The organism is Patulibacter ginsengiterrae (assembly GCF_056269115.1).
Map to the genome: position 1 here is coordinate 566966 of NZ_JBWDOG010000002.1, position 91943 is coordinate 658908.

The 91943-nt window shown below is 73.5% G+C and carries 82 protein-coding genes and 1 pseudogene (1 of these 83 cut by a window edge); 20 read left to right on the plus strand and 63 right to left on the minus strand.

The genetic code is table 11. The features are described from left to right. Window positions 1-592 carry the 5' portion of an iron ABC transporter substrate-binding protein gene (locus tag ACVUH9_RS06015; RefSeq protein ID WP_475754916.1) on the minus strand. 461 nt of this gene lie to the left of the window's left edge, so only the first 592 of its 1053 coding nucleotides appear in the window; it begins with the start codon at window positions 590-592; its stop codon lies off the left edge, out of view. A 198-nt stretch (window positions 593-790) separates the two neighbouring features. On the opposite strand from ACVUH9_RS06015, the gene ACVUH9_RS06020 reads away from it, so the two are divergent. After that, complete coding sequence (locus ACVUH9_RS06020; RefSeq protein WP_475754918.1) at window positions 791-1561, plus strand: hypothetical protein; 771 nt, start codon at window positions 791-793, stop codon at window positions 1559-1561. Here ACVUH9_RS06020 and ACVUH9_RS06025 read toward each other — a convergent pair. From ACVUH9_RS06025 to ACVUH9_RS06045, 5 genes are all read right to left on the minus strand, one after another. Continuing rightward, window positions 1525-2082 (minus strand): nuclear transport factor 2 family protein, encoded by a 558-nt coding sequence (locus ACVUH9_RS06025; protein ID WP_475754920.1) that lies wholly within the window; start codon window positions 2080-2082, stop codon window positions 1525-1527. The two genes, ACVUH9_RS06020 and ACVUH9_RS06025, sit on opposite strands and share 37 nt — an antisense overlap. Window positions 2083-2170: 88 nt before the next feature. After that, window positions 2171-3754 (minus strand): choice-of-anchor Q domain-containing protein, encoded by a 1584-nt coding sequence (locus tag ACVUH9_RS06030; RefSeq protein ID WP_475754922.1) that lies wholly within the window; start codon window positions 3752-3754, stop codon window positions 2171-2173. Between the two features lie 154 nt (window positions 3755-3908). Next, complete coding sequence (locus ACVUH9_RS06035; protein ID WP_475754924.1) at window positions 3909-4562, minus strand: hypothetical protein; 654 nt, start codon at window positions 4560-4562, stop codon at window positions 3909-3911. A gap of 393 nt (window positions 4563-4955) precedes the next feature. Beyond that, window positions 4956-6398 (minus strand): DHA2 family efflux MFS transporter permease subunit, encoded by a 1443-nt coding sequence (locus ACVUH9_RS06040; RefSeq protein WP_475754926.1) that lies wholly within the window; start codon window positions 6396-6398, stop codon window positions 4956-4958. A 5-nt stretch (window positions 6399-6403) separates the two neighbouring features. Continuing rightward, a complete protein-coding gene (locus ACVUH9_RS06045; protein ID WP_475754928.1) occupies window positions 6404-7750 on the minus strand; it encodes a hypothetical protein in 1347 nt (448 codons plus the stop codon). 106 nt (window positions 7751-7856) lie between these two features. Between ACVUH9_RS06045 and ACVUH9_RS06050 the strand changes: the two genes are divergently transcribed. Both ACVUH9_RS06050 and ACVUH9_RS06055 read left to right on the plus strand, forming a co-directional pair. Beyond that, window positions 7857-10610 carry a helix-turn-helix transcriptional regulator gene (locus ACVUH9_RS06050; protein WP_475754930.1) on the plus strand — a complete coding sequence of 918 codons (2754 nt, stop codon included), beginning with the start codon at window positions 7857-7859 and terminating at the stop codon, window positions 10608-10610. A 120-nt stretch (window positions 10611-10730) separates the two neighbouring features. Further along, window positions 10731-13496: an AAA family ATPase gene (locus tag ACVUH9_RS06055; RefSeq protein ID WP_475754931.1), complete on the plus strand. Its 2766-nt coding sequence runs from the start codon at window positions 10731-10733 to the stop codon at window positions 13494-13496. Here the strand turns inward: ACVUH9_RS06055 and ACVUH9_RS06060 are convergent. The 6 genes and pseudogenes from ACVUH9_RS06060 to ACVUH9_RS06085 all read right to left on the minus strand — a co-directional run. Then, window positions 13415-13684 (minus strand): annotated as a pseudogene (locus tag ACVUH9_RS06060) (response regulator transcription factor); the annotation flags it as partial. The gene ACVUH9_RS06055 and the pseudogene ACVUH9_RS06060 overlap by 82 nt on opposite strands. Window positions 13685-13857: 173 nt before the next feature. Continuing rightward, on the minus strand, window positions 13858-15174 hold the full coding sequence (locus tag ACVUH9_RS06065; protein ID WP_475754933.1) for a LolA family protein: 1317 nt from the start codon (window positions 15172-15174) through the stop codon (window positions 13858-13860). Then, window positions 15171-16559 (minus strand): sensor histidine kinase, encoded by a 1389-nt coding sequence (locus ACVUH9_RS06070; protein ID WP_475754935.1) that lies wholly within the window; start codon window positions 16557-16559, stop codon window positions 15171-15173. The genes ACVUH9_RS06065 and ACVUH9_RS06070 overlap by 4 nt, the downstream gene beginning before the upstream one ends. After that, the gene (locus tag ACVUH9_RS06075) at window positions 16556-17221 is read right to left on the minus strand and encodes a response regulator transcription factor (protein ID WP_475754937.1); all 666 of its coding nucleotides are present in this window, start codon (window positions 17219-17221) and stop codon (window positions 16556-16558) included. The genes ACVUH9_RS06070 and ACVUH9_RS06075 overlap by 4 nt, the downstream gene beginning before the upstream one ends. Before the next feature lie 57 nt (window positions 17222-17278). Beyond that, window positions 17279-17791, minus strand: coding sequence for a PaaI family thioesterase (locus ACVUH9_RS06080; RefSeq protein ID WP_475754939.1), 513 nt, complete (start codon window positions 17789-17791; stop codon window positions 17279-17281). Between the two features lie 67 nt (window positions 17792-17858). Then, on the minus strand, window positions 17859-20462 hold the full coding sequence (locus ACVUH9_RS06085) for an InlB B-repeat-containing protein (protein WP_475754941.1): 2604 nt from the start codon (window positions 20460-20462) through the stop codon (window positions 17859-17861). Window positions 20463-20637: 175 nt separating this feature from the next. Between ACVUH9_RS06085 and ACVUH9_RS06090 the strand changes: the two genes are divergently transcribed. The 4 genes from ACVUH9_RS06090 (at window position 20638) to ACVUH9_RS06105 (ending at window position 25855) form a co-directional block, all read left to right on the plus strand. Next, entirely contained in the window at window positions 20638-22545 is a 1908-nt protein-coding gene (locus ACVUH9_RS06090; RefSeq protein ID WP_475754943.1) for a metal ABC transporter solute-binding protein, Zn/Mn family, read from the plus strand. Window positions 22546-22559: 14 nt separating this feature from the next. Further along, window positions 22560-23405 carry a metal ABC transporter ATP-binding protein gene (locus tag ACVUH9_RS06095; RefSeq protein ID WP_475754945.1) on the plus strand — a complete coding sequence of 282 codons (846 nt, stop codon included), beginning with the start codon at window positions 22560-22562 and terminating at the stop codon, window positions 23403-23405. Further along, entirely contained in the window at window positions 23402-24286 is an 885-nt protein-coding gene (locus ACVUH9_RS06100) for a metal ABC transporter permease (protein WP_475754947.1), read from the plus strand. The genes ACVUH9_RS06095 and ACVUH9_RS06100 overlap by 4 nt, the downstream gene beginning before the upstream one ends. Window positions 24287-24445: 159 nt before the next feature. Beyond that, a complete protein-coding gene (locus ACVUH9_RS06105) occupies window positions 24446-25855 on the plus strand; it encodes a trypsin-like serine protease (RefSeq protein WP_475754949.1) in 1410 nt (469 codons plus the stop codon). 27 nt (window positions 25856-25882) lie between these two features. Here ACVUH9_RS06105 and zigA read toward each other — a convergent pair whose 3' ends face one another. From zigA to ACVUH9_RS06135, 6 genes are all read right to left on the minus strand, one after another. Beyond that, a complete protein-coding gene (gene zigA / locus ACVUH9_RS06110; protein WP_475754951.1) occupies window positions 25883-27169 on the minus strand; it encodes a zinc metallochaperone GTPase ZigA in 1287 nt (428 codons plus the stop codon). Between the two features lie 108 nt (window positions 27170-27277). Continuing rightward, the gene (locus ACVUH9_RS06115; RefSeq protein ID WP_475754953.1) at window positions 27278-28777 is read right to left on the minus strand and encodes an MFS transporter; all 1500 of its coding nucleotides are present in this window, start codon (window positions 28775-28777) and stop codon (window positions 27278-27280) included. An 82-nt stretch (window positions 28778-28859) separates the two neighbouring features. Beyond that, window positions 28860-29387: a CYTH domain-containing protein gene (locus tag ACVUH9_RS06120; RefSeq protein WP_475754954.1), complete on the minus strand. Its 528-nt coding sequence runs from the start codon at window positions 29385-29387 to the stop codon at window positions 28860-28862. A 63-nt stretch (window positions 29388-29450) separates the two neighbouring features. Next, window positions 29451-29831, minus strand: a complete 381-nt coding sequence (locus ACVUH9_RS06125; RefSeq protein WP_475754956.1) for a hypothetical protein — start codon at window positions 29829-29831, stop codon at window positions 29451-29453. A gap of 192 nt (window positions 29832-30023) precedes the next feature. After that, entirely contained in the window at window positions 30024-31235 is a 1212-nt protein-coding gene (locus ACVUH9_RS06130; RefSeq protein ID WP_475754958.1) for an acyl-CoA dehydrogenase family protein, read from the minus strand. Between the two features lie 14 nt (window positions 31236-31249). Continuing rightward, window positions 31250-32587, minus strand: coding sequence for an acyl-CoA dehydrogenase family protein (locus ACVUH9_RS06135; protein WP_475755084.1), 1338 nt, complete (start codon window positions 32585-32587; stop codon window positions 31250-31252). Window positions 32588-32862: 275 nt separating this feature from the next. On the opposite strand from ACVUH9_RS06135, the gene pepT reads away from it, so the two are divergent. Next, window positions 32863-34191 carry a peptidase T gene (gene pepT / locus ACVUH9_RS06140; RefSeq protein WP_475754960.1) on the plus strand — a complete coding sequence of 443 codons (1329 nt, stop codon included), beginning with the start codon at window positions 32863-32865 and terminating at the stop codon, window positions 34189-34191. A 148-nt stretch (window positions 34192-34339) separates the two neighbouring features. Continuing rightward, window positions 34340-35173 carry an SDR family oxidoreductase gene (locus ACVUH9_RS06145; RefSeq protein ID WP_475754962.1) on the plus strand — a complete coding sequence of 278 codons (834 nt, stop codon included), beginning with the start codon at window positions 34340-34342 and terminating at the stop codon, window positions 35171-35173. Between the two features lie 86 nt (window positions 35174-35259). Here the strand turns inward: ACVUH9_RS06145 and ACVUH9_RS06150 are convergent, their stop codons facing one another. The 4 genes from ACVUH9_RS06150 to ACVUH9_RS06165 all read right to left on the minus strand — a co-directional run bounded on the left by ACVUH9_RS06150 (window position 35260) and on the right by ACVUH9_RS06165 (window position 38957). After that, the gene (locus tag ACVUH9_RS06150) at window positions 35260-35835 is read right to left on the minus strand and encodes a GNAT family N-acetyltransferase (protein ID WP_475754964.1); all 576 of its coding nucleotides are present in this window, start codon (window positions 35833-35835) and stop codon (window positions 35260-35262) included. Between the two features lie 154 nt (window positions 35836-35989). Next, window positions 35990-37429, minus strand: coding sequence for an NAD(P)(+) transhydrogenase (Re/Si-specific) subunit beta (locus tag ACVUH9_RS06155; RefSeq protein WP_475754966.1), 1440 nt, complete (start codon window positions 37427-37429; stop codon window positions 35990-35992). After that, the gene (locus ACVUH9_RS06160) at window positions 37429-37818 is read right to left on the minus strand and encodes an NAD(P) transhydrogenase subunit alpha part 2 (protein WP_475754968.1); all 390 of its coding nucleotides are present in this window, start codon (window positions 37816-37818) and stop codon (window positions 37429-37431) included. The genes ACVUH9_RS06155 and ACVUH9_RS06160 overlap by 1 nt, the downstream gene beginning before the upstream one ends. Beyond that, a complete protein-coding gene (locus ACVUH9_RS06165) occupies window positions 37818-38957 on the minus strand; it encodes a Re/Si-specific NAD(P)(+) transhydrogenase subunit alpha (RefSeq protein WP_475754970.1) in 1140 nt (379 codons plus the stop codon). The genes ACVUH9_RS06160 and ACVUH9_RS06165 overlap by 1 nt, the downstream gene beginning before the upstream one ends. Window positions 38958-39180: 223 nt before the next feature. Here ACVUH9_RS06165 and ACVUH9_RS06170 point away from each other — a divergent pair, with 223 nt between their 5' ends. Then, complete coding sequence (locus tag ACVUH9_RS06170) at window positions 39181-40278, plus strand: cellulase family glycosylhydrolase (RefSeq protein ID WP_475754972.1); 1098 nt, start codon at window positions 39181-39183, stop codon at window positions 40276-40278. On the opposite strand, the gene aat is transcribed toward ACVUH9_RS06170, so the two are convergent. The 6 genes from aat to ACVUH9_RS06200 all read right to left on the minus strand — a co-directional run bounded on the left by aat (window position 40220) and on the right by ACVUH9_RS06200 (window position 45980). After that, entirely contained in the window at window positions 40220-40987 is a 768-nt protein-coding gene (gene aat, locus ACVUH9_RS06175) for a leucyl/phenylalanyl-tRNA--protein transferase (RefSeq protein WP_475754974.1), read from the minus strand. The two genes, ACVUH9_RS06170 and aat, sit on opposite strands and share 59 nt — an antisense overlap. A gap of 41 nt (window positions 40988-41028) precedes the next feature. After that, window positions 41029-41877: a thioesterase family protein gene (locus ACVUH9_RS06180; protein WP_475754976.1), complete on the minus strand. Its 849-nt coding sequence runs from the start codon at window positions 41875-41877 to the stop codon at window positions 41029-41031. After that, the gene (locus tag ACVUH9_RS06185) at window positions 41874-42677 is read right to left on the minus strand and encodes an alpha/beta fold hydrolase (protein ID WP_475754978.1); all 804 of its coding nucleotides are present in this window, start codon (window positions 42675-42677) and stop codon (window positions 41874-41876) included. The genes ACVUH9_RS06180 and ACVUH9_RS06185 overlap by 4 nt, the downstream gene beginning before the upstream one ends. 10 nt (window positions 42678-42687) lie before the next feature. Further along, a complete protein-coding gene (dinB, locus tag ACVUH9_RS06190; RefSeq protein WP_475754980.1) occupies window positions 42688-43797 on the minus strand; it encodes a DNA polymerase IV in 1110 nt (369 codons plus the stop codon). Between the two features lie 611 nt (window positions 43798-44408). Next, window positions 44409-45116, minus strand: coding sequence for a septal ring lytic transglycosylase RlpA family protein (locus tag ACVUH9_RS06195; protein WP_475754982.1), 708 nt, complete (start codon window positions 45114-45116; stop codon window positions 44409-44411). 297 nt (window positions 45117-45413) lie between these two features. Next, window positions 45414-45980, minus strand: coding sequence for an RNA polymerase sigma factor (locus tag ACVUH9_RS06200; RefSeq protein WP_475754984.1), 567 nt, complete (start codon window positions 45978-45980; stop codon window positions 45414-45416). 133 nt (window positions 45981-46113) lie between these two features. Between ACVUH9_RS06200 and ACVUH9_RS06205 the strand changes: the two genes are divergently transcribed. Next, window positions 46114-47922 carry an NAD+ synthase gene (locus ACVUH9_RS06205; protein WP_475754986.1) on the plus strand — a complete coding sequence of 603 codons (1809 nt, stop codon included), beginning with the start codon at window positions 46114-46116 and terminating at the stop codon, window positions 47920-47922. A gap of 552 nt (window positions 47923-48474) precedes the next feature. On the opposite strand, the gene ACVUH9_RS06210 is transcribed toward ACVUH9_RS06205, so the two are convergent. Then, entirely contained in the window at window positions 48475-48921 is a 447-nt protein-coding gene (locus ACVUH9_RS06210; RefSeq protein WP_475754988.1) for a PaaI family thioesterase, read from the minus strand. A gap of 122 nt (window positions 48922-49043) precedes the next feature. Here ACVUH9_RS06210 and ACVUH9_RS06215 point away from each other — a divergent pair, with 122 nt between their 5' ends. Continuing rightward, complete coding sequence (locus ACVUH9_RS06215) at window positions 49044-50228, plus strand: hypothetical protein (protein WP_475754990.1); 1185 nt, start codon at window positions 49044-49046, stop codon at window positions 50226-50228. 119 nt (window positions 50229-50347) lie between these two features. On the opposite strand, the gene ACVUH9_RS06220 is transcribed toward ACVUH9_RS06215, so the two are convergent. From ACVUH9_RS06220 to ACVUH9_RS06250, 7 genes are all read right to left on the minus strand, one after another. Next, window positions 50348-50818 (minus strand): SRPBCC family protein, encoded by a 471-nt coding sequence (locus ACVUH9_RS06220; protein WP_475754992.1) that lies wholly within the window; start codon window positions 50816-50818, stop codon window positions 50348-50350. Window positions 50819-50827: 9 nt separating this feature from the next. Further along, window positions 50828-51370 (minus strand): adenine phosphoribosyltransferase, encoded by a 543-nt coding sequence (locus tag ACVUH9_RS06225; protein WP_475754994.1) that lies wholly within the window; start codon window positions 51368-51370, stop codon window positions 50828-50830. Then, window positions 51367-52203 (minus strand): transcriptional regulator FtsR, encoded by an 837-nt coding sequence (gene ftsR, locus ACVUH9_RS06230; protein ID WP_475754996.1) that lies wholly within the window; start codon window positions 52201-52203, stop codon window positions 51367-51369. Before ftsR ends, ACVUH9_RS06225 begins: the two co-directional genes overlap by 4 nt. 7 nt (window positions 52204-52210) lie before the next feature. After that, entirely contained in the window at window positions 52211-52684 is a 474-nt protein-coding gene (locus ACVUH9_RS06235; RefSeq protein ID WP_475754998.1) for an FHA domain-containing protein, read from the minus strand. Continuing rightward, the gene (locus tag ACVUH9_RS06240) at window positions 52684-52989 is read right to left on the minus strand and encodes an RsiG family protein (RefSeq protein ID WP_475755000.1); all 306 of its coding nucleotides are present in this window, start codon (window positions 52987-52989) and stop codon (window positions 52684-52686) included. Before ACVUH9_RS06240 ends, ACVUH9_RS06235 begins: the two co-directional genes overlap by 1 nt. An 85-nt stretch (window positions 52990-53074) precedes the next feature. After that, complete coding sequence (locus ACVUH9_RS06245) at window positions 53075-53773, minus strand: CDP-alcohol phosphatidyltransferase family protein (RefSeq protein ID WP_475755002.1); 699 nt, start codon at window positions 53771-53773, stop codon at window positions 53075-53077. Window positions 53774-53913: 140 nt separating this feature from the next. Continuing rightward, a complete protein-coding gene (locus ACVUH9_RS06250) occupies window positions 53914-55683 on the minus strand; it encodes a proline--tRNA ligase (RefSeq protein ID WP_475755004.1) in 1770 nt (589 codons plus the stop codon). 187 nt (window positions 55684-55870) lie between these two features. Here ACVUH9_RS06250 and ACVUH9_RS06255 point away from each other — a divergent pair, with 187 nt between their 5' ends. After that, entirely contained in the window at window positions 55871-56473 is a 603-nt protein-coding gene (locus ACVUH9_RS06255; RefSeq protein WP_475755006.1) for a superoxide dismutase, read from the plus strand. 211 nt (window positions 56474-56684) lie between these two features. Beyond that, entirely contained in the window at window positions 56685-58190 is a 1506-nt protein-coding gene (locus ACVUH9_RS06260) for a hypothetical protein (RefSeq protein ID WP_475755008.1), read from the plus strand. 20 nt (window positions 58191-58210) lie between these two features. Here the strand turns inward: ACVUH9_RS06260 and ispG are convergent, their stop codons facing one another. Next, the gene (ispG, locus tag ACVUH9_RS06265; RefSeq protein WP_475755010.1) at window positions 58211-59485 is read right to left on the minus strand and encodes a flavodoxin-dependent (E)-4-hydroxy-3-methylbut-2-enyl-diphosphate synthase; all 1275 of its coding nucleotides are present in this window, start codon (window positions 59483-59485) and stop codon (window positions 58211-58213) included. A 219-nt stretch (window positions 59486-59704) separates the two neighbouring features. Between ispG and ACVUH9_RS06270 the strand changes: the two genes are divergently transcribed. Continuing rightward, complete coding sequence (locus ACVUH9_RS06270; RefSeq protein ID WP_475755012.1) at window positions 59705-60325, plus strand: class I SAM-dependent methyltransferase; 621 nt, start codon at window positions 59705-59707, stop codon at window positions 60323-60325. On the opposite strand, the gene ACVUH9_RS06275 is transcribed toward ACVUH9_RS06270, so the two are convergent. The 18 genes from ACVUH9_RS06275 to ACVUH9_RS06360 all read right to left on the minus strand — a co-directional run bounded on the left by ACVUH9_RS06275 (window position 60326) and on the right by ACVUH9_RS06360 (window position 77789). Continuing rightward, complete coding sequence (locus ACVUH9_RS06275; RefSeq protein WP_475755013.1) at window positions 60326-61759, minus strand: APC family permease; 1434 nt, start codon at window positions 61757-61759, stop codon at window positions 60326-60328. It abuts the gene before it with no gap. A gap of 152 nt (window positions 61760-61911) precedes the next feature. Next, window positions 61912-63714, minus strand: a complete 1803-nt coding sequence (locus tag ACVUH9_RS06280) for an AMP-dependent synthetase/ligase (RefSeq protein ID WP_475755015.1) — start codon at window positions 63712-63714, stop codon at window positions 61912-61914. Window positions 63715-63910: 196 nt separating this feature from the next. Continuing rightward, window positions 63911-65026 (minus strand): M50 family metallopeptidase, encoded by a 1116-nt coding sequence (locus ACVUH9_RS06285; protein WP_475755017.1) that lies wholly within the window; start codon window positions 65024-65026, stop codon window positions 63911-63913. Window positions 65027-65209: 183 nt separating this feature from the next. Further along, window positions 65210-66394, minus strand: coding sequence for a 1-deoxy-D-xylulose-5-phosphate reductoisomerase (gene dxr, locus ACVUH9_RS06290; RefSeq protein ID WP_475755019.1), 1185 nt, complete (start codon window positions 66392-66394; stop codon window positions 65210-65212). Next, window positions 66395-67639: a phosphatidate cytidylyltransferase gene (locus ACVUH9_RS06295; protein WP_475755021.1), complete on the minus strand. Its 1245-nt coding sequence runs from the start codon at window positions 67637-67639 to the stop codon at window positions 66395-66397. It lies immediately after the preceding gene. 86 nt (window positions 67640-67725) lie between these two features. Continuing rightward, on the minus strand, window positions 67726-68427 hold the full coding sequence (gene uppS, locus ACVUH9_RS06300; RefSeq protein WP_475755024.1) for a polyprenyl diphosphate synthase: 702 nt from the start codon (window positions 68425-68427) through the stop codon (window positions 67726-67728). A 3-nt stretch (window positions 68428-68430) separates the two neighbouring features. Beyond that, window positions 68431-68988 carry a ribosome recycling factor gene (gene frr, locus ACVUH9_RS06305; RefSeq protein ID WP_475755086.1) on the minus strand — a complete coding sequence of 186 codons (558 nt, stop codon included), beginning with the start codon at window positions 68986-68988 and terminating at the stop codon, window positions 68431-68433. A gap of 71 nt (window positions 68989-69059) precedes the next feature. After that, on the minus strand, window positions 69060-69791 hold the full coding sequence (gene pyrH, locus ACVUH9_RS06310) for a UMP kinase (protein WP_475755026.1): 732 nt from the start codon (window positions 69789-69791) through the stop codon (window positions 69060-69062). Between the two features lie 36 nt (window positions 69792-69827). After that, window positions 69828-70706: a translation elongation factor Ts gene (gene tsf / locus ACVUH9_RS06315; RefSeq protein ID WP_475755027.1), complete on the minus strand. Its 879-nt coding sequence runs from the start codon at window positions 70704-70706 to the stop codon at window positions 69828-69830. 14 nt (window positions 70707-70720) lie between these two features. After that, window positions 70721-71650, minus strand: coding sequence for a 30S ribosomal protein S2 (rpsB, locus tag ACVUH9_RS06320; protein ID WP_475755029.1), 930 nt, complete (start codon window positions 71648-71650; stop codon window positions 70721-70723). Between the two features lie 208 nt (window positions 71651-71858). After that, window positions 71859-72797, minus strand: a complete 939-nt coding sequence (locus ACVUH9_RS06325) for an RluA family pseudouridine synthase (RefSeq protein WP_475755031.1) — start codon at window positions 72795-72797, stop codon at window positions 71859-71861. Further along, window positions 72794-73309 carry a signal peptidase II gene (gene lspA, locus ACVUH9_RS06330; RefSeq protein ID WP_475755033.1) on the minus strand — a complete coding sequence of 172 codons (516 nt, stop codon included), beginning with the start codon at window positions 73307-73309 and terminating at the stop codon, window positions 72794-72796. The genes ACVUH9_RS06325 and lspA overlap by 4 nt, the downstream gene beginning before the upstream one ends. Further along, window positions 73296-73616, minus strand: coding sequence for a YggT family protein (locus ACVUH9_RS06335; RefSeq protein ID WP_475755035.1), 321 nt, complete (start codon window positions 73614-73616; stop codon window positions 73296-73298). The genes lspA and ACVUH9_RS06335 overlap by 14 nt, the downstream gene beginning before the upstream one ends. Next, the gene (gene proC, locus ACVUH9_RS06340) at window positions 73613-74374 is read right to left on the minus strand and encodes a pyrroline-5-carboxylate reductase (protein WP_475755037.1); all 762 of its coding nucleotides are present in this window, start codon (window positions 74372-74374) and stop codon (window positions 73613-73615) included. Before proC ends, ACVUH9_RS06335 begins: the two co-directional genes overlap by 4 nt. A gap of 51 nt (window positions 74375-74425) precedes the next feature. Beyond that, window positions 74426-74947 carry a cell division protein SepF gene (locus ACVUH9_RS06345; RefSeq protein ID WP_475755039.1) on the minus strand — a complete coding sequence of 174 codons (522 nt, stop codon included), beginning with the start codon at window positions 74945-74947 and terminating at the stop codon, window positions 74426-74428. Window positions 74948-75115: 168 nt separating this feature from the next. Continuing rightward, a complete protein-coding gene (locus ACVUH9_RS06350) occupies window positions 75116-75781 on the minus strand; it encodes a YggS family pyridoxal phosphate-dependent enzyme (RefSeq protein ID WP_475755087.1) in 666 nt (221 codons plus the stop codon). Next, complete coding sequence (locus ACVUH9_RS06355; protein ID WP_475755041.1) at window positions 75778-76560, minus strand: purine nucleoside phosphorylase YfiH/LACC1 family protein; 783 nt, start codon at window positions 76558-76560, stop codon at window positions 75778-75780. The genes ACVUH9_RS06350 and ACVUH9_RS06355 overlap by 4 nt, the downstream gene beginning before the upstream one ends. After that, on the minus strand, window positions 76557-77789 hold the full coding sequence (locus ACVUH9_RS06360) for a tRNA nucleotidyltransferase/poly(A) polymerase family protein (RefSeq protein ID WP_475755043.1): 1233 nt from the start codon (window positions 77787-77789) through the stop codon (window positions 76557-76559). The genes ACVUH9_RS06355 and ACVUH9_RS06360 overlap by 4 nt, the downstream gene beginning before the upstream one ends. 24 nt (window positions 77790-77813) lie before the next feature. Between ACVUH9_RS06360 and ACVUH9_RS06365 the strand changes: the two genes are divergently transcribed. The 4 genes from ACVUH9_RS06365 (at window position 77814) to ACVUH9_RS06380 (ending at window position 81899) form a co-directional block, all read left to right on the plus strand. Continuing rightward, the gene (locus ACVUH9_RS06365; protein ID WP_475755045.1) at window positions 77814-79208 is read left to right on the plus strand and encodes an outer membrane protein assembly factor BamB family protein; all 1395 of its coding nucleotides are present in this window, start codon (window positions 77814-77816) and stop codon (window positions 79206-79208) included. 76 nt (window positions 79209-79284) lie between these two features. Further along, window positions 79285-79629: an ArsR/SmtB family transcription factor gene (locus tag ACVUH9_RS06370; RefSeq protein WP_475755047.1), complete on the plus strand. Its 345-nt coding sequence runs from the start codon at window positions 79285-79287 to the stop codon at window positions 79627-79629. Further along, on the plus strand, window positions 79626-81722 hold the full coding sequence (locus ACVUH9_RS06375) for an MMPL family transporter (protein ID WP_475755049.1): 2097 nt from the start codon (window positions 79626-79628) through the stop codon (window positions 81720-81722). Before ACVUH9_RS06370 ends, ACVUH9_RS06375 begins: the two co-directional genes overlap by 4 nt. A 9-nt stretch (window positions 81723-81731) precedes the next feature. Further along, a complete protein-coding gene (locus ACVUH9_RS06380) occupies window positions 81732-81899 on the plus strand; it encodes a hypothetical protein (RefSeq protein ID WP_475755051.1) in 168 nt (55 codons plus the stop codon). Window positions 81900-81985: 86 nt separating this feature from the next. On the opposite strand, the gene hisF is transcribed toward ACVUH9_RS06380, so the two are convergent. The 8 genes from hisF to murA form a co-directional block, all read right to left on the minus strand. Then, window positions 81986-82783: an imidazole glycerol phosphate synthase subunit HisF gene (gene hisF, locus ACVUH9_RS06385; protein ID WP_475755053.1), complete on the minus strand. Its 798-nt coding sequence runs from the start codon at window positions 82781-82783 to the stop codon at window positions 81986-81988. 28 nt (window positions 82784-82811) lie between these two features. Beyond that, window positions 82812-83540, minus strand: coding sequence for a 1-(5-phosphoribosyl)-5-[(5-phosphoribosylamino)methylideneamino]imidazole-4-carboxamide isomerase (gene hisA, locus ACVUH9_RS06390; protein WP_475755055.1), 729 nt, complete (start codon window positions 83538-83540; stop codon window positions 82812-82814). Continuing rightward, entirely contained in the window at window positions 83537-84217 is a 681-nt protein-coding gene (gene hisH, locus ACVUH9_RS06395) for an imidazole glycerol phosphate synthase subunit HisH (protein WP_475755056.1), read from the minus strand. The genes hisA and hisH overlap by 4 nt, the downstream gene beginning before the upstream one ends. Next, the gene (hisB, locus tag ACVUH9_RS06400; RefSeq protein ID WP_475755058.1) at window positions 84214-84813 is read right to left on the minus strand and encodes an imidazoleglycerol-phosphate dehydratase HisB; all 600 of its coding nucleotides are present in this window, start codon (window positions 84811-84813) and stop codon (window positions 84214-84216) included. The genes hisH and hisB overlap by 4 nt, the downstream gene beginning before the upstream one ends. Further along, on the minus strand, window positions 84810-86090 hold the full coding sequence (gene hisD / locus ACVUH9_RS06405) for a histidinol dehydrogenase (protein ID WP_475755060.1): 1281 nt from the start codon (window positions 86088-86090) through the stop codon (window positions 84810-84812). The genes hisB and hisD overlap by 4 nt, the downstream gene beginning before the upstream one ends. Next, on the minus strand, window positions 86080-86715 hold the full coding sequence (hisG, locus tag ACVUH9_RS06410; RefSeq protein WP_475755062.1) for an ATP phosphoribosyltransferase: 636 nt from the start codon (window positions 86713-86715) through the stop codon (window positions 86080-86082). The genes hisD and hisG overlap by 11 nt, the downstream gene beginning before the upstream one ends. Continuing rightward, the gene (locus tag ACVUH9_RS06415; protein WP_475755064.1) at window positions 86712-87761 is read right to left on the minus strand and encodes an ATP phosphoribosyltransferase regulatory subunit; all 1050 of its coding nucleotides are present in this window, start codon (window positions 87759-87761) and stop codon (window positions 86712-86714) included. Before ACVUH9_RS06415 ends, hisG begins: the two co-directional genes overlap by 4 nt. Window positions 87762-88093: 332 nt before the next feature. Next, window positions 88094-89404 (minus strand): UDP-N-acetylglucosamine 1-carboxyvinyltransferase, encoded by a 1311-nt coding sequence (gene murA, locus ACVUH9_RS06420; RefSeq protein WP_475755066.1) that lies wholly within the window; start codon window positions 89402-89404, stop codon window positions 88094-88096. A 260-nt stretch (window positions 89405-89664) separates the two neighbouring features. On the opposite strand from murA, the gene ACVUH9_RS06425 reads away from it, so the two are divergent. Continuing rightward, window positions 89665-90774 carry an isocitrate/isopropylmalate family dehydrogenase gene (locus tag ACVUH9_RS06425; RefSeq protein WP_475755068.1) on the plus strand — a complete coding sequence of 370 codons (1110 nt, stop codon included), beginning with the start codon at window positions 89665-89667 and terminating at the stop codon, window positions 90772-90774. Window positions 90775-91943 lie beyond the last annotated feature (1169 nt).

Genomic DNA, 91943 nt, shown 5'->3' on the forward strand with positions numbered 1-91943 from the left:
CCGCCTCGCCCTTCAGCTCCAGCACCGCGCTGACGATCGCCTGGAAGTCCGCGCCGGTCGGGGAGTAGCCGAAGCGGCCCTTCCACTTCGGGTCGGCGAGGTCCATCAGCGACTTCGGCAGCTCGCTCGTCGTCAGCTTCTCGGTGTTGTAGACGAAGACGGTCGAACGGGCCGCGAACCCGGTCCAGTGGCCGTTGCTCGCCTGGTACTGCTTCGGCACCTGGGCCAGGGTCGCGTCGTCGAGCTTGGCGAAGCCGCTCTCGTTGTCGACGAGCGTCATCCCGGGCGAGTTCTCGGTGGCGAAGACGTCGGCCGGCGACGCCTTGCCCTCCTGCACGATCTGGTTGGCCATCTCCAGATCGCTGCCGTTGCGGACCTGGACCTTGATCCCGGTCTCCTTGGTGAAGCCGTCCGTCATCAGCTTCATCAGGTCTTCGTGCTGCGCGTTGTAGAGGGTCACCGAGCCGCCCGAGGACCCCGAGGCGCCTGTCGTCGAGGAGGACGAGTCCGAGTCCGACCCGCAGGCCGAGAGTGGGACCGCGAGGGCGAGGACCGCGCCCAGGGAGGAAAGACGGCGGGAGAGCAGACGCATGGGCTGGGACCTCATCGGGGCGGGGAAGAACGGCCTCCGACGGACGACCGCGAGTAAGGGTAGCCGAAGAAGGGGAGCCTTCTATGAGCGTTCCATGAGCGACCCGCGTGGGCGCCGCCGCACCCCATCGTCAGCCACCGGGCGAACGTGGGGAGTTCCCCGATGCAGGACTGGCCGGGATCCCCGATCGTGGCGAGCATGTCGATTCACGCCCACGTAGCGCCCCGACTTCGGCGCGGCCTGCTCCCCCTGCTGCTGTTCGTCGCCCTCCTGCTTGCCGCCGTCGGCGTCCACGCCGCGACCGCCGCCGGTGCCGTCTACAGCGCGACCGCGGCGATGACCGCCACCGAGAACTGGACGTACCGCGGCATCGGCCACCCGAAGCCGTGCATGGCCTGGACCGAGGCCGACGGAACCGTCCACGCTCGCGTCTACGCCAAGGGCGGGTTCCAGCTGCGGCGGGTCCCCCGGGTCGGCGCGGTCGGCGGGATGACCGGCTCCGGCGTCGCCAGCATGAACGTCCGCCGCAAGATCGACTACCGGATCCACGCGGTCGGGAGGACCCCGGAGTGCATGCCGTGCGGGCCGCTGAGCGAGTTCGGGGTCTGCGGCGACCCGATCCCCGACATCGTCGGCAACAAGGGCTGCGAGCCCGCGGCCGGCGAGGGCTCGATCGGCGCGACGCTCAGCGGGGGCACCCTGATCCTCCAGGGACGCGCCCCGAGCGAGGTGATCCTCCGCAACTGCTCGGCGGGGATCCCCCGCGGCGTGCCGCTCGGGTCGCCGCAGCCGGAGCTGAAGGCGACCCGCTTCGCCGGAGCGGCCCGCCAGATCGAGCGGCTGTCCCCCGGTGACAAGGTCCCGTTCGACCGCACGATCAAGCGCGGTCCCGGCTGCAAGAGCAACAAGGGCGAGATGCGCTCCTGCACCACCTACCGCGCGGCGATCGTCGTCCGCCGCGTGAGCTGAGGACCGGCCAGCCAGAGCACCGGCCCGCCGCTCTCGGCGGCGGCACCCAGGCGACCGTCGCCGATCCAGGCGGCCCGGAACCGGCGTCGGGCGATCCGCCAGCCCGCCGGGGTCTCGACCAGCTGGTCCTCGTAGTGGCCGCCGATCGTGGTCCAGCCGCTGCCGGCCCGCAGGTGCTCCGCGGTGACCGAGGCCCGGCTGGTCGCCCGGCCCCCGTCGACCTCGATCTCGCCGTGCCCGAGCGCGTGGTGGGTGGTCTCCGTCGCCGCGAGCCCGGCGACGGCGACGCGTCCGAACTCCTCCGCCGTCGCGAAGTCGCGCTCGATCAGGTCGTAGGCGATCTCGGCCTGCGGGAGGAAGACGCCGGCGACCGCCTCCGGGTCGCGCGCGTCGACCGCCCGGCAGTAGCGGACGAGCAGCTCGGCGATCCGCGCCCGCGCCTCGAGCTCGCGCAGATGCCGGTCGTCGCTCCCGACCGGAGACGGAGCGAACGGCAACAGGCACAGCGGGTCGTAGAACACGGACTGGTTATCGCTGCTGAGCGCCCGCGATTCAAACAACCGATCAATCGGCGAAACAACGATCGGTTGTGCGCCCCGGAGCCTGCGCTCAGTTCCGGCGAGCGCGGGGACGCGGCGCCAGGGTGACCCCGACGCGGGTCCCCTTTGCCCGCAGCTTCCCCGCCCGCACCGTCTGGGTGCGGACGACCAGCCGCCGCTTGCCCTGGCGACGGACGCGGCCGAGCGCGCAGTGGGCGCGGCGGAGGGCGGTACGCACCTGGCTGAGGCGCTTCCCGCGCAACGCCGGCACCCGGCAGACCACGGGCTTGACCGACGGCGTCCGCGGCGGGGCGGTGGTCGGCGGCGCACCGGGAGGAGCGGCGCCCGTCGGCCCGCCCGGGGTCTCGCCCGGCGTCCCCGGCGGCGGGCCGGGAACCACCGGAGCGGCGGCGGTCACGAAGCTGTGGTCCTCCCCCACCACGACCGCGCCGTAGGCGTTGGTCGCCTCCAGCCGGAAGTGGTAGGTGGTGCCGGGCAGCAGCGGCGCCAGCCCACCCGCTGCGCCGATCGGGCCCGTGACGCCGTGCGGCCCCGGCGCGCCGGTGTACGGGGCCACGGGTCCCGCCGACCCGTAGGCCGTGGTCGGGCCGTAGACGAACCGCCAGGACGAGACCCCGCCCTTGGCGTCGACGGTGCCGTTGAGGTCGGCCCCGTCGTGGGTGACCGCGGTCGCGCCGCCGGTGAACACGACCTGCGGCGTCCGGAACTCGAAGGCCCCGATGTCGACCGCGTCCCCGAGCGGACGGGCCGTCCCGTCCGGGTCGACCGCCGTGGTCAGGAAGTCGACCTTGCCGGCGTCGATCGTCGGCGAGCCCGCCGCCGGCCGCCCGCTCGCGGCCGCGAACTGGGGGGCCGCCGTGATGTTGTGGCTGCCGGCGAGGTAGCTGCCGCTGGGGTTCGAACCCCCGTGGGAGACGGCCCGGCTGTAGTCGATGTCGAGCGCGGTGGCCACCGTCCCGTCGAGCGAGATCGCCTCGGACTGGCCGGAGGACGGGCCCGAGATCAGCGTGTTGCGCACCGTCACGTCGCGACCGGCGACGACCGTGAAGACCCGAATGCCGTACGGCGCGAGCAGCGTCACGTTGCGCACGTCGACGTTGGCGTTCCACAGCAACAAGGCGAGTCCCGGCGCCTCGACCAGCACGTCACGGACGGTGCTGCGCAGGCTGCCGCTGCCGACGACGACGATCCCCTGGAGGGAGCCGGCGCCGGCCTTGACGGTGACGTCCTCCACGGTCGACCCCGTCTGGACGGACAGCGCCGTCGCCCCGATCGTCTCGAACCGCAGATGGTGGACGTGGCTGAGGCCACCGAGCAGCTGGATCCCGTAGGCGGTCGGCAACGAGTCCGTGACCAGCTTCGGCGCGGGCTGGCCGAGCTGGCCGTGGATCTCGAGCCCCGCGACAGATCCGAGGATCTCGGCGGTCTCGGTGTAGGTCCCGGGTGCCAGCACCACCTCGTCGAACGGTGCCGCGCTGACGATCGCCTTGCGGAGCGAGCACGGCGCCGCAGCGCTGCAGATGGCCGCGCTGCTGGCCGTCGGCGTGGTGTGGCGGATCGCGGCCCTGGCGCTCGTCGGGACGAGCGCCAGGACGAGCGCGACGGGAAGCAGGAACAGCGCAGGGCGTGGCACCCGGCGACCGTACGCTCGGCGACCCCGGCAGACAGTGCCGGATCAGTGCCGATCTGGCCCGGATCGGCTCGGCGACGCCCGAGCCCTCACCCGGATCCGGCCACCGGATCCAGGCCGTCGCCCTCCCGCGGGTGGCTCGACCATCGACGCCGTGCTAGGACGGGTAGATCTCCAGCCCCGTGACCCGACCGGCGGCGTCGAAGCTCACGATCAGCCTCTCGGGGTCGGTCTGGAACCACCCGCCGGAGCGGCGGTTGGGACCGGTCGTGTAGTGCCAGGACCGGCCCCCGGCCGGGTACTCGGGCGCTCCGAGCCGGACCCGCACGCTCGCTCGGTCGGCGTGGTCGAGGGTTCCGCACTTGACCAGTCCGTCGGCCAGCCGCTGGCGGGCGGAGCTGTCGCCGTAGCGGGCGCGCTGCGCCGCCGGCCTGTCCCAGAGCGCGGCGTCGTCGGCGTCGAACGAGAACGAGTCGCAGTCGATGCGGCGGTCGACGATCCGACCGACGCCGCTGGCCACCGCGAGGACCAGCGCGAACGCGGCGAGCACGAACAGCAGGCGCCCCGGCCCGGCGAGCCGCGTCGGCCGCTCGTCTCCCGGCGCCCGCCCGGGGTGCGCGGGCAGGCCCTCGCTGAGGCGGCGCTGCTCCCGGCAGCGCTCGTCGACGCCGAGGCACACGTCGCGAGCGAGGGCGACGAGCAGCAACGCCCCGACGATCACCTGCCAGCTGGGTCCGAACCAGATGCCGTCTACGACGATCCAGATCGCGATCGCGACGCCGGCCAGCGAGGAGACCAGGAGCCGCACCATCACCGGTCGGCGCGGCGGCCGAGGCCGCCGAGGGCGGCACGGGACTTCCGGGACATGCGATCTCCTGACCTGATCGGGGACGGGCGCACGCACGCACCACGGCGCCGGTCACGCTACCAGCGAGACACGGTCGTGTCCCCCGACGGGCTGGTCATCGACCCGGCCGGGTTCGCCGCCACCACGATGCCGCTCAGGACGCGGTGCCGCTCTGGGTCGTCGCCGCGCTGCCGCTGCCGGCGCCGGGTTGTCCGGACGGGGCCGCCGTGCCCTGGTCGCCGGACGGGGCCCCGCTCGGCGGCGTGCCGCCCGGAGCCTCCGGGGGCGTGCCGCCGGCCCCGCTCGGCGGGGTTCCACCCTGGCCGCTGGGCGGCGTTCCGCCCCGCTCAGGACCGCTCAGGACCGCGACGGCACCGCCACCGGCGCGCGCCCGCGACCACCCAGCAGCAGAGCCCCCGTCGCGATCGCCGCGACCGCCGCCAACGCGCTGGCGGCCACGATCGCGTCGTGGAGGCCGTCGACGTACCGCTGCGGATCGCCCCCGAGCGCGTCGCCGGCCGGCACCAGCGTCCCGAGCGCGGCGATCCCGACCGCGATCCCGGTCTGGCGGAAGAGGTCGTTGGCCCCCGACGCCAGCCCGCTCTGGTGCTCGGGCAGCGCGTTCAACGCCAGGGCGCTGGCCGCTGGGTTGAAGAGCCCGGTCCCGACGCAGGTGATCAGGACTCCCGGCAGGACCACGGTCCACGACGAGTCGGTCTCGGTCAGGAGCAGCGTCGCCAGGCCGACCGCGACCATCGCGAGGCCGATCGTCGCGAGGCGGGCCGGCGAGACCGCCGCCCCCAGGCTCGCGGTCAGGCCGGAGACGACGAACATCGCCAGCGTCCCCGGCAGGTAGACCAGACCGGTCTCGAGCGGCGACAGGCCGAGGACGCTCTGGAGGTAGAGCGTCAGGTAGAGGAACAGCGCGAAGAACGAGGCCGAGATCCCGACCACCGCGACCTGCGCCCCGGCGAATCCACGGTCGAGGAACAGCCGCAGCGGCAGCATCGGCCGCGGCGAGCGGAGCTGGATCAGGGCGAAGCCGACCAGCAGCGCGACCGCGCCGCCGAGCGTCGCCAGGATCCCGGCGCTGCCCCAGCCGTCCTCGTTGCCGCGCAGCAGCCCGAGCACGAGCAGGAACATCCCGCCGATCAGGGCCAGCTGTCCGGGCCAGTCGACGGCGCGGGCGTGCTCGTCGCGGCTCTCGCCGACCCGCCGCAGCGTGATGACCAGGCCCGCGATCCCGACCGGGACGTTGATCCAGAAGATCGCCCGCCAGCCGAGCAGCTCGGTCAGGCCACCGCCGACGAACGGCCCGATCGCGAACGCCCCGCCGATCGCGGCCCCGAAGACGGCCAGCGCCTTCGCCCGCTGCTCGGTGGTCGGGGCGACCTGCGCGATCAGGGCCAGCGCGGTCGCGAACAGGATCGCGCCGCCCAGTCCCTGCACGGCGCGGGCGGCGACCAGCGCCTCGATGCTGCCGGCACCGGCACAGGCCGCCGAGGCGATGCTGAAGAGGACCAGGCCAACCAGGAAGACCCGCCGTCGCCCGAGCCGGTCGGCCAGCGCCCCGGCGGTCAGGACGGTTGCCGCCAACGGCAGCGTGTAGGCGTCGAGGACCCACTGGAGGCCGGTCAGGCTGGTGTCGAGCCCGGCGGCGATCTCGGTCAGGGCGGTGTTGATCACGCTGATGTCGAGCATCAGCATCGTGACCGCGATGCAGGCGACGGCGATCGTGGCCCGCGGGTGCGCCGTCGGTGACGGCGCCGCGGAGCCGATCGGACGTGAGGCGCCGCGCATGACCCTCACCGCTTGACCTTGAGCGTCAGATTCGCCCCGGCGCCACCGATCCGCAGCCGGACCAGCTTGCGGTTGGCCAGCCGCGCCCGCGCCGCCTTGGTGAAGCGCAGCGTGACCACGGCCTTGCCGCTCTTGCCGACGACGACGCTGCCGGCGGCGACCTTCCGCCCGCCGAGCTTGGCCGTGATCGTGCGGCGCCCGGCCGCGACGCCGCTCAGCTTGAGCTTCAGGCCCCGGCGAAGGGCCGCGCGCAGGCTGACCCGCTTGGCGAGCGCCAGCTTGGCCTTGGCCGTCGGGGCCTTCGGGCCGACGGGCGGGGCCGGCGGCGCGGGTGGGGTGCTGCCCTCGCGCGGCCCGGGGTTGATCGCCGCGGGGCCCCAGTCCGGCTCGCTGCCGCCGGGGATCACCATCCGCGATCCGCCGCCGCAGTTCGTGGCGTCGTCCCAGATCTGGATCCCGCCGGCCTCGTACCACGCCAGCGAGGTCCCGCTCGGTGACCAGGTCGGCCCGGCGAGGTCGGCCACCTTGTCGGTCAGGCACCCGCCGGCGACCGTCGGAAGGCCGAGCGTGCCGGCCTCGCGCGAGCCGTTCGCGACGTCGCCGACGATCGGCACCCACATCACCTGGCGCTCGTTGCCGTAGCCGCGGATCGTCGCCACGTAGGTGCCCTGGCGGTTGGCTTCGCCGTCGCTCTGGTCGGTGCTGTTGCCCTCGCCGAAGAGCTCCTGGTCGTCGAACCAGTGCACGTCCTGCTGCTGGCCGACGTCGAAGGTGTTGACGTGGTGGAGGAACCCGGCGAACGTCAGCAACCGCGAGTTGGTGACCCACGAGGACTGCGAGGTGTAGGCGTTGCCGACCGGCGCCAGGTGGTCGGCCGGCGTGACCGCGGTCGCCGGACGGGCACCGCAGGCGGGCCCGGCGATCGGGCACTGGACGTCGACCAGCGTGTAGACGATCCGGCTGCCGTCGGGCGAGATCGCGACGTCGACCGGGGCACCGTCGACCGGGTGCGAGACGGTGTTCGTCAGCGGCGGCGGATCCATCCGGTTGAGGACGCTGCCGTTCTGCCGAAGCCGGACGATCTCGTGGCCGTAGCCGGCGGCGATCGTGCCGTCGTCGGCCTGGGTCGGCGAGCGGTAGGGCAGGTCGGGGGTCCCGTTGGTGGTGACCTGGTAGCGGCCGGAGCCGTCCGGCTGGGCCAGCCAGACGTTGGCGTCCTGGATGAAGACCAGCGAGTCGGCGGCCGCCACGGTCGGCGCGGAGAGCGCGGCTGCGGCGCTGATCGCGAGCGCGACGGCAAGCCGACGGCGGGCGCCACGGACCGCGGGCCGGCGTGAAGAGGGAACAGGCATGCCTCGAGGGTGCGGGACCGGCGCCATGCCCACATCGGGGATGTCCCTCACCCGGTTTGGCGGCTACCGCACCCGGTCGGGGGCCGCGGCCACTAGCCTGCTCTCCGTGCTGCACGGACGGACCGCCGAACGGGCGCAGATGCGGGAACGGATCGGGGGCCTCGCGGACGGCCGCAGCTTCGCGCTGCTCGTCGAGGGTCCAGCCGGGATCGGCAAGACCACGCTGCTCGACGCCGCGATCGCCGAGGCCGACGGGATCCGGGTCCTGCGGACGATCGGCCACGAGGCCGAGACGCACATCCCCTACGCCGGGCTGCTCGACCTCGCCGCGCCGGTGCTCGGGCTCCGCGAACAGCTCGCCCCGGCCGACGCCGCCGCACTCGGGGCGGCGCTCGCACTCGAGCCGCCGAGCCCGACGACTGACGCCTTCGCGGTCCCGGCCGCGTTCCTCGCGCTGCTCGGCGCCGCCGCTGACGCCGGCCCGGTGCTGGTCGTCGTCGACGACGCCCAGTGGCTCGACGACGCCTCCCGCGAGGCGATCCTGTTCGCGTCGTCACGGCTCGACGCCGACGGCATCGGGCTGTTCCTGGCCGCCCGCGACGGCAGCCCGGACGACCGCGGGATCGACCGACCGGGCCTGGAGCGGCTGACCGTCGCGGGCCTCGAGGACGGCGCCGCCCGCGCGCTGCTCGGGGAGCGGGCCGAGCTGGCCCCGGCCGTGACCGCCTCGCTGCTGGACGCCGGGGCCGGCAACCCGCTGGCCCTGCGCGAGCTCGCGCGCGCACTCAGCCACGACCAGCGCGACGGGCACGTCCCGCTGCGCGCGCCGCTGGCCGCCCGCGACGGCGTCCAGGCGATCTTCGCCCGTCAGCTGGCCGAGGTCCCCGAACCGACCCGCCGCGCGCTCTGCGTGCTCGCCGCCTGCGGCAACGCCCCCGACGCCACCCTGACCGCGGCCCTGGCCGCGCTCGGCGTCCCCGCCGACGCGCTCGTCCCCGCCCGGAGCGCCGGGCTGGTCGTCGACGGCCCGGGCGGGCTGCCCGCCTTCCGCCACCCGCTGCTCGCGTCGGCCGCTTACCACGGTGAGCCGACCGGCGAGCGGCGCGCCGCCCACGCGGCCCTGGCCACCGCGACCGCGCATCCGGCCCGGCGCGCCTGGCATCGGTCCGCGGCCGTCACGGGTCCCGACGAGGAGGCCGCCGCCGCGCTCGAGGCGGTCGCCAGCGACGCGACCGTCCGCGGCGCCCACGCCGACGCGGCCCATGCCGCCGCCCGCGCGGCCGAGCTCTCCCCCGGCCTCGCCGATCGTGCCCGGCGACGACTCCAGGCGGCCTCGGCCTACGCCGTCGCGGGGCGCGACGCCCGCGCGCTGGAGCTGATCACGGCGGCGCTGGCGGACGACCCCGGCGTCCGCTCGGCGGCCGACCGCGCGCGGGCCGAGATCGCCGTCCGCGACGGCCGCCCCGCCGAGGGCGTCGCACTGCTGGAGGCCTGCGCCGTCGAGGAGCTGGAGGCCGGCGACCGCGCCGCCGCCGCGCTCGCGCTGGTCCAGGCCGCACTGGCCCACATGTACACCGGCGACATGGCCGCCCTGATCGACACCGGCGAACGGGCCCGCGCCCACGCCGTGGGCGTCGCCGACGACCTCGCGATGCTGGCGACCCTGATCTGCGGCGAGGGCCACGCCGCGCTCGGGCAGGGCGCCGAGGCCGCGGCGCTGCTCGGCGCCGCCGAGCCCCTGCTGCTCTCCCCCGACCCGCCGCTCGAGCTGGCCGAGGTCGTGGCGATGGGCGCGCTCTGCTCGGCCTGGATCGAGCGCTTCGAGCGGGCCGACGCCACGATCGACGGGCTCGTCGGCGGCGCTCGCGCGGCCGGCGCCGCCGGGCGGCTCGGCTACCCGCTGACCGTCCGCTCCCACATCGGCTGGCGGCGCGGCCGCTGGCGCGCCGCACGGGCCGACGCCGCCGAGGCCGCCGGCCTCGCGCGGGAGACGGGCCAACTCGGCGTGCTCGCCGCGGCGCTTCCCGCGCTCGCGCGGGCGGAGGCCGGGCGGGGCCGGTTCGACGTCGCCCGGGCCGCGGGCGGCGAGGCGCTGGCGATGGCCGACGCGGTCGGCGCCGACGCGATCGCGCTCTGGGCGACGTCCGCGCTCGGCTTCTGCGAGCTGACCGCGGGCCGGCCCCAGGACGCCGCGGTGGCGCTCGACCGCGCCGCCGAGATCGCCGCTCGTGGCCTGCCGCAGCCGACGCTGACGATGTTCGCCGCCGACCACATCGAGGCGCTCGTCCGGGTCGGCCGGCTCGACGACGCCGCCGCCGCGACCGCCGTGCTCGCCGATGCCGCGATCCGCTCCGGTGCCAGCTGGGCGCACGCCGCCACCGCCCGCAGCCGGATCCTGCTCGCCGACGATGCCGACGTCGACGCCCACGCCGCGGTCGCGCTCGAGCACCACGCGCAGGTCGACCTGCCGTTCGAGCGCGCCCGCACGCTGCTGGTGATCGGCGAGCGTCGGCGCCGGGCGCGCCGCCGTGGCGACGCCCGCGCACCGCTGGACGACGCGCTCGCGATCTTCGTCCGGCTCGGCGCCGACCCCTGGGCCGAGCGGGCCCGCGACGAGCTCCGGGCGGGCGGCGTGACCGCGGTCGCCGCCGCCGACACTCCCCCGGTCGACGAGCTCAGCCCCCGCGAGCTGCAGGTCGCGATGCTGGTCGCCGACGGCCGGACCAACCGCGAGGTCGGCTCCTCGCTGTTCCTCAGCCCAAAGACGGTCGAGCACCACCTCGGCGCGATCTACCGCAAGCTCGGCCTGCGCTCGCGGACCCAGCTGGCGACCTTCATCGCCGAGGATCGCGCCGCCTGAGCCTGGTTCCACCGATAGCCGGTTGAGCGTCGGTCGAACCAGGCTGAGGGAGTGGCCCCGCATAGGGGGCATCCCTCGACCTGCTTGCGCTCGATGGCCCCGTGGCCGCAGACTGGCCGGGTGGCCTCCCAGACCCTCATCGGCCGAGAGTTCGAGCTCGGCGTCGTCGGAGAACGACTAGCGGCCGTCCGGGCCGCCCGTGGATCGGCGCTGATCCTGCGCGGCGACCCCGGGATCGGCAAGACCGCGCTCGCCGACGCCGCCGCCGATCGCGCCGACGGCTGCACGGTCCTCCGCGCGGCCGGCGTCGAGGCCGAGACCCCGCTCCCGTTCGCGACCCTCCAGCTCCTGACCGCGCCGCTGCTGCCGCTGCGCGAGCACCTCCCGCCGGCCCAGCAGCAGGCGCTCGGGTCGGCCCTCGCGCTCGAGCCGCCGTCGCCCCACGACCGCTTCGCGGTGCCCGCCGCGCTGCTCGGGCTCCTGCGGGAGGCGGCGGTCCGGGCACCGGTCGTCGTGATCGTCGACGACCTCCAGTGGGTCGACGACGCCTCGCGCGAGGCGCTGCTGTTCGCCGCCCGACGGGTCGCTGGCCTGCGGGTCGCGATCGTCGCGACCACCCGGACCCCTCGGGGCGACGCCGAGACGGCCCGGCTCGACCAGCACACGCTCGCCCCGCTCCGGGAACGGGCCGCGCGGGAGCTCGTCGAGCGGGTCGCGCCCGATCTCGGCCCGGCGCTGATCGCCGCCCTGCTGCGGACCGCCGGCGGCAACCCGCTCGCCCTGCTCGAGCTGCCGCGACTGCTGTCCGACGAGCAGCGCAGCGGCCGCGCCCCGATCGACGCCCCGTTGCGGCCCGGCCGCGCGCTCGAACGGGCCTTCACCCAGGAGATCGCGGGGCTGCCGGCCGACAGCCGCCGGGCCGTGACCGTCGCCGCCGCGATGGACCGCGGCCCGCTCGTCTGGCTGCTGGCCGCGATGCGGGTGCTCGGCCTCCCCGAGGCGGCGCTGGGACCAGCCGAGCGCAGCGGGATCCTGCGGCTCGACGGCGACCAGGTCGCGCTCCGCCACGCGCTGGTGCGGGCCGCCGCCTACCACGCGGCGACCGACGAGGAGCGCCGGCGGGCGAACGTGGCGCTCGCCGAGACGACCGACGATCACCGCCGCCGGGCCTGGCACCTCGCGGGCGCGGCCGGGCGTGCCGACCGTGACGCCGAGGCCGCCGCGGCGCTCGACGAGGCGGCCCGCTCCGCCCGCGCGGTCGGGGGCCACGCCGAGGCGGCGGCCGCGTTCACCCGCGCGGCGATGCTCTCCTCGACTCCCGAGGAGCGTGGCGTGCGCGAGCTGGAGGCGGCCACCGACCTCGCCGTCGTCGGCCGCGCCGAGCAGGCGCTGGCGCTGCTGAGCGCGGCCGCCGGCCGGATCGGCGCCGACCGCCACGGGGAGCTGGTGCGCCTGACCGGCAACCTCCGGACGCGCCGCGGCGACCCGCACGGCGCCTACCGGCTGCTCACGGCGGAGGCCGAGCGGCAGCTCGCCGCCGGCCACGCCGGCACCGCCACCGAGCTGCTGCTCGACGCGATCATCGCCCAGACGATGACCGGCGACGTCGAGCTCCAGCAGCACACGATGGCGCTGCTCGCCCGGGCCGGGCGCGAGACCGACGGCCTGACCGCGGCGCTGGCCGACCTGACCCGCGGACAGGACCGGCTGGTCGCCGGCGAGGAGCAGAACGGACGGGCGATCCTGGCCGAGGCCCGTCCGCGCCTGGCCCTGATCGATCCGGTCGCCGTCACCGAGCCGCTGGCGCTGACCGCCCAGTGCTGCATCTGGGCCGACGAGCCGGCCGACGCCGCCGCGGTCCTCGATCCGCTGATCGAGGCGATCGGAGCCGCCAGCGCGCTCGGGCGGATCGCGTTCCCGCTCAGCGTGCGGAGCGCGCTCGCGCTGCGTCACGGCCAGACCGCCTCCGCGCTCGAGGACGCCACCGAGGCGGTTGCCTTCGCTCGCGACACCGGCCAGGAGACGATGCTCTCGTTCGTCCTGACGGTGCTCGTCCGGGCCGAGGCGACCGTCGGCCGCTTCGACGACGCCCGCGCGCACGCCGAGGAGGCGCTGGCGATCAGCGGCCGTCGCCGCGCCGACGGGCATGCCGCCCACGCCCACGCGGCGCTCGGCTTCGTCGAGCTGGCCGCCGGCCGGCCCGCGTGGGCGGCCCCGGCCCTCGAACGCGGCGCGACGCTCGCCGACCGCGCCGGGTTCTGGCACCCGGCGGTGGTCCCGGGTGCACCCGACCTCGTCGAGGCGCTGCTCGCCGACGGGCGCCGCAGCGAGGCGGAGGATCGCGCCGCCGCCCTGACCGCGGTCGCCGAACGCTCCGGCAACCGCTGGGCGCTCGCCGCGGCGGCACGGATGCGGCTGCTGCTGGAGCCGGACGACGAGCGGGTCGACGAGCGGGCGACCCAGGCCCGGATGCTGCTCGCCGGGCTCGAGCTGCCGTTCGAGGCCGCCCGCACCGCCCTCGCCACCGGGGAGCGGCTGCGGGCGGCCGGCCGCCGGACCGACGCCCGCGCGGCGCTGGTCGAGGCGTTCGACGGCTTCGAGCGGATCGGGGCCCAACCGTGGCTCCGCCGCACCCGTGGGCTCCAGCGACAGGTCGGGGAGCGGACCGCTCCGGCCCCGCTGGCCGCGCTCTCGCCCGACGAGCAGCAGCTCGCGCTGCTGATCGGCCGGGGCCTGACCAATCCGGAGATCGGCGCCCTGCTCCACGTCAGCCGCAAGACCGTCGAGCGCCGGCTGACCGCCGTCTACGGCACGCTCGGCGTCCGCTCCCGGACCGAGCTGGCGGCGCTGGTCGGCAACGCCTCCGGCGACGTCCCCCGCAGGTAGCGGAGGACGGCCAGGACCCGCCGGTGGTCGTCGTCGCTCGCGGGCAGCGTGAGCTTCCAGAAGATGCTGCCGACGTGCTTCTCGACGGCTTTGGTGGTGACGACCATCGCGCGGGCGATCGCCCCGTTGGTCCGGCCCGCGGCCATCAGCGCCAGGACCTCACGTTCGCGCGGGGTCAGTCGCTCGAGCCCCTCGTCGACCGGCTGCGGCCGCCCGGGCCGCACGATCTCGACGATCTGCGACTCGGCGGCCCGGCGCCGGAGCCGCCCGTAGTGCGGGGTCGCTCGCGGATCGGCGTCGTGGAGGTCGGGTGCCACCGGCAGCTCGAAGGGGTCGGGCAGGTCGAGCGTCGACATCTCGCTCACTTGCCGTCGAGGTCGCGGGCGGCGGTCTCGGCGGCGACGGCCGGAACCGAGCCGACGAGCGTGTAGGAGACGCCGTCACGCTCGAAGCTGACGAGCGTCCCGAGGGCGGTCGCCAGCTCGTGGCCGGTGACCCCGTCGACCGAGATCTCCGGCAGCTTCGTGCTCTGGCCGAGCGTCCACGGCCCCCCGCCGTCGGCGATCTCGCGGGGGATCTGGGCGACGATCAGCGCGCCGAGGCCCTCGCCGTAGGTCACGATCGCGCCGGAGCGGTCGCCGAGCTTGACCTCGCGGACGTCCTTCCGCGGGAGCCCGGCCAGCTCGGCCGGGGCGAGCAGCTCGAAGTCGACCGCCTTGCGGACCTCGGCCACGCTGCTGCGCCGGTGGCCGTCCCCGCCGACGATGCCGATCTCGCCGCCGCCACCGCCTCCGCCACCGCCGAGCCGGTCGAGGATCCCACCGGCCTTCCCCGCGTGGTGTCCGTTCCCGCCCCGACCGGCCTTCCCGTGGCCGTTCGCGTGCCCGGGAATCCCCGGCAGCCCCGGCGACGCCCCCGAGAGCGAGTCGATCCGCACGACCCGTGCGTCCTTCGGCGGGTCGACCCGGACCGCCTCCGGGGTGACCGGTCCGAGCTCGACCTTCGTCGCCGTCGCTTCGAGCACCGGCTCGTCCTCGCCGTGGGCGTAGACCGCACCCCGCAGCGGCAGCCCGGTCGCTGGGTCCCAGGCGATCTCGGCCGCGCCGAGCAGCCCGCCGTCGTGGGCCGGTGCCACCCGCAGCTGGTAGGCGGGCCGACCGGCGACGTTGGTCGGCTTGGCGCCGGAGACGTCGAACAGCTCGGCCGTCCCCTTCAGGGCCATCTCGATCAGCGCCGGGCTCGGCTTCAGCGCCCGCAGCATCCGCAGGGCGCCGTCGATCTCGGTCGGGATCGTGCCGGTGTAGACGGTCTTGCCCTCGACGTCGTAGGCGGTCAGCCGGCGGTCGGCGAAGCCGAGCTCCCAGTGGCGGTCGCCGGCGGTCACGTCGGCCCGCAGCCGTCCGTCGGCGGCGATCCGCAGCGTGCCGTCCGCCGACGGCAGCGGACCGCCCTCGATCAGCCGGTTGCGGAGCGAGAACGAGGCCGTGATGCCGTCGGGCGCCGGGGCGGCGAGCGTGTCGTGGAGCGCCTCGGCCAGCGGCTTGGCGGGCGGGACCTCGGCCGGATCGGAGGACGAGGCGGCGATCGCGGCGGCGGCCCCGCCGAGCGCGAGCGCGCCGACGGCGATCGGCGCAGCCACGCGCAGCGAGAGCGAACGGACGGACGGGATCGACGTCATGCCTGGACCGTACGTCCACGCTCTGAGAGTTCTCTGACGATCGGCAGCACCAGCGCGACCGTCGCCCCGTCGATCCGGACCCGTCCACCGTGACGGCTGGCGGTCGCGGCGACGATCGCCAGGCCGAGCCCCGATCCCGCCCGCCCGCCCGCGCTCGCCGCCGGTCCCCGCCAGAACCGCCGCAGCGCCGGCTCGGCCTGCTCGGGAGCGATCCCGCGGCCCTCGTCGTGGACGGCGACGACCGCGTCGTCGCCCTCGCGCGCGACGGTCACCGTGATCGTCCCGCCGGTCGGCCCGTGGAGCCGGGCGTTGCCGACGAGGTTGCCGAGCGCCCGCCCGAGCGCCCCGACCTGCCCGCGGACGGCCAGCTCCGGGTCGGCCTCGATCCGGATCCGCGGATCGCCGCCGCAGACCGCGGCGACGACGTCGGCCAGCACGATCGTGTCGGCCGGGGCCGCCGCGCCCTCCTCCCGCTCCAACGTGAGCAGGTCGTCGACGAGCACGGCCAGCCGGTCGGCGTCGGCCTCCAGCTCGCCGAGCAGCTCGGCGTCGGCGCCGTAGCGGCGGGCGAAGGCGGCGTTGCCGCGGAGCGCGGTGACCGGGTTGCGCAGCTCGTGCGAGGCGTCGGCCAGCAGCCGTCGCTCGGCGGCCCGCGCGCGATCGAGCGCGTCGAGCATCGCGTTGAGCGTCCCGCCGAGCGCGGCCAGCTCGTCGCCGGTCGCGGGATCGGGCAGCCGGCGTCCGGGCTCGGGCGCGGCCCGGATCGCCTGCGCCCCGCTCGACAGCCGCCGCAGCGGCCGCAGCCCGCGGGTCACGAGCAGGCCGGCCAGCAGCGCGCCGAGCGCGGCCGCGATCAGGGCGGCGAAGGTGATCGCCCCGCGCAGGTGGCCGAAGGTCTCCTCGACGTCCTGCATCGAGGTCGCCGCGATCACGGCGCCGCCCGCCGCGTCCCCCCGCGTCTCGGCCAGCGGGGCGACGTAGAGCCGGATCGGCTCGCCCCCGAGCCGGGCGTCGGCGTAGGTCGCGCGCCCGTCCCGGAGCGCCGTGCCGATCGCCGCCGGCTGCGGCAGCAACCGGTGTCCGAGCGACGCCGAGTGGCCGACCAGTCGCCGCTGGCGGTCGCGGACCTCGAGCCAGACCTGACGGCCGCCCGATCCCGGGTCGAGGATCCCCGGCGTCCGCAGCAGGGCCGGCGTGGTCGCCGCGAGCTGGGCCGCGTCGACGGCCCGTCGCCGCAGCTCGCGGTCGACCCCGCCCCGCAGCTGGTCCTCGACGACCACCGTCGCGAAGACCCCGAGCGCCATCAGCGAGACGAGCACCGCCAGCGCCGACGCCGCCACCAGCCGCGACCGCAGGCTCCGCAGCGGGTTCCAGCGGCGACTCATGCCCGCAGCGAGAAGCCGCTGCCGCGGACGGTCCGGATCACGCCCGGATCGCCGAGCTTGCGGCGCAGGTAGGCGATGTAGCGGTCGACGACGTTGTCGACCGCGCCGTCGTCCCAGATCTCGCTGAGCGCCTGGTCGCGCGTGACGACGACCCCGGCGCCAGCCCGCAGCAGCAGCTCGAGCAGCGCCGCTTCGCGGGCGGTGAGGGCGATCTCGCGGCCGTCGCGCGACGCGATCCGGGTCTCGGGGTCGAGCGCGACCCCGGCCGCCGCCAGTCTCCGCCCCGTGCCGACCGCCGGGCCGCGGCGGCCGAGCGCCCGGACCCGCGCCAGCAGCTCGGGCGCGGCGAACGGCTTGACGAGGTAGTCGTCGGCGCCCGCGTCGAGCCCGGCGACGCGGTCCTCGACGGCGTCGCGGGCGGTCAGCAGCAGGATCGGGACGCCGATCCCCTTGCGGCGGATCCGGCGGCAGACCTCGAGCCCGTCGAGGCCGGGCATCGCCACGTCGAGCACGATCACGTCGGGCTGCTCGCGCTCGACGGCGACCAGCGCGACCCCGCCGTCGGGCGCGGCCGTGGTCGCGTAGCCCTCGGCGTCGAGCGTCCGCGTCAGCATCCGCAGGACGGGCAGGTCGTCGTCGACGATCAGGACACGGACGCTCATCCTCGGGCGGAGGATGGCAGACGCCGTCGGCCCCGCCGCGGAATGCGGGGGTTGGCCCTACGTCCCGATCTGGGGGTCCGGCGTCGGTGCGACCCCGGGCCGCTCGAAGTGCTCGCGCCCGACGGTGATGAAGAGCCCGCGGCCGGAGGCGACCGTCTTGCCGCCGTCGGTGATCCGGCCGACCAGCCGGATCTTGCGGCCCTCGAAGCTCTCGAGCCAGCCCTCGACCTCGAGCTCGTGGCCGAGGACGACCGGGGCGACGTAGTCGACCTCGAGCCGGGCGGTCACCGCCCGGCGCTGGAGCGCGATCAGGACGCCGCCCTGGACGTCGTCGAGGATCGCCGCGACCGCCCCGCCGTGGGCCAGCCCGCGGGCGCCCTCGTGTCGCAGGTCGAGGGTCACCCGCGACCGCACGAGGTCGCCGTCGCGGACGTAGGCGAGGTGCAGGCCGGCGTCGTTCTCCGGTCCGCAGCCGAAGCAGTTCGGCTGGTGGGGCCGCAGGGGGCCGTCGCCGGGCACGTTCTCGGTCGGGAGTGGTGCCGCAGGCGGTAGGGCCGGTTCGACGCTCATCCCGAAAGCGAAGCAGACGCCGCCGGACCGTACTGTGCCCTCCCGACCGACCGGTCGTCGATCCCGCTCAACGCGTGACCCGGATCGCCTTCGTGGTCGTCGTCGCCGTGTTGCCGGCCTTGTCGGTCGCGATCAGCTTCAGCCGGTACAGCCCCGGCTTCAGCGCCCGCCGCCCGAACTGGGGGCTGATCGTGGCGGTGGTGCGGCCGGCGAGCAGGCGCAGCGTCCGCTTGACCGGCAGCGTCGCGTAGCGCTGGCACTGCTGCTTCCTGGCGACCGCCTTCGGCTTGCGAGCGACGGCGCAGCGGGCCGTCCTGCCCTTGCCGAGCTTCTTGCCGATCCGGCGCTCGAGCACGTAGACGTCGACCTTCGACGGCTGGGTCAGGCTGAGCTGGAGCCGGGCCTGGGTCGCCTCGCGGCGCTTGCGCTTCTTGGTCGCCTTGCGCAGCAGGGTCCAGCGGGCCGGGTTGACCGAGACCTTGCTCATCACGACCGGCGGCGGCGGGATCTCGCCGAAGGCGGCGGTCACCGACTGCGCTGCCTGGAGCCCGATCGAGCAGGTCGGCGCGGCCCCGGCGAAGGCGCAGGCACCCGACCAGCCGTCGAACCGCGAGCCAGCGGACGGGCTGGCGGTGAGGGTGACGATGCGCCCGCCGCCGTACTGCTGCGTGCAGTCGGTGCCGCAGTCGATCCCGGGCGGGTTGCTGGTGACGACGCCGCGGGTCGCGCCGCCGACCAGCGAGACGCTCAGCTGCTGGGTCACGGGCGGCGCGGTCCCGGGCGCGTCGAACCGCTGGATCCGGTTGTTGCCGGCATCGGCGACCAGCAGCGTCTGGCCGTCGCGGCTGAGCGCGAGGTTGGCCGGGTCGACGACCTGGCCGGTACCGGCGCCCTCGCTGGCGATCGTCTCCCAGACGTAGTCGGTCCCCGTGGGGGTTCCGCGGACGACGCGGGCGGCGCCGGGCGTCGCGGTCGCCGCCTCGGCCACGTAGAGCGTCCCGTCCCCGGCGACCGCGAGTCCCTGCGGGTGGTCCCAGGCGGTCGCACCGGGCGGCGGCGGGACCTTCGCGCCGGAGGCGACGTTGACGACGCTGGTCGCGGTCGCCGCATAGGCGGTCCCGTCGGCGCCGACGGCGACCGCTGACGGACGCTTGATCCCGGTCTTGACCGTGCTCAGCGAACCGTCGGGCAGGACCCGCTGGATCGTGCTCTGGCCGTAGTTGGCGATGTAGACGCTGCCGTCGGGTGCGCTCGCCAGGCCGCGCGGGCGGGTGGCGGGGACCGAGCGGACCGCCTGGCCGTCCGGCGTGTACTCGACGACGCGGTTGTTGTACGTGTCGGCGACCCAGGCGTTGCCGGCCCCGTCGTAGGCGACCGCGCTGGGGATCAGCAGCTGGCCGAGCAGCCCACCCGGGGTCGCGAAGCCGTGGGCCGTGCTGATCTTGCCGAACTGACCGTCGAAGGTCCCGTCGGGGCTGAACATCGCGATCCGGTAGTCGAAGCTGTCGGCGACGGCGATCCCGCCGTCGGGCCGGAACGCGACCCCGCGGGCGCGGGTGACGTGGCCCGGGCCGCGCCCGGCGATCCCCCAGGCGGCGGTCACCTGGCCGTCGAACGAGAGCCGCTGGATCCGGTTGTTGGCGGTGTCGGCGACGTAGACGCCACCGGCGGGGTCGGTCGGGCTGCTGGCAACGGCACGGACGATCGAGAACATGCCGACCCGGTAGCCGTTGCCGCCGTAGGTCCCGAGGTAGCCGAGGCCCTTGGCGTCGTAGACGTTGACCCGACCGTTGAGGTTGTCGGCGACGTACAGCTGGTTGGGCTGGCGGGCGTCGACGGCGACGTCGTAGGGGGCGCGGAACTGGCCCTGGCCGCCACCGAAGCTGCCGACCTCCCCGACCTTCGCCAGGGTGGTCGGGTGCAGGACGACGACCCGGTGGTTCTGGTTGTCGGGGACGTAGACCTTGTCGCCCTTGGGGCTCACCGTCACGCCCTGCGGACGCTTCAGCTGGACCAGCGAGCTGTTGCTCGCCCGCGGCGGGCCGTAGGGCTGGAGCGAGGACGAGCCGACCGCGAAGCGGGCGATCCGGTCGTTGCCGCTGTCGGCGACGTAGACGGTGATCGTCGCACCGGGCGAGGGCTGGAAGACGCCGATCCCGCCGGCGACGATCCCGCTGTCGGGGCGGAAGTCGGTGCTCTTGAGCTTCAGCTCCGAGCTGTCGCCGAAGCCACCCAGGTAGCGCCCGTCGGCGGTCGAGAAGACCTGCACGCGGTCGTTCTCGCTGTCGAGCACGAAGACGTGGCCGCTGCGGTCGACCGCGACCCCGCCGACGACCCCGAGCCGTCCGGGCTCGCCGCGCTCGGCGCGGCCGGCGAAGGCGAAGCGGAACCCGCCGTTGGCGTCGAACGCCTGGATCACGCCGCTGTACTGGTCGCCGACGAAGACGCCGCCGGTGGTCGGGTCGACCGCGACCGCCTGCGGGAAGCGGAAGACCCCGGCCCCTGGCTCGCCGACGATCGTCGGGGTCAGGGGTGGACCGGCCTGGGCGGTGGCGGCGGTCCCGCCGACCGTGCCCCCGACGGAGACGGTGGCCACGGCGACGATCGCGAGCGCGCGCCACGATCGACGGCGGTCTCGGCGGCGGACGGTCCGGGACGGTGACGAGCGCATCGCTCCCCATGGTGCCGGTCGGCGTGTCCGAACGCGCCGTTCGCGGGGTGCACGCAAGCGATCGCCCAGCCGCGGGCCCGGAGTGGTGCCGCCCGCCACCACCCTGATGGTGTTGAGACTCGGTCTCATGTAATCTCTTCCGCGGACACCGTCCCTGCCCCACCGCCGCCGCCCGATGCTCGATCCCTTCTCCCTCCCCTTCGTCCAACACGGACTCTGGGAGGTCCTCCTGCTCTCCGCCGGCGCCGGCATCCTCGGGACCTGGATCGTCCTCCGCGGGCTCGCGTTCTACGCCCACGGCGTCGCCGCGGCGACCTTCCCCGGACTCGTGCTCGCCGACGGGCTCGCCTTCGCCGCCCCGCTCGGGGCGCTCGCCGCGGCACTCCTGTTCGCCGCCGCGATCGGCCGGCTCGCCGCCCGCGACGACGGCCGCGACGGCAACGACCACGGGACCCTCACCGCGATGGTCCTGGTCGGCTCGCTGACGATCGGCGTGATCCTCGCCAGCGACGTCTTCCCGGCCGGCACGAACGTCAACACGCTGCTGTTCGGCAGCCTGCTGGTGATCTCCGACCGCGACCTCGTGATCGCCGGGGCCGTCAGCGTCGCCGTGATCGTCGCGACCGTGGTCCTCGGGTCCCGCTGGCTGGCGCTCGGCTTCGACCGTCCCGGCGCCCGCGCGCTCGGCGTTCGCGCCGGGCTGCCCGACGCGGTCCTGCTCGTCCTGATCGCGCTCGTCGCCGTCGCCGCGCTGTCGGCGGTCGGCTCGCTGCTCGCCGCCGCTCTGATGGTGATCCCCGCCGCGACCATCCGCCCGTGGATCTCGCGGATGGCCCCGTGGCAGCTGGCGACCGTCGCCCTGACCGCCGTCGAGGGCACCGCCGGGCTCTGGCTCTCCGCTCGTACCAACGCTCCCCCCGGAGCCACCATCGCCGTTCTGGCAGGAATCGTGTTCACCATCAGCCTCCTCACCAACGCCGGCGTCCGTCGCCGTCGCGACCGCAGCGACCACGGCGGGCGGGCTTCGCGCTCGCGCGGGAAGACGGCAGCGCTGGCCGTGCTCGCGCTCGCCGGCCTCGGCATCGCCGGCTGCGGCTCCTCGTCGTCCGGGGACTCCGGCGACCGGATCCCCGTCGTGGCCACCACCACCCAGCTAGCCGACATCGTCCGCGAGGTCGGTGGCGACGCCGTCGACGTCCACCAGATCCTCCAGCCCAACACCGATCCCCACGAGTACGAGCCGCGCCCGAAGGACGTCATCCGGACCGCCGACGCGAAGGTCGTGTTCGCCTCCGGCGACGGCCTCGACGAGTGGATCGGCGACGTCATCGAGCAGGGCGGCGGCTCGCCGGCCCGGGTCGTCGTCGGCGAGCAGGTGCCGACGCGGCTGGCCGGCGACGGCGAGCACGAGGGTCACGACCACGGCGAGGCCGGGCACGACGAAGCGGGCCACGAGCACGAGCACGGCCACGACGAGGCCGCCCACGAGGACGAGGCCGGCCACGACCACGGCGACTCGGCCTACGACCCCCACTGGTGGCACGACCCGACCAACGTCGCCGCCGCCGTGCCGATGATCCGCGACGCGCTGGTCAAGGCCGACCCCAGCGCCAAGGCCGCGATCGACCGCCGCGCCGACGCCTACCTGACCAAGGTCAAGGCCCTGAACGCCGGGATCGAGCGCTGCCTGGCGGCGGTCCCGAAGGCCGAGCGCAAGCTCGTCACCAGCCACGACGCGTTCGCCTACTTCGCCCACCGCTACGGGATCGACACGATCGGGGCCGTGATCCCGTCCCAGACGACCCAGGCCCAGCCCTCGGCCGGAGCGGTCGCCGACCTCGCCGCGCTGGTGCGGAAGGAAGGCGTCACGGCGATCTTCCCCGAGTCGTCCGTCAACCCGAAGCTGGCCGAGGCGCTGGCGAAGGAGACCGGGGCGACCGCGAACCTCAAGCTGTACGGCGATACCCTCGGTCCTGCCGGCAGTGACGGCGCGACCTACCTCGGGATGGAGCAGCACAACGCCGACGCGGTCGTCCGGGGCTTCACCGGCGGCAAGCTCGGCTGCCGGATCGCCGGCCTGTGAGGACCGTGACCGCCGTGACCGACCCGCTCTCGCCCACCCCCTCCGCAACGCCCGGCGCCGCGCCCGAAGCGACCGCGCCGACCACCGCCGCGCCGACCGCGACCGCGACCGCGTCGGCACCGGCCCTGCTCGAGCTCGACGGCGTGACCGCCGGCTACGAGGCCGCCCCCGCCCTGCGCGACGTCAGCTTCACCGCCCGAGCCGGGGACCGGATCGCGATCCTCGGCCCCAACGGCGGCGGCAAGACCACGCTGTTCCGGGTGATCCTCCAGGAGCTGGCCGTGCGCAGCGGCCGGCTGGCGTTGCACGACGAGGTCGCGATCGTCCCCCAGACCGAGCGCTCGCGACTCGACTTCCCGGTCACCGCGCTCGACGTCGTCCTGATGGGCACGATCGCCCGCCGCCCGTGGTGGCGTGGCCCGGGCCACGCCGAGCGCGACCACGCGCGCACCGCGCTCCGCGCCGTCGGGCTCGAGGATCGCGCCGGCGTCAGCTTCGGCGCGCTCTCCGGCGGCCAGCGCCAGCGGGTGCTCGTCGCCCGCGCGCTCGTCCGCGACGCCCGGGTCCTGCTGCTCGACGAGCCGTTCACCGGCCTCGACAGCGCCAGCAGCGACCGTCTCCACCATCTGATCGACGAGCTGGCCGCGGCCGGCCACGTGCTCCTGATCGCCACCCACGACGTCGGCCAGGCGCGTGGCTGGGACCAGGTCCTGTGCCTCAACCGGGCCCAGGTCGCGTTCGGTCCGCCGGCGACGACGTTGACCTCCGACGTGCTCCACCGGACCTACGGCGAGAGCCTGGTGCCGCTCGGCAGCGACGGCGACCACGTCGCCGTGATCTGCGACCACCACCACGGATGACGGCTACCGTCCTCGCCGCGGGCGTGCTCGATGCCCTGGCCGATCCGTGGGACTCGGAGATCATGCTGCGGGCGCTACTCGAGGTGCTCCTGCTGGGGATCGCCGGTGGCCTGCTCGGCTGCTGGATCGTCTTCCACAGCCTCAGCTACAGCGCCGAGGCGCTGCCCCACGCGATGTTCCCGGGCCTCGTCGGGGCCGCGCTGCTCGGCGGGACGGGCGGGCTCCTCATCCTCGGAGGGGCGGTCGGGCTGCTCGCGGCGGCGCTCCTGATCGCGGCCAGCGCCCGGATCCCGACGCTCGACCGCGACACGTCGATCTCGGTCGTCTTCACCTCGATGTTCGGGCTCGGGGTGCTGATGGCGCTCTCGCCCGACTCGCCCCCCGGGATCTCCGACCTGCTGTTCGGGGACGTGCTCGGCCTGACGAACGGCGACGTCGCGGTCGCCGCGGCGCTCACGCTGGTGGTCGTCGTCGCCCTCCGGATCCTGCACCCGCGGCTGCTGGCGACCGCCTTCGACCGCCAGGCGGCCCGCTCGTTCGGGGTCCGTCCGGGCGTCGTCGACGTGCTGCTGGTCGTCCTGATCGCGATCGCGACGTTGATCTGCGTCCAGGCGCTCGGCAACCTCTTCGTGGCCGCGACGCTGGTGGCCCCGGCCGCTGGCGCCCGCCTGCTCGGGCGCCGGGTCGCGCCGACGATGGCGATCGCCGTGGCGATCGCGATCGGCTCCGGGATCGCCGGCCTCTACCTCTCGTACTACGCCCATAGCGCCGCCGGCGCCTCGATCGCCGGGGTCACGGTCGCGGTCTACCTGGTGATGCTCGCGGTGGTCCGGAGTCGCGAGCTCGTGCGCGCGCGCCGCGCGACCGCCGTCGCCTCGTAGGCCCGGCGGCGCAAAACCCCGGGGTGCCTCCCGGTCGCGGCGGAGCCACCGGTCTGCTGGGCTGACGGGATCGCCGCGCGCCGCTCCCTGTCCCTGCCCCTGCTCGCCGTAGCCGTCGGCCTCGCCCTCGGCCTGCTGCCGGCTGCGACCGCGACGGCGGTGATCAACGGCTCCCCGGCGGCGTCGGCCGGGTCGACGGTCTACCTCTCGACGACCGGCTGCACCGGCACCCTGATCACCCCCTCGGTGGTGCTGACCGCAGCCCACTGCGTGAACGACGCCCAGCCCGGTCCGGGGGTCCGCCAGCGGATCGTGATCGGTCGCACCAACCGCAGCGCCGAAGGCACCGGCGAGGTCCACCTCGCGGTCCGCTGGACGCGCTCCCCGCTGCGGTCCGGCTCGACCCACGACGTCGCCTTCGTCGACCTCGGCCGCGAGAGCAGCGCGCCGGTCGCGACGCTCGGCTTCAGCGACCCTGCCGTCGGCTCGACGGCCACGATCCGCGGCTTCGGCACGACGGTCTTCGGCGGCGAGGGCTCGCCGCTGCTGCTGACCGCCCCCGTGACGATGGCGACCTGCCCGGCAGCCTCCGCCGTCGACGAGGTCTGCTCGAAGCGGTTCGTGCCGAGCGACGCCGGGCCGTGCAACGGCGACTCCGGCGGACCGCTGTCGGTCGCGGGGGTCGTCGTCGGCGTGATCCGGGGCGGCACCAACAGCTGCTCGTTGCACGGGACCTACGCGTCGCTCGCCCAGAACGCCGCCTTCGTCGACACCGCCCGCGGCTCGCGACTCAGCGGCCGCGTGTTCGACGCAACCGACGTCCAGCAGCGGATCGCCTCCGGCGCACCGCCGGACGATGCCCGCTCGGCCGAGGCGCTGGCCGGGGCCACGATCGAGGTCCGGCGCCAGGACGGCAGCCTCGCCCGCACCGGCACGGCCGCCGCCGACGGCTCGTTCGTGCTGCCGCTGCCGGTCGGCGTCTACGACCTCCAGGCCTCCGCACCGGGCTACCTGACCCGGACCGTCGAGGACTTCGACGTCAACCGGGCGCGCGCCTTCGACGCGGGCCTGACCCCGCTCCCGCCGCTGCCGAATCCGCCGACCCCGATCGTCCCGACCACGCCGACGCCGCCAGGGACGTCGCCCCCCGGAACGACCGCGCCGGGGACGTCGCCGCTGCCCGCCAAGCCCGGCGGAGCGACCGGCGGGGCGAGCGGCTCCGGTGGCGACACCGGAGCGACCGGGCCACGGGCCAGCGTCCGCCTGCTCTCCGCCGTCCGCAGGCCGGGAGGCCGGATCGCGATCCGGGTGCGGGTCCGCCCGGTCGGCTCCGGACGGACCACGGTCGGCGTCCGCGGTCGGCTGCCGGCGCGGAAGCGCGGCGGCCGCGCGCTCGACGCCGGCCACCGCAAGCTGACGCTCCGCCGCGCGGCCACGGTCATCGTCGTGCTGCGGCCGCCGACGGCCGCGGGCCGGCGGGCCGCCGTCGCCGGCGCACGGGTCCGGGTCGGCGTGAGCGTCGGGCCCCGCGACCTGCACGTCGCGACGCTCCGGATCCGCCGCCGCTGAGGCGGCCGGCCGCGGTCCCGCCCCGGCCTACGCCGCGATCCGCCGGTCGTCGTCGGCGTCCTCGCTCGCCGCGTGCCCGTGGCGGTGCAGCGCCTCGCTCCCCCAGCGCGGCCACGGGTCGGGCAGGGCGTACGCCGCCTCCGGCCCTGCGGCCAGCTCCGCGTCGGTCATCAGCGCCGCGTCGAGCCGCGCCACGAAGCCGTCGCGGTCGAGCCGCTGGCCGATGAAGACCAGCTCCTGGCGGCGATCGCCGAACTCCGGGTGCCAGTCGACCGCGAGCCGCTCGCGCAGGTCGTCGGGCCACTGCGCCTCCGGCTGGGTCGCCCACCAGGTGCCGACCGCGCCGAGGTTGAGGATCGCCCCCGCAGTCGACCACTCGCCGACGATCGCGGGCCGCTGGGCGAGCCAGAAGAACCCCTTCGAGCGGATCACGCCCGGCCACGCCTGATGGACCGCGTCCCACAGCCGTTGGGGGTGGAACGGCCGCCGCTGGCGGTAGACGAACGAGCCGATCCCGTACTCCTCGGTCTCCGGCTGCTCCTCGCCGCGGAGCACCTGCAGCCAACCGGCGTGCTCGGAGGCCGCGTCGAAGTCGAAGCGCCCGGTGTCGAGCAGCTCGTCGAGCGGCACGCGGCCGTGCGCAGCGCGGACGATCCGGGCACCGCCGTTGAGCTGGCGGATCGTGTGCTCGGTCGCCGCGATCCGGGCCTCGTCGACCAGGTCGACCTTGCTCAGCACGATCAGGTCGGCGAACTCGACCTGGTCGACGAGCAGGTCGACGACGGTCCGCTCGTCGCCTTCGCCGAGGCTCTCGCCGCGGGTGGCGACCTCGTCGACCGATCCGAGGTCGTCGAGGAAGCGGGCGGCGTCGACGACGGTCACCATCGTGTCGAGCCGGGCGACCGTCCCGAGGCTGGTGCCGTCCTCGTCCTCGAAGGTGAAGGTCTCGGCGACCGGCAGCGGCTCGCTGATCCCGGTCGACTCGATCACGAGGTGGTCGAAGCGGCCCTCGGCGGCCAGCCGGCCGACCTCGACCAGCAGGTCCTCGCGGAGGGTGCAGCAGATGCAGCCGTTGCTCATCTCGACCAGCCGCTCGTCGACGCGCGAGAGCGGCTGGCCGCCCTCCCCCTCGCCGCCGTGCTCGACCAGCGCCGCGTCGATGTTGACCTCGCTCATGTCGTTGACGATCACCGCGATCCGGCGGCCCTCGCGGTTGCCGAGCAGCTGGTTGAGGACGGTGGTCTTGCCGGCGCCGAGGAAGCCGGAGAGGACGGTGACCGGGAGCCGCCGGTCGTCAGTGCGGGAAGCAGGCATTCCCGCACTATATGAGATTGAGTCTCATTCTGCTTATCGTGGTCTCGCTGCGGTCGGTGGCGCCCCGGGGCCCAAGGCCGCCGGCCGGATGCCGCCCGGCGCGTTCTCCTACGCCTCCCCCTCCCGTGACGGCTCGCGGAAGCCCGACGCCGCACGTCGAGCGAGCACGACGACCGCCACCGTCGCCACCCCGGCCAACGCTGAGAGCGCGAGGCACAGGATCCGCAGCGCCGCGGTGAAGTCCTCCCCGGCCAGCTGGTCGCCGGCGATCGCCGCCAGCACCGCCCCGGCCGCCGCCAGCGCGACGGTCTCCGTCCCGAGCCTGGCGGTGTTGAAGAGGCCGGAGGCGGTTCCCGCCCGTTCCGGCGGGACGCTGCCGATCGCCATCCCGTCGAGCACCCCGGTCGAGAGCCCGACCCCGGCTCCGATCAGGAGGAACGGCGGCGCGAGCGTCGCGGCGGTGCTCCCGGGCCCGATCGTCACCAGCAGCAGCGCACCGGCGCCAGCGAGGGCCACCGAGCCCGCGACGAGCACCGTCGGGCGTCGTTCCGCGATCCGCGCCCCCAGGCTCGGCAGCGCGACCGTCGGCGCGGTCAGGACGAGCATCCAGAGGCCCGTGCGCCCCGCGTCGATCCCGACCACGTCGATCAGGTAGCCCGGCAGGTACACCAGCAGCGGCACCAGCACCCCCATCAGGGCACCCGCCGCCACCGCCAGCCCGCGGAAGCGGCGGTTGCCCAGCAGCTCGAGGTCGAAGAGCGGATCGCTCACCCCGCGCTCCACCCGCAGGCAGCCCGTCGCGAGCACCAGCGCGCCCAGCCCTGCCGCCACCACGGGAAGGCTCCCGAAGCCGCGCTCGGGCCCCTCGACCAGCGCGAAGACGAGCAGCAGCAGCGCACCGGTGAAGAGGCCGGCGCCGCGCCAGTCCAGCCGCCGGCCGGGCGTCCCGGGCGCCGTCGGCAGCGCGGGCGCGAGCAGCAGCGCGACCGCCGCGATCGCGGCCGGGACGGCGAAGACGGCGCGCCAGCCGAGCGTGTCGACGAGCAGTCCGCTGACCGTCGGGCCGAACGCCAGGCCGCCGCCGAGGACGGTGCCGAGCAGGCCGAACGCGCGAGCCCGGTCGCGGGCGTCGAACGTGGCCGCAAGCAGCGAGGACCCGCCGATCGTCGCGGCGGCCGCACCGGCGCCGGCGACCGCCCGCGCGACCGCCAACGTGGTCACGTCGCCGGCGAGGGCGCTGACGACGCCCCCGCCGCAGAAGAGCGCGACCCCGGCGGCGAAGATCCGCCGGCGCCCGAGCAGGTCGGCGAGCGAGCCCGCGAAGACCAGCAGGCTCGCGAAGAACGCGTTGTAGCCGGTGACGACCCATTGCGAGGCCGCCAGGCTCGCCTCGAGCTCGGAACGAATGCCCGGCAACGCGACCGAGGTGCCGGTGATCGTCAGCGGGAAGGTCACGGACGAGACGAGGACGGCGGTGAGCACCAGCCGTCGAGCGACCGGGCTCGTCGGGCCTCCCGGGCTACGGGAGCGACGACCGGGGCCGTCGGGGGATCGTTCGAGGACGCGCCGGACGAGCAGCAGCCGTCCGGCGAGGAAGTTGTTGGGCACTGAGCGCTCCGCGGGAGTCGTGGAGCCGGTGCGGCACAGCGGGCCGCGCCGGCGTGGGACGTCGGCGCGGCGGCGAGGAGGTCTACGAAGGGGTCACGCCGCCGCTAGAGGCGGCGGGACTTATCCGAGAGCGGCATCGGCCGATCGTACCCGGTGACCGCGGCGGAACGATCCCGACCGGTTCCGGACGGTGACCGGGAGCCGCCGGTCGTCGGTGCGGGAAGCAGGCATGCTGCGTCTTCTTCCGACCGAAGCGCGGCGAGCTGCGCGGCGTAGCCGCCGGCGCTTCGCCACGACCGTCCGGACCCCGAGCGCGGCCGACAGCGCCGCACGGGTCGGCCGGACCGTCATCGACCCCGATCACGCGGTAGCGGCTGAGCCGCTGCTCGGGGCGGTCCTCGCGCTCGAACTGGATCAGGTGCGGCGTGCCCGGGGTCTGCTCGCGCAGCTTCAGGCCGCCTTGCGCCACCGCGAAGTAGGTGTCGCGCTGGACGAGCACGCCGCGATCCTCCGCGCCGAGACTCCGGCAGACGGCCAGCGACCGCTCCGGCTCGGGGTCGATCGCCTTCAGCTCGACGTTGCGGCGGGCGGGGTCCGGCTGCGCGTCCATCGCCCCGACGCTATCCCCCGCGCCCGCAGACCGGCCGACCAGGTCAGCCGGGGTGGCGGACGCTCACCGCGACGGCGCGGTGACGACCGCTGCCGGGGCCGGGGCCGAAGCCGGGGCCGGGGCCGAAGCCGGGGCCGGGGCCGAAGCCGGGGCCGGGGCCGGGGCCGAAGCGGAGGCCGGGGCCGAAGCCGAGGTGTGAACCGGAGCCGAGGCCTGGGCCTGGCCCGAAGCCGAGACCGCGCCCGAGGCGGTGCTGCTCGCTGGTCCGTGCGCCGACGGCCCGAGCACACCCGCAGCAAGCACACCGGCGACCACGATCCCGCGGCCCACGACCTTGCGGACCCGTGCGCCGGCCATCCACGGGACGCGCGCCTCGAGGTAGAGCCGCATGCCCGAGGCCCCCGCCACCGCCGTCATCGCGCCTGCCGCGCACTGGACGCACATGCCGCGTACTCAAGCAGGTCGAGCAGGCGGACCCGGCGGACGGCTCGAGGAAGCCGAAGGCGCCGATGCTCGTTCTGCTCGAGGTTGACCACCGCATAGGTGGCAAACCTCGAAGAGAACGGGGCCGTGCTCGTTCTCCCCGAGGTTTGCCCCGTATGCGCGGCAAACCTCGAAGAGAACGCCTCCGCCCAGCTACCGCAGCTCGGCCGAGCTCTTGCCCAGCAGGTTGCGGGCGATGATCAGCAGCTGGATCTGCTGCGTGCCCTCGAAGATGTCGAGGATCTTCGCGTCGCGGGCCCACTTCTCCAACAGCTCGTCCTCGCCGTAGCCGACGGCGCCGCAGAGCTCGACGCACTTCAGCGCGATCTCGGTCGCGCCGCGGCCGGCCTTGGCCTTCGCCATCGAGGCGTTGACCGAGTTCGGCTTGCGGTTGTCGGCCATCCACGCGGCCTCCAGCGTCAGCAGCCGGAACGCCTCGTAGTCGGCCTCCAGCCGCAGCAGCTCCGCGACCGCACCGCTCTGGACGTGCGCGGGCCGGTCGTAGTCGATCTCGACGCCGGCCTCCTTGAGCAGCTCGAAGGTCCGCTCCAACGACGCCTTCGCCACCCCGACCGCCATCGCGGCGACCATCGGACGGGTGTTGTCGAAGGTCTGCATCACGCCGGCGAACGACTTCTTCGCGTCGACCTCGGGCGTGCCGAGCAGGTTCTCCTTCGGGATCCGGCAGTCGACCAGCGCGAACTGGGCGGTGTCGGAGCCGCGGATCCCGAGCTTGTGCTCCAGCCGGACCAGCTCCAGGCCCGGGTTGTCGCGCGGGACGATGAACGACTTGATCGCCGCCCGGCCCATGCTCGGATCGACCGAGGCCCAGACGACGACGACGTCGCAGCGCTCGCCGGAGGTGACGAAGATCTTGGTCCCGTTGAGGACGTACTCGCCGGCCTTCTCGTCGAGGATCGCAGTCGTCTTGACGGCGGCGGAGTCGGAGCCGAAGTCCGGCTCGGTGATCGCCATCGACGCCCACTTGTCGCCGAAGCGCGCCATCTGGTCGTCGTCGGCGACGGCGGCGATCGCCGCGTTGCCGAGCCCCTGACCGGGCATCGTCAGGACGAACGAGGTGTCGCCCCAGCAGGCCTCGGCGACCGACAGCACCGTCGAGATGTTGCCGCCGTTGATGTTGCCGGACTGCTTCTTGTTGGCGCGACCGCCGCTGGCGCTGACGCCACCGCCCGGATCGCCCTCGTTCATGCCCTCGAGCAGGGCGCGGAGCGTGTCGAGCTCCTTCGGGTAGGTGTGCTCGGCCCGGTCGTACTTGCGCGAGATCGGGCGGAACATCTCGGTCGAGACCTGGCGGGTCATGTCGACCAGGCCCTGGAACTTCTTGGGGTTCTCGAGATTGATCATGCGTATCTCCCCGCTCAGACGAGCAGTGTGCCTTCGATGATTCCGGCGGCCCGCAGATCGCGGTACCAGCGCTCGACCGGGTGGTCCTTGACGTACCCGTGGCCGCCCAGCAGCTGCACGCCCTGGGAGCCGATCTGCATGCCCTTCTCCGCCGTCAGCCGACGCGCGAGCGCGGCCTCGCGGCTGAAGCTCGCCGCCCGGTCGGCACGGCTGGCCGCCCGGTAGGTGACGAGCCGGATGCTCTCGGTCTCGATCGCGATGTCGGAGACCGCGAACGCGACGGCCTGGCGGTGGCTGATCGGCTCACCGAAGGCGACGCGCTCGTTGACGTACGGGATCACGTAGTCGAGGACGGCCTTGCAGGTGCCGGCGGCCAGCGCCGACCAGGCGATCCGGCTGAGGCCGATCGCTTCGCGGTAGACCTCCTCGCGGCCGCCGCCGAGCAGCGCGCCGGCCGGGACCTTGACGTCCTCCAGCACGAGCTTCGCCGTCGACGCGGCCCGCAGGCCCATCGCCGGGTCGGCCTCGGTCGAGAGCCCCTGCGACTTCGACTCGACGATGAAGAAGGCCGGAGCGGACGAGCGCCCGTTGGCGTTGCCGTTGAGGGCCGAGCCGTCGAGCTGCGCGGCGACGATGAACAGCTCCGCCTCCGCCGCCCGCGGGACCAGCGCCTTGACGCCGTTGAGGACGTAGCCGCCCTCGGCCTTGCGGGCCGTCGTGTGGAGCACGAACGGGTCGAACAGCGGACGCGGCTCGTGCACGGCGAAGGCCGCGGCCGGGACGTCGTCGCCGACGAACGCCGGCAGGTAGGTCGCCTGCTGGTCGGCGTCGCCCCAGAGACCGAGCGCGGTCGAGACCGCGGCCGGAGCGAGGGCGGCGACGGCGATGCTGAGGTCGCCGTGGGCGAGCGCCTCGGCGATCAGGACCGAGGTCACCGCCGAACGCTCCTCGACGGCGCCGCCCAGCTCCTCCGGCACGCCGAGCGTGGCCAGGCCCAGCTCGGACGCGGACTCCAGGAGGTCGGCCGGCGTCTTGTCGTCGTGGTCGGCCTGCTCGGCGACGGGACGGATCTCGGCCGCGGCGAACTCGCGCGCGGCGTCCTGGAGCATCTTCTGCTCGTCGCTCGGCGTGAGGTCGAAGAGGCCAGCGCTCTTCGACGCCGTCTCCGGCTTCAGCCGGCCCGGCGCCGAGCGCTTCTGGGTCGCGGCGAACGTGCGCCCGACCCGCCCCGCGGTCCGGAAGCTCGTGGCCGAGGCCCGCTTGAGAGCCCGGTTGGCGGGCTCACGGAGCCCGAGCCGATCGACCACGTCCAGACCCGCCAGGCGGGTCAGGGCACGAATGCCGTAGGCCATTCCTCGTTCTGTGACGGTCATATGCAGGGGGTGATTGCCTTCCGCGAAGCCGCGGTCGAGGTGGACGGTCGCGCACGAGCCGGCTGAACGCACAGTCTGGCTCTGATACGACCGGCGATTTCCTACCCAGAGTAGCAGCAGGTGGAACCGCCTGGACAGCCTATGCAAACGCGCGGCGGCCGGGGAGCTGGGGACGCTGGACTGACCACAATCCGTTTCCAAGCTGGCCGAAGCCGCCAACGAAAACCCTCCGCCCGCCGCGCTACGGTGCCCGTGTGCCTGCACCACCGGTCGTGCCCGCCTCCTACAGCTCGCCGCTCGCGGCCGAGCTCGCGCCCGGACTGCTGGAGCGGTTCGTCCGCTACGCCCGCGTCTCGACCCAGTCCTCGCGCGACGGCATCACCAGCCCCTCGACCGCCCGCCAGCTCGACCTCTCGCGGATCCTCGTCGACGAGCTGCTGGCGATCGGGCTCGAGGACGCCCACCTCGACGAGCACGGGTACGTCTACGCGACGCTGCCCGCGGCCGGCCATGGCGCCGACGACGCGCCGGCCGTGATCGGCCTGATCGCCCACGTCGACACCAGCCCGGATGCCCCGGGCGAGGGCGTCGAGCCGCTGGTCCACGCCGACTACGACGGCGGGGTGCTGGAGCTGCCGCGTGGTGGCACCAAGCTCGACCCGGCGTCGATGCCCGAGCTCGCCTCCCGGATCGGCCACGACCTGGTCAGCTCCAGCGGCGACACCCTGCTCGGCGCCGACGACAAGGCCGGCGTCGCCGAGATCGTCACCGCCCTCGCCCATCTCGCCGCCCACCCCGAGCTGCCGCGCCCGACCCTGCGGGTCTGCTTCACCCCCGACGAGGAGATCGGGCTCGGTGCCCACCGCTTCGACGTCGCCGGCTTCGGCGCGGTCGGCGCCTACACGATCGACGGCTCCGAGCCGGGCGAGCTCCAGGACGAGACCTTCTCGGCGGTCGAGGCGGTCGTGACGGTGCTCGGCCACGACGTGCACCCCGGCTTCGCGACCGGCAAGCTCGTCAACGCGACCCGCCTGGCGGCCGAGATCGTCGCCGGCCTGCCCGACGAGCTGACCCCCGAGCAGACCTCCGGCCGCGACGGCTTCATCCACGTCTACGAGACGTCGGGCGTCCCCGCTCGGGCCGAGATCCGCGCGATCCTCCGCGACTTCGACGACGAGCTGCTCGCCGGGCACCTCGCGCTCCTCCAGCGGACGGTCGACGCCGTCGCGGCCGCCGAGCCGCGGGCGGCCTTCGAGGTCCACGTCCACGAGCAGTACCCGAACATGCGCCGCTTCGTCGACGCCTTCCCCGCGATCACCGCCGCCGCCGAGCGCGCGATCCGGGCCGAGGGCCTCGAGCCGGTCCGCAACGCGATCCGCGGCGGCACCGACGGCTCGCAGCTGAGCGCCAAGGGCCTCCCGACGCCGAACATCTTCACCGGCGGCCACGAGTACCACTCGGTCCGCGAGTGGGCCTCGCTCCAGGAGATGGCGGCCGCGGCGGCAACGATCGTGCGGCTGGCCGCGGCCTGGACCGAGGACGACCTGCGGGCGGCGGCGGCCGAGCGGGTCGCCGCCGGCTGACCCAAGCCCGTCGGCCCGCGACCGACGAGGCGGCCGGGCGTGCAGGCCCCCGACCCCGTCCGCCAGCCATGCGGTCCCGGGGCGGACGCACGCCGTCGTCCGGCCCGCTCCTTCCCCGCCTGTGGCCGCGATCGGCGAGCATGCGGGCATGGAGCTCCGCGACCAGGTCGTCGTCGTCACCGGAGGCGCGTCGGGCATCGGCCGCGCACTCGCCGAGCGGTTCGCGGCCGAGGGCGCCCGGGGCGTGGTCGTCGCCGACCTCGACGGCCCCGGCGCGGCGGCGGTCGCCGCCGGAATCGGCCCAACGGCGCGCGGGATCCGCTGCGACGTCACCGCCCAGGACGACCTCGTGGCCGCGATCGCGCTCGCCGAGGAGGCCTTCGGCCCGGTCGACCTCTTCTGCGCCAACGCCGGCGTGGCGGTCGGCGTCGACGAGCAGACCGACGACGCGGTCTGGGACCTCGCGCTCGGGGTCAACGTCCGCGCCCACGTGCTCGCCGCCCGGCTGCTCGTTCCCGGCTGGCTGGAGCGCGGCTCCGGGTACTTCCTCTCGACCGCCTCCGCCGCCGGCCTGCTGACCCAGGTCGGCTCCGCCCCCTACGCCGTCTCGAAGCACGCCGCGGTCGCGTTCGCCGAGTGGCTGTCGGTCACCTACGGCGACCGCGGGATCGGCGTCAGCTGCCTCTGCCCGATGGGCGTCGACACCCCGCTGCTGCACGGCGTCGGGCACGATCCGGCGTCGGGCGCGGTCGTCGACCCCGACGACGATCCCTCCCCCGCGACCTCGGTCGTGAAGGCGGCCGGCGTCGTGCTCGCGCCCGACGCCGTCGCGGCGATCGTCGTCGACGGGCTCCGCGACGGGCGGTTCCTGATCCTGCCCCATCCGGAGGTCGGCGACTTCGTCCGCCGCAAGGCCGCCGACCACGACCGCTGGATCGCCGGGATGCGCCGGCTCCAGGCCCAGGTCGGCGGCGAGGCCTGACCTGCCACGCCCGGCGGGGACCGAGCGCCGTCGCGTTCTCCGACCGCGACCCGCCCCGCTGCGTCGGCCGGCAGCCGCCCCGCCCCTCAGGCCCCGACCGACCCCCGCAGCGCCTCGGCGGCCGGGTCATCGGCGAGCAGCGCCCAACGCTCATGGTCGCGCCAGACGCCCCCGATCCGCAGGTACCGCGGCGAGAAGCCCTCCTGACGGAAGCCGAGCCGGCGCGCCAACGCCAGCGAGCGGACGTTCTCCGGCTGGATGTTCGCCTCGACCCGGTGCAGCCCGAGCGGGCCGAACGCGTAGAGCAGCGCGAGCGCGACGCCCTCCGTCATGTACCCGTGGCCGGCGTGGGCAGCGACCGCGTTGTAGCCGACGTAGGCGCTGCAGAGCGGCCCGTGGAAGATCTGGCTGAGGTTGACCTGGCCGAGCAGCGCGCCGTCGTCGCGACGACAGACGAGGAAGGCCTCCAGCTCGGCCCCCTGCGCCCGCTCGAGGTAGGCCGCGAACGCCTCGGGCGTGGTCGGCAGCGTCGCCCACGGCGCGTGCAGCGCCCGGCTCGACTCCATCGCCGCGATGAAGCGGTCGGCGTCGGCGGGCTCCGGGGGCCGCAGCCGCACGCGGGACCCGGGAGCGACCGCCGGAGGGGAGTCGTCCTGCTGCACGTCGGCGATCGTACGGGACCGGAACGACGACCGCCCGGAGCGACGAGCGCCCCGGGCGGTGGTGCAGCGGCCGCCGGTCCGAGCGACCAGCGGCGACGATCAGGCCGGCCCCCACCGCCGCCGCACGAGGCGGTCGGCGGCGGGGCCCGAGACGCTAGAGCGCCTTCAGCTCGTCGGTGATCGCCTCGACCGACGCCTTCGCGTCGCCGAACAGCATGCTCGTCTTCGGATCGACGAACAGCGGGTTGTCGATGCCGGCGTAGCCCGACGACATCGACCGCTTGAGGACGATCGTCGAGGCCGACTCGTCGACGTTCAGGATCGGCATCCCGTAGATCGGGCTGTCGGCCTTGTTGCGCGCGTCGGGGTTGGTGACGTCGTTGGCGCCGATCACGAGCGACACGTCCGTGCGCTTGAACTCGCCGTTGATGTCGTCCATCTCCTTGAGCTGCTCGTACGGCACGTCGGCCTCGGCGAGCAGCACGTTCATGTGGCCCGGCATGCGGCCGGCCACGGGATGGATCGCGTACTTGACCTCGACGTCCTTCTCCTCCAGCAGCTTCGCCATCTCGCGGACGGCGTGCTGGGCCTGGGAGACGGCCATGCCGTAGCCCGGGACGACGACGACCAGACGCGCGTACGCCATCTGGATCGCGACGTCGGAGGCGGAGGTCGAGGTGACCGTGCCGCCGCCGGCGCCGGTGGTCGCGCCCGCCGCGACCTCACCGCCGCCGCCGAAGCCACCGACGATCACCGAGACGATCGTCCGGTTCATCGCGATCGCCATCTGCTGCGTGAGGATCGTGCCCGACGCGCCGACGATCATGCCCGCGACGATCAGCGCCTGGTTGTCGAGCGCGATACCGGCGGCCGCTGCGGCGAGACCGGTGAAGGCGTTCAGCAGCGAGATCACGACCGGCATGTCGGCGCCGCCGATCGGCAGCACCAGCAGGATCCCGAAGAGGCCGGCGAGCACGAGCACGCCGATGATCAGGATCTGGCTGGTCGAGCCGGCGGTGATCGCCACCGCCAGGCCGATCGTGACCAGGCCGATCAGGCCCTGGACCGGAAGCTGGAGCTTGCCCAGCGAGATCGAGCCGCCGTCGATCAGGCCCTGGAGCTTGCCGAAGGCGATGTTCGAGCCCCAGAACGAGACCGAGCCGACGATCGCCGAGAACAGGCTGAAGACGACGATGTAGGTCGAGACGCCGGAGAACCCGCCGGTGCCGCGGAACTCGGCCCACGAGATCAGCGCGACCGCGCCGCCGCCGACGCCGTTGAACAGCGCCACCAGCTGCGGCATCTCGGTCATCTTGACCTTGCGCGCCGCCGGCACGCCGATCGCCGTGCCGAGCGCGAGCCCGATCACGATCAGGAGCCAGTTGTTGAACGGGTCGACCAGCAGGGTCGCGACGACGGCGATGACCATGCCGACCGCGGCGATCCGGTTGCCGCGAACCGCGGTCTTCGGACCGGTCAGGCCCGAGAGCCCGATGATGAAGAGCGCGAACGCGATGATGTAGAGGACCGACTTGAAGTTCGGGTCGGTCAGGAACGCCGCGACTGGCGCGTTCGGGGTCAGCAGCTCCGACATCACGAACCCGCCTTCTTCTCGCCGACCGTGTCACCGGAGGCGTCGGCCTTCGGCTTCGGCTTGGCCTTGAACATCTCGAGCATCCGGTCGGTCACGACAAAGCCGCCGATCACGTTGACGACGCCGAAGACGAGCGCGACGAACAGGATCAGCGAGCTGCCGAAGCCGAGGTTCTCGCCCGTCGCCAGCAGCACCAGACCGCCGAGCACGACGATCCCGTGGATCGCGTTCGTGCCCGACATCAGGGGCGTGTGGAGGGTGTTGGGGACCTTCGAGATCACCGCGTAGCCGACCAGACCGGCCAGCACCAGGATCGCGAGGTTGGTGACCAGCGGGCTGGCCCCGACGCTGACGTTGGCCAGCAGCTCGGTGGGATTCAGAGCAGACATCAGGCTGCAGCCTCCACGGTCTTCTTGGCTCCGGCGTGGACGACCTCGCCGCCGCGCGTGACGCAGGCGCCGGCGATGATCTCGTCCTCGAAGTCGAGCTTGAGCGACGGCTCGCCGCTCTCCGACGTCTCCAGCATCAGCTCGACGAGCGACTGCACGTTGCGCGCGTAGAGCTGCGAGGCGTGCTCGGGCATCTCGGCGGCGAGGTTCAGCGGCGAGACGATCGTGACGTCGTGCTTGACGACGGTCTGACCGGGCTCGGTCAGCTCGCAGTTGCCGCCGGTCTCACCGGCGAGGTCGATGATCACGGAGCCGGGGCGCATGCCCTCGACGGCCTCGGCCGTGACCAGCCGCGGGGCCGGGCGGCCCGGGACCAGCGCGGTCGTGATGACCACGTCGAAGCCCTTGGTCGCGTCGGTCAGCGCCTGCTGCTGCTGGGCGCGCTCCTCCGCGGTCAGCTCGCGGGCGTATCCGCCCTCGCCGGCCGCGTCGATCCCGAGGTTCAGCCACTGGGCGCCCAGCGACTCGACCTGCTCAGCCGTCTCCGGCCGCACGTCGTAGCCGGTGGTCTTGGCGCCGAGGCGACGGGCGGTCGCAAGCGCCTGGAGCCCGGCGACGCCGATCCCGAGCACGAGCACCTTGGCCGGCGGGATCGTGCCCGCGGCGGTCATCAGCATCGGGAAGAACCGCGTCGAGTGGTCCGCGGCCGAGAGCACGGCCTTGTAGCCGGCGACGTTGGACTGCGACGAGAGCGCGTCCATCGCCTGCGCACGGCTGATCCGCGGGATCGCCTCCATCGCGAACGCGGTCGTGCCGCGGTCCCGCAGGGCGGCCGCGGTCTCGGGCGACGAGAGCGGCGCGAGGAAGCCGATCAGGACCGAGTCGGCCCCGATCCGGGCGACCTCGTCGGCGGTCGGCGGCGCGACCTTGACGACGATGTCGGCGTTCCAGACGTCGGCCGAGACCGTCGCTCCGGCCGCCGTGTAGAGCGCGTCGGGGATCAGCGCGTGCTCACCGGCACCGGGCTCGATCACGACCTGCACGCCCTTCGCCCCGAGACGCTTGACGACGTCCGGCACCAGGGCTACACGGCGCTCGCCGGCGGCCGTCTCCTTCGGAATTCCCAGCGTCAGGCTCATGGCCTCACCCCGGTCGAAGTGCGTGCGTTTCGGAGTGACACAGGCTGCTCTCCATCGTCATCGTTGGCGACATCACTGCGTCCCGCCCGGGCGCAGCACGACCCCCTGCGTCGCTCGTCATCACGAAACCGATGCGAACGACGCGGGCCGAAGAGAGCGGAGTATGCCGCAGATCGCGGATGGGCTGACGCCCGGCGCGCGGTTGCTCCGTAGCATCCCCGTGATGCGCCACCTGCGGCTCTCCGTTCCCGCACTCGCCGTGGGCGGGCTGTTCCTCGTCCTGCTGTTGCTGGGCACGTCGTTCGGCACCGGCCCATCGCGCGCCGAGGCCGGCATGCTCAAGGGCCTCCAGGACGTCCGCCTGGTGACCTCCGACGTCGAGACCCAACGGCGGCTCTTCTGGCGCTCCGCCGAGCGCGCCAACGTCCGCCGCGTGCGGCTCCTGGTCAGCTGGGACGGCCGCAGCACCGAGGTCGACCCGGACGTCGCCTTCCGACTCCGGCGGGCGGCCGTCGAGGGCGACGAGGCCGGGGCGAAGCTGTTCGTCGGGCTCTACGCGGGGATCAACCGCTCCTTCGACCGGGTGCCGGTCAACGACAAGATGATCGAGCGCTACTCGCAGTTCACCGCCTCGCTCGGCACCGCGCTCGCGGACCTCCCGATCGGCGGCTACCTGACCTGGAACGAGCCGAACTACAACTCGATGTGGCCGCCGAAGCGCCCGCGGACGTGGGTCGCGATCTCCAACGCGGCCTACAAGTCGTTCAAGCGCACCGACCCGGACACCCCGGTGCTGGTCGGCGAGCCGGCGCCCAACGCGCGGACGACCAACGCGATCAACCCGGGACGGTTCTTCCGTCAGGCGCTCTGCCTCGACGCCAACTGGCGCTCGCTGAACGGCAGCCGGGCCTGCCGGCAGCGGCTGCTCGGCGACGGGATCGCGATCCACACCCACGACTTCTCGGCCAGCCCGCTGGCCACGCGGACCAACCCCGACTCGTGGACGATGGGCAACCTGCGCAGCGCCAAGCGCCAGATCAAGGCGCTCGCGCGGGCGGGGCGGATCTCCCGCAGGGCCTCGCGCAACATCCACATCACCGAGTTCGCCTACCGCACCTCGGGCTCGTGGAAGACGCCGGACGGGCAGGCCGCCCAGTGGCTCCGTCAGGCCTGGCAGTTCGCGCGCCGCGAGGGGATCCGCAGCTTCACCTGGTACCAGCTCCAGGACCCGGGCTCCGGGCACGGCTGGACCTCGGGCCTGGTCACCTCTCGCGGTGGGAAGACGCGCCAGACCTGGAAGGCGTTCGTGAAGCTGCGCTGACCGTCGCGGCCGGGCCGGTGAAGCGCGCGACCAGCTCGTCCGTGTTCGCCGGCCCCGCCTCGGGCGTCAGCGCCCGCGGCCGCAGGCCGGTCACCAGCGCCGTCTGCAGCCGCCGCAGGTAGTCGGCCTCGGCGACCTCGCGCACGCCCAGCCGAGCGGTGTGGATCGTCTGCTGCTGGACGTCCAGCACCCGGTAGCCGGCCTCGCGGATCCGGACCGCCGCCGACAGCACCGCCGCCGTGCCCGCGTCCGGCGCGGCGTGGAACATCGACTCGAGGGTGTGGGCACGCCCGATCGCGACCCCGAAGCTGCCGCCGACGAGCTCGTCCCCGTCCCAGACCTCGAAGCTGCGGGCGTGGCCCCAGCGGTGGAGCGCCTGGTAGGCCTTCTCCAGCCGCGGGGTCAGCCAGACCTCGCCGGGGGCGAGCCCCGGCCGCGAGGCGCAGCGTGCGACCACCTCGGCGAACGCCCGGTCGACGGTCAGCCGGTAGTCGCGGCCCCGCAGCGTCCGGCGCAGGGTCCGCGGCAGCCGCAGGCCGTTCAGGTCGAGGATCGCACGCGGGTCGGCCCGGTAGGCGGCCACCCGGAAGCAGCCGTCCTCGTCGCAGGTGTCCATCGGGAAGGCACCCTGCTCGTAGACGAACAGCATCCCGGGCGGATCGAGGATCCACGTCCCGTCGTCGGTGTGGGTGCCGGTCGTGGTGTCCACGTCTACGCCACCGTAGCGGACAGCCCGTGTCCGGTGTCAGATCAACGTGCGTCCACGAACAGGGTCTGGGTCGCGGTGCCGAAGCGGCCGCTGCCGTCGTGCAGCGCGGTCGTCGTCAGGCCGGTGCCGGCCCCGTCCAGCTCGGTCCGGGCCTCGACCGCGATCCACTCGCCGACCGGGTCGCGGTGCAGCGAGACGGTCAGGTCGCAGTTGACGAACAGGTAGTCCCCGAACGAGACCGGATGGGCGAGGCCGTTGCCGAAGTCCGACGATGCGGCGGCCCGTTGCGCGCCGGACGGCGTCTCGCCCTTGACGATCGGCAGCAGCAGCCGGGTCCAGGCCGAGCGGGTCGCGGTCTCGGTCAGGATCGTGCCGTCGAACGGCCGGATCTCCATCACGCTCGGATGGAAGGCGGGGCTCTCGTCGGGCACGAACCGCTCGCGGGTCGCGGCGTACGCCTCGGGCGGGGCGATCGTCGGCCACGGCTCGCCGATCCCGGCGGGCAGCGCGACCCGGCCGCGGCGGAGCAGGACGGCGCGGACCTCCATCGCCGGGCGGCCGCCGGCGACGATCTCACCGTGGACGATCTGGAGCCGCTTGCCGGGCTTGCGGATCCGGGTCCGGATCTCGATCGGCCCGAGCGGGACCGGCCCCAGGAAGGTGTACGCGAGCGAGCTGACCCGCTGGTCCTCGGTCGCCGCGCGACGCTCGACCGCGCGCGCCAGCAACGCCGCCGGCGCCCCACCGTGGGCGCTGCCGGCGTCCCACGGCCCGCGCGCGAGCTCGGTCAGGACGACCTGCTCGACGATGTCGCCGCCGTCGATCGTGACGACGCCGTCGGGACCGAACGGGAACGCGACCGCCTCCGCGCCCGGGATCGCCGCGCTCATGCCCCGACCTCCGTGGTGCGGGCGGCGAGGTCGGCGATCACCTGCGAGAGCTGTCCGCCCTGCCAGGCGATCGGCGAGGCGCCGGGATCCTCGACGACCAGCGACGCGCCGGGGATCGCGGCGACGTAGCGCTCGGCGACGGCCAGCGGATGGCCGGGATCGGCCTCGTCGCGGTCGCCGACGACGACGGTCGGCACGTCGATCGCGGCCAGCTCGTCGAAGCTGCCGAACGGGGCCGAGCGGGGCACCGCCCGCAGCGCGTCGGCGACCGCGAGCGGGTGCTCGTGGACCGACAGCCGCTGGTGGGTGACCTTCTCGACCGTGGCCCGCCACCGCTCGGGCACGTCGGCGAAGTCGTAGGCGGCGACGAACCCGTCGGCGCCGCCGGCCTCCATCCCCGCGGCCAGCCGGTCCCAGCGGGCCAGGGCCCGCTCGTCGGCCTCGTTGCCGGGCACGAACGCGGGCGTGACGACCACCAGGCCCGCGACCCGCTCGGGCCGCAGCAGCGCCTGGCGGATCGCGGTGTGGGCGCCCATCGAGGCCCCGACCAGCACGGCCTGCTCGATCTCGGCCTCGTCGAGGACCCGCTCGAGGTCGTCCGCGAGCACGTCGTAGCCGTAGGCGCCCGGCTCGGGCGCAGGATCGGAGCTGCCGTGGCCGCGCGCGTCGTAGGCGAGCACGCGGTGCCCGCCCCGCTCGAGCCGGCGGCTGCCCATCACGACGTAGCGGTGGCTGGCGGTGAGGCCGTGCAGGAGGACCACTGGCGTGCCGTCACCGGTGTCTTCGAGATGGAGCTGCATGCCCCATGTCCTAGCAGGCGTGGCCGAGCGGCAGCGTGAGCTGGACTCCGGGGCCGTCCACCAGCTCGAGCGCGGCGGCCCGGACGCCGAGCAGGCGGACCGGCTGCGGCGGGTCGTACTCGCGCAGCAGCGCGACCGCCGCGTCGACCAGCAGCTCGGGATCGTCGATCGCGATCGGGAACGTCCGCGAGCGGGTGACGGTGGTGAAGTCGGCCAGCCGGACCTTGATCGCGACCGTTCGCCCCCGTCGGCCCTGGCCCTCGAGGCCCTCGGCCAGCCGCAGGGCCAGGCGCCGCAGCGCCTCCTCCTGCTCCTCGGGGTCGTCGATGTCGACCGGGAAGGTCGTCTCGCGGCTCTCCGAGACCGGCTCGCGGACGGCGACGACCGGCTCGCGGTCGTCGAACCGGCAGCGGTTCCAGAGCCAGAGGCCGGAGCGCGGGCCGAACCAGTCGGTCAGCTGCTGCTCGTCGACCCGCGCCAGCTCGCGGATCGTGGTGATCTCGTGCCGTTCCAGCTCGGCCGCCGTCCGCGGGCCGATCCCCGGCAGCAGGCCCGGCGAGCGATCGGCCCAGCGGCGCCAGGCCTCGCGGCGATCGAGGACGACGAAGCCGCGCGGCTTCTCCGCGTCGGAGGCGAGCTTCGCGACCAGCTTGTTCGGCCCGATCCCGACCGACACGTGGAGCTCGGTCTCGCGCACGATCCGGCGGACGAGCCGTCGCATCGAGGCGCGTGGGGCGAGCATCCCGGTCAGGTCGACGTAGGCCTCGTCGAGGCTCATCTGCTGGACGACCTCGACCTCGTCGCGGATCACCGCCATCACGGCCTCCGACGCCTCGCGGTAGGCGTCGTGGTCGGGCGGGACGATCACCGCCTCCGGGCAGCGGCGGCGGGCGGTGACGAGCGGCATCGCCGAGCCGACGCCGAACTTGCGGGCCTCGTAGGTCGCGGTGGTGACCACCGACCGCGGGCCGTCGTGGGCGACGATCACCGGCTTCCCCCGCAGCTCCGGCCGCCGCAGCAGCTCGACCGCGGCGAAGAACGCGTCGCAGTCGAGATGCCCGATGCAGCGCTCGGGCTCGATGCGCCCGGTCGGGTCCCCCGCTCCTCCCGCGTCCGCCACTCCCCCGAGACTACGCCGCCACCCGGACCGAACGCCTGTTCGTACGAGTCGGGAGCTCTCGGCGGATGCGTCCGACATGCGGCGGCCCTCCGACCGCGAGACGGACTGAGACGAACGTCTTCCTGGCACGCGTGGAGCCGAGCCCATCAACGACGAGACCGACGACCTATCGCCCAGGAAGCACCCCGCCTCGATCTTCGCCCGGCCGCCAGGCCTGCCGAGGCCCACGCGGACCGAGATGCTTCGCCCGCGGCGGTTGCGTCTGAGGTGGTCGTGGACCAAGCAGGTCGGGAGACCGGCCCGCCCACCCCGAGAGCTGGCCGCCAAGCCTGCCGAGGCCCACCCGGCCTGAGATACCTCAGACAGGACTGCCGCGGTTGCGTCTGAGGTGGCCGTAGGCCGAGCAGGTCGGCTTGCGTGGGTCCGAGAGCTGGCCGCCAGGCCTGCCGAGGCCCACGCGGGCCGAGATGCTTCGCCCGCGGCGGTTGCGTCTGAGGTGGTCGTGGACCAAGCAGGTCGGGGCGGGTGGTGCGAGAGCTGGCCGCCAGGCCTGCCGAGCGCCAACCGGCCCGAGATGCGCCGCGTCCACGGCCGCCCCAGACGCAACCGCATTAGCGGTTGACGAGAACCGTCCCGACCGAGCCGAAGCCCAGGCGACTGCGGGTCGCCGCCGTCAGGTCGAACTCGCGTCCGCCGACGTAGGGGCCGCGGTCGACGACCCGGGCCGAGACCTCGCGGCGGCCGACGCGCAGCGCCAGGCGCGTGCCGCAGGGCAGCGTCTTGTGGGCGACGCCGGTGGTCCCGGGGCTCAGCCGACCGCCGCAGGCCAACGCGCTGCCGTAGAGGCCGGGGCCGAAGTAGGACGCGACCGCGCGCCGGAAGCCGCGCACGCGGGGCACCCGCTTGCGGTCGCCGGCGATGCCGGTCCGGCCGACGATCCGCAGTCGCGCCGCGCGGTCACCGGTCCGCCCGATCCGGGTCGAGACCCGGAAGCGGCCGTGCGACGAGATCTTGTCGCGGGCGACGGCCCGCCACTCGCCGCCGCGGCGCATCTCGAGCCGAACGGGGATCCCCGCCGGGCCCCCGGCCACGCGGCCACGGTAGACGGCGCGGCGGCCGACGACGCCCGACGAGCGACTCGAGGTCACGCGGATGTCGGGGGTGGCGCGCTTGGGGGTCGGGGCGGCCGCGGGGGCCGGATTCGGGGTGGCCGACTCCGCCGGAGCGGCGGCGACGGCGGGAACGGTGGCGAGCAGGGCCAGAGCCGTCCCGGCTGCCAGGGCAGCACGGGTCGGCGTAACGAGGGCGTCACGAGTCACGGAACCATCTCCTCTTCGCGGACGCCTACGAGGTCAGCTGACGGACTCGCACCCACGATCCGCGGCGTACATGGGGCACGCGGCGAGAGGGTGGACGCTACGGGCGGCTCAGCGCCCGATTCGCCCCTGCCGTCGCGCCCGGCTCGGGCGCGCACGACGTTGGGTCCCCCGCTCGGCGCGCGCGGACGCGTACCGATTCGGCGTCGAAGGACCAGCCAACCGTAGCCCCCTGGGACGATGGGACGCGTGCGATACCGCACACACCGTCCACAGCCGGCCGCCGCCGGCCGCGACCGCTCAGATCACCGAGAAGATGGTCATGATGCTGGCCGCCGTCAGCTCGGAGGTCTCCAGCTCCGCCCGCAGCCGCGCGAGCCCGAGCCGGATCCGGCCCTTGACGGTGCCGACCGGCAGACCGAACCGCTCGGCGATCTCGTTCGCCGTCAGGTCGCCCCAGCAGGACATCGCGATCGCCTCGCGCTGCGGCTCCGGGAGCGCGGCCATCGCCCGCAGCAGCGCGGTCCGCGCCGCCCGCCGCTCGGCCTCGCTGACGACGACGTCGGTCGGCTCGCGGCGCTTGACGCTGATCGTCATCCGGTCGACCGCCCGGCCGGCGGCCTGGCTGCTGCGGCAGAGATCGAGCGCCCGCGAGCGGGCCATCATCCGGACGTAGGCCCCGAACGGACCGCGCCGGGGGTCGAACCGCTCGGGATCGCGCCAGAGCCGCACGAAGACGTCGTGGACCACGTCCTCGACGTCGGTCCGCCTTCCCGCGGGAGCCAGGATCGCGGCCGCCGCGCTCGCCGCGGCGGGCGCGTGCTCGGCGTAGGCCGAGGCAAAGTGGTCTGGGTCGCGAAGGTCCATGCTGGAGGGTGCTGGGCTCGGGCGCCGAAGCGCGCTCCGCATACGGTAGCGCCGCGCCAGAAGAACGCCAACGCGCCAGTCACGAACTCCCGTCCCGCCGCCCGTCGAGCCCCGCTCGCTACCGTGGTGGGCCATGCGGATCGCCCTCGCTCAGCTCGACCTCGTCGTCGGGGATCTGCCCGGAAACGCCCAGCGCACGATCGACGCGATCGGACGTGCCCGCGACGCGGGCGCCGCCGTCGTCGTCCTCCCCGAGCTGACGCTGACCGGCTACCCCCCGGAGGATCTGCTCTTCAAGGAGCACTTCCTCCACGACGCGCGGACCCAGCTCGAGCGGGTCGCCGCGGCGACCGAGGGGATCGTCGCGATCGTCGGCTTCCCCGAGCGCGGCTCCGACGCGGTCTACAACGCCGCCGCGGTCGTCGCCGACGGCGCGGTTCAGGCGGTCGTCCGCAAGGTCCGGCTGCCCAACTACGGCGTCTTCGACGAGTACCGCTACTTCGGGGCCGGCGACAGCACCGCGATCGTCGAGATCGACGGCGTCCCGGTCGCCGTCACGATCTGCGAGGACCTCTGGCTGCCCGACGGCCCCGCCGCCGCCGCGGCCGCCGCCGGCGCGACCGTGATCCTCAACACCTCGGCCTCGCCGTACCACCGCGGCAAGGGGCACCAGCGCGAGCGGATGCTCGCCCAGCGCGCCCGCGATCACGTCGCGGTCGTCGCGCTCTGCAACCAGGTCGGCGGCCAGGACGAGCTCGTCTTCGACGGCCACTCGGTGATCCTCGACCACGAGGGCCGGACCGTCGGCCGCGCCGCCCAGTTCGCCGAGGACCTGCTCGTCTGCGACGTCGATCCCGCCGCGGCCTCCGCTGCCCGCCTGCGCGACCCGCGCGGGCGCCTCTCGGGTCCCCCGCTCTACGGCGACGAGCCGGTCTCGGTCGTCGCGCGGCTGGCGACCGCGGCCGCCGCCCACGCCCCCAGCCCCGCGCTCGACGGCACCCTCCTGACCGGCCATCCCGCGTCGGACAGCCCCCACGGCGACGGGACGATCGCCGCCCCGCTCGACCCGATCGCCGAGGTCTACGCCGCGCTGGTGCTGGCGACCCGCGACTACGTCGAGAAGAACGGCTTCCGGACCGTCGTGCTCGGGCTCTCCGGCGGGGTCGACTCCGCGCTGGTGCTGCTCGTCGCCGTCGACGCGCTCGGGGCCGACCGCGTGCGCGCCGTGATCATGCCCTCGCCGTACTCGACCGAGGGCACGCAGTCCGACGCCGACCTGCTGGCCGACGCGGTCGGGGTCGAGCGGATGCGGCTCGGGATCAAGCCCGCGATGGACGCCTACGCGGAGATCCTCGCCGCGCCGTTCGCCGGCCTCGAGGCGGACCTGACCGAGGAGAACCTCCAGGCTCGGATCCGCGGCAACCTGCTGATGGCGCTCTCCAACAAGCACGGCTGGCTGGTCCTCACCACCGGCAACAAGAGCGAGATGTCGGTCGGCTACTCGACCCTCTACGGCGACAGCGCCGGCGGATTCGCGGTGATCAAGGACTGCCCGAAGACGCTGGTCTACGAGCTGACCGAGCACCGCCGCGCCGCCGAGCCGCTCCGCTGGGCGTCGGACCCCGCGCGCCCGGACTACGACGTGCTCGGGTCGATCGTCGAGCGGCCGCCGTCGGCCGAGCTGCGCCCCGACCAGCGCGACGACCAGTCGCTGCCGCCCTACGACGTGCTCGACCGGATCCTCGAGGGCTACGTCGAGCTCGACCTCGGCCGCGACGCCCTGATCGCCCGGGGCCTGCCCGCCGTCGACGTCGACCGGATCATCCGGCTGGTCGACGTCGCCGAGTACAAGCGCCGCCAGTCGCCGCCCGGGGTCAAGATCACCCAGCGTGGGCTGGGTCGCGACCGGCGGCTGCCGATCACGAACCGCTACGGCGGGTGAGCGGTCGGCCTGAGGCGGCCGTGGACGCGGCGCATCTCGGCACGCGTTGACCTCGGCAGTGCGGGCGCACAGCTCTCGTTCCACGCGCACCGACCTGCTTGGTCCACGACCACCTCAGACGCAACCGCGCGGCTTCGTCGTCTCGCTCGGCAGTGCTGGCGCACAGCTCTCGCTTCCGCGCACCGACCTGCTCGGTCAGCGAACGCCTCGCATCCGCCACCGCGCGTTGGGAGCCGTCTGCCCTCACTTCGCGATGCGTTTCCCACCGCAGAGGTGGAGAACACATCGCGAAGCACGCGCCGATTCCTCGCTCCCACTCCGCGATGCGTTTCCCACCGCAGGGGTAGAGAACGCATCGCGGAACCCTTCCGGCCCCGCCCGACGGCCCCGCCCGACGACCCAGCCAGCCGCGCCGCCGAACCCGGCCAGCTGCCGTCCCGCGCCACGGCCCGCGAGCCACCGCGGCCACGAACCACCGCAGCCGCGGACCAGCGCCGCCCACGAAACCAGCGCCGGCCGCGAACCTCCGGCGGCGCGAGGCCGGCCGCGACCCTAGGCCGCGGGCAGCGGCCGGATCCCGCCCTGGTCGTCGGCGCCCGCGGGCAGCGGGCGGACCGCGATGACCATCCGAGTGACCGCGCAGACGCGGCCCTGGTCGTCGCTCATGCGGACGTCCCAGACCCAGGTGGTCCGCCCCTTGTGCAGGCGCTCCGCCCGCGCGTGGACGGTGCCCTCGAGGACCGGGCGCAGGAAGTTCGTCGTGTTCGAGAGCCCCTGGGCGCTCATCCCCTCCTGGTAGACGTTGATCCCGGTGGCCAGCGACGTGATCGATTCGGCGATCACGGCGTAGATCCCACCGTGCACCAGGCCCATCGGCTGCTTGACGTGATCGCCGACGGCCAGCGTCGCCTCGATCCAGCCGTCACCGTGCTCCCCGACCTTCAGGCCGACCAGCCCGTCGAGGGTCTTGTCGACCGGAAGCAGCGAATCGAAATCCATCGCGACATCGTACGAGTTGCGGCCCGCCGGGCCCCCGACCGACCACCCTCGCCCGGTTTGGCCGACCGCGAGGATTCGCGCTTACACGTTCCCAACCTTCGCCTCGGTAGGCTTGCGCGCCGATGGCCCGTTTGCAGGATCTTCACCCCGACCAACAGGCCGTGCTGCAGCTCGTGCTGCGCCGCGGAATGGCGTACGCGAGCATCGCCGACGTCCTCGGTCTCACTGCCCAACAGGTACGCGAGCGGGCGCTCGACGCCGTCGACGGGCTGGTCCCCGACGACATCGACGGACTTGCCCTCGAGGATCGCGACCGGATAGCCGACCACCTGCTCGATCAGGAGAGCCCCGAGGAGCGTCAGGCGACCGCGAGCTGGATCGCCGACGACGAGCCGGCGCGGACCTGGGCCGGGCTGGTCATGGCCGAGATCGCCCCGCTGCGCGCGGTCCAGGCCGTGCCGGGCCAGACGGCCGCGGCGGCAACCGGGGCCCCCACCCCCAGCGCGGCCGGCCAGACGCCGGCGGCAGCCGCCACCCCCGCGACCGCAGCCGCCCCGTCCGCCGCCGGAACCGACGCCGCCAGCGACACCGGCTCCGACGCCGACAGCGCCACCGGCTCGGCCACCGACAGCGCCGACGACGGCAACGACATCCGGCAGGCGTTCGCCGCACTCGGCCGCGACCGTGGGGACCGGCCCTCGATCGACCGACTGCCGCGCGTCGCCGTCGGCCTCATGGCCACGCTCGGCGTGCTCGTCGTGGTCGTCGTCGCGTTGTGGGTCACCGGCGTCTTCGACGGGGGTGACGACACCGGCGGCGGCAGCAAGGCCGGCGCTCCCCCGACCACCACGACCGCCCCCGCCGACGCGGCCGGCGCCGCCGCGGTCGTCGCCTCCCTGCCCACGCAGATCAACTTCGTTCCCCCGAAGACCGCCACGGCGCCGTACGCGAAGGCCATTGGCATCGGCCAGCCGAACGCCGTCGACGGCGTGCCCGGGATCCTCTTCCAGGGCGAGGGCTTCCCGCCGATGACGAAGACGCGGCTCTACGCGGTCTGGATCGACGGCGGCGGCAAGAAGCCGATCCGCCTCGGCTGGTTCAGCGACGGGTCCAACAAGACCCAGAAGACGATCGCTGCCGACGGCAAGATCAAGCAGTCCTTCTTCCCGCTGGCGGCGCCGACCTCGGCCGACCAGGGCGTCTCGGTGATCAACCCGACCGGCTACACCCGGATGCGGATCACGCGCGAGACCGGCGACAGCACCACCCCTGGCCCCACGGTCGTCAGCGGGTCGCTCGAGAAGTAGCGGGGCGCGGGGCCCCGCGCCCGTTTCGGCTCCAACGGGCTGCGGCGGACGAGGCCGCCGCAGGCCGTCCCCGCGTCAGTCGGCCGCGGCCGACCGTGAGACGCTCCCGTTCCGGTACGTCAGCGGGTCGCGGCGGCCGTGGCCGTCGCGACCCGGCTCAGGCGTGCCAGGGCGTCGCTCGCCTGGCGGCGCGACGCGCGTCGGCCGAGCAGCCCGGCGAGGAAGCCGCGGGGAACCAGCTCGCGCTCGACCGAGACGGTCGTGCGGCAGCGGCCGTCGTCGGTCGCCTCCAGCCGGATCTCGACCGCACTGCGCTTGAGCGCCTTCGCGAACGGGGTCCCGGCCAGCTCCTGCTCCCACCGCTGCAACTGCTCGCGGCGGGAGGCCGCGACCCGCCAGTCCGTCCGGATCGGCACCCCCCGCGAGCTGTGGAGGACCAGCGTGAAGCGTCCGCCCTGGACGTCCTCCGCGCGTTCGGCTCGTGGCCACCAGGCGACCAGCCTGCTGCCCTCCGAGACCAGGCGCCACAGCTCCTCCGGGGAGGCGTCGACCACCTTGGTCGCGGTTCCGTCGGCCTTCTTCGTCGCCATCGGCGTGCCTCAGCTGTCGTAGCGGATCAGCGAATGGATCTCGTGCGGGCTCAACGCCGCCCGCCCACCGAGGAACGTCAGCTCGGCCAGGAACGAGCAGGCGACGACCTCGCCACCCAGCTGCTCGACCAGACGGCAGAGCGCCTGGGCGGTCCCGCCGGTGGCCAGCAGGTCGTCGTGGACGAGGACCCGCGTGCCCGCGGGCAGCAGATCGTCGTGGACCTCGAGCTGGTCGGTGCCGTACTCGAGGTCGTAGGAGACCGAGAGCGTGCTCCGCGGGAGCTTGCCCGGCTTGCGCGCGAGGATGAAGCCGGCGCCGAGCTCGCGGGCGAGCGCCGGTCCCAGCAGGAAGCCGCGGGCCTCGGCCCCGATCACGCGCTCGACGCCGAGCTCGCGGGTGACCGCCGTCAGCCGGTCGACGCACGCGCCCAGGGCGGCCGGATCGGCGAGCACCGGGGTGATGTCGTGGAAGACGATTCCGGGCGACGGATGGTCCGGGATGTCGACGACGTGGGCCCGCAGGTCGACGTCATCGGGGGCGGTGGGCGTCACGACACCAAGCGTCGCAGATCGCGGATCAGGAGCAGGTGCTTGAGCCGCATCGTGGTCGCGGCCAGCGTCTCCAGCGCCTCGACCGCTTCCCCGCGGCGTTCCGAGCTGCGGGAACGCAGCGCCGGCCCGAGCAGCTGCTCGAGCAGCGCTCCCTCACGGTCCGCCGAGCTGCGCAGCACCCGCAGGTGGCGGCCGCCGACGCCGTAGCGCGCCAGCTCGACCGCGGCCCGCACGATCTCGCGCTCGTCGTCGTCGAACAGGATCGCGCCGTCGCGGGTCGTGCCCTGGATCACGCCGTAGTCGCGCAGCTCCTTGACCAGCGCCGCGCTCGCCCGGGTGTCCTCGCAGAGCTGCTCGAGCGTGTGGATCGCCCCACCGCCACCGCGGATCGCGAGTGCGGCGGCCCGGTGGCCGAGGCCGTCGGCGGCCGGTTCGACGGCGCCCGCCGTCCCGGCCTGGGCACCGACGACCCGCGGGGTGTCCTGTCCGCGTCCGGCCGCCAGCTCCTGGCGGATCACCCGCAACGGCAGGAACTCGTCGCGCTGGAGCCGCAGGATCGTCCGTAGGCGATCGACGTCCTCGCTGCTGAAGAGGCGGTAGCCGCCGGTCGTCCGCCGGGGCTGGAGCAGCTTCTGCTCCTCCAGGTAGCGGATCTTGGAGATCGAGATGTCGGGGAACTCGCCGACGAGCAGCTTGCAGACCTGGCCGATCGTCAGCGGGCGACCGCTGCGTCCGGCCGGCGGCGTGGACGCGACGGCCGCGGGTCCCGTCGACGAGCTCGGCCCGCTCGCCCCGCCGTCCTCGTCCTGCCCGCTGGGCTGCTGCTCGGCCATCGGTTGGTCAGCGGCCGAGGAAGGTCAGCTTGAACTTTCCGACCTGGACTTCGTCGCCGTCCTGCAGCAGCGTGCTGTCGATCCGGCCACGGTTGACGTAGGTCCCGTTGAGCGAACCGAGATCGTCGATGTGCCAGCCGTCGCCGCGCGCCACGATCAGGGCGTGATCGCGTGAGACGGTCACGTCGTCGAGGAACAGCGTGCTCTCGGGACGACGCCCGATCGTCACGCGCTCGCCCTCGAGCGGCAGGCTCTCGCCTTCGCGTCCGCCGCCGGCCCGCACGACGAGCGCCGCGCCTCCGGCCTTGCGCATCGCGCCGAGGTCGACCGACGCAGCGTCGCCCGGCTCCTCGAGGTGATAGGTCGCGGTCGTCGGCTCGGCGTCACCACCGCCGATGTCGGCGAGGTAGGCACCACACTTGGGACAGAAGTTCGCGGCCGTCCCCGCGACGAAGCCGCACTCCGGGCAGTGCACCGCCATCAGGTCGTCGTGCCCCCGTGCCCGACCTGGTCGTCGGCCCCCGGATCGGGGACGACGCGCAGCCCGGCAGCGCGGCCGGCCAGGATCTCGGTCAGGCGGTCGACGTCGGAGCCGTGGATGACGGCCTCGCCCTCCTGGTGGCGGCGCCGCAGGCGGCTGACCAGCTCGGCCCGCAGGATGTCGATCTGGCCGTGCAGGATCCGGCGGCGATAGCTGACCTCGGTCTCCTCCGCGGTCAAGCGATCGATCATCGCCTTGAGCTCCTCGTCCGGGAGGCTGCCGAGATCGGGGAAGGTGTCGTCCATAAGTACCGGGCTCCTAGAGGGGACCGCCGAAGCGAGCATACCAGCGGTAACCGCTGACCTCTCGACCTCCGGTTGAGGGTCGTGATCAGTCGTGGTCGCCGCCGCCGCCCAGCGCCCGCCCGCGGAGCGCGCGGCGGGCGTCGCGGGTGTAGAGGACCGCGGCTACCAGGGACATCGCGACCCCGACGACCAGCGCGATCCGGGCCGGCTCGCCGACGCCGACCAGCGCCGCGAAGAGCGCGCCCATGGTCGGCCATACGGCCAGACGGCCCCACCAGTTGATCTGCAGCCGGAGGCCCTTGTTCAGCGCCATCCGGCCCGCGACCAGCAGGTAGACCTCGCGCGCGACGAGGATCGCGAGCGCCCAGCGCGGCAACAGGTCGAAGTACCAGCAGACGATCCCGCCCGCCAGCACGAGCGAGCGGTCGGTGACCGGATCGAGCAGCGCACCGAAGCGGCTGTACTGCCCGGTCGCCCGGGCGAGGAAGCCGTCGAGGTAGTCGGTCCCGGCGATCACCGCGAAGAGCACGGCCGAGACCACGTGGGTGCCGGTGTCGCTGCCGAGCGCCACCACCAGGAAGACGGGGATCGCGGCGAGCCGGACCATGCCGACCACGTTCGGGATCGTCCAGACCCGCAACGGCTCGCCGGGCAGGGTCTCGACCGGTGGCGGACCTGAACGGTCGATGCCGAACAGCCGGTAGACCGTCATCCGGGCGCGCTCGGTCTGCTCGCGCGTGCGGTCGCGCACGGCCTCGGTCCGCTCGCGCGCCCGTTCCCGCACCTGGTCCGAACGCTCGCGGGTCCGGTCGCGGGCGCGTTCGGCGCGCTCCCGGGTCCGTCCCCGTTGGGACCGGCCGGCCTCGCGGCCGTCCCGACCCTCCCCCTCCTCGCCCGCTTCCGGCCGATCGCCGGTCGGAGGGCTCAGGGCACTCGCTCCCAGAGGTCCTTGATCGCGTCGGTCAGGCCGTCGATCGGCAGCCCGTCCTCGATCGTCTCCTGGCCGCGGCGGACCTGGACCTCGACCCGGCCCTCGGCCAGCGAGCGCTTGCCGACGGTGATCCGCAGCGGCGCGCCAAGCAGCTCGGCGTCGGTCAGCTTCTGGCCGGCGCCACCGGCGCGGTCATCGAGCAAGACGTCGAACCCGGCGGCGCGCAGCTCGTCGTAGATCTTGGCGGCGGCGACCTGCTCGTCGGTCTCCGGCTTGCCGAGCGCGACGACCTCGATCTCGAACGGGGCGATCGCCTTCGGCCAGGCGATCCCGCGGTCGTCGTGGAACTGCTCGACGGCGGCGGCGACGATACGGGCGGGGCCGATGCCGTAGGAGCCCATGACGATGTCGTTCTCGTTGCCGTCCTCGTCGAGGAAGCTCGCCCCGAGCGGCTTCGAGTAGCGGGTCATCAGCTGGAAGATGTTGCCGACCTCGATCGCCGGCTCGATCGTGACCGGGACCCCGTCGACCGTGTCGCCCGCGACCACCTCGCGCACGTCGCCGACCTCGTAGGCGAAGTCGCGGCCGGGCACGACGCCGTCGAGGTGCTGGTCGACCGCGTTGGCGCCGACGACCCAGCCGCCGCCGGGGTTGGCCTCGCTGGTGGCCACGACCGCCGCGTCGAGCAGCACGTCGACGTCGTTGCCGATCGGGCCGAGGTAGCCGGGCGGCCCGATCTGGTCGCGGATCTCCTCCTCGCTCGCCTGGCGGACCGTCCCGCCGAGCAGCTTGGCCAGCTTGACCTCGCCGACCTCGTGGTCGCCGCGCAGCAGCACCAGCACCAGCCGCCCGGGCGCCGGCTCGACGGCCGCGCCGCGGGCCGCGACCTCCGGGGCCGACGTGACCACGACCGGGAAGGCCTTGAGCAGCGCACCGGCCGGGCGACCGAGCTGCGCGGCAAGCGTCGCGATCGTGCGCGTGTCCGGGGTCTCGATGACCGTCGGCGCGTCGCCGGCGGCGGGAAGCGTGGCCGCCTGGGCGTCGGCGCTCGCGACCTCGAGGTTGGCGGCGTAGGTCGCGCCGCCGTCGGCGAGCACCACGTCGTCCTCGCCGGCGGCGCACGGGGCCATGTACTCGTGGGCGCGCTTGCCGCCCATCATCCCGGTGTCCGACTCGACCTCGTACCAGCGCAGGCCGCTGCGGTCGTAGATCAGGCGGTAGGCCTCGCGGAACTTCTCGTAGTGCGCCTGCAGCCCGGCCTCATCGCGATCGAAGGTGTAGGCGTCCTTCATCACGAACTCGCGGGTCCGCAGCACGCCCGCACGCGGGCGGGCCTCGTCGCGCTCCTTGAGCTGGAACTGGAAGAGGCTGAAGGGCAGGTCGCGGTAGCTGCGCACGACCTGGGCGACGTGGTTCGTCATCGCCTCCTCGTGCGTCATCGCGAGGACCATGTCGGCGTCGCGGCGATCGTTGAGCCGGAACAGCTCGGCGCCGATCGCGTCGTAGCGGCCGGTCCGCTTCCACAGCTCGGCGGGCTGGAGCAGCGGCATCAGGGTCTCCTGCGAGCCGATCCGCTCCATCTCCTCGCGGATGATCGCGACGACCTTCTGGTGCGCACGCCAGCCGGCCGGTAGCCAGCTCCAGAGCCCGGCGCCCATCTGCCGGACGAGTCCGGCGCGGACCATCAGCTGGTGCGACACCGCCTCGGCGTCGCCGGGCGCCTGGCGCTCGGTGGGCAACAGCAGCTGGGACAGGCGCGTCATCGCCGACAAATCTAGTCGACGGGCTCGGTTCTCCGGATCTGGGCCAGCCTTCGTGTTCCGCGCGCCCTCCCGCGCGCGGGCTGGCCACGGCGGGTCGCCCCTGTAGGTTCTGTGGTGCTGGTGTCGTTCGCGCTGTCGTTCGCCCGCCGGCCCCGTTCCGTTCCCGAACTCTCCTGAGGAGACCTCCATGGCCTTCACCGTGCCCCCGCTGCCGTACGCCTTCGATGCGCTCGAGCCGACCATCGATGCGCAGACGATGGAGATCCATCACGACAAGCACCACCAGGCCTACGTCGACAAGCTCAACGCTGCCGTCGACGGCACCGAGTGGGCCGAGAAGTCGATCGAGGAGATCGTCTCCAACCTCGACAAGCTCCCCGCCGACAAGCAGGGCCCCGTCCGCAACAACGGCGGCGGCCACTACAACCACAGCCTCTTCTGGGAGTCGCTCCAGGGCGGCGGCGTCCAGGCACCGTCCGGTGAGCTGGCTGCCGCGATCGACGCTGCCTTCGGCTCGTTCGACGCGTTCAAGGACCAGTTCGAGGCCGCCGGCGTGGCGCGCTTCGGCTCCGGCTGGGCCTGGCTGGTGAAGAACGCCTCGGGTGGGCTGGAGATCGTCTCCACCCCGAACCAGGACACGCCGCTGGCCGACGGCAAGACGCCGCTGCTGGGCAACGACGTCTGGGAGCACGCCTACTACCTGCAGTACCAGAACAAGCGCCCCGCCTACCTCAAGGCGTTCTGGACCGTCGTCGACTGGACCGTCGTCGCCGGACGCTTCAACGCCTAACACCACGGGTCGTGGTCCCGGTGCCGATCGCGCCCCGGGACCTCGACGCGACGGGCCGGCCCTGCGGCCGGCCCCGTTCCGCCGGCGACACCGCAACCTTCGCGGCCGTCGTGGGTTCCTACCCCTGATCTCGCTGCTCCGGCCGGGCGCTGTACCCGCCCCAGGCTGACCTGCCGGTTCGCGGCCCCCTCTACCAGGAGACCCCGTTCCGATGACCTTCCGACGTACCCGTGTGGCCCTCGCGGCCGCTGTGTTCGCCACGCTGGCCCTCCCGATCGGTGCCTCCGCGTCGAGCACGATGCTCACGGGCATCGCGGACGAGAACGTGCTCAACAACGCGTTGGCCAACGGCACCGACGTGCCGAGCGGGGTGCCGGGCGGGCAGGACCAGACGGTCGCCAAGTGGAAGGCGTCTGGCGTCCAGGACGTGCGGATGTTCGCCCAGTGGAACAAGCTGGTGCCCGCGGCGATCCTCGACAAGCGCAAGATGCCGGAGAGCTTCGACCCGACCGACCCGGCGTCCTACGACTTCTCCGGCCTCGACGCCAAGATCGACCTCGTCCGCAAGCACGGCATGGGCATCACGCTCGTCGTCACCGGCGCCGGACCGGTCTGGGGATCGCAGGAGCCGGCCCGCGGCAACGGCCTCTACAAGCCGGACCCGGCCAAGTTCGGCCGGTTCGCGGCCGCCGTCGCCAAGCACGTCGCCGAGCGCGTCGACCGCTACATCATCTGGAACGAGCCGAACCTCGCCACCTGGCTGCGTCCGCAGTGGGGTTGCACGAGCGCCAGCAACTGCACCCCCGCCTCGCCGCACCAGTACCGGCTGCTCGCGGAGGCCGGCTACACGGCGATCCACGAGAACGACCCGGTCGCGCGGGTAGCGATCGGCGGCACCTCGTCGAAGGGCACCGAGGCCGTCACCGGCGCCAACACGACCTCGCAGCCGCTGAGCTTCCTGCGGGCGATGGCCTGCGTCGACAGCAAGTACAAGCCGATCAAGACCGGCAGCTGCAAGGTCTTCAAGCCGCTGAGCGCCGAAGCGCTCTCGTACCACCCCCACTCGCTCCAGAACTCGCCGGGCAAGAAGGACGAGATCACGAACAACGCGCGGATGGCTGACCTGCCGCGGCTGACGGCGGTGCTCGACAAGCTCGCCAAGGCCGGGCGGATCAAGGTCAAGGGCGCGTCGAAGCTGCCGCTCTGGCTCGACGAGTACGCCTACGAGACCAACCCGCCCGACACCACCGGCGGCACGGTCTCGCTGACCAAGGCGGCCGCCTGGTCGCAGTGGGGCTGGGCGGTCGCGGCCCGCAACCCGCGGGTCCAGATGCTGACCCAGTACGAGTGGTTCGACGAGACGACCAAGACCGGCGACGAGGCGGGCGGCAACCGCTGGCAGTCCGGCCTCTACTTCATCGACGGCAAGCCGAAGCCGCTGGCGGCCGTCTTCGATCGCCCGATCTTCGGCTGGCGGACGGCGAAGAGCGCGTCGGTCTGGGGCCAGGCGCGACCCGTCAGCACGAAGACCAAGATCCGCCTCCAGCGCAAGAGCGGCTCCGGCTTCCGCGACTACAAGACGGTCACGACCAACGCCAACGGCATGTTCCAGGTCCGCGTGCCGCAGTCCAGCTCGGCCCGCTACCGGTTCGTCTTCACCGATCCGGTCAGCGGCCAGGAGCAGACCAGCGCGACCACGAGCCTGCGCAAGCTCTAGCGCGCGGCGGGCCGCCCGCCTCAGCTCGTGCGGCTGAAGCGGCGGCCCGCGGTCGGCGAGCTGGTCTCGTCGACGAACGGCTTGGCCTCGGCCTCGGCCGCCATCCGGTCCTGCTCCTCACGGAGCTTGTCCTTCTCCATCTGGGCCAGGCGCTCCGGCGTCATCGCCGAGAGGTCCTCGTTCTGGTGCAGCCACTCGGTCGCCTCGGCGGCCTCACGCTCGTCGCGGACGATCTGCTTGCCCGAGGCGTAGTAGCGGTCGATCTCCTTGAAGAGCTCGTCGACCAGGTCGGCGGTCGGCACCTTCTTCAGCGGCTCGCCCTTGGAGAAGATCATCCCCGCGTCCTTGGCGCCGGTGATCCCGAAGTCCGCGTGGCGGGCCTCGCCGATCCCGTTGACGGCGCAGCCGAGCACGGAGACCTCGATCGGGTCGTCGTACGCGGTGAGGCGCTGCTCGACCTCCTGCACGACGGAGTCCATGTCGAACTGGAGCCGGCCGCAGGTCGGGCAGGCGATCAGGACCGGGCCCTTCTCGCGCAGCTTCAGCGCCTTGAGGATCTCCCAGGCGACCTTGACCTCCTCCTCCGCGTGGAAGGTCGAGAGGCTGATCCGGACCGTGTCGCCGATGTCGTCGGCGAGCAGCGTGCCGAGTCCGACGGCGCTCTTCAGCGAGCCGGTCCACTTGGTGCCGGCCTCGGTCACGCCGAGGTGCAGCGGGTACGGGATCCGCTGCGCGAGCAGGCGGTTCGACGCGATCGTGTTCGGGACCGAGGTCGACTTCATCGAGACCTTGAAGTCGCCGAAGTCGAGCGACTCCATCAACGCGACGGTCTCCTCGGCCGCCGCGACCAGCGCGCCGACCGGGTCGGTGAACTCCATGTCGCGCAGGTGCTTGGGCAGCGAGCCCGAGTTCACCCCGACCCGGATCGGCACGTCGTGGCGCTTGGCGACGGCGACGACCTCGGCGACCTTCTCCGGCCCGCCGATGTTGCCCGGGTTCAGGCGGATGCAGTGGGCACCCGCCTCGATCGCCTTGATCGCGAGCGTGTGGTTGAAGTGGATGTCGGCGATGATCGGAATCGGCGACTGGGCGACGATCGTCTTCAGCGCCTCAACGTCCTCGTTGCGGGGCACGGCCACGCGGACGAGGTCGGCCCCCGCCTCGGCGACCCGATGGATCTGGGCCATCGTCTCCGGCAGGTTGGCCGTCTCCGTCTTGGTCATCGTCTGGACGGCAACCGGGGCTCCACCACCGATGAGGACGTCACCGACGCGGATCTGACGCTTGGAGGACACGGACCGATTGTACGCGGCCCAGCCCCCGACAGACGCACTCTGCGGTGAACCTCACAAGAGCGGTCGAACGGGACGCCGTTCGCCGCACGTCCAGGCGGTTCCGGCCTGCGGGTCCTCCCGGACCGCGGCCCTTCCCCCGCCCCGCCCGATCGGGGCCCTGCGCCCGACGGCGGGGCGTTCGGCGCCCCCGGGCTCGACCGCCGACTACCCTTCCCGGTCGTGCCGCCGCCGTCCGACGTCTACGCCACCGCCCGCGGCCCGCTCGCCCGGATCGCCGGCCCGCTCGCCGCCCGGCTGCGCGCCCGACGCCACGGCCAGCTGTTCGCCCTGACCGGGATCCGGCCCGGCGACCGGATCCTCGACGTCGGCTGCGGCACCCTCGGGCTCCGGGCCCAGGAGCCGGACCTCGACATCACCGGCGTCGACCTGACCGCCCGTCCGAGCTACCCGGGTCCGTTCGTGCAGGCCGACGCGACCGTCCGCTTGCCGTTCGACGACGGCTCGTTCGACCTCGTCTACTCCAGCTCGGTCGTCGAGCACATCCCGCCGCACCTGCGGGCCGCGTTCGCCCGCGAGCTGCTGCGGGTCGGGCGCGGGCTCTACGTCCAGACGCCCGCCCACTCGTTCCCGATCGAGCCGCACGCGCTGCTCCCGTTCGCGCACTGGTTGCCGGTGCCGGCCCGCCGCCCCTACTGGCGGCTCGGGGCCCAGGGCCACTGGGAGGACGTCCACCTGCTCCGCCGCGGCGAGGTCCGCTCGCTGTTTCCCGGCAGCGAGCTCGTCGCCGAGCGGCTCGGCCCGCTCACCAAGAGCTGGATCGCCGTCCGCCCAGCCCACTAGCTACTTCAGGTCGTCGGGATTCTCGATCTTCTCGATCAGTCCGGTGTCGAACTCGGTGCCGTCCTGGTCGGTCCGCTTCTTGGTCGCCGAGCTGACGAACCAGAACGCGACGCCGAGCAACAGCAGGCCGCCGGCGAAGACGATCTGGCTGGGGTCGTTGACGATCCGGTAGATCAGCAGCCCGATCGAGACGACCGCCCCGATCGCCGGCAGCACGCTCGGCGCGACGAAGTGGTCGTGGCCGACCGGGTCACGCCGCAGCACCAGCACGCTGATGTTGACGAAGAAGAAGACGCCCAGCAGCAGTGACGTCGTGGTGTTCGAGAGGTCCGTCAGGTCCTTGGTCACCGCCAGCAGCACGATCGCCAGGCCGGTGGTGAAGACGATCGCCGTCAGCGGCGTCTGACGGGTCCGGTGGACCGTGCTGAAGAGCCGCGGGATGATCCCCTGCCGCGACATCCCGTAGGTCAGCCGCGAGGCCATGATCATGTTGATCAGCGCGCCGTTGGCGAGCGCCAGCACGCCGATCACCGCGAACAGCTTGACCGGGACCGAGAGCGGCCCGAGCTGGGAGATCTCGATCAGCGGGTTGTCGACGTCGTCGGTGCTGAGCAGCTGCTCGGTGTTCAGGACCGCCGGGGCGAGCACGCCGATCACCAGGTAGACGACACCGGCGACCGCGATCCCGCCGAACAGCGCGCGTGGGTAGTCGCGGCGCGGGTTCTCCGCCTCCTCGGCGACGTTGACCGAGTCCTCGAAGCCGATCAGCGCGTAGAAGGCCAGCGCCGTCGCCGTGATCGTCGCCGGCAGCAGGTCGACGTCCTCGCCGCGGGTGGTGAACGCGTTGCTCACGTCGCCGGTGCCGTCGATCAGCGCCGCGGCCCCGATCACGATGATCAGGATCAGGCCGCCGAGCTCGATCAGCGTCAGGACGACGTTGAGCTTGACCGACTCGCTGATGCCCCGGAAGTTGATCGCGGCGACGACCAGGAGGAAGCCGACGCCGATCAGCTTGACCGTCGTCGCCCCGTCGATCCCGCCGATCAGCTGCGGCAGGTAGGTGCCGGCGACCCCGCGGGCGAGGGTCGCGGCCGAGGCGATGCCCGAGCACATCACCGCGAACGCCACCATGAAGGTGAAGAACGGGCGCCGGAACGCCTTGTTGACGTAGAGCGCGGCACCCGCGGCCTGCGGGTACTTCGTGACCAGCTCGGCGTAGGCGGTCGCCGTCAGCAGCGCCAGGCCGAGGGCGATGCCCATCGGCAGCCAGACCAGCCCGCCGACCTCGCCCCCGATCTTCCCGACCAGCGTGTAGATGCCGCCGCCGACGACGTCGCCGATCACGAACAGCAACAGCATGTTGCGGGAGATCGCCCGCTTGAGCTGTGGCTCCTCGCCTGGTCGGGCGGGAATATCTGCGGTGCTGGCGGCCATGGGGGAACAGCTCCGGGACGAGAACGCCGGACGACGAGGAGTACGCCGTCCGGCTTGGATGGGGGGAAGCTCTCACACCCGCCAGACGGACGACCGCGGTCGTCGTCCGGGGGATCGGGTCACGCTCTCGTACCCATCTTGCGCCGCGGGAATCAGCCGTAGAGCGCCTCGATCTCGGCGTCGTACTTGGCGCCGATCGGCTTCCGCTTGAGCTTCATCGTCGGGGTCAGCTCGTCGCCGCCCGGCAGCCAGTCGCCGGGGATGATCGTGAAGCGCTTGACCTGCTCGACCTGCGAGAGCCGCGCGTTGCCGGCGTCGACGCCCCGCTGGACCTCGGCGATCACCGCGGGGTGCGAGGCGAGCGCGGCCAGGGCCGCATCGGCGGCCTCCGGGACCTCGATCCCCTGCTGCGCCGCCCACGGCGGAGCGAAGTCGGCGTCGAGCACGATCAGCGCGGTCGTGAACGGCCGGGCGTCGCCGATCGCGCAGACCTGGCCGATCAGCGGGTGCGCCGACTTGATCGCGGCCTCGATGTTGGCCGGCGACATGTTCTTGCCGCCGGCGCTGATGATCAGCTCCTTCTTGCGGTCGACGATGTAGAGGTAGCCGTCGTCGTCGAAGCGGCCGATGTCGCCGGTTCGGAACCAGCCGTCGTCGGTGTAGGACTCGGCGGTCTTCTGCGGCTGGTTGCGGTAGCCGCGCATCAGCGTCGGCCCCTTCTGCAGGACCTCCCCGTCCTCGCCGAGCTTCAGCTCCGTCCCGGGCACGGCCGGACCGACGCTGCCGATCTTGATCCGCTCGGGCGGGTTGAGGGCGCCGCAGGCGCAGCCCTCCGACATCCCCCAGATCTCGGCGACCGGCAGGCCGAGCGCGTGGAAGAACTCGATCACCGACTTCGGCGTCGGGGCGGCCCCGACGTTGATCGACTCGACCTGGTCGAGGCCGAGCATCGCCCGCAGCGGGGCGAAGATCTGCTCGTCGGCGGTCGCGACCGCGGCGGCCAGCGCCTCCGGCACCGGCTCCCCCGCCTGCTCCAGCCGGACCTTCTGCGTCGCCGCCTCGATCGCCCCCGTGACCGCCGCGCGCCGCTCCTCCGGCTGGCCGGCGAGCATCGCCTCGAGCCCGGCCTTCAGCTTCTCCCAGATCCGCGGGACGGCGAAGAACCAGGTCGGGTGGACCGCCTGCAGGTACGCGGCGATCTGCTTCGGATCGGCGCAGGTGGTGATCTCGAGTCCGAACAGCAGCGGCGCGTAGTAGTGGGCACCGCGCTCGGCGATGTGGGCCGCGGGCAGCCACGAGATCACGCGGCCGCCGGGCTTGAGGTGGGCGACCTCCCCGATCGAGCGCATCGCCGCGACCAGGTTGCGGTGGGTCAGCTCGACCCCCTTCGGCGGACCGGTGGTGCCCGAGGTGTAGATCAGCGTCAGGAGGTCGTCGGGAGTCAGCGCGGCGGACTCGGCTTCGGCGTCGAAGTCCTCGTCGCCGGCGGCCGCCAGCGCCTCGAGCGTCATCACGCCCTCCGGCGCGTCGCCGTCGATCACGACCACGTGCCGCAGGCTCGGCAGCCCCTCACGCGCGGCCAGTACGCGGTCGAGGTAGGCGGCCTCGGTGATCAGGACCTCGATCCCGGCGTCACCGACGATGTAGGCGATCTGCTCGGGCGAGGACGTCTGGTAGAGCGAGACCGGGACGCCGCCGACGATCGTCGCGCCGAGGTCGAGCGGGTAGAACTCCGGCCGGTTGCCGAGCAGCAGGCCGACCGGATCCCCGCGCTTGACCCCGAGCGCCCGCAGGCCGGCGGCGATCCGGCGCGAGCGTTCGGCGACCTCGCGCCAGGTCCAGGCGATCTCGTCGTCCTTGGTCCGGACCAGCACCTGGTCCGGGTAGCGGTCGAGCCCCCGCCAGAAGGCGTCGAGCATCGTCGTGACCGTTCCCACTGCGTCCGTCGTCCCCATGCTGCCTCTTCCGTCGCCGTCCTGGATCCACCACCCGAAGGTGGCGCGTCGCCGCTCGGACTGGCCAGCCAGCCAATCCGCGCTCAGGCTACAGGCGGGGCCTCTTCGTGACCACTGAATCGTGCTGAGGACGGACGATCGGCCGACGGACCGACCGTTCCGGGCACGCCGCGACCGCGCGCGACGTGGACGCGGTCTATCTGACCTGCGTCCCGCCGTCCATGAACCGGCCTATGTCGTTGGTCAATCCGAGCGCGAAGAGCCCGATCACGAGGATGAACCCGACGATGCTCGCTCGCTCCAACCAGGCGAACGGGATCGCCTTGCCCCGGATCTTCTCGGCCAGCGCCCAGAAGATGTGGCCGCCGTCGAGCGGCAGGAACGGCGCGAGGTTGATGATCGCCAGCGACAGGCTCACGACCGCCAGCAGGATCAGCGCCCGGCTGGCGCTGAACTCGATCGTCCGACGGGTCGCGTCGTAGGCCCCGGCGATGCTGCCGATGTCCTTGCGGGCCTGGGCGTCGTAGAAGATCTTGACGATCGCCTGGGCGGTCTGGGAGGTGACGAACCAGATGTAGCTCGGCGTCTCGGCGGCGGCGGTCCCGAGGCTGACCGGGAAGGTCGTCGCGCCGTAGGTGATCCCGAGCAGTGGCCGCTTCGCCTGCTCGTCGAAGCGCGGGGCGATCTCGTAGGTCTTCAGCTGTCCGTCTCGGTTGACGGTGATCTTGGCCGGCGTGGTGGCGACGCATCCGGGCTTGGTGCTGCCGTCGGCGCACGTGTGGCCCGAGATCGCGTTGCGCAGCGGCTCGAGCCGGCCGGCCGCCTGCTCGAACTTGAGGCCGGGCGTGAAGCCGGGCACGCCGTCGATGCTGACGACCTTGTCGTCGAGCTGGAGCTTGCCGTCGGCGGGGCTGCCCTTGACGATCTGGTCGACGACCGGCGCGATCCTCGGGATCCCGTCGACCGCGTAGACGCCGAAGACGATCACGAACGCGAGCACGATGTTGACCAGCGGACCGGCCGCGATCACCACGATCCGCTTCCAGACCGGCTGACGGAAGTACGCCCGCGGCATGACCTCGGCGGGCAGCTCCTCCCGCGGGTCCATGCCGCTGATCTTCACGTAGCCGCCGGCGGGGATCCAGCCGATCCCGTACTGGGTCTCCCCGCGCTGGACCTTCCACAGCGGGCGCCCGAAGAACAGCGAGAACTTCTCGACGCGCATGCCGACGGCCTTGGCTGCGGCGAAGTGCCCCAGTTCGTGCAGGACGACGAGCACGGCGAAACCGATGAAGGCGAGCAGCCAAGACACGCCGACAAGAGTGGCACAGGCGCCTTGGCGGACGCTGAAGGCCCCCGACCGCGGCCGACCGACCTGCCGACCGGTCGGCAGAAGACCGGTCGGCGCCGGCCTCGAGCCGCCATGGTGACGCCGACCCGCCCGCCGAGGCGGGGTCAGCCCGCGGCCGTCACCAGCCGCCCGACGGAGCGGCGGTCAGTCGGCGGCCTCGACCAGGCCGCGCGCGTGGTCGCGGGCGTCGCGGTCGGCGGCGTAGAGGGTCTCGAAGGCCCGCACCGGGCCGGACCCGAGCGTGTCGAGCGTGGACTCGACGATCGCGGCGATCTCGAGGAAGCCGATCCGCCCCGCGAGGAACGCGTGGACCGCGACCTCGTTGGCGGCGTTCAGCACGCACGGCGCCGTCCCGCCTGCCTTGCCCGCCTCGCGCGCCAGGTGCAGGCAGCGGAACGCCTCTTCGTCGGCCCGCTCGAAGGTCAGCGAACCGACCTCGGCCAGGTCCAGCGGCCGCATCGTCAGCGGCACCCGGTCGGGGTGGTGGAGCGCGAACGCGATCGGCGCCCGCATGTCCGGGTGGCCGAGGTGGGCCAGCGCGGCGCCGTCGCAGAGGGTCACGTACGAGTGCACGATCGACTGCGGGTGGACGACGACGTCGATCCGCTCGTAGGGCGTGCCGAAGAGGTGGTGGGCCTCGATCACCTCGAGGCCCTTGTTCATCAAGGTCGCCGAGTCGATGGTGATCTTGCCGCCCATCGCCCAGGTCGGGTGGTCGAGCGCCTGCTCGATGCCGACGTCGGCCAGCTGCTCGCGGGTGCGGCCGCGGAACGGCCCCCCGGAGGCGGTCAGGACCAGCTTCTCGATCGTTCCCGGCCGCGGGTGCCCCTGCGAGCCGCTCTCGGCGTGGATCAGCTGCCAGAGCGCCGAATGCTCGCTGTCGACGGGCAGGACCCGCGCGCCGGTCGCCTCGGCCAGCTGCATCACCAGCTCGCCACCGACGACGAGCGACTCCTTGTTGGCCAGCGCGAGGTCGATGCCCTCCCCCAGCGTCGCCACGGTCGGCCCGAGGCCGGCGGCGCCGACCAGCGCGTTGAGGACGAGGTCGGCCCCGGACTCGATCACGAGCCGGACCAGCCCCTCGGGGCCCTGGAGGACCTCACCGTCGGTCCACGCCTCGGCCGCCTGGGCCGCGGCGTCGGCGTCGGCGATCGCGATCCGGCGGACGCCGTGGGCGCGGGCCTGCTCGACGACCGCCTGCCACTGGCGGCCGGCCGCCAGCCCGACGACCTCGAAGGTGCCCTCGGGAGCGGTCGTGACGACGTCGAGGGCCTGGGTCCCGATCGAGCCGGTCGAACCGAGGATCAGCAGCCTGCGGGGCTCGGACATCTACACACCACCCATCGCGAGCCAGACGTAGAACCCGGCGACGACGGCGAACATCGCCGCGTCGAGCCGGTCGAGCACGCCACCGTGGACGCCGAACAGTCCCCCGGCGTCCTTGGTCCCGGCGTCCCGCTTGAGGAAGCTCTCGAAGAGGTCGCCAAGCGGGGCCGCGACGGCCACCGCGAGACCGAGCAGCAGCGCCTGTCCCCCGCTCAACCAGTCCTGGTAGAGCCCGGCGAACCAGGTCGCGGCGACGGCGGTGACCATGCCGATCAGCAGGCCCTCGATCGTCTTGTTCGGCGAGACCCGCGGCCACAGCTTGCGGCTGCCGAACAGACGGCCGCCGAGGTAGGCGCCGGTGTCGCCGAGGAAGGTCCCGATCAGCACGTTGACGAGGATCCCGCCGCCGTGGTCGGCGTCACGCAGCAGCACCGCGTGGCCGAGCGTCAGCCCGATCCAGGTGATCCCGAGCATCGTCACGGCGACGCCGGGCATCCCGCCGCGAGGCCGCGCGAGCGCGACGGCCAGGAAGACCACCGGCAGCATCAGCACGACCGCGGTCAGCATCGCCTCGCGACCGTTGAGCGCCGCGGCCAGGATCACGGCGACGACGCCGATGCCGCCCGCGATCAGCGACGGACGGGTGCGCGCGAACATCCGCGTCAGCTCCCAGATCCCGATCGCGCCGAAGGCGATCACGCCGGCGGCGAAGATCGCGCCGCCCTGAGCGACGAGGAAGATCGCCACGATCGCGGCGGGGATCGCCACCAGCACGCGCGCGCCGAGGTCGCTGCCGGTGCCGCGGTCGGAGGGCGAGCGGACGCTCTCGATCGCGTCCTCGAACCGCTCGAGGGCCTCGATCTCGCCTTCGACGGCGTCGCGCGGCGGCTGCCGCTCGCTGTCTCGCTGCTCGCTCTCGGAGGTCCGGCGACGGCCCCGCCGCTCACGGTCGTCGAGGCTCGAGTCGTCGGTGCCGGACTCGGCCGGCAGCGGCTCCCCGGCCCGACGGCGACGCGCGGGCAGCGGGTCGACCGGGGCGTAGGTCCCGCTGGTGGTGCCGCGGACGCGACCGCCGTCGCGGGTCCCGGTCCGGGTCACGTCACGGGTGCCACGCGTCACGTCGCGGGTCCCGGTGCGGGTGCTGGTCCGCTCGGCGGGCTCGAAGTCGCCGAACTCCAGCTCGAAGCGGGCCTCGCGCCGACGCCCTCGGGGCGCCGCCGGAATCGGATCGCGTTCGTCGTCGGTCACGGAGAGATCATCCTCTCCCGGACGGCGGGATGACTCGTCGGGCGTGGAGTCGTCGGTGCGATTGCGACGCCGGCGGGGCATGGGCATCAGCCCTCCCGCCCCCCGAAGCGCCGCTGGCGGGTCGTGTAGTCGTCGAGGCAGCGCTCGAACGCGGCGCGGTCGAAGTCCGGCCACAGCTCGGGCGCGAAGATGATCTCGCTGTAGGCGCACTGCCACAGCAGGTAGTTGCTGATCCGCTGCTCGCCGGAGGTCCGGATCAGCAGGTCGGGATCCTGGAGGTCGGGACCGTAGAGCAGCGACCGGAAGGCCTCCTCGCCCCCGCCCTCGTAGCGCTCCGCGGCGTCGAGGATCTCGGCCCGACCGCCGTAGTTGAACGCGACCACCAGCGTGATCGCGTCGCCCTTGGCGGTCTCGGCCTCCGCCCAGTCCATCTTCTCGACCAGCGCCGGGTCGACGCCCTCGCGGCGGCCGATGAAGCGCATCCGGGCGCCCTCCTCGACCAGCTCGGGCGTCTCACGGTCGATCCGCTCACCGAACATCGCCATCAGCCCACGGACCTCCGGCTCCGGACGCGACCAGTTCTCGGTCGAGAACGAGAACACCGTCAGCTCCTCGACGCCGAGCTCGGCGGCGTCACGGAGCCGCGCGCGGACGACGTCCGCGCCGGCCCGATGGCCGTCGATCACGGGCCGACCCTGGCGCTGAGCCCAACGGCCGTTGCCGTCGGTGATGATCGCGACGTGACGCGGACGCCCGGAGGCGTCCGCGGATGGGGCTGCTCCCGACACCGCTCAGACCTCGAGGATGTCCGCTTCCTTGGCCTTCAAGCCCGCGTCGAGCGACGCGATCGCGGCGTCGGTCACCTTCTGCAGCTCGGCCTCGGCGCGGTGCTCGTCGTCGGCGCCGATGTCGCCGTCGGTCTTCAGGGTGCGGAGGTCGCCGAGCACGTCACGACGGACGTTGCGGACGCGGATCCGGCCTTCCTCGCCGATCGAACGGGCGACCTTGACCATCTCCTTGCGACGCTCCTCGGTCATCTCCGGGATGCCCAGGCGGATCGTCTTGCCGTCGTTGGACGGGGTCACGCCGAGGTCGCCGTCGGAGATCGCCTTCTCGATCTGCTTGATCGAGGACGGGTCGTACGGCTGCACGGTCAGCAGCCGGGCCTCCGGGGCGCCGATCGTCGACAGCTGCCGGAGCGCGGTGGGAACGCCGTGGTAGTCGACCACGATCCGGTCGAGCAGGTTCGGGCTCGCGCGGCCGGTGCGGACCGTCGCGAATTCGCTGGAGGTCTGCTCGACCGCCTTCTTCATCCGCTCCTTGGCGTCAGCAAGCAGCTCGTCGATCATCGAGTCGTCGGGCATAAAAGACCTCTTCGGTGGTGGGCGGCGTCAGGGCCGGCACGGCCGGCAGCCCGAACTCACGCCGGAGTGCGGACCAGGGTGCCGATGCGCTCGCCCGAGACTATCCGGACGATGTTCCGCTCGTCATCCATGTTGAACACATGGATCGGGAGACGGTTCTCCATGCAGAGCGTGAGGGCCGTCGAATCCATCACCCGCAGGCGCCGTTCGATCGCTTCCATGTGCGTGATCTCGGTGATCAGCTCGGCAGCGGGATCGGTGCGCGGATCGGCGGTGTAGACGCCCTCGACGCCGTTCTTCGCCATCAGGATCGCGTCGCAGTGGACCTCGGCGGCCCGCAGCGCAGCGGCCGTGTCGGTGGTGAAGAACGGATTGCCGGTGCCGGCCGCGAAGATCACGACGCGGCCCTTCTCCAGATGCCGCTCGGCGCGGCGCCGGATGTACGGCTCGGCGACCTCGGTGATCGTCAGCGCGCTCTGCGTGCGCGTCGTGACCCCGAGCTTCTCCAGGGCGTCCTGCAGCGGCAGTGCGTTCAGCACCGTCGCCAGCATGCCCATGTAGTCAGCGGTCGCGCGGTCCATCCCCGCGGCGGCACCGGCCATGCCGCGGTAGATGTTGCCCGCCCCGACGACGATCGCCACCTGGACGCCCAGATCATGGACGCCCTTGATGGCGGTCGCGACGGCGGCCAGCCGCTCCGGATCGGTGCCGTAGTCCCGCGAGCCCATCAAGGCCTCGCCGGACAGCTTGATCAGAACGCGCTGGAACGCCGCTGGAGTCTTCGTCATCGAGGGAGCTGACCTGGTCGGTTGGTGAGCCGGAGCCTACTCGCCGACCTGGAAGCGAACGAACCGCTTGACCACGACGTCGTCGCCGACCGCCTTGCGCAGCTGGTCGATCGTCTTGCCGTCGTGCTTGTCCGGGTTGATGTGCTCCTGCGGCAGCAGGGCGACTTCCTTGAACCACTTGGCGAGCTTGCCGTGGGCGATCTTCTCGCGGATCTGCTCCGGCTTGCCCTCGGCCTCGGCCTGCTGGGCGTAGACGCGCAGCTCGGCGTCCTTCGCGTCCTGCGGGACCTCGTCCTCCGACACGTACTTCGTGGCGGGGATCGCCGCGACGTGCAGCGCGATCTCGCGGGCGAGCGTGTCGAGCGCCTGGGCGTCGGCCGAGCCGTCGACCTGGACCGCGACGCCGACCTTGCCGGTCGCGTGGATGTAGCTGCCGACGGTGCCCTCGCCCTCGACCACGAAGCGGTCGGCACGACGGATGACGACGTTCTCGCCCATCGTCGCCGACAGCTCGCTGCGGGCGGCCTCGACGGTCCGGCCGTCGGCCAGCGTCTCCTCCAGCAGCGCAGCCGTGTCGACCGCGCCCGCGTCGCCGTTTCCGGCGATGTGGGCGGCGATCTCCCGCGCGAACGCGATGAAGTCCTCGTTGCGGGCGACGAAGTCGGTGTTGCAGTCGACCTCGATCAGCGCGCCACGGCGGCCGTCGGCCACCGAGGCGGCCTGGACGGTCCCCTCGGAGGCGTCACGGTCGGCCAGCTTGCCGACCTTGTTGCCCAGCTTGACGCGGAGGATCTCGACGGCCTTGTCGAAATCGCCCTCGGCCTCCTGCAGAGCCTTCTTGCAGTCCATCATGCCCGCGCCGGTGCGCTGGCGGAGCGCCTTGACGTCGGCGGCGGAGATCGTGATGTCGCTCATACGGGGCTCTCGGTTCAGCCCTGCGGCGCCGCGGGCGCCTCGGGCTCGGTGGTCGGGGCCTGCTCGGCGGCGGCGGCCTGGTCGGCAGCAGCCTGGTCGGCGGCCTGCTGAGCGGCCTCCTGGCCGGCGGCGGCGGCGGCGCTCTGCTCCTCGGCCTCGAGGCGACGGGCCTCCTCAGCCTCGCGCTGCTCGGCCTCGACGGCCTGGCGCTGCTCGCGCTCGGCCGACTCACGCGTACGACGGGCCTCCTCGGCCTCGTACCAGGCGGCGGCGCCACCGGCAGCCGCATCACCGATCGCGTGCGAGATCGTGCCGCAGGAGCGGATCGAGTCGTCGTTGCCCGGGACCGGGTAGTCGACGCCGTCGGGATCGACGTTCGTGTCGACCAGCGCGATCACGGGGATCCGCAGCTTGGTGGCCTCTTCGACGGCGATCTTCTCGCTGTTGACGTCGATCACGAAGACGGCGTCCGGCGCGCGGCGCAGGTCCTTCACGCCACCGAGGTTGATCTGGAGCTTGGCGAGCTCCTTGCGGCGCGTGATGCGCTCCTGCGAGGGCAGCAGGTCGAGCTGGCCCTCGGCCTCGAGGCGCTCGAGGTCGTTGAGCGTCTTGATCCGCTTGCTCGACGTCTGGAAGTTGGTCAGCAGGCCCGGGGACCAACGCTGGTTGACGTACGGCATACGCGCGGCCTCGGCGGCCTCGCGGATCGAGTCCTGCGCCTGGCGCTTGGTGCCGACGAAGAGGACGGTGCCGCCGCGCTGCGCGATCCCGGAGACGAACTCCTGGGCGTTCGCGAGCAGCTCGACCGTCTGCAGCAGGTCGATGACGTGGACACCGGAGTGCTCGCCGTGGATGAACCGCGCCATGCGCGGGTTCCAGCGACGGGTCTGGTGTCCGAAGTGGACGCCCGACTGCAGCAGTTCTTTGATGCCGACTTCGGCCATGAGGTACTCCCTTGAAACGACGAAAGACAGGCCCGCCGGACCCGGAGCGCGTTTCCGACGGTGTCGGACAGGGACGCTTCGGGGGAACCCCAGCGGGGTAGGAATGGATGGACGACGCACGACATCCAGACGGACGCGCGCATCAAGGATTCAACCAGAGCGGCGGGCACCACGCGGCGCGGGGCCGGATGGATGCCCTGCTCCCGGGCTAGTTCCCGGCCTTCGCGCGCTCGAGCGCGCTGGCCAGGTCCGCCGGAAGCGGCGACTCGACCTCGAGCGGCTCGCCGCTGATCGGGTGGGTCAACGAGAGCCGCGCCGCGTGCAGGAACTGGCGCTCGAGCCCGAGCGGATGCGGCGCCCCGGGGACGCCGGAGCGGCGGCCGTACTCGGGGTCCCCCGCGACCGGCAACCCGATCTCGCGCAGGTGGACGCGGATCTGGTGGGTGCGACCGGTCTCGAGCGTCACCCGCAGGAGCGTCGTTCGCGGCAGCACCTCCTCGATCACGAAGTGCGTGACCGCCCGGCGCGGACTGTCGGTGTCGATCGACTGGCGGGTGCGGTGGTGCCGATCACGCCCGATCGGCGCGTCGATCGTGCCGCTGCGGGCGTCGGGTCGCCCGTCGACGAGGGCCAGGTACTCGCGGGTGACGGTCCGCTCGCGGATCGCCTCCTGGAGCGCCCGGTGGGTCGCGTCGTTGAGCGCCACCAGCAGCAGCCCGGAGGTGTCGCGGTCGAGTCGGTGGACGATCCCGGGCCGCTCGGCGTTGCCGCCCGGCGGCAGCCCGGCGACCATCCGGCTGGCGACGGCGTCGACCAGCGTCGGGCCGTAGTGGCCGGCACCGGGATGGACGACCAGCCCGGCCGGCTTGTCGACGACCAGCAGGTGCTCGTCCTCGTAGAGGACGTCGACCGACGGGGCGTCGTGGCGGACGGTCTCGACCGTCCGGATCAGCGAGCCGAGGTCGACGGTCAGGTCCTGACCGGCACGGAGCGCCAGGCGCTTCTGGGCCGGATGCCCGTCGACCTTCACCGCTCCCGCCGCGATCGCCCGCTGGGCGCGGGCCCGGGAGCCACAGACCTCGGCCAGCACGACGTCCAGCCGTGCGCCGTCCTGGTCCTCGCTGACGACCAACCGTTCGACGCTCATCCGCGCTGGGGGCGTTGGTCCGCCGCCCGCGCCGCCGCCGTCGTCCGACGGTGGTCGAGCTCGACGACGACGACCAGCAGGATCATCCCGAGCACGATCGACGCGTCGGCGAGGTTGAAGGCCGGCCAGTTGGGCGGCTTCAGGAAGTCGATCACCGCGCCCTCGACCACCCGGTCGAGGACGTTGCCGAGCGCACCGCCCGCGAGCATGCCCGCGGCCAACCAGGCGAGCGGCACGGTCCGGTTCCGGACGAACCAGACGGTCAGGGCGACGAGCGCGGCCAGCACCAGCAGCCCGACGATCCACGGCTTCCCCGCGAAGCTGGAGAAGGCGACGCCTTCGTTGCGCACGTGGACCAGGTCGATCAGCGGCAGGAAGCTCTCGCTGCGCCCGTTGGAGACCGCCTCGACCGCCAGCCGCTTGGTCAGCTGGTCGACGATCAGGACGGCGATCGCGACCGCCGCGACCCGTCGGGTGGCCAGTCGGCCCGCCCGCTGCTCATCCCGCGACAAGGCGCACCACCAGCTGGCCGACGAACTGCAGGACGAGGATGCCGACGAGCGGCGAGAGGTCGAACGCGCCGAGCGGCGGGATGAACCGCCGGAAGACCGCGAGGTACGGCTCGACCGCGTCGCCGAGGAACTTGATCACGGCGGTCGTGAATCGGTTGTACGGGATCCGGATCGAGGCCGACTGCAGGAGCGAGACCAGGATGTAGGCGATGATCAGGATCATGTAGACGTCGATCAACGCCTCCAGGAAGTCCGCCACCTGGGTCCGGGCGGACGCGAGCACGACCGTCGCGGCGAGCGAGGTCATGCGACGTCCACGACGGCGTCGAAGGCGTCCTGGAACGCCTCGCGGACCCCGCCGCGATCGAGGGCGCGGAGACCGCGGGCGGTCGAGCCACCCGGGGAGGTGACCGCGCGACGGACGGCGAGGGTGTCGTGGCCCTGCTCACGGAGCAGCGCGGCCGAGCCCTCGATCCCGGCGGCGGCCATCCGACCGGCTTCGGCCGGCGGCATGCCGTGGCGGACCGCCGCGTCGACGATCGCCTCGGCGACCAGGGCGACGTAGGCGGGCAGCACTCCGAAGATCGCGGTCGCGGCCGGCATCTGGGACTCCGGCAGCTCGACCACGGTCGCGCAGCGACGCAGCAGCTCGAGCACCGCGGAGCGGACCTCGAGATCGGCCTCGGGAGTGCCCCCGGGCTCGATCGCGACGGCGATCACGCCCTTCCCGACCCCGGCCGGCGTGTTCGGCATCAGCCGGATCACGGGACGGTCGGGGTAGGCGGCGCGAAGGGCGCCGGTCTCGACGCCACCGAGGATCGAGACGACGGCCTTGGCGGCACCGACGTCGACGGCCGCCTCGGCGAGCTGCCCCGGCTTGTGCCCGAGCACGACGACATCGGCGCGGTCGGCCAACGTCCGTGCGTCGGCGACGGCCTCGCCGCCGGTGATCTCAGCCAGCGCCTGGGCGCGCTCGGCGACCGGGTCGAAGGTCAGCACCGGTTCACCGATGCCTCGCGCCAACGCGGTGGCCATGTTGCCCGATCCCAGAAATCCCAGACGCATAAGCGACGATGAACGGTACCGGTCCGCCGAGGCGACTACCGCAACGGCTGTCTAGCTCTGGTTGAAGAAGCCCTTCTCGATCAGCTGGGCGCGTTCCTCGGCCGAGATCGAGACGTTGGCGGGCGTGAGCATGAAGACCTTGTCGGCGATCCGCTGCATCCCGCCGTCGAGCGCGTAGGTCAGGCCGCTGGCGAAGTCGATCAGCCGCTTCGACAGGTCCGAGTCCGAGGTCTGGAGGTTGATCACGACCGGGATCCCGTCCTTGAAGCGGTCCGCGATCTGCTGCGCGTCGTTGAACGACTTCGGCAGGACCAGGTGGACGCGGACGTCGCGGTCGGCCGCGCGGCCACCGCCGCCGCCACCACCGCCGCGGGAGGAGCCGCCGACCGGCCGTAGGTGCGACCCGCCACCGACCCGGGTCTCGCTCTCGTCGCTGAAGATGTCGTCGAAGTCCTCACGCCGGCGGCGGGCTCGGTCGATCCGGCGGACCGGCGTCGGTTCGCGCACGGGCTCACGAGCCCGCTCACGACGATCGTCGTACTCCGGTTCATCGTCGTAGGAGTCGTCGTACATGTCTCGCTCCTCAGCGAGAGCGAAGTACACGAGCACCTTGTGCCAAGCGTCGCGGAAGGCCATGACGGACTGATGATTCTCCCACGGCGGCCCGGTTCCTGCACGCGAGCACGGCGACTTTGCTCGCCGCGCCCCGCCGGCCGGCCCCAACGGCCTCCGCCGGGCCGCTCAGCGGAGCAGGACGTTGCCCAGCCGGACGACGGTCGCGCCCTCCTCGACGGCGACCTCGAAGTCCTGGGTGGTCCCCATCGACAGCACGCCGAGACCGTGCTCCTCGGCCAGCTCCCGCAGCCGCGCGAACCAGCGCCGGCTGTCCTCGGCCCGCTCGGCGAACGGCGGCATCGTCATCAGCCCCGCGACCGGGAACGGGCAGCGGGCGATCACCTCGGCGAGCGCCTCCGGGGCGACCCCGCTCTTGGCCTCCTCGCCGCTGACGTTGACCTCGATCAGGACGTCGAGGCCCGGGCGGGCGAGCTCGCGGTGCCGCTCCAGCCGCTTCAGGACGCTGTCGCTGGAGACGGAGTGGATCCGCGCGACGTGCGGCAGCAGGTCGGGGACCTTGCGCGACTGGAGGTGCCCGATGAACTCCCAGCGGAGCGCCGCGGTCCCGGGCAGCGCGACCTTCTCCAGCAGCGCCTGGACGCGGTTCTCGCCGACCAGCTCGACCCCGGTGCCGACCAGCCGCGGGACCTGGTCGGCGACCAGGTACTTCGTCGCCACCAGCACGTCGACGGCGGCCGGATCGCGCCCGCTGCGCTCGCACGCCGCGTCGATCCGCGAGCGCACCTCCGCCAACCGCGTCCGCACGACCTCGGGGTCGAGGTCCTCGATCATGTCAACCACGCGACTCCTGCCTGTCGTCCGGTGCACCCGGCGTCACGCCGGTGCGAGAAGAACCGCTCAGGGTCACAGATCGTGCAGTGGCGGGCGACGTGGACGCTGCCGACACCAGCGGCGCGCAGGCGCAGCTCGGCGGCCGCCGGCAGGTCGGCGTGGTCGCCGACCCGGACCGTCGGGCCGAGCGGGGCCAGGGCGGCATGGACCTCGTCGCCGACCTCGTAGCAGCAGGCCCCCGCCCCCGGGCCGACGACCGCCATCACCGGCCCCGTGCCGCCCGCCTCGCGCAGCGCGACCAACCCGGACTCGAGCACCCCACCGACCAGCCCGCGCCAGCCGGCGTGGACCATCGCCACCGCCCCGTCGGCGACCAGCGCGACCGGCAGGCAGTCGGCGCAGAGGACCACGCACGGGGTCCCGCGGAGCCCGGTCGCGAAGCCGTCGGCGTCGCGGACGTCGGCGAGGCCGGCCCCGGGCAGGTCGTCGTCGTTGCGGGCCACCAGGACCTCGGTCGCGTGGACCTGGCGGGCCTGGGCCAGTCGCTCCGGCCCGACCCCGGCCAGCGCCGCCAGTCGCCGCCGGTTCTCGGCCACCGCCTGGGGGTCGTCGTCGGTCCAGCTGCCGAGGTTGAGCGACGCGAACGGCCCCCGCGAGGCGCCGCCCCGGCGGCCGCTGAAGTGGACGGTCGCCGCGGGCAGCGAGAACCGCAGGTGGCCGTCGGCGGTCCACGTGAAGCCGGCCGGCGCCGTCCCCGACCGCTCGTCGCGGTTCGTCATCGCTCGGCCTCCGCGGACGAGTCGGAGGCCGTCTGGGGGTCGGCCAGCGCCGCAGCCAGCTCGGCCTCACGCGGGGGCAGCGTGGGATCGAGGCGCCCGTCGAGCTTCGCCGCCAGCGCCTGCCGCAGCCGCTGGCCGAGCTCGGGCCCGGCGGCGACGCCGGCCGCGAGCAGGTCGTGCCCGTCGATCTGGAGCCGCACGTGGCGGATCTCGTCGAACCAGCGGCGGGCGTTCGGGCCGCCCGCGAGCGCGACCACCTCGTCGGGCACCCCGGCGGCGGCGCGCTGGATCTCGGCCGGAGTGGTCGCCCGGGCCAGCGGCGCGAGCGTGCTCGCCCGCGAGCCCGCGCCGACGATCTCCCGCTCGGCGACGGTCAGCTCGATCGCCTCCAGCCACGGCAGCAGGTCGTCGAGGCCGACCCCGGCGCAGGACGCGGCCAGCCGCACCAGATCGGCCCGGGCCCCGACCGGCAGCAGCGCCAGCGCCGCCCCGACGCCGGACGGCGCGGGATCGAAGCCCGGCGGCAGGAAGCGCGGGTTCAGGTCGCGCAGGATCGTCAGGACCGAGGCCGGGTCCGGCTCGCCGAGCGTCAGCCGCAGCTCCGACCCGTGGCGGGCCCCGGAGACGGTCGACGGATCGGCGGCGGCGGCGAGCCCCCGCGTCGCCGGCTCGATCGTGAAGCCGAGCCGCGACGCGTAGCGGGCGATCCGCCAGACCCGGGTCGGGTCGTCGACGAACGAGCGGTCGTGCAGGACCCGCAGCCGTCCCGCGGCGAGGTCGTCGCGGGCCCCGGGGACCTCGACCAGCCGCCCGTCCCGGAGTCGGATCGCGATCGCGTTGAGCGAGACGTCGCGGCGAACGAGGTCGTCCTCGATCCGGTCGACCGGCTCGACGTCGGGCAGGGCACCCGGCTGCGCGTAGGTCTCGCGGCGAGCCCGCGCGACGTCGTAGCGGACGCCCGGCTGCGGCTCGACCTCGACGGTCCCGAAGCGCTCGTGGCGCGCGACGATCGGCCCGAGTCGGGCGGCGACGTCGTCGACCGGCCCGGTCGCGACCAGATCCAGCTCGTGCGGGGGGATCCCCAGCAGCAGATCGCGGACGGCGCCACCCACCACCCAGAGGTCGTCGTTCGGTCCGATCGCGTCCATCAGGGGCCGCGCGGCGGGCAGCAGCCGCAGTGCGGCGTACGCCTCGGCAGGGTCGCGGAGAGTGGGGCGACGAAAGAGCACGCCGCCGGACCGTACCCTGTCCCGATGGCCGGCTCCCTCCTCAACGCCTTGCGCCGCCCGCGGGCCTGCTTCGGCTGCGTCGGCGTGGTTGTCGCGGCGCTGCTGGTGATCGGCGGTCTCGCGGTCTGGAACCACCTGCGGGGACCGAGCGAGGTCTCCAACCCGGACGTCGAGTTCACGGGCGAGGCGCCGCCGACCACCGAGCCGACGGCGCCGGCCGACGCCGAGGACAGCTTCGACGACGGCGCCGACTGGCCGATGTACGGCGGCACCGAGCAGCGCACCCGCTACCTGCCGTTCGCGGGCAAGGCCCCGATCCGCCCCCCGCTGACGACCGTCTGGGGCTCGACCGGGCGGGTCCTGCTCGAGTACCCGCCGGTCCTCTGCGGCCGTCGGCTCTACCTGCTCCGCAACGACGGGGTCCTGCGCGCGATCGATCGCCGGACCGGCCGGACGGCCTGGTCGCGACGGATCGGCCGGCTGGCCGCCTCGTCCCCGGCCTGTGGCAACGGCCGGGTCTACGCGACGGTGCTCACCCGGGGACGCGGCGCCAAGGGCGGCCAGCTGATCGCGCTCCGCTCGCAGAACGGACGGATCGCCTGGCGACTGCTGCTGGCCAGCCGCTCCGAGTCCTCGCCGTTGCTGACGAAGGATCGGATCGTCTTCGGCACCGAGAAGGGCGAGGTCGTCGCCGTCACCCGCTCGTCGGGGCGGGTGCTCTGGCGGTACCAGGCCAGCGGTGCGGTCAAGGCCGCCGTCGCCCGCGACGGCAACACCCTCTTCGTCGGCGACTACGGCGGACGGATGAACGCGATCTGGCTCAACAGCGGCCGCCGCCGCTGGACCACCGACCTCGGCGGCAGCCTCTACAGCACCCCGGCGGTCGCCTACGGCCGGGTCTTCGTCGGCAACATCGACGGCTCGATCTCCGCCCTCGGCGAGGAGACCGGCCGGATCGCCTGGCGCCGGCGGGCCAAGGGCTACGTCTACTCCGCACCGGCCGTCGCGCCGGTGGCCGGGCGCGGTCCGACCGTCTTCATCGGCTCCTACGGCGGCGTCCTCTACGCCCTCGACGCCCGCTCGGGCCGGCCGCGCTGGACCCGCAACGTCGGCGGCAAGATCTCGGGCGGGATCACCGTCGTCGGCGACCTCGTGATGTACGCGAACCTCGGTCGCAAGTCGCTGGCGATTCGCCGAGCCCGCGACGGCGCCCTCGTCTACACCCACCGCAGCGGCGCGTTCGATCCGGGGATCTCCGACGGACGCCGGCTCTACATCGACACCTACACCAGCGTCTACCTGCTCGCCCCCCGCGCGCGAGCCAAGAGCGACGCGGCGTCGCTGAAGGCGGGCGCAGCGGCCCGCAAGCGCCTGAAGCGCGAAGCCGCCGCCGCCGCCGCCAAGAAGCGCCAGCAGTAGCGGGGCGGCGAGCGAGCCACGGCCGCCCAGGCCCCCCACTTTCAACTCCACAACTTTTCAGTGGTACAGTTGTGCAATGTCGATGCCGCACCCGCTCCCCGAGCCGCTCGTCGAGCTGATCGCCCAGCGCTTCCGGGTCATCGGTGACCCGATCCGGATCCGTCTGCTCGACCGCCTGCGCGATGGCGCCGCGACCGTCGGCCAGCTGACCGAGGCGATCGGCAGCAGCCAGCAGAACGTCTCCAAGCACCTCGGCATCCTCCACCAGGCCGGGATCGTCTCCCGCACCAAGGAGGGCACCGCCGTCCGCTACGCGATCAGCGACGACTCCGTCTTCGCGCTCTGCGAGCTGGTCTGCGGCGGTCTGCGCAGCCAACTCGCCGAGCGCGACCAGATCCTCGGCGGCGAGGTGCCGTCATGAGCACCGGGCCGCTCGGTCGCCTCGGCCGCTTCGCCGCCGCCCACGCCAAGGTGGTCGTGGCCGGCTGGGCGGTGCTCGTCGTGATCCTGGCCGTCTTCGCTCCGCGCGTCGAGTCGGCGCTCTCGGGCGCCGGCTGGGAGGCGACCGGCTCGGAGTCGGTCGAAGCCCGCCACCTGATCGACCGCCACCTCGACGGGGCGTCCAGCTCCGCGCTGATGGTCGTCGTCCACTCGCCGACGCAGACCACCGACGACCCCAGCTTCCGCGCGACGATCGCCCGCAGCGAGCGACTGCTGGCCGGCACCGAGCACGTCGGCCGGGTCGTCCCTCCCACCCCCGGGCTGAGCGTCTCCCGCGATCGCCACACCGCGATCGTGCAGGGCACCGCCGCCGGCAGCGCCAACGAGATGGTCCGAGCCGCCGACGACGTCAAGGACCGCCTCCGCGGCGCGCCCGGCGTCGAGGTCGCCCTGACCGGAGCGTCCGGGATGTGGTCGGACTTCAACCAGGCCAACCTCAGCGCGATGCTCAAGAGCGAGCTGGTCTCGTGGCCGGTCACGCTGGTGATCCTGGTGATCGCCTTCGGTTCGCTGGTCGCCGCCGGCCTGCCGTTGATGCTCACCATCACCGGCCTGGTCGCCGCCGCCGGCTCGCTGTTCCTCGGCGCCCAGCTGCTCGACATCTCGGTCTGGGCGTTCAACTTCGCGATGATGTTCGCGCTCGCGCTCGGCATCGACTACGCGCTGTTCATGGTGATGCGCTTCCGCAGCGCACTCGCCGACCGCGGCGATCCCGTCGAGGCGGTGGTCGAGACGATGGACACCGCCGGGAAGGCCGTCCTCTTCTCCGGCCTCACCGTCCTGATCTCGCTGACCGCGGTCCTGCTCGTCCCGAGCCCCGCCTTCCGCTCGATGGCGCTCGGCATCATGCTCGCGGTCGCCTTCATCCTCGCCGCGACCCTGACCCTGCTGCCGGCCGTGCTCGCCCGGCTCGGTTCCCGAGTCGACCGTGGCGCGCTGCCGTGGCTGCGCTCGGGTGAGGACCGCTCGCCGCGGTTCGCCGCCTGGGCGGCGCGTCTCTGGCGCCATCCCAAGCGCTACGGGGCGTTCGCGGTCCTGCTGCTGGTGCTGCTGGCGATCCCGGTCACGGGCCTGAAGACCGGGATGCCGTCGATCAAGGTCGTTCCCGAGCAGGACGGTGCCCGGGTCGGCTACGGCCTCGTCCAGCAGGGCTTCGGCCCCGGCGCGCCCGGGCAGCTCCAGCTGGTCACGACGACGCAGGACGCCGGTGCGGTGGCCGCCGTCGCGCAGGCCGATCGCGGGATCGCCCGGGTCCTGCCCACGGTCACCGGCACCGGCGGCGTCGCCGTGGTCCCGGTGGTCCCGGCCGTCGACCCCTCCTCCCCGGCGCTGGGCGCCACGATCGATCGTCTCCGCGGCGAGCTACCGTCGGGCACGCGCGTCGGAGGCCAGCCGGCCGAGAACCACGACCTCGAGGCGACCCTGCAGGCCAAGACCCCGTTGGTCGTCGGGGTGGTCCTCGGGCTCGGCTTCCTGCTGCTGCTCGTCGCGCTCCAGGCGCCGGTGCTCGCCGCCGTCGGCGTGCTCACCAACCTGCTGGCGGTCGCCGCCGCGTTCGGCGTCGCCCGCCTGATCTTCCAGGACGGTCACGGCAGCGGCCTGCTCGGCCTCGAGCCGCAGGGGTTCCTCGACGCCTGGGCGCCGGTCTTCTTCTTCGCGATGGTCTTCGCGATCTCGATGGACTACACGGTCTTCCTGCTCTCGGCGGCCAAGGAGCGGTGGGACCGCAGCCACGACCCGCGCGACGCGATGATCGGCGGGGTGGCCTCGTCCGGCCGGGTCGTCTTCGCCGCCGCGGCGGTGATGGTGGCCGTCTTCTTCACCTTCGCCCTCTCCGGGCCGCTGCCGCCGAAGGAGATGGGCGTGATCCTCGGCGTCGCGGTCCTGCTCGACGCCGCCCTGATCCGCCTGCTGCTGCTCCCCGTCCTGCTGCGTCTGCTCGGCCGTTGGGCCTGGTGGACGCCCCGCGTCCTCCGCCGGGTCCTGCCCGACGTCCGTTTCGGCCACGCCTAGGAGGCCCCGATGCCCAACCGTTCGATGAAGCGCCCGCCGCACGCCGCCGCGACCCCGCGCGCGGTCGAGATCCTGCTCGACGCCGGACGCGCGCCGAACAGCCTCGCCTACTACCGGGGCGGGCTCCACGACTGGGTCACCCTCGGCCTGCCGACCGTCGCCTACCGCAAGCGCTGAACCCCGATCGCGCGGCACGACGACCGCCGACCGCCCGCACCGTGGCCGGACAGGGGGCGCCCTCGCCGGGCGCCCGCCGACCGGCTCTAGGCCTGGTCGGGAGCAGCGATCGGCCGGACGGGGATCCCCGCCTCCGCGATCCGCTGCTTCGCCTCGGCCACCGTGTAGGTGCCGAAGTGGAAGATCGACGCGGCAAGCGCCGCGTCGGCCCCGGCCTGCAGCGCCTCGACGAGGTGGTCGAGCGTGCCCGCGCCGCCCGAAGCGATCACCGGAATCGGGACCGCCGCGGCAACCGCCGAGGTCAGCGGCAGGTCGTAGCCCGCCGTCGTCCCGTCGCCGTCCATCGAGGTCAGCATGATCTCGCCGGCCCCGCGCTCGACGGCCTCGCGGGCCCAGGCCACGGCGCCACGCCCGGTCGGCGTGCGACCACCGGCGACGTAGACCTCCCACGGGTCCGGCACCACGCCGGCACGGTCGGCCGCGACGGCCTTGGCGTCGATCGCGAGCACGACGCACTGGACCCCAAAGCGATCCGCGAGCTCGGTCAGCAGCTCGGGCCGAGCGACCGCCGCGGAGTTGACCGCGACCTTGTCCGCCCCGGCGTCGAGCACCGCCTGGGCGTCGGCGACCGAGCGGATCCCGCCGCCGATCGTGAACGGCACGAAGACCTCGTCCGCCGCCCGCCGCGCCAGCTCGACGATCGTGTCGCGCTGGTCGCTGGTGGCGGTGATGTCGAGGAAGACCAGCTCGTCGGCGCCCTCGGCGTCGTAGCGGGCCGCCAGCTCGACCGGGTCGCCGGCGTCACGCAACCCGACGAAGTTGGTGCCCTTGACGACGCGCCCGGCGTCGACGTCCAGGCACGGGATCACGCGCTTCAGGTGCACGGTTCGCTCCTCGTCACGTTCGACGGACTCAGCGGTCCTGCAGGGCCGCGTGGCCCTCGGCGATCGTGAACCGCTTCTCGTACAGCGCCTTGCCGGTGATGACCCCGCCGAGGTTGACGAGCCGGGCCTGGGCGAGCTGCCGCAGGTGCTCGGTCGTGCCGATCCCGCCGGAGAAGATCCACGAGCCGCGAACGGCCTGGGAGATCCGCCGGACCTCGTCCATGTCGGGGCCCTGCTCGAGCCCGTCGCGGTCGGCGTTGGTGTAGACGAACCGCCGCACGCCCCGCTGCTGGAGCCGGACGATCGCCTCGGAGCCGTCGATCTCGGTCGTCTCGAGCCAGCCCTTGGTGGCGACCTTGCCGCCGCGGGTGTCGACCGAGACCATCACGCGGTCGCGGTGGCTGCCGAGGACCGAGTCGAGGAAGTCGGGGTCGGTGATCGCAGCCGTACCGAGGATCACGCGCTCAGCTCCGGCCTGGAGCGCCTCGCGGACAGCCTCGATCGTGCGCAGGCCGCCGCCCCACTGGACGGGCACGGACAGCTCGCTGGTAATCGCCGCGAGCTGGTCGAGGTGCGCCGGCTCGCCGGTCTTCGCCCCGTCCAGGTCGACGAGGTGCAGGAAGCGGGCTCCGGCCTCGACCCACGAACGGGCCGCCTCGAGCGGGCTGTCGCGGTAGACGGTGCTCTCGTCGAAATCCCCACGGACGAGGCGGACGGCCTGCCCGTCGAGGATGTCGATCGCGGGGTACAGAATCACGTGGCGCACCTCGTACAGGTCTCGGCGAACCCGCGCAGCACGCGGAGTCCGTCCTTCGACGACTTCTCAGGATGGAATTGAACCCCGTACACCCGCTCGCGCCCGACGGCGGTCACGAAGCGTCCGCCGTAGTCGCCCCAGGCGACGATGTCGGCGGGGTCCTCCGGCTCGGCGACGAAGGAGTGCACGTGGTAGAAGGCGGTCTGGTCGGGCAGGCCGGCGCGCAGCGGAGACGTCGCCCCCGGGCTGGGCGATTCGGCCCAGTCGACCAGGTTCCAGCCGATGTGCGGCAGCTTGAGGCCGGCGGCGGGCCGCAGCGCCCGCACACGACCGGACAGCAGGCCGAGGCCCTCGCCGCCGCCGCGCTCATCGGAGCCCTCGAACAGCAGCTGCATGCCGAGGCAGATGCCCAGCAACGGCACGCCGTCGGCGACCCGCTCGCGCACCAGCCGGTCGAGCCCGCTGGCGCGCAGCATCTCGGCGCCGGCCCGGAACGCGCCGACGCCGCTGATGATCAGTCCGTCCGCCGCCCGGATCCGGGCTTCGTCGGCCGTGACCTCGGCCTGGACCCCAGCGTGGGCTAGCGCCTTCTCGACGCTGCGCCGGTTCCCGACGCCGTAGTCGACGATGACGATCCGGGCGGAGGCGGTTCCCTCCAGCTCGATGCCGATGCTCACTCGGTCAACGTCCCCTTGGTCGACGGCACGCCGTGCTCGTCGGGATCGATCGAGACGGCCACGCGCAGCGCGCGGGCCAGGGCCTTGATGCCGGCCTCGATCATGTGGTGGGCGCCGCGACCGCGCTGGATCTCGAGGTGGATCGTGCTCCGCGAGGTGGCCGAGACGGCCCGCACGAACTCCTCCAGGAGCTCGTGCTCGAAGCCCCCGGTGACGCCGGCGGGCAGCAGGTCGTGGTCCTCGAAGACGACGAACGGCCGCCCCGAGAGGTCGATGTGGCAGGCCGCGCGGGCCTCGTCCATCGGGATCGTCGTCGAGCCGTAGCGCCGGATCCCGACCCGGTCGCCGAGCGCCTCGCTCAGCAGCTGCCCGAGCACCAGCCCGGTGTCCTCGACGGTGTGGTGGCTGCCGGTCTGGAGGTCGCCCTCGACCGCGACCGTCAGGTCGAAGCCGGCGTGGCGGGCGAACAGGTCGAGCAGGTGATCGAAGAAGCCGACGCCGGTGGTGCGGGTACCGGCGCCACCGCCGTCGAGATCGAGCTCGATCGAGACGTTGGTCTCGCCGGTCGAGCGTTGTTGGGCAGCGGAGCGCGTCATCGACCGTCCCTATTCTGCCGCGCGCGCATCGAAGCCGCGTGCACGACGAATCCCTCGGCGTCCGCGATCAGCCCACCGGCGGCCGCGAGCGCGTCGCTGGCGTCGTTCACGTGGACCTCGCACATCGTCCGCCGGAAGGTCCGGGCGGAGAGCGTCGAGGCGAACCGAGCGGCCCCGTCGGTCGGCAACGTGTGGTTGCTGCCCACGACGTAGTCGCCGAAGGCGGTCGCCCCGGTCGCGCCGACGAAGACGCAGCCGGCGCTGCGGACCTGCCCGGCGAGCGGCTCGATGGTCTCCCCGACCAGCTCGAGGTGCTCGGGCGCGAACGCCTCGGCGACGGCGAGCGCCGTGTCCGGCCCGTCGACGAGCACGGTCGCGTAGGCGGCACCGCTGTCGGCGGCGCCGAGGCCCCCGGCGATCCCGGCCTCCAGCCGCGTCACCACGGCCTCCCGCAGGCTGTCGTCGTCGGTCACCAGCACGACCAGCGAGCCGTCGCCGTGCTCGGCCTGGGCGGCGAGGTCGAGCGCGACCAGCTCGGCGTCGGCGCTGCCGTCAGCGGCTACGAGCAGGTCGCTCGGCCCGGCGAAGCCGTCGACGCCGACGACGCCGGTCAGCTGTCGCTTCGCCTCCTGGACCCAGAGGTTCCCGGGTCCGACGATCACGTCGACCCGGTCGACGGTCGCGGTCCCGTGGGCGAGCGCGGCGACGGCGTGCGCTCCGCCCATCCGGTAGACGCGGTCGGCCCCGGCAAGACGCGCCGCGGCGCGCAGGACCAGGTCGTCGGAGGGCGTCGCCACGACGACCTCGTCGACGCCCGCGGCGCGGGCGGTCACGACGCCCATGATCACGGTCGACGGGTACGGGGCCCGGCCTCCGGGCACGTAGACCGCCGCTCGCCGGACGGGGACCTCGCGGACGCGGATCCGCTGGCCCTGGGGCAGCGGGACGTCACGGTCCTCGCTGCAGGTCGCGCGGGCGACCGCACCGACGTTGGCGATCGACAGCTCGAGTGCCGCGCGCAGCTGCGGATCGAGTCCGGCCACGGCGGCGTCGAGGTCGGCCGCGGCCACGATCAGCGGCTCGACGGCCTCACCGGCGGCGCGATCGAACCGGCCGACGGACTCCAGCAGGGCGACGTCGCCCCGCTCACGGACGTCCGCCACGAGCGCGGCGACCGCTTCCGCGACCTCCCCGCCCCCCGGCACGAGGGTCCGGATCCGAGCGGCAGCGGTCTCCGCCTCGGCGACGCTGTTGGCGGTCAGGCGCTCAACCGGCAAGCAGGGCCTCCCGCAGCTCGTCGACGGCGGCGGCCTTCAGCCGGTGCGAGGCCGGGTTGACGATCAGGCGCGCGGTCGAGGTCGCGATCTCCTCGCGGACCACCAGGCCGTTCTCGCGCAGGGTCGTGCCGGTCGCGGTCAGGTCGACGATCGCGTCGACCATCCCGGTCAGCGGCGCCAGCTCGACCGAGCCGTTGACCTTGACGATCTCGGCCTGACGGCCGGTCGACTCCAGGTAGCGCGTCGCGATCGTGACGTACTTGGTGGCCACGCGCATGATCCCGAGCCGCCGCAGCGCCTCGGTCGCCGGATCGGGATCGCCCGCGATCGAGGCGAGCACCATCCGGCACGGGCCGTAGCCGAGGTCGGCGAGCTCGACGACGTCGCGGGTGCCCTGCTCCATCAGGACGTCCTTGCCGGTCACGCCGACGTCGGCGGCCCCGGACTCGACGTAGGTCGCCACGTCCGACGGACGCATGGTCACGATCCCGGCGTCCTCGAACAGCAGCTTGCGGTCGTTGGAGCGGACCTCGCTGGTGTCGACCCCGACGCGATCGAGGCTGTCGAGCGTCGGCTTGAGCATCACGCCGCGGGGAACGGCGATCCGGAGTCCGAAGCGGTTCACGACGTCACCTCCCCGATCGAGGCCGAGCCCGCTTCCGGGCTGCTCTCCTCGCCGGTCCAGCCGACCCGCCAGCGCCCGCGCGAAGTGCCGACGAGCGCGGTGTGGAGCGCATCGATGTCGAGCGCGAAGCCGACGGCCGGCAGCGGCCGACCGAAGCGCCCGAGGAGCTCGTCGTAGCGGCCACCGCCACCGATGGCGTGGCCCTGCCCCGGGGCGTAGACCTCGAACACGGCACCGGTGTAGTAGCCGAGCTTACGGGTCAGGCCGAGGTCGAGGATCACGTGGGAGACGACCTCGTCGTCGAGCCGTTCGACCAGCTGACGGAGGCCGCTGGCGGCCTCGCGGACGCGTTCGTCGGTGAGCGTGTCGAGCAGCTCGGGGCCGCCCCGGCGCCCGGCCACGTCGAGCAGCAGCTTGGCGGTGGCAGCGTCCGTCGCGGCGCGAACCTCTCGCTCGAGGCCGACCAGGTCGCGGGTCGCCAGCTCATGCAGGACCCGGGCGCGCTGCTCGTCGGCGATCCCGACCGCGTCGAGCAGCTCGGGGAAGAGCGAGGCGTCGCCGACCGCGACCCGGGCACCCTGGAGGCCGACGGCCTTGAGCGCGCCGACGAGCACCGTCAGGGCCTCGGCGGTGCCTTCGGGTGCGGGTGCGCCGCACAGCTCGATTCCGGCCTGCAGCAGCTCACGGGCCTCGCCGCGACCGGGAAGGATCCCGCGGTAGCAGTGGGCCTGGTAGCTCAGCCGCAGCGGCAGCGGGGCGTCGGCGAACCGCGAGCCCACGAGCCGGGCGATCGGCACCGTCATGTCCGAGCGCAGGACGAGTGTCTCACCGCGCTCATCGACGGTCCGGAAGCGTGGCCGGGCGGCGTCGCCGGCAGCGGCGACTCCCGCGCGTTCCAGCACGCTGGCGTACTCCACGGCCGGGGTCGATACCTCCCCGTAGCCGTACTGGGTGAACACGTCGCGGAGCGCGGCGACCACGCCATGGCGCTCGCGCATCTCGTCGGGCAGCACGTCCCGCGTGCCACTGGGGATGGGCAGCGTCATCGACGACCATCATCGCGGGTCTGGGCGAACCGCGACGTCAGGCTCTCGACGAGCTGTCGGCGACGGCGACGGACCCGCTGTCTCGGGGACCAGACGCCTGGTCTCGGGTACCGGACCCGTGGTCTCGGGAGCGAGACGCGAAGCGCGCCGCCCGACGGCCATCGACTCCGCGCAGCGCCGGACCGAACGACGCCCGGCCGCGGACCAGCGGAATCGTCGGCCGGGGTGGCCGATCGTCGCACCGGACCGGCCCTCGAACGAACGACGGAGCCCGCGGCAACCGGCCCGCGTGGACCGCGACGCGGTCCGGCGAAGCGGTCCGCCGCGACCGCTCAGCCGATGGTGACCGGAACGTCCTCCGGAACCCGCTGGATCTGGGCCCCGAGGTCGCGCAGGCGCTGATCGATCGCCTCGTAGCCGCGGTCGATCTGGTCGATGTTGCCGATCGTGCTGCGGCCCTCCGCGCAGAGCGCGGCGATCAGCAGCGCCATCCCGGCGCGGATGTCCGGCGAGGTCATCCGCTCGCCGTGCAGCCGGCACGGGCCGCTGATGATCGCGCGGTGCGGATCGCAGAGGGTGATGTCGGCGCCCATCCCGACGAGCTTGTCCGTGAAGACCAGGCGGTTCTCGAACATCCACTCGTGGATCAGGACCGAGCCCGTGGCCTGGGTCGCAAGCGCGACGGCGATCGAGGTCAGGTCGGCGGGGAAGGCGGGCCAGGGGCCGTCCTGGACCTTCATCTTGTGCTCGCCGACGTCGCGGGCCGTCTTCAGCTCCTGCTCGCCGGGGACGACGACGACATTGCCGTCGAGCTCCGAGTGCAGGCCGAGGCGCCCGAAGACGAGCCGGATCATCCGCAGGTCGTCGGGGTTGACGTCGGTGATCCGGACCTCGCCACCGGTCACCCCGGCGAGCGCCATGAACGACCCGATCTCGATGTGATCCGGACCGACCGTATGGTCGCAACCGCCGAGCTCGCGCTGCCCGACGACCGTCAGGACGTTGGACTCGATCCCGCTGATCGCGGCACCCATCCGGACGAGCATCCGGGCCAGGTCCTGGACGTGCGGCTCGCACGCCGCGTTGCCGATGATCGTCGTCCCGGGCGTGAGGGCGGCAGCCAGCAGCGCGTTCTCGGTCGCCATCACGGACGGCTCGTCCATGAAGATCTCTCCGGCGACCAACCCTCCGGTCGGGGCCTGCATCTCGATGTCGCGCCCGAGCTCGAGCGTGGCGCCGAGCGCACGGAAGGCGTCGAGGTGCGGATCGAGGCGGCGGCGGCCGATCACGTCGCCGCCGGGCGGCGGCATCACGCAGCGGCCGAAGCGCGCCAGCAGCGGGCCGGCGAGCAGGAACGAGGCACGGATCCGCTCCGCGTCCTCGCGACGCAGGGTGTCCCCCGCCTGCAGCGCCCCGGCGTTGAGCCGGACGGCGTGCTCGTCGAGCCATTCGACGGTGACGCCGAGCCCCTCGAGCAGGTTGATCATCGACGCGACGTCGCGGATTCGCGGCACGTTGCGCACGATCACGTCCTCCGTCGTCAAGACGCAGGCCGCCAGGATCGGCAGCGCTCCGTTCTTGTTGCCGGCGGGGCGAACCGACCCCGAAAGCGGGCGGCCACCGTCGATTACGAACTTCTCCATAGCAACAGTCTGGTCCGGTGTCGGGGCGCAAGCGCGGGGCCGTACGCCCGCGGTCGTCCGCCTACGGACCGTCGGCAAGGCTAGCAGCGTGCACCGTCCGGACCACGGCCGCGCCGGGCCCCGGCGCGCTGCCTGCCAACGCGAGCCTCGAGCGATCGCGCTGACCCGCGAACTCCGGGCTTCCGGACGACCCCGGTCGTCCGGTAAGTGTGTCGTTCGACCAACGGCGCGGCCCGTCCCGGCGCTACGCTCAATCGTGCATGCCCGACTCCCTCACCATCACCATCCTCGAAGGCGACGAGACCGGGCAGGAGCTGCTCGAACAGGCACTCCGGGTGCTCGATCCGGACGTCGTGGGTGTTCCGGTGGAGCTCGAGCGGTTCGACCTCTCGCTCGCGAAGCGGCGGGAGACCGACAACGCGATCGTCCACGAGGCAGCCGCCGCGATGCGCGTCAGCGGCCTCGGCGTCAAGGCCGCCACCGTCACCCCCGAGGGCAAGGACGACGTCGGCTCGCCGAACCGGATCCTCCGCGAGGAGGTCGACGGCAAGGTCATCATCCGCACCGGTCGCCGGATCCCGGGCGTCACGCCCGCGGCGGGCATCCACTTCCCGATCTCGGTCGTCCGGATGGCCGTCGACGACGCCTACGGCGCCAAGCAGTGGCGTGAGGGCACCGAGGGCGGCGAGGACGAGATCGCCTACCGGACCGAGAAGATCAGCCGCTCGACCTGCCGGGCCGTCGCGGAGTACGCGTTCCGAACCGCGATCCAGATGCGCGGACGGGTCTACGGCGGCCCCAAGTGGACCGTCTCGCCCGTCTACGAGGGCATGCTCAAGGAGGAACTGGACCGGGCCGCAGCCGCGAACCCGGACGTCGCCTACCAGCCGGTCCTGATCGACGCGACCTACGCCGGCCTCGTCTCCGGCGACGCCGACGGCCCGCTCGTGATCCCGGCCCTCAACCGCGACGGCGACTGCCTCTCGGACCTGGTGCTGCCGCTCTTCGGCTCGATCGCCGGCGCCGAGTCGACCCTCCTCAGCTTCAACGACGACTACACGCCGCGGGTGGCGATGGCCGAGGCGCCCCACGGGACCGCCCCCTCGTTGCAGGGCAAGGACGTCGCCAACCCGATGGCGATGCTGCTCGCCAACGCCGCGGTCCTCCACTACGCCGCCCAGATCCACGACGTGCCCGCCGCCGAAGTGGCCTCGCGCGCGATCTACGAGTCGGTCCTCGAGGGTGCCTCCGCCGGGATCAAGACCCCCGACCTCGGCGGCTCCTCCTCGACCACCGCCGTCACCGACGACGTCATCAACCGGATCCAGACCAAGATCGACGTCTGGTCGTCGCTCGGCACCGGCCACTGACCCATCGGCCTGGCGGACACCGGTCCGCCAGGCCCGCCCCCAAGCGACCCGAGCCCGGAGCGCCTCGCCGTCCGAGAGCTCCGCGGCCCGCGGCGGCCTGCGGCGACGCGCCGCCCCGGTGCCGCGCCGCCCCGGTGACCCGTCGCGCGGTGACGCGCGGCGAGGTGGCCGCCCGGGTCTCCGCCAGCGGACTGATGCGGATTTACCGCCTTGGTGACCGACAATCCGCATCAGTTCACGGCGGGACCGCCCGTCGGCCTTGTCGATGTCACCGATCGGCGGAGAACGTTCCCCGTCGGTACGTGGTGACCGGGAGGCTTTGTCCCGGCGGCCCGCTTCCAAGCCCGCCCCGCCCAGCGGCCCTCTCGGCGCGCCCGCGCGGCGCGAGCGTCCCCACGCCCGGCCACGCCGGCCGCCGCCGCTAGGCCTCCCCTACCACCGTCCGATACGAAGCCGGTCGGCAAACGCGGCCCGCCGAGACGCGACCCCGTTCAGCGCCCTTGCGCCGGCCGCCGCCGGCGGCAGGAGTCGACCACGACGGCGCCCTCACCCGCACGTCTCAACGCCATCCCGGGCACCGCCGACAGGGAGCCCTGTTGGCCAGCGGCCCGGTACCCGACCAGGTGCCGCCGACCCCAGGGCAGCCCTCCCTCACCAGCCACGAACCCACGACCCGCCCACGGCGACCAGACCACCGCCGGCCAGCACCGACGCCCAGGCACACGCACCAAGAGCCTCGGCGGCGGCCGGCTGCCGGCAGTCCTCCGCCACTGGCCGGCGGCCAGGCGCCGGCCAGTCCTCCGCCACCGGCCGGGAGCCATCACCGGGCCGCGCCGGAGCCGACCAGCCACCAAGCCGACCCGACCCGACCGGTCCCGAGCCAGGCCGGCCCCAGCCACCAAGCCGCCGAGCGGCCGCGGGCCCCGCGCCGCGCCGCAACGCCACAAAAGTCGCCCAGGACCACCAGGAGCCAGAGCACCAGTTTCGCGCAGAACGCCCCGAACGCGCCCGACCCAGCCCCGACCAGGCCAGCCCCCACTCGCCCCGGGAACCCGACCGGCCCGCACCACCCAACCATTTGCACGCACCAGCCAACCATCAAACCACAAAAAAGCGCCCCGCCAAACTGGCGGGGCGCAAACTAAATCCGGCGGCGACCTACTCTCCCA

Excerpts from the sequence above, each read along its gene's own strand:
- ACVUH9_RS06425 (WP_475755068.1), top strand. The coding sequence starts at position 89,665 with ATGCCCGACTCCCTCACCATCACCATCCTCGAAGGCGACGAGACCGGG.
- frr (WP_475755086.1), bottom strand. The coding sequence starts at position 68,988 with ATGATCGACGAGCTGCTTGCTGACGCCAAGGAGCGGATGAAGAAGGCG.
- ACVUH9_RS06155 (WP_475754966.1), bottom strand. The coding sequence starts at position 37,429 with ATGTCGGAGCTGCTGACCCCGAACGCGCCAGTCGCGGCGTTCCTGACC.
- ACVUH9_RS06350 (WP_475755087.1), bottom strand. The coding sequence starts at position 75,781 with ATGATCGAGGACCTCGACCCCGAGGTCGTGCGGACGCGGTTGGCGGAG.
- ACVUH9_RS06185 (WP_475754978.1), bottom strand. The coding sequence starts at position 42,677 with ATGCAGCTCCATCTCGAAGACACCGGTGACGGCACGCCAGTGGTCCTC.
- ACVUH9_RS06370 (WP_475755047.1), top strand. The coding sequence starts at position 79,285 with ATGTCGATGCCGCACCCGCTCCCCGAGCCGCTCGTCGAGCTGATCGCC.
- ACVUH9_RS06215 (WP_475754990.1), top strand. The coding sequence starts at position 49,044 with ATGGCCCGTTTGCAGGATCTTCACCCCGACCAACAGGCCGTGCTGCAG.
- ACVUH9_RS06355 (WP_475755041.1), bottom strand. The coding sequence starts at position 76,560 with ATGACGAACCGCGACGAGCGGTCGGGGACGGCGCCGGCCGGCTTCACG.
- ACVUH9_RS06365 (WP_475755045.1), top strand. The coding sequence starts at position 77,814 with ATGGCCGGCTCCCTCCTCAACGCCTTGCGCCGCCCGCGGGCCTGCTTC.
- ftsR (WP_475754996.1), bottom strand. The coding sequence starts at position 52,203 with ATGGCCGAGCAGCAGCCCAGCGGGCAGGACGAGGACGGCGGGGCGAGC.
- ACVUH9_RS06375 (WP_475755049.1), top strand. The coding sequence starts at position 79,626 with ATGAGCACCGGGCCGCTCGGTCGCCTCGGCCGCTTCGCCGCCGCCCAC.
- ACVUH9_RS06145 (WP_475754962.1), top strand. The coding sequence starts at position 34,340 with ATGGAGCTCCGCGACCAGGTCGTCGTCGTCACCGGAGGCGCGTCGGGC.
- ACVUH9_RS06220 (WP_475754992.1), bottom strand. The coding sequence starts at position 50,818 with ATGGCGACGAAGAAGGCCGACGGAACCGCGACCAAGGTGGTCGACGCC.
- pyrH (WP_475755026.1), bottom strand. The coding sequence starts at position 69,791 with ATGACGAAGACTCCAGCGGCGTTCCAGCGCGTTCTGATCAAGCTGTCC.
- ACVUH9_RS06075 (WP_475754937.1), bottom strand. The coding sequence starts at position 17,221 with ATGAGCGTCCGTGTCCTGATCGTCGACGACGACCTGCCCGTCCTGCGG.
- ACVUH9_RS06250 (WP_475755004.1), bottom strand. The coding sequence starts at position 55,683 with ATGACGCGCCTGTCCCAGCTGCTGTTGCCCACCGAGCGCCAGGCGCCC.
- ACVUH9_RS06200 (WP_475754984.1), bottom strand. The coding sequence starts at position 45,980 with ATGGACCTTCGCGACCCAGACCACTTTGCCTCGGCCTACGCCGAGCAC.
- ACVUH9_RS06325 (WP_475755031.1), bottom strand. The coding sequence starts at position 72,797 with ATGAGCGTCGAACGGTTGGTCGTCAGCGAGGACCAGGACGGCGCACGG.
- ACVUH9_RS06275 (WP_475755013.1), bottom strand. The coding sequence starts at position 61,759 with ATGGCCGCCAGCACCGCAGATATTCCCGCCCGACCAGGCGAGGAGCCA.
- ACVUH9_RS06255 (WP_475755006.1), top strand. The coding sequence starts at position 55,871 with ATGGCCTTCACCGTGCCCCCGCTGCCGTACGCCTTCGATGCGCTCGAG.
- murA (WP_475755066.1), bottom strand. The coding sequence starts at position 89,404 with ATGGAGAAGTTCGTAATCGACGGTGGCCGCCCGCTTTCGGGGTCGGTT.
- zigA (WP_475754951.1), bottom strand. The coding sequence starts at position 27,169 with ATGCCTGCTTCCCGCACTGACGACCGGCGGCTCCCGGTCACCGTCCTC.
- ACVUH9_RS06205 (WP_475754986.1), top strand. The coding sequence starts at position 46,114 with ATGCGGATCGCCCTCGCTCAGCTCGACCTCGTCGTCGGGGATCTGCCC.
- ACVUH9_RS06415 (WP_475755064.1), bottom strand. The coding sequence starts at position 87,761 with ATGACGCTGCCCATCCCCAGTGGCACGCGGGACGTGCTGCCCGACGAG.
- ACVUH9_RS06135 (WP_475755084.1), bottom strand. The coding sequence starts at position 32,587 with ATGGCCTACGGCATTCGTGCCCTGACCCGCCTGGCGGGTCTGGACGTG.
- ACVUH9_RS06210 (WP_475754988.1), bottom strand. The coding sequence starts at position 48,921 with ATGGATTTCGATTCGCTGCTTCCGGTCGACAAGACCCTCGACGGGCTG.
- ACVUH9_RS06100 (WP_475754947.1), top strand. The coding sequence starts at position 23,402 with ATGACGGCTACCGTCCTCGCCGCGGGCGTGCTCGATGCCCTGGCCGAT.
- ACVUH9_RS06280 (WP_475755015.1), bottom strand. The coding sequence starts at position 63,714 with ATGGGGACGACGGACGCAGTGGGAACGGTCACGACGATGCTCGACGCC.
- ACVUH9_RS06165 (WP_475754970.1), bottom strand. The coding sequence starts at position 38,957 with ATGAGCCTGACGCTGGGAATTCCGAAGGAGACGGCCGCCGGCGAGCGC.
- ACVUH9_RS06045 (WP_475754928.1), bottom strand. The coding sequence starts at position 7,750 with ATGCCTGTTCCCTCTTCACGCCGGCCCGCGGTCCGTGGCGCCCGCCGT.
- ACVUH9_RS06090 (WP_475754943.1), top strand. The coding sequence starts at position 20,638 with ATGCTCGATCCCTTCTCCCTCCCCTTCGTCCAACACGGACTCTGGGAG.
- dxr (WP_475755019.1), bottom strand. The coding sequence starts at position 66,394 with ATGTCCGAGCCCCGCAGGCTGCTGATCCTCGGTTCGACCGGCTCGATC.
- ACVUH9_RS06160 (WP_475754968.1), bottom strand. The coding sequence starts at position 37,818 with ATGTCTGCTCTGAATCCCACCGAGCTGCTGGCCAACGTCAGCGTCGGG.
- ACVUH9_RS06170 (WP_475754972.1), top strand. The coding sequence starts at position 39,181 with ATGCGCCACCTGCGGCTCTCCGTTCCCGCACTCGCCGTGGGCGGGCTG.
- ACVUH9_RS06240 (WP_475755000.1), bottom strand. The coding sequence starts at position 52,989 with ATGGACGACACCTTCCCCGATCTCGGCAGCCTCCCGGACGAGGAGCTC.
- ACVUH9_RS06345 (WP_475755039.1), bottom strand. The coding sequence starts at position 74,947 with ATGTACGACGACTCCTACGACGATGAACCGGAGTACGACGATCGTCGT.
- tsf (WP_475755027.1), bottom strand. The coding sequence starts at position 70,706 with ATGAGCGACATCACGATCTCCGCCGCCGACGTCAAGGCGCTCCGCCAG.
- ACVUH9_RS06180 (WP_475754976.1), bottom strand. The coding sequence starts at position 41,877 with ATGAGCGCGGCGATCCCGGGCGCGGAGGCGGTCGCGTTCCCGTTCGGT.
- ACVUH9_RS06260 (WP_475755008.1), top strand. The coding sequence starts at position 56,685 with ATGACCTTCCGACGTACCCGTGTGGCCCTCGCGGCCGCTGTGTTCGCC.
- ACVUH9_RS06070 (WP_475754935.1), bottom strand. The coding sequence starts at position 16,559 with ATGAGTCGCCGCTGGAACCCGCTGCGGAGCCTGCGGTCGCGGCTGGTG.
- ACVUH9_RS06035 (WP_475754924.1), bottom strand. The coding sequence starts at position 4,562 with ATGGTGCGGCTCCTGGTCTCCTCGCTGGCCGGCGTCGCGATCGCGATC.
- ACVUH9_RS06380 (WP_475755051.1), top strand. The coding sequence starts at position 81,732 with ATGCCCAACCGTTCGATGAAGCGCCCGCCGCACGCCGCCGCGACCCCG.
- ACVUH9_RS06080 (WP_475754939.1), bottom strand. The coding sequence starts at position 17,791 with ATGAGCGTCGAACCGGCCCTACCGCCTGCGGCACCACTCCCGACCGAG.
- ACVUH9_RS06020 (WP_475754918.1), top strand. The coding sequence starts at position 791 with ATGTCGATTCACGCCCACGTAGCGCCCCGACTTCGGCGCGGCCTGCTC.
- proC (WP_475755037.1), bottom strand. The coding sequence starts at position 74,374 with ATGCGTCTGGGATTTCTGGGATCGGGCAACATGGCCACCGCGTTGGCG.
- ACVUH9_RS06120 (WP_475754954.1), bottom strand. The coding sequence starts at position 29,387 with ATGGACGCGCAGCCGGACCCCGCCCGCCGCAACGTCGAGCTGAAGGCG.
- ACVUH9_RS06130 (WP_475754958.1), bottom strand. The coding sequence starts at position 31,235 with ATGATCAATCTCGAGAACCCCAAGAAGTTCCAGGGCCTGGTCGACATG.
- ACVUH9_RS06125 (WP_475754956.1), bottom strand. The coding sequence starts at position 29,831 with ATGTGCGTCCAGTGCGCGGCAGGCGCGATGACGGCGGTGGCGGGGGCC.
- ACVUH9_RS06235 (WP_475754998.1), bottom strand. The coding sequence starts at position 52,684 with ATGGCGGTGCACTGCCCGGAGTGCGGCTTCGTCGCGGGGACGGCCGCG.
- ACVUH9_RS06335 (WP_475755035.1), bottom strand. The coding sequence starts at position 73,616 with ATGACCTCGCTCGCCGCGACGGTCGTGCTCGCGTCCGCCCGGACCCAG.
- ACVUH9_RS06040 (WP_475754926.1), bottom strand. The coding sequence starts at position 6,398 with ATGCGCGGCGCCTCACGTCCGATCGGCTCCGCGGCGCCGTCACCGACG.
- ACVUH9_RS06085 (WP_475754941.1), bottom strand. The coding sequence starts at position 20,462 with ATGCGCTCGTCACCGTCCCGGACCGTCCGCCGCCGAGACCGCCGTCGA.
- rpsB (WP_475755029.1), bottom strand. The coding sequence starts at position 71,650 with ATGGCCGAAGTCGGCATCAAAGAACTGCTGCAGTCGGGCGTCCACTTC.
- ACVUH9_RS06065 (WP_475754933.1), bottom strand. The coding sequence starts at position 15,174 with ATGACGTCGATCCCGTCCGTCCGTTCGCTCTCGCTGCGCGTGGCTGCG.
- hisB (WP_475755058.1), bottom strand. The coding sequence starts at position 84,813 with ATGACGCGCTCCGCTGCCCAACAACGCTCGACCGGCGAGACCAACGTC.